This window comes from Pseudomonas sp. (assembly GCF_050739775.1).
GTDB lineage: Bacteria > Pseudomonadota > Gammaproteobacteria > Pseudomonadales > Pseudomonadaceae > Aquipseudomonas.
The window spans coordinates 1-108884 of record NZ_JBOICA010000012.1; the positions used below are offsets into that span (position 1 = coordinate 1).

A 108884-nucleotide genomic window follows, 5' to 3' on the forward strand; every position below is an offset into this window, starting at 1 on the left:
GCCGATTAACGCTGCGTCGTTCATGGTGATGGCCTCCAGAGTAAAAACACCCTGCGAAAGCTTAGGCTCCGCAGGGTGCCGGGGTGACCATCTCATTAAGTAGGCCGCCGTAAAGGCGGAAGGGGCCAGTAGCGGCGCCACAGCGAATGGATAAGCTCGTAGCCTCAACATCCCAACCCAAGGATCATAGTCCCCAGGATTCCGTGAAGAGCCTTTTTTTGCCTTGCAACTCACTCCGGTGGGCGCGGGCTTGTCCCGCGATTGCGGGCTGTCAGCCAAATCGCATCGCGGGGCAAGCCCGCTTCCACAGAAACAACAAAAAGCCCCACCCGAAGGTGAGGCTCTGTTTACCTGAGGTTGTGTTTACAAGAATACAAACTTGGCAATGAAGATCGCCGTCAGCACCCAGAGGCTTGCGGAAATCTCCTTGTAACGACCAGTACCCGCCTTGAGCACCACATAGGTGATAAAGCCCAGGGCAATACCATCGGCGACCGAGAAGGTCAGTGGCATCATGATCGCGGTGACGATCGCCGGGATGCTGTCGGTGGCTTCATCCCAGTCGATATGGGCCATGCTGCCCATCATCAGCATGGCGACGTAGATCAACGCACCCGCCGTGGCGTAGGCGGGAATCATCCCGGCCAGTGGCGCGAAGAACATCGCCGCAACGAAGAACAGGCCGACCACCACGGCCGTCAGCCCCGTGCGACCACCTGCGGCAACCCCCGCAGCGCTTTCCACATAGCTGGTAACCGGCGGTACGCCGACCACTGCACCGAACACGCTCGAGGCACTGTCAGCCTTCAACGCTCGCGAGAGGTTTTCGATGCGTCCGTCGGCATTCACCAGGTTGGCCCGCTGGGCTACGCCCATCAGGGTGCCGGCGGTGTCGAACATATGCACGAAGAGGAAGGCGAATACCACGGCAATCATGCTGACGTTGAACACGCCTGCCACATCCATGGCCATCCAGGTCGGTGCCAGGCTCGGTGGCAGCGAGAACAAACCGCCGTATTCGACCAGGCCCAGACCCCAGCCAGCGAGGGTGACGCTGATGATGCTGATCAGGATCGCGCCGAACACCCGGTGATAGCTGAGCACCGCGATCATCAAAAAGCAGATCGCTGCCAGCAGCGGGCCTGGCTCGTGCAGGGAGCCGAGCTTGATCAGGGTGGCCGGGCTGTCGACGACAATCCCTGCAGTTTTAAGACCGATCAGTCCGAGAAACAATCCGACGCCGGCACCCATTGCATGACGCAGGCTTACGGGAATGCTGTTGAGCAGCCATTCACGCACCCGCGACAGCGTCAGCAGCATGAACAGCACCCCGGAGACGAACACCGCGCCCAGCGCGGCCTCCCAGGTGTAGCCCATGGTCCCGACCACGGTATAGGTAAAGAAGGCGTTGAGCCCCATGCCCGGTGCCAGGCCGACCGGCCAGTTGGCGTACAGGCCCATCAACAGGCAGCCCAGGGCGGCAGCGATACAGGTGGCGACAAACGCCGCGCCGTGATCGATGCCGGCATCGGCCATGATGTTGGGGTTGACGAAGATGATGTACGCCATGGTGATAAAGGTGGTCAACCCGGCGATCATTTCGGTCTTGACGGTGGTGCCATGTAGCTTGAGTTTGAAAATCCGCTCCAGCCAGCTCGTTTCGAGCGGTGGGGCGAGATCCAGCGTAGGGGCTTCGGATTTGCGGCTTTCCACAGCGTGTACTCCTCAAGTCTTTTCTTGTTTTTCAGAGCCAGTCCTGCGCACGCACTGGGGAGCTCTGTGAGGCGGATGGGATGGCAGGCGACCGGACCTTTTGTTGACTTCTGAGTCAGGAAGTTGCACGAGGGGATTATGCGTTTGTATACAAATAATGCAAATAATGTTTTCGTTGCTGTGCGCAAATAATTTCGCCGCGTAGCTATAAAGGCCATCATCCCCTGCAGAAATCCCTGCGGCTGTGTACAATGTGCCCATACCTTAATCGTTTAATTTTCTTATCAAGACTTGCCTTCGCCCTGCTGGCTGGTATTACAGTCAGGATCCGACAGGCCGATCCCCGTGCTCGAGTGCCCATGAACGAACAGCTGCAACCTCTCAAGAAACCAGTGCGTACCGGCAAGGCCGGGCGCAGCGGAACCCAGGACGATATCGTCTATGCGCACATTTTCGAGGCCATTCTCGAGCAGCGTCTGGCGCCGGGTACCAAGTTGAGCGAGGAAGCCCTGGGCGAAATTTTTGGCGTCAGCCGCACGATCATTCGTCGCGCATTGTCGCGCCTGGCCCATGAAAGCGTGGTGCTGCTGCGGCCTAACCGTGGTGCGGTGGTGGCCAGCCCTACGGTCGAGGAAGCGCGTCAGGTGTTTTTCTCGCGGCGCATGGTTGAACGCGCCATTACCGAGCTTGCGGTCGAGCACGCCACGGCTGAGCAGCTTAACGAGCTGCGCCAAATGGTTCGTGAAGAGCGCGACAGCTTTTCCCGGGGTGATCGTGGTGCCGGTATTCGCCTGTCCGGCGAGTTCCACTTGAAGCTGGCCGAAGCTGCGGGCAATGCGCCGTTGATCAGCTTCCAGCGCAGCCTGGTATCGCAGACTTCGCTGATCATCGCCCAGTACGAAAGCGGCAACCGCTCGCACTGCTCTTACGATGAGCACATGCAGCTAATCGACGCCATCGAAGCCCGTGACGTCAATCAGGCGGTCAGCCTGATGATGCATCACATGGACCACATCGACAGCAAACTCAACCTCGACGAAGACAGCGCCTCGGATGATCTGCATGCGGTGTTCTCGCATTTGCTGCAGACCAAAAAACGTGGTGGTGTGGCGCCGCTCAAAGGTTGATACATCTTCCTTCGGGCCGCTTTGCGGCCCTTCGCGGATGAATCCGCTCCCACAGAAATCTTTCGATAATTTCTTGTAATCAGGTGAGGCATTATGCGAACTAGGGTTGGAAAGACATCCAGTCCGGATCGTTTGTATGCCTTCCGGTCATCTGCGCATCGGTCGTTACAGTGAATCCGGCCGAATCTATCTATTGACCTCAAATACGTGGGAGCGAAATCCTGTTTTCAGTGATTTCTTCTTGGGGCGTTTGCTGGTTCAGCAGTTTCGAGTGGCCGAAGAAAATGGCCAGGTGCGATCCCTGGCATGGGTCGTGATGCCTGATCATTTTCATTGGTTAGTGGAATTGCAGGATGTTCAACTAGCTCGCTTAATGGCCAAAGTAAAAGCTGCCAGTGCTATTGCGATTAACCACCGTCGAGGTCAAACGGGTGAGTTTTGGCAATCAGGTTTTCACGACCACGCTCTGCGTCACGAAGATGATCTTCTTCATGCTGCTCGTTACGTAGTGGCCAACCCTTTAAGGGCCGGATTAGTAACACGATTGGTCGACTATCCCTTGTGGGACGCAATCTGGCTGTAGTGGGAGCGGATTCATCCGCGAAGGGCTGCAAAGCAGCCCCGCTAGGTCTGGTGGCGCCGCTGATCGGCGGCGCTTTGTACCGAGGGCTTTTCCGTGAGACCTAACGCTGGTGCACGCAACGTCCGGCGGCGAAGGTCTGCTTGACGGTGCGGTCGTCGCCCAGGGTCATCAGCACGAACAGGGTTTCGTCGATGTTGTTGGACTGCTGAATGCGGTAGTCCATCAGTGGTGTGGCCTTGTAATCGAGCACCAGGAAGTCGGCATCGTTGCCAGGCTTCAGGCTACCGATACGGTCATCCAGGCTCAGCGCCTGAGCGCCGCCGAGGGTGGCCAGGTACAGTGACTTGAACGGGCTCAGGCGCGCGCCCTGCAGCTGCATGACCTTGTAGGCTTCATTGAGGGTGTTGAGCAGCGAGAAGCTGGTACCAGCACCGACGTCGGTACCCAGGCCGACCTTGACCTTGAACTTCTCCGCCTGCGGCAGGTTGAACAGGCCGCTGCCGAGGAACAGGTTGGAGGTCGGGCAGAAGGCCACGGCCGAACCGGTCTCGGCCAGGCGCTGGCATTCCTCGTCGCACAGGTGCACGCCGTGAGCGAACACCGAGCGCTCGCCGAGCAGCTTGAAGTGGTCGTAGACGTCCAGGTAACCCTTGCGCTCGGGGAATAGTTCCTTGACCCAGTCGATCTCCTTGAGGTTTTCGCTCAGGTGGGTGTGCATGTACAAGTCGGGGAACTCGCCCAGCAGTTGCCCGGCCAGGGTCAGTTGCTCCGGGGTGCTGGTCGGGGCGAAGCGCGGGGTCACCGCGTAGTGCAGGCGGCCCTTGCCATGCCAGCGCTCGATCAGTGCCTTGCTCTCAACGTAGCCGGATTCAGCGGTATCGGTCAGGTAGTCCGGGGCGTTGCGGTCCATCATCACCTTGCCGGCGATCATCCGCAGGTCCAGGCGTTCGGCTTCTGCAAAGAAGGCATTGACCGATTCGGGATGTACGCTGCCAAACACCAGGGCAGTTGTGGTGCCGTTGCGCAGCAGTTCTTCAACGAAGATCTTCGCCACCTTGTCGGCGTGGTCCTTGTCGGCAAACTGCTTCTCGCAAGGGAAGGTGTAGGTGTTGAGCCAGTCCAGCAGTTGTTCACCGTAGGAACCGATCATGCCGGTCTGCGGGAAGTGAATGTGGGTGTCGATAAAGCCAGGGGTGATCAGGGCGTCCTGATAGTGCTGCACCTCGATGTCCGCTGGCAGGGTCGGCAGCAGTTCGCTGGCGTGCCCCAAGGCGCTGATCTTGCCGTTGTCGATCAGCAGCAGGCCGTCTTCGAAATACTGGTAGGAGGCTTCGATACCTACTTCGGCAGGGTCGGCGATGCTGTGCAGGATGGCGGCACGGTAGGCTTTGCGGGTTGCGCTCATAGGGCTCTCGTCATATGGCTTGGCTGCGCCGAGAGGGCGGCAGCAATTGGGCAATGGGGCCGGCATTGGCAGCAGTGTCGTGCTGGCCGAAGCTGGCGTTGTAGGTGGCTATGATTTCGGCGGCGATGGACACGGCGATCTCGATCGGCAGCTTGCCCTTGACCTCGGTCAGGCCCATTGGGCAACGCATGCGCTGCAGGCGCTCCTCGGTATAGCCGCGTTCACGCAGGCGGTGCTCGAATTTGACCCGTTTGGTCTTCGAGCCAATCAGGCCGAACCAGGTGAAGTCATTGCGTTTGAGGATTGCTGCGGTCAGTTCCAGGTCCAGCTGGTGGTTGTGGGTCATGACGATGCAATAACTGCCAGCGGGCAGGTCGTCGACTTCATCGACCGGCTCTTCGCTGACGATCTTGCTGACCCCGGCCGGAATGCTCTCGGGAAATTCCTGCTCGCGCGAATCGATCCAGCGCACCCGGCAGGGCAGCGCGGCGAGCAAGGGTACCAGAGCACGGCCAACATGGCCTGCACCGAACACGGCAATTTGCGCCTGCACCTGGCCCATGGGTTCGAACAGCAGTACGGTGGCGCCGCCGCAGCACTGGCCAAGACTGGCGCCGAGGCTGAAGCGTTCCAGATGCGGCGATTCGCGACGTTCAGCGAGCATTTCGCGGGCAATCTTCATCGCCTTGTATTCAAGGTGACCGCCGCCAATGGTGTCGAACAGTTGTTCGGCGCTGACCACCATCTTCGAGCCGGCATTGCGCGGTGTCGAGCCGCGCTCCTCGATGATGGTTACCAGTACGCAGGCTTCGCCGCGGGCTTGCAGGTCGGCGAGGGCGTTGATCCAGGTGTGCATAATCACTTACCTATTGGGGGCCTGTTCTGGCCTCATCGCCGGCAAGGCCAGCTCCTACAGTGGGAGTCGGCCTTGCCGGCGATTGGGGCTTCACGGAGTCACTGTCTCAACCTCGGAAGCCGGCTGTTGCGCCGCCACCGCCTTGCGCATCTGTTCGCAACCCCACAGCACCCGCTCAGGCGTTGCCGGCGCATCGATCTTCGGCTGCACACGGTAGTCCGCCAGGCTGGCCACGGCGTCCTTGATCGCACACCAGGCGGCGATACCGAGCATGAACGGTGGCTCACCTACGGCCTTGGAATGGAACACGGTGTCTTCCGGGTTCTTGCGGTTCTCCACCAGCTTCACGCGAAAATCGATCGGCATATCGGCCACTGCCGGAATCTTGTAGCTGGCCGGGCCGTTGGTCATCAGCTTGCCCTTGGCGTTCCACACCAGCTCTTCGGTGGTCAGCCAGCCCATGCCCTGGACGTAGCCGCCTTCCACCTGGCCAATGTCGATGGCTGGGTTCAGCGAGGCGCCGACGTCATGCAGGATGTCGGTGCGCAACATCTTGTATTCGCCGGTCAGGGTGTCGACGATCACTTCGGCACAGGCCGCGCCGAAAGCGAAGTAGTAGAACGGGCGGCCACGGGCCTGGCTGCGGTCGTAGTAGATTTTCGGGGTCTTGTAGAAGCCGGTGCTCGACAGCGACACCTGGGCAAAGTAAGCCTGCTGGATCAAGGCGTCGAAGCTGACGATTTCGTCGCGGATACGCACATGGTTGTTGCGGAACTCGACGTCTTCTTCGGTTACCTTGTACTGCCGCGCGGCAAATTCCACCAGGCGTTTCTTGATGATCTCCGCCGCGTTCTGCGCCGCCTTGCCGTTCAGGTCGGCGCCGGAGGAGGCCGCCGTCGGCGAGGTGTTGGGCACCTTCTCAGTGTTGGTCGCGGTGATCTGTACGCGCTGGAAGTCGACCTGGAACACCTCGGCCACCACCTGCGCCACCTTGGTATTCAGGCCCTGGCCCATCTCTGTGCCGCCGTGGTTGAGGTGGATGCTGCCGTCGGTGTAGACGTGTACCAGCGCACCGGCCTGGTTGAGGAAGCTTGCGGTAAAGGAGATGCCGAATTTCACCGGAGTCAGCGCCAGGCCTTTCTTGAGGATCGGGCTGTTGGCGTTGAAGCGGCGGATCGACTCGCGCCGTTCATGGTAGTCGGCGCTGGCTTCCAGTTCCGCGGTCATTTCTTCGAGCATGTTGTGCTCGACGGTCTGGTAGTAGTGGGTGACGTTACGCTCGGTCTTGCCGTAGTAGTTGGCCTTGCGTACCGCCAGCGGGTCGAGCGCCAGATGGCGGGCGATGTGGTCCATCACCTCTTCGATGGCGACCATCCCCTGTGGGCCACCGAAGCCCCGATAGGCAGTGTTCGATGCGGTGTTGGTCTTGCAGCGATGGCCGTTGACCGTGGCGTCACCGAGGTAATAGGCGTTGTCGGAGTGGAACATGGCGCGGTCGACGATGGACGCCGAGAGGTCCGGCGAATAGCCGCAGTTGCCGGCCAGCTCCAGGTTGATACCGTGCAGGCGGCCGCTGTCATCGAAGCCGACGTCGTATTCGACATAGAACGGATGACGCTTGCCGGTCATCAGCATGTCCTCGACCCGCGGCAGACGCATCTTGGTCGGCTGGCCGGTCAGGCGGGCGATCACCGCGCACAGGCACGCCGGGCTCGCCGCCTGGGTTTCCTTGCCGCCGAAGCCGCCGCCCATACGGCGCATGTCGACCTGTACCTTGTTCATCGGCACGTCGAGCACTTCGGCGACCAGCTTCTGCACCTCGGTGGGATTCTGGGTCGAGCAGTAGACGATCATCCCGTCGTCTTCGGTAGGCATCACCGAAGAAATCTGGGTTTCCAGGTAGAAGTGTTCCTGGCCGCCGATGTGCAGGGTACCTTGCAGGCGATGCGCGGCGCTCGCCAGGGCAGTGGCCGAGTCGCCGCGTTTGTGGGTGTGGCTTTCCAGCACGAAGTGGCGTTTGCGCAGGGCCTCGACCACGTCGAGCACCGGTTCCAGATCCTCGTATTCGACAATTGCGGCCATCGCCGCGCGGCGTGCGGTGTCCAGATCGCGGGCGGCGACGGCGAGCACCGGTTGGCCGACGTACTCGACCTTGTCGATGGCCAGCAGCGGGTCACCCGGCATGATCGGGCCAATGTCCTTCAGGCCCGGAATGTCTTCGTGGGTGATGGCGATGCGCACACCCTCGAAAGCGTAGCAGGGGCTGGTGTCGATCTTCAGCACCCGGGCATGGGCGCGGTCGGACATGCGCGCATACACGTGCAGCTGGTTGGGGAATTCCAGGCGGTCGTCAATGTACTGCGCTTCACCGCTGACCTGCTTGTCGGCGCTGTCGTGCTTGATGCTGCGGCCGACACCGGTGGTCAGGTCCTGGCTGAACAGTTCGGCCATTTGTGCCTGGCTTTTGGCGACGTGATGATTAGACATAAGCGGTCACCCGAGTCTCGATGTGCGGCGTTTGCAGTTCGATGAAGAATTTGCGCAGCAGGTTCTGCGCGCTGAGCAGGCGGTATTCCTTGCTGGCACGGAAGTCCGACAGCGGGGTGAAGTCTTCACCCAGGGCCTGGCAAGCGCGTTCGATGCTGGCCTGGTTCCAGGCTTTGCCGACCAGGGCGGCTTCACAGGCACGGGCGCGCTTGGGGATCGCGGCCATGCCGCCGAAGGCGATGCGTGCAGCCTCGACCACACCGTTCTCGATGCGTAGGTTGAAGGCGGCGCAGACAGCTGAAATATCGTCGTCCAGACGCTTGGACACCTTGTAGGCGCGGAACGTCCAGGCGTTGCGGGCGCGCGGCACAATGATCTTCTCGATGAACTCGCTTTCCTGACGGGCAGTGATCCGGTAGTCGATGAAATAGTCTTCCAGGGCCAGGGTGCGGGTGCTCTCGCCTTTGCGCAGGACAACCTGCGCATCCAGGGCAATCAGCAGGGGAGGGGAGTCACCGATCGGCGAGGCGTTGCCGATGTTGCCGCCCAGGGTGCCCTGGTTGCGGATCTGCAAGGAGGCAAAGCGGTGCAGCAGTTCGCCGAAGTCCGGGTATTCACGGCTCAAGGCGTCGTAGCAGTCGGTCAGCGGGGTGGCTGCACCGATCTCCAGGTGCTCGTCTAGCGTCTCGATACGCTTGAGTTCGGCGACGTTGCCGACATAGATCATCACCGGCAGGGTTTTGTGGAACTGGGTCACTTCCAGCGCCAGGTCAGTACCGCCGGCGAGCAAGCGTGCTTCGGGGTGCGAGCCGTACAGGTCGGCAAGGTCGGCCACGGTCAGCGGCACCAGGCAGCGTTTGTCGCCGCTGTTGAGCTCACCGGTTTCGCTTGGGGCGATGGCTTTGAGGCGGGCAATGGTCTGTTCTTGATTGCTATCAAACTGGTCAGGTTTGGCCTGGCAGCAGGATTGTTCGGCGGCGGCGAGGATCGGGCGGTAACCGGTGCAGCGGCAGAGGTTGCCGGCCAGCGCTTCCTGGGCCTTGTGCAGGTCCGGTGCAGCGCTGTTCTTCTGCAGGGCAAACAGCGACATGACAAAGCCTGGCGTGCAGAAACCGCACTGCGAGCCGTGGCAATCGGCCATGGCTTGTTGCACGCTGTGCAGTTGACCCTGGTGCTTGAGCCCTTCGACGCTGATCAATTGCTTGCCGTGCAGCGACGAAACGAAGGTCAGGCAGGAGTTCAGGCTGCGGTAGCGGATATGCTCGCGGCCGCTGTCGTCCTCGGCCAATTCGCCGACCACTACGGTACAGGCACCACAATCGCCGCTGGCGCAGCCTTCCTTGGTACCGGACTTGCCCAAGTGCTCGCGCAGGTATTGCAGCACTGTCAGGTTGGGATCCAGGGCATGCTCACTGCGCAGCTCCTGGTTGAGTAGAAACTGGATCACGGAAGGCCTCACACGCGGTTTATTGTTGTTGAGCGGACTGTAAGCAGACTTGATTTTTAGGTCAACATTTTTCTGACTTTGGGGTCAGGAAAATTGTTGCGACACTGCCCACCCACCACAGGTGCTTCTCTATAGAGCATAGTCCGCTGTGCTCATGGCGAATCTTTTGCGCCATTCGTGCCAACTTCTGTATCCAGGCCCCTGCGCGGCGCAGGGGCAAGTGCGCTACAATTGCGCCTTTTGCACAGTTCAATGATTTTGAAGGAAAACCATGACGTTCAAGGCGCCGGACAGCCTCTCCGAGCAAATTGCCCACTACCTGGCCGAGCGGATCATCCGCGGCGAGCTCAAGCCTGCTGAACGTATCCAGGAGCAGAAGGTCACCCAGGCGTTGAATGTCAGTCGCGGCTCGGTGCGTGAAGCTTTGCTGATCCTCGAACGTCGCCATCTGGTGACCATTCTGCCGCGCCGTGGCGCCCACGTGACCGAGCTCGACGAGCATGGGGTACGCAGCCTGTGCACCTTGATGGGCGAGCTTTACATCCTGTTGGGCAATGCGGTTGCGCAGCACTGGCGCAACGAGGGGGACTTGCTGGCGTTCCTGACGATTCAGCAGCGTTTGACCAGTGCCCTCGAACGCCAGGACATCAAAGCCTTCGTCGAAGAGAGCTTTGCGGTGATGCGCGCCGCTTATCCGTTCGCCAACAATCCTTACCTGCAGGAAACCGTTGAGAACCTGCAGCCGGCCATGAGTCGTGCCTATTACCTGGCACTGGATCAACGCAAGGCCGAGATGAGCGACTTCCTGGCACTGTTCGCCAACCTGCTTGAAGCCGTGGTGGCACGCGATCAGACGCGGATCCGCACGGTGCTGGCCGAATACTGCCAGCGCAGCTGCGAGCTGGTGCTGGCGGCACTGGCGACTGCCTGAGCATGCGCCTCAAGTGCATTCGCCTGGCCGGATTCAAGTCGTTCGTCGACCCGACCACGGTCAACTTTCCCAGCAACATGGCGGCGGTGGTCGGGCCCAATGGCTGCGGCAAGTCCAACATCATCGATGCGGTGCGCTGGGTGATGGGCGAAAGCTCGGCCAAGAACTTGCGTGGCGAGTCGATGACCGATGTCATCTTCAATGGTTCGACCAGCCGCAAGCCGGTGAGCCAGGCCAGTATCGAACTGGTGTTCGACAACTCGGACAGCACCCTGGTCGGTGAGTACGCCGCCTACGCGGAAATCTCCATCCGCCGCAAAGTCACCCGCGACGGGCAGAACACCTATTACCTCAACGGCACTAAATGTCGGCGCCGTGACATCACCGACATCTTCCTTGGCACCGGCCTGGGCCCGCGCAGCTACTCGATAATCGAGCAGGGGATGATCTCCAAGCTGATCGAGGCCAAACCGGAAGACCTGCGCAACTTCATCGAAGAAGCGGCCGGGATCTCCAAGTACAAGGAGCGTCGGCGCGAGACCGAGAACCGCATCCGCCGCACCCATGAAAACCTCGAGCGCCTGACCGACTTGCGCGAGGAGCTGGAGCGCCAGCTCGAACGCTTGCATCGCCAGGCCCAAGCCGCCGAGAAGTACAAGGAATACAAAGCCGAGGAGCGCCAACTCAAGGCGCAACTGGCCGCCTTGCGCTGGCAAGCCCTGGGTCAACAGGTCGGTCAGCGCGAAGTGGTGATCGCTGACCAGGAAGTTGCCTTTGAGGCGCTGGTGGCCGAGCAGCGCAATGCCGATGCCAGCATCGAACGCCTGCGTGATGGCCATCATGAGCTGTCTGAGCGCTTCAATCAGGTGCAGGGGCGCTTTTACTCGGTCGGTGGCGATATCGCCCGGGTCGAGCAAAGCATCCAGCATGGCCAGCAGCGTCTACGCCAGCTCCAGGACGACTTCAAGGAAGCCGAGCGCTCCCGCTTGGAGACCGAATCGCACCTGGGCCATGACCGCACCTTGCTGGCCACCTTGGGCGAAGAGCTCGAATTGCTTGAGCCCGAGCAGGAAATGACCCTGGCCGCCGCCGAAGAGTCGGCCGCGACCCTGGAGGAAGCCGAAGGCACCATGCACGGCTGGCAGGAGCAGTGGGACACGTTCAACACCCGTTCAGCCGAACCGCGCCGGCAAGCTGAAGTGCAGCAGGCGCGCATCCAGCAACTCGAACAGGCCCTTGAACGTCTCGCCGAACGCCAGCGCAAACTGGGTGAGGAGCGCGACCAGCTCAGCGCCGACCCTGAAGACGCCGCGATTCTGGCGCTGGGTGAGCAAGTGGCCGCCAGCGAGCTGGTGCTCGAAGACCTGCAGTTGCAAGAACAGCAGGTGGTCGAGCAGTTGGAGGCGCTGCGCGAACAGCTGCAGCAGGCAGTCCAGGCGCAACAACAGGCCCAGGGTGAGTTGCAGCGTCTGGGTGGTCGTCTGGCGTCACTCGAAGCCTTGCAGCAGGCTGCGCTGGAGCCGGGCGCTGGCACCGCGCAATGGTTATGCGAGCAGGGCTTGGAGCAGCGCCCGCGCCTGGCCGAAAGCCTGCGGGTCGAGCCGGGGTGGGAGTTGGCGGTAGAAACCGTGCTGGGCGCAGATTTGCAGGCCGTGGTGGTTGATGATTTCAGCAGCCTTGATCTGGCGGGGTTCAGTCAGGGCGATCTGCGCTTGCTTGATTCAATGGCCGAAAGTGCGCACATGCCGGGCAGCTTGCTTGACAAAGTTGAAGGGCGAGTCGATCTGGCGCCCTGGCTGGGCCAGGTTCTGCCGGTGGAAAACCTTGAGCAGGCGTTGGCCCGGCGTAGCCGCTTGAACGACGGTCAGAGCCTGGTCAGCCGTGATGGTTATTGGCTTGGGCGGCATTTTCTGCGGGTCAATCGCGCCAGCGATGCCCAGGGTGGTGTGCTGGCCCGTGGTCAAGAGCTGGAGCGCTTGGGCCTTGATCGTCAGGCGCTGGAAGCCTCGCTCGAATTGCTCGAAGCCCGGCTTCAGGCGCAGCGCGAACAGCAGCAGGCGCTTGAGGAGCGTCGCGAGCACTTGCGTCGTCGTGCTCAGGACGAGGCCCGTCAGCAGAGCGAGTTCAACGCACGCCTGTCGGCCGGCAAGGCGCGGGCCGAGCAACTGAGCTTGCGGCGTCGGCGTCTGGAAGAAGAACTGGCCGAACTGCTGGAGCAGCGCGCCCTCGAAAGCGAGAATCTCGGCGAATCGCGCCTGCAATTGCAGGACGCCCTCGAACTGATGGCCCAGGACACCGAGCAACGCGAGTTGCTCCTGGCCCAGCGCGACAGCTTGCGTGAGCGCCTCGACCGGGTGCGCCAGGAAGCTCGTCAGCACAAGGATCACGCCCATCAGCTGGCGGTGCGCCTGGGCTCGCTGCGGGCTCAGCACGACTCGACCCGCCAGGCCCTGGAACGCCTGGAGCTGCAATCGCAACGCCTGACAGAAAAGCGCGAGCAGCTCAGCCTTAATTTGGAGGAGGGGGAAGCGCCGCTGGAAGAGTTGCGCCTGAAGCTCGAAGAGTTGCTGGAAAAACGCATGAGCGTCGATGACGAAATGCGCCAGGCGCGCCTGCATATGGACGAGGCTGACCGCGAGCTGCGTGAGGCGGAAAAACGCCGTACCCAGGCCGAGCAGCAAGCGCAACTGCTGCGCGGCCAGCTGGAACAGCACCGTCTGCAATGGCAGGGGCTGAGCGTGCGGCGCAAGACCCTCCAGGAACAGCTGCAGGCCGACGGCTATGACCTGCAAGGGGTGTTGGGCACCTTGGGTGAAGCGGCCAGCGAGCAAGAGGCCGAACAGGAGTTGGAGCGCATTGACGCCCGTATACAGCGCCTGGGTGCGATCAACCTGGCAGCCATCGACGAATATCAGCAGCAGTCAGAGCGCAAGCGCTATCTGGATGCTCAGGATGCCGATCTGGTCGAAGCCCTGGATACCCTGGAAAACGTCATTCGCAAGATCGACAAGGAAACCCGCAACCGCTTCAAGGATACCTTTGATCAGATAAATGCCGGATTACAGGCACTTTTCCCAAAAGTTTTCGGTGGCGGCAGCGCTTACCTGGAACTGACGGGCGAAGATCTACTCGATACAGGGGTAACAATCATGGCGCGGCCACCGGGCAAGAAGAACAGCACCATCCACCTGCTTTCGGGCGGGGAGAAAGCGCTGACCGCCCTGGCCCTGGTGTTTGCCATTTTCAAATTGAACCCGGCACCGTTCTGCATGCTCGATGAAGTCGATGCACCACTGGACGATGCCAACGTCGGACGCTACGCCCGGCTGGTCAAGGAGATGAGTCAGACAGTGCAGTTCATCTATATCACCCATAACAAGATCGCCATGGAGATGGCTGAGCAGTTGATGGGGGTTACCATGCACGAGCCGGGTTGTTCACGTCTTGTTGCAGTTGATGTAGAGGAGGCGATGGCCATGGTCGACGCCTGATTGGAGGCGGTAAGGCGTGAACCTGCGGTAAATGGCCCGGTCAGTTGCGACAGACGGTGTAAAGTTATCTTTGGTCGTGCTAGCTTAATGTCACTTATTTTTTGCGTGGGTAAAACGCCTGTCAGAACATAGAGTTGGCGCCACGTTTTAAAGGGGTTTAAACCCTTTATTTTTCAGCATTTTTTACAGAGGCACAGGATTACATGGAAATCGGTCTGCGCGAGTGGCTGATCGTCATCGGCATTATTGTCATTGCCGGTATTCTTTTTGACGGCTGGCGTCGCATGCGCGGCGGCAAGGGCAAGCTGAAGTTTCGTCTGGATCGCAGCTTCTCCAATGCGTCGGATGAGGAAAACAGCGCTGAGCTGATCGGCACGCCACGGGTATTGGACACCCACAAGGAACCTGAGCTGGACGAACACGACCTGCCGTCCATGAGTGCGCCTGCGCGCGAGCGTGACGGCAACAGCAACAACAGCAAACCGAAAGCTTCCAAGCGCAAGCGTGGCAGTGAGCCGCAACAGGGTGACCTGAACCTGGCTGCCGAGCCGCGTGAGCCAGACCTGTTCGCCAGCATTGACGGCGATTACCCGGATGAAACCCGTGGCAGCGTTGGCAGCAGCGAGGTCCGCGGCCTGCCACCGGTTGAAGAAGTACTGGTGATCAGCGTGATTTCCCGTGACGAAGGTGGCTTCAAGGGCCCGGCCTTGCTGCAGAACATCCTGGAGAGCGGTTTGCGCTTCGGCGAGATGGATATCTTCCACCGTCACGAAAGCATGGCCGGTAATGGCGAAGTGCTGTTCTCGATGGCCAACGCGGTCAAGCCTGGCGTGTTCGACCTGGACGACATCGATCACTTCAGCACCCGTGCTGTGAGCTTTTTCCTCGGCCTGCCGGGGCCGCGTCATCCCAAGCAGGCCTTCGACGTCATGGTCGCTGCTGCGCGCAAGCTGGCCCATGAGCTCAATGGTGAGCTCAAGGATGACCAGCGCAGCGTGATGACCGCCCAGACCATCGAGCATTACCGTCAGCGCATTGTCGAGTTCGAGCGTCGTGCCCTGACCCAGAAGCGCTAAAAGCATCACCGACAGCTAGTAGAGACATGCCCAAAGAGCAGCCCAGGCTGCTCTTTTGCTTTGCAAGAGAATACGAAATGACCGCCGAATCCCGAATCCTCGAACTGCGTGCCGAACTCGACCAGCACAACCATCGCTATTACGTGCTCGACGAGCCCAGCGTTCCGGACGCCGAATACGACCGTCTGTTCAGCGAACTCAAGGCCCTGGAGGCTGAGCACCCAGAGCTGGTGACGGCTGATTCGCCGACCCAGCGCGTTGGTGGCGCTGCGTTGTCAGCCTTCAGCCAGGTGCGTCATGAAGTGCCGATGCTCAGCCTGGGTAACGCCTTCGAGGAAAACGACCTGCGCGAGTTCGACCGGCGCGTGGTCGAAGGGCTCGACCTGCCGGCCGGCGACCTGTTCGGTGGCGGTGCGGCGGTGGATTACAGTTGTGAGCCCAAGCTCGACGGTTTGGCCGTCAGCCTGTTGTATCGAGACGGGCAACTGGTACAGGGCGCCACCCGTGGCGACGGCACCACAGGTGAAGACATCAGCGTCAACGTCCGTACCGTGCGCAACATTCCCCTGAAGCTGCAGGGTGAGGGTTGGCCTGCAGTGCTCGAAGTGCGCGGTGAAGTGTTCATGTCCAAGGCCGGCTTCGAGCGCCTGAATCAGGCGCAGATCGAAGCGGGCGGCAAGACCTTCGCCAACCCGCGCAATGCCGCAGCGGGCAGTCTGCGCCAGCTGGATTCGAAGATCACTGCCAGCCGTCCGCTGGAGTTCTGCTGCTATGGCCTGGGTCAGGTCTTGGCGCCACTGGCCGAGACGCATATCGGTACCCTGGAGCAGCTCAAGGCCTGGGGCATGCCGATCAGTCGCGAACTGCGCCATGCAGCAGGCGTGGCCGAATGCCTGGAGTACTACCGCGATATCGGCGCGCGCCGCAATGACCTGCCTTACGAGATCGACGGTGTGGTGTTCAAGGTCAACAGCCTGGCCTCCCAGCGCGAGCTGGGCTTTCGTGCGCGTGAACCACGCTGGGCCATTGCCCACAAGTTTCCGGCCATGGAAGAGCTGACTGAAGTACTTGACGTGGAGTTCCAGGTGGGGCGTACCGGTGCGGTAACCCCGGTGGCGCGGCTCAAGCCGGTGAAGGTGGCCGGGGTTACGGTGTCCAATGCCACCTTGCACAACATGGACGAGGTGGCGCGTCTGGGGTTGATGATCGGCGACACGGTGATTATTCGCCGCGCTGGCGATGTGATTCCGCAGGTCATGCAGGTCGTGACTGAACGTCGCCCTGATGATGCCCGGCCTGTGCACATTCTCACCCAGTGCCCGGTGTGCGGTTCACAGGTTGAGCGCACGCAGTTGATCAAGCGCAGCAAGGGCAAGGAAACTGTCAGTGAGGGCGCGGTCTACCGTTGCGTCGGCCGTCTGGCCTGTGCCGCGCAGCTCAAGCAGGCGATCATCCATTACGTCTCGCGGCGGGCCATGGACATCGAAGGGCTGGGCGAAAAAAGCGTCGAGCAATTGGTCGATGAAGGCCTGATCCGTTCTCCGGCCGACCTGTATCAGCTGACCTTTGAGCAGATCGTTGACCTGGAAGGCTTTGCCGAGCTGTCGAGCAAGAACCTGCTGGCGGCCATTGCTGCCAGCAAGCAGCCAAGCCTTGCGCGCTTCATCTATGCCCTGGGCATTCCCGATGTGGGCGAAGAGACGGCCAAGGTCCTGGCGCGCTCCCTGGGCTCGTTGCAGCGGGTCATGGCGGCGTTGCCGCAGGTGCTCACCTACCTGCCGGATATCGGTCTGGAAGTGGCCCACGAGATCCACAGCTTCTTTGAAGACGAACATAACCGCAGCGTCATTGCGCAACTGCTTGAGCGTGGGCTGCAGTTGCAGGACGAGGGCGAGCTGGGCGCCGAGTTCGCGGCCAGCACCACCCTGGCCGGGCTGATCGCCAAGCTGGATATTCCCTCGGTAGGGCCAACGGGTGCGGAAAAGCTGGTGGCCAAGCTCGACAGCCTGGAAAAAATCATTGCTGCCGACGGCATCGACCTGCGCCAGGCGTTGGCGGCCAAACAGGCCGATGCGGTACGCAGTTACTTTCAGGATCCAGCCAACGCCGCGCTGGCTCTGGCCATTGAAGCGCAGTTGCGTGAATTCGGCATGCACTGGTCGAGCGAGAAGAAGGTCGCTGCTGGCTTGCCGCTGGCCGGTCAGACCTGGGTGCTGACCGGCTCCCTGGAACGCATGAGTCGCGATGTCGCCAAGGACAAGCTGGAAAGCCTGGGTGCCAAGGTCGCGGGGTCGGTGTCGGCCAAGACCCATTGCGTGGTTGCCGGGCCTGGTGCGGGCTCCAAACTGGCCAAGGCCAACGAGCTGGGGCTCAAGGTGCTGGACGAGGATGCATTGCTGACCTTCCTCGGTGAGCACGGTATCGCCGTGTAAACACGGCAACGCGTAGCGGTGCCCATGGTCTAGTCTTGGCAAGCAGCCAGGAGGGATCGCCATGTACCGTTTTTTCGAGCAGCTGGGCGCCAGGATTGCGGCGTCCTTTGTCAGTCGCGAGCAGCGACCGGATCGGGTCTGGCAATGCCAGTGCGGGCAGTCGGTGTTCTTTCGCAACAGCCTGTGCCTGGCCTGCCAGACTGCGCTGGGTTATTGGCCGCAGGGTAATCTGGTCGCCAGCCTGATGCCCGGGCCTGGTGAAGGTCTCTGGCTGCTTGATGGCGAGCCTGAAGCGGGTTCCCTGCGCCGTTGCGCTAATCTCGATACCCCGGCGGCCTGCAACTGGCTGCTGGCCGCTGACGAGCCTCACAACCGGTGCCTGGCCTGTCGCCTGAATCGGACCATCCCTGACCTGTCGCTCGTGGAAAACCATTCGCGCTGGCGCAAGCTGGAAACGGCCAAGCGTCGCTTGACCGCTCAGTTGCTGCACCTGGGGCTGGCCGTCGAGCCGAAAAGCGAGCAGCACCCTGAAGGCCTGGCCTTTGACTTTATCGGTGTCGACCTTGAAGGCCATGCGCCGACCACCGGTCATGCCAATGGCTTGATCACCCTGGATGTGCGCGAGGCCGACGATGACTGGCGTGAGCGGGTGCGGGTGCAGTTGCACGAGCCCTACCGAACCTTGCTTGGCCACCTGCGCCATGAGGTCGGGCATTACTACTGGGACCGGCTGATCGCCGACTCGGCGTGGCTGGAAGATTTTCGCGCACTGTTCGGCGACGAACGCCAGGGCTACGCCGAGGCGCTTGAGCGCCATTATCAACAGGGCGCGCCAAGCGATTGGGCGCAGGCCCATGTCAGTGCCTACGCGACCATGCACCCCTGGGAAGACTGGGCGGAAACCTGGGCCCATTACCTGCACATGACCGATGCCCTGGACACCGCCTTGGCCCTGGGTATGAACGCGAGCAGCCTGGACCTGGACTATCCACCGTTCCAGCGTGAGGACCTGTACCGCCCAGACGACCCGCAAGGCGATCGCTTCCTGGCATTTCTCAATGCCTGGGTCGAGCTGTCGGCGATGCTCAACGAACTGTCGCGCAGCATGGGGCAGGTGGATTTCTATCCCTTCGTGCTGGGCAAGCCGGTGGTTGCCAAGCTGCACTTAATCCACCTGCGGATCACCCGGCAGGCGCTGTAGAGCAGAGCCAAGTCATTGAGTGGTGATGGTTTTTTTTGAATTAGTGGTTGTATCTTCACTTGATGCCGGTACAATGGCGCGGCTTGTCGCCAGATGAGTAGCGTTATGGTGACCCCATCGGTCCCCCCGCATTGATTACCCGTTAACCTGGTCAGGCCCGGAAGGGAGCAGCCATAGCGGGAACATCGAGTGCCGGGGTGTGGCTGGTGGGGTCGCCTCCATTCTTCAAGTCCTTGAATCATCAAGGTTTTTCGCATCAAAAATCTCGAAGTGTTGCAGCGTTGTGGTGAACCTAAGTGGTGCACAGTGCTTTGTATTCTATCGCCTTAAATCCTCGCCTCCAAGTTCCTACGTGCCCTTCTGCTCCGCTGATTGGGGATTCACTTGTTTCGCTTTTTAATCGATGGCCCACGGATACAGTTAGTCTGGGCGCCATGGACTCAGCATGCCTCGCGATGGCTGTGACGATTAAGTTTATTTCGGTCATCAGCATCCCGCGCTCGGGTCATGTATCCAGGGAGGGCGCTCTGATTGGGCTGTTGGTTCGGGGCGTAACATCGTTGCATCTCACGGTGATGTAGTGAAGCTGGCGATCTGTAAAGGAGGCGGGGGCGCTGCCGATATAGGGCCATTAAGGCATCGGCGTAGGTGATTGATGCCCGTTGGCGGGGAAGCGTTTGAGTGAGTAAGCTGCTTAGAAATTACATCGTTCTATTGTTCTGGCTAGCGTTATCGGGTTGCTCCAGTTTATTTTCCGGCAATCGTGAAGTGCCGATTTCCGAAGAGCAGAAAACCAGGCTTCATAATCTTGGAGGAATGCCTTCTTTCATATTGCCGTGGGTCAATGATGGCGAACCGGGTGTGTACACACTAGTCGTGGCGTTCGATGGCACCAACAATGACCTCTTCAATACCCCAGACTCGGAAAATGCCACGGTAGTTGGCAGGCTGTACCAGGATGTCGTTGACGAAGTTCGCAAGGGTCCCGAAAGCGCGCAGATCCCTGTGCAGGCCCTGTCGCATTTTTACTATCGTGGGCCGGGCTGCCCTTCCTGGGTGGCATGTCCTTTTGATTCTGCGATTGGCTGGAGTACCTGGCTGACGGCTCGTCGCGCCGTGGCCGATGTGGAATCCAAAATTGCCAGTATGGATGCTGGGGTTAGAGAGGTTCGTGTCGTTGTCATCGGCTTCAGTCGGGGGGCTGCGACGTCTCGATATTTCCTTAATCTGTTGGCCAGCAAGCCATTGGTTAATGTGCGGCGCGACAAACTCACGGTGCGTTCCTACGCGCTGTTGTTCGATACGGTAGCGACCGGTTTGGCGAGCTATCTGGATCTGTCGTTACCATCAAATCTGGTGTTCGCATACCACTTTGTGGCACAGAACGAGACTCGCAAATTTTTCGGGCTGTTGGTTGATGCCGATGAAGGCTATGAAAGTAATCCGCTGGCGGAACTTTTTTACTTTCCGCAGCGGATTGTGACGATTGAAGTACCGGGGGCGCACTCAGACTTGGGCGACTCTTATAAAAAAGGTGCTGGAATGGCGGTCACGCAGTTTGCACGAATGACGATGGCAGGGTTGGGGTTGAGGCCAACCTTGAAAGGTTACAATTGTGCCTTACCTGAAAATAATGAGCAGCCAGGCTGTCGCGTGCTTGATGAGGGGCTCCATGATTCGCGGGGTATGATCGATCTCTGGCTGGGGGTGCCATCGCCTTATGGTTGTTCCAATTACCGCGAGAGAACTGTGAGGCCCAGTCAGATGAGTCTTGACGATGCGATGGAACTGACATTTCGGCGGTATAAGGAAATTGGGCATTTTCCACCCGATAATGGCAATCTTTTACGTTTTCGATGGCTGGAAAACTATCGCTTCATCAGTTTGGGTGGCCAGCATCCGGTTCTATATCCACGAATCAGCGACATCGGCTTCAATGCAGTGGTCGTGCCGGTGGGCGACCGATTGAAGGTGGTGCTCAGGGGCGCAAATAACGATCAGGTATTCACGGTGCCCGAACGAGTGTTGCAGCGGGTGCGTGAAACATCGGGACGTTCCGAACTCGAGCTGAATCTGATCAAGGGGCAGCCTCGCTGGATCGTCAATGGTTGCATGCCGGACGAGGACTGAGTTGATTGAAGAACTCGGCGTTGCAAGGGCAGCGTATTGGTTAAGCTGTAGCGCTTGAAAATCTGCTCAGTTTCCCCCGTCTGCTTCATCCGCACGAGCGCCTGCAGCAGGCCTTGTGCGGAGTTTTCTGGGTCGTTGCGCACCATGCAACCCAGCTGCTGTTCCTCAAGCCCGGCAAGAGGCTGAAGGCGTTGCTCTGCAGGGAGCTGGCGATTGAACCAATCCAGACTCAACTGACTGCTAATCGCATAGCGGTAGCGTCCGGCCTGCAGTTTCTGCAGTACCTGCAACTGGTTGCGGGCGTCGTCACGTTTAAGGTGGCCATTGTCGAATTGAGGTTGCAGGGCAGGGTAGTTAAAGCCCAGCACGGTACCGATCACTCCGCTGGGCAAGTCCGCCAGGCTTTTTGGCGCTGCTTCCTGGCTACGGGCTACCAGCCAGTCGCGCTGCTGGAACAGCGGCGGGCTCCAGCTGAAGTTGCCCGGCTGCCCGCCGCTCCAGGACGGCATCACGAAACAGCGCACATCAACGCTGCCGCGCTCCATTGCCGTCTGCAGGCGCAAGCGTGGCATTACGTGAAATTCAGGGCGACGCTGCACGCGGCTGGCCAGGGTGTTCATCAGGTCGAACATGATGCCTTCGACCGGCTGGTTGTTTTCCAAACGTACCAGCGGCATGGTCCAGCTATCGGCGACGGCAAAGCGTAAGGGTGGTAACTCAGTGGCCGGCAGTTGGCCGATGTACAGCATCAACAGGCTCAAAACCCAGCGCATCCACTTCTGCCAGTGTGCTATCGGCATCCTGGCGAACAAAGCTTATACGTCAGGCCGCTTAGCGGATGCAATTTCAGGCCTGCTCCGCTAGGATTAGCGGTCTTTGGTCTATCTATTTGACGGTTTTCGATGAGTTATCAGGTCCTTGCACGTAAATGGCGTCCGCGCTCGTTCCGCGAAATGGTCGGCCAGACCCATGTGCTCAAGGCCTTGATCAATGCGCTGGACAACCAGCGCCTGCACCACGCTTACCTGTTCACCGGTACCCGTGGCGTGGGCAAGACCACCATCGCGCGGATCATCGCCAAGTGCCTGAACTGCGAAACCGGCATCACCTCGACGCCCTGTGGCACCTGTTCAGTGTGCCGGGAGATCGACGAGGGGCGTTTCGTTGACCTGATCGAGATCGACGCCGCCAGCCGCACCAAGGTCGAAGATACCCGCGAACTGCTCGACAACGTGCAGTACGCACCGAGCCGTGGGCGCTTCAAGGTCTACCTGATCGACGAAGTGCACATGCTTTCCAGTCACTCGTTCAACGCCTTGCTGAAGACGCTGGAAGAGCCGCCGCCCTACGTCAAGTTCATCCTCGCCACCACTGATCCGCAAAAACTGCCGGCGACCATCCTGTCGCGTTGCCTGCAGTTTTCCCTGAAGAACATGACCCCCGAGCGGGTGGTCGAGCACTTGAGCCATGTGCTGGGTGCCGAGAATGTTCCGTTTGAAGACGATGCATTGTGGTTGCTTGGCCGTGCGGCCGACGGCTCGATGCGCGATGCCATGAGCCTGACCGACCAGGCCATCGCCTTCGGTGACGGCAAGGTGCTGGCGGCGGATGTGCGGGCCATGCTCGGCACTCTCGATCATGGCCAGGTCTATGGTGTGCTGCAGGCGCTACTCGAAGGTGACGCCCGTGCCTTGCTCGAAGCGGTGCGCCACCTGGCCGAGCAGGGGCCGGACTGGAGTGGCGTACTGGCCGAGATGCTCAATGTGCTGCACCGCGTCGCCATTGCCCAGGCGCTGCCTGAAGCCGTGGACAACGGCCAGGGCGATCGTGACCGGGTATTGGCGCTGGCTCAGGCGCTGCCTGCGGAAGATGTACAGTTCTACTACCAGATGGGCTTGATCGGTCGTCGTGACCTGCCATTGGCGCCTGAGCCGCGCGGTGGCTTCGAAATGGTGTTGTTGCGCATGCTGGCGTTCCGTCCAGCCGATACTGATGACGCGCCGACGCCGGTACTAAAGCCGGTGGGGATCAGCCAGGCCACAGCTGATTCGGCAAGTGCGGTGGCAGCAGCCAGTGCAGCCGCGTCTGCCGTGAATGCTGCGCCGGTTGTCGAGCCTACAGCTGTTGCTCCTGAGCCGGTAGTTGTTGCTGCGCCAGAGCCAGAGCCCATGCCAGTCGAGGTCCAGGTTGAGGCACCGGAGCCAGTTGTCGATTTGCCCTGGAACGATCCTGTCCCGGTCGAGCCTGCTGCCGAGCCTGAAGCTGCACCTGCGCCCGAACCTGTAGTCGAGCCGCAATCAGCCCCTGCGCCGGTTCAGGCTGTTGTTCGCCAGGACGAGCCTGCTCACGACGACAACATTGGCTACAGTCCCGCAGGCATGGATCGCGACGACGAGCCGCCGCTGGACGAAGATTACTATGAGCCGGAAATGGATCCGGCCAGCTACAGTTATCTGGATGAGTTGGCGATCGAGCATGTGCACGAGGAAGCGCCGGCAGTTGCCCTCGAGCCTTTGCCAGCGGCCATGCCGGCCACTGGCCTGGCGTTGCAATGGCTGGAATTATTCCCACAGTTGCCGATCTCCGGGATGACCGGCAGTATCGCCGCCAACTGTACCTTGATGGCCGCCGATGGCGATGATTGGCTGTTGCACCTGGACCCGGCCCATAGCGCGCTGTTCAATGCCACCCAGCAGCGACGCCTGAACGATGCCTTGAACCAGCATTTTGGGCGTACGCTCAAGTTGTCCATTGAGCTGATCCGTCCAGAGCAGGAAACCCCGGCTCAGGCGGCAGCGCGCAAACGCGCCGAGCGCCAGGGTGAGGCGCAGGCTTCGATCGAAGCCGACCCGCTCATCCAGCAGATGATCAAGCAGTTTGGTGCGATGGTCCGACACGATACCATTGAGCCTGTAGACGCCCAGGTAGCCCAGGGCGAATAAGCGAATGACACAAGCGGCCCGGGCCACGCCTGCGCCGCACCCCGTAAGTTTAAATTTGAGGTGATCCCCATGATGAAAGGTGGCATGGCCGGCCTGATGAAGCAGGCTCAGCAGATGCAGGAAAAAATGGCCAAGATGCAGGAAGAGCTGGCCAACGCCGAAGTGACCGGCCAATCGGGCGCAGGCCTGGTGAGTGTGGTGATGACCGGTCGTCACGACGTCAAGCGCATCAGCCTGGACGACAGCCTGATGCAGGAAGACAAGGAAGTGCTGGAAGACCTGATCGCTGCGGCGGTCAACGACGCAGTGCGCAAGGTCGAGCAGAACAGCCAGGAGAAGATGGGTGGCATGACCGCCGGCATGCAACTGCCGCCTGGTTTCAAGATGCCATTCTGAGTCAGCACTTGTAGTACCTTCGGTGGGAGCACGGCTGCAAGGTCGTTGCTCCCATCGTCGTTTTTCTCGCGATTTTTGAATTTTCAGGCTAATGACCATGAGCTTCAGCCCACTGATTCGCCAACTGATCGATGCCTTGCGCACCTTGCCTGGTGTCGGCCAGAAAACCGCCCAGCGCATGGCCCTGCAATTGCTTGAGCGCGACCGCAGCGGCGGCCTGCGCCTGGCCCAGGCGTTGAGCCAGGCCATGGAAGGGGTCGGGCATTGCCGTCAGTGTCGTACCTTGACCGAGCAAGAGCTGTGCCCGCAGTGCGCCGATACGCGCCGGGACGACACGCTGCTGTGCGTGGTCGAGGGGCCGATGGATGTCTATGCGGTGGAGCAGACCGGCTATCGCGGCCGTTACTTTGTGCTCAAGGGGCACCTGTCACCGCTCGATGGCCTGGGGCCTGAAGCCATCGGCATTCCCCAGTTGATGGCGCGCATTGAACAGCAAGGCACCTTCACCGAGGTGATCCTGGCCACCAATCCGACGGTGGAGGGTGAGGCGACGGCCCATTACATCGCCCAGTTGCTGGCGGACAAAGGTCTGGTTGCTTCGCGAATTGCCCATGGTGTGCCGTTGGGCGGAGAGCTGGAGCTGGTGGATGGCGGGACGCTGGCGCATTCGTTTGCGGGGCGCAAGCCGATTTCGTTGTGATTTTTTGACCTCATCGCGCCTTACCCCGCGATGAGGTCTGAAGGTTTAGCGCTCGCTCAACGAGAACTCGGTCAGGCAGAAGGTCGGAACACCCGTCGCCTGCAGCTTATGCGAACCACCCAGTTCCGGCAGGTCAATAATCGCCGCCGCCTCAAACACCTGCGCACCCATGCGACGCACCAGGTTGGTGGCTGCCAGTAAGGTACCGCCGGTGGCGATCAGGTCATCGAAAATCAGCACCGAGTCGCCTTCGCACAGGCTGTCGGCATGCACTTCGAGGAACGCTTCACCGTATTCGGTCTGGTAGCCTTCGGCGAGCACGTCGGCCGGCAGTTTGCCCTGCTTGCGGAACAGAATCAGCGGTTTGTTCAACTGGTGGGCGATGATTGAGCCGATCAGAAAGCCGCGGGCATCCATGGCACCAATATGGCTGAACTCGGCCTCGACATAACGCTCGATGAAGGCGTCAGCTACATGGCGCAAGCCCCGTGGCGACTGGAACAGCGGCGTGATATCACGAAAGATCACGCCAGCTTTCGGGAAATCCGCTACTGGGCGGATCAGGGCTTTGAGGTCGAAGGTATCGCTGTGCATGAGGCGGGTATCCTGAAAAACCAATGCCCGCCAGTATACCCTTATCCCGTGGCCTCAGCTCTCCAGTGCGCCACCGGCCAGGGCACACAGCTGGATCGGGTCGAGGATGTGAATTTCCTTGCCTTCGGCGGCGATCAGGCCGTTTTGCTGGAAGCGGGTGAAAACCCGTGAAACAGTTTCTACGGCCAGGCCCAGATAGTTGCCGATCTCGTTGCGCGACATGCTCAGGCGGAACTGATTGGCCGAATAACCACGGGCACGGAAGCGCGCCGAGAGGTTGACCAGGAAGGTGGCGATGCGTTCGTCGGCGGTTTTCTTCGACAGCAACAGCATCATCTGCTGGTCATCGCGAATCTCGCGGCTCATCACCCGCATCAGCTGCCGACGCAGCTGTGGCAGCTGTACCGAAAGCTCATCGAGGCGTTCGAAGGGGATTTCACAGACCGACGTGGTTTCCTGGGCCTGGGCCGATACCGGGTAGGTTTCGGTGTCCATGCCGGACAGGCCGACCAGTTCGCTGGGCAGGTGAAAGCCGGTAATCTGCTCTTCGCCGCCGTCGCTCAGGCTGAAGGTTTTCAGGGCGCCGGAGCGCACTGCATAGACCGAAGCGAAGTTGTCGCCCTGACGGAACAGAAATTCGCCTTTTTTCAGCGGTCGCCCGCGTTTGACGATTTCATCCAGTGCATCCATGTCTTCCATGTTCAACGACAATGGCAGGCACAGAGGCGCCAGGCTGCAATCCTTGCAATGGGCCTGGTTGTGAGGGCGCAGTTTGACTGGCTCGGACATTTCTTCATTCCTTGGGGGAAAGCACACATAAGCCGTAAGGGTAACTCAGGGCATGGGGTTTCGGCCAGCCCGCACCCGGGTAGGGTGCGCTGGTTGAGGTGCGGCGTATCGTCCGACCTCCCTTAAACATAGTGTGCTTTACAAGTATGACTGTAAACAGCGTCCGTGCCGGAGTTCAGATGACTCGGGAGAATCGTTGCTGGTTGTGCAGCCCGAGGTAGGCGTCGAAGACCATGCATACCGAGCGCACCAGCAGGCGTCCGGCGGGCAGTACCTGGATGCCCTGGTTGCTGAGGCTGATCAGGCCGTCGTTGTGCATGGCTTGCAGGGCGGACCACTGATCCTTGAAGTAACCGCGAAAATCGATGGTGAAGGTCTTTTCGATGGCCTCGAAATCCAGTTCGAAATGGCAGATCAGTTGCTGGATCACCGCGCGCCGCAGACGGTCGTCCGCGCTACATAGCAGACCCCGACTGGTGGCCAGCTGGGCACTGGACAGGGTCTCCTGGTAGCTGTTCAGGTCACTGGTGTTCTGGCAGTACAGGTCACCGATCTGGCTGATGGCCGAGACGCCGAGGCCGATCAGGTCGCAATGGCCGTGGGTGATGTAGCCCTGGAAGTTGCGCTGCAGGGTCGATTCTTCCTGGGCGATGGCCAGCTCGTCATCGGGCAGGGCGAAATGGTCCATGCCGATGTAGCGGTATCCGGCGGCGGTCAGTTGCTCGATGGTTCTGTGCAGCATTTCCAGCTTGGCGGCGGGTGCCGGCAGGTCATTGCTGTCGATGCGCCGCTGGGGCATGAAGCGTTCCGGCAGGTGGGCGTAATTGAACACAGACAGCCGGTCCGGTTGCAGCTTGATGACTTCTTCCACGGTGCGGGCAAAGACTTCCGGGGTCTGCTTGGGCAGGCCGTAGATCAGGTCGAGGTTGATCGAGCGAAACTGCAGGGTGCGTGCCGCTTCGATGATTGCCCGGGTCTGTTCCAGGCTTTGCAGGCGGTTGATCGCCCGTTGCACGGCGGGATCGAGGTCCTGTACGCCAAGGCTGACGCGGTTGAAGCCCAGCTCGCGCAGCAGGCCCATGGTCGGCCAGTCGGCCTCGCGCGGGTCGATCTCGATGCCGTAGTCGCCGGAGTCGTCGTCCAGCAGATTGAAATGCTGGCGCAAATGCGCCATCAGTTGGCGCAGTTCGACGTGACTGAGGAAGGTCGGGGTGCCGCCACCGAAATGCAGTTGCTCGACGGTCTGCTTGGGGTCCAGGTGGCAAGCGATCAACTGGATTTCCTGCTCCAGGCGCTGCAGGTAGGGTTGGGCGCGGGCACGGTCCTTGGTGATGACCTTGTTGCAGGCGCAGTAGTAGCAGATGTTGGCGCAGAACGGCACATGCACGTAGAGCGACAGGGGGCGTACGGCACGCCGGCTGTCACGCAGCGCATGCAGCAGGTCAAAGGAGCCGACTTCGCTGTGCAGTTGCACGGCGGTTGGATAGGAGGTGTAGCGTGGGCCGGACAGGTCGTAGCGACGGATCAGGTCGGAGTCCCAACGGAGTGCGTCGAGCATGTGGGCAATCCCCAGAATGAGCAGCAATGCCTGAAGTCTAGGGGGATGGGGTACAACCCGTGTTGATTTGTATCAACGGCGCTTCAGTGGCCCATCAGCCAGTGCTGGTGCGGCCCGGGCAGGGTCCAGAGGCCGAACAGGATGACCAGCAAACCGCCGGCGATGCGTACGCTGCGCTTGCGCAGCAGGGCACTGGTGCGTTCGGCGGCAAGCCCGGTGGTCAGCAGCACTGGCCAGGTGCCAAGACCGAAGGCCAGCATCAGCAGCGCGCTGTCGACGGCGTTGCCCTGGCTCGCGGCCCAGAGCAGGGTGCTGTAGACCAGGCCGCAGGGTAACCAGCCCCACAGGACACCCAGCAGCAGGGCACGGGGCTGGCTGGAAACCGGCAGCAAGCGGTTGGCCACTGGCTGTATGTGGCGCCACAGCCCGCGTCCCAGGCCTTCGATGCGGGTCAGGCCACTCCACCAGCCGGCCAGGTACAAGCCCATGCTGATCAACAGCAACGCCGCGACTACGCGCATGCCCAGGGCCACCGGGCTGTTGGCCACGGCCCAGCCGGCCAGGCCCAGCAGCAGGCCGGCCAGGGCGTAGCTGAAGATGCGCCCCAGGTTGTAGGCCAGCAGCAGGCGAAAGCGGCGGCTGCGCTGTTCCTTGGGAATGGCCAGGGTCAGGGCGCCCATCAGGCCGCCGCACATGCCCAGGCAATGGCCGCCGCCAAGCAGGCCGAGGATCAGCGCCGAGCTGAGCAGGGGTAGCAGTTCAAGCACGGGGCGGGGTACCGTCGTCGGGTTTCTTGCCGTCGGCTTCGTCCATGGCCGCAGTGTGCTGCGGGTCCTGGTCATCGAACAGGATGCTGTGGGCCGGGCTGTCGAGGTCATCGTACTGGCCGCTGTCCACCGCCCAGAAGAAGATGTAAATGGCAATGGCGACGATCAGCAGCGCGGCCGGAATCATGATGTAAAGCGCAGGCATGGGAGCTCCTGATCAGGCCGTGGCAGGGTGTGAGGCGCGGGTCGCTGCGCCGGTGGCAGCCGGATCGCTGATCCGGGTCAGGCGCAGGGCGTTGAGCACCACGATCAGCGAACTGACTGACATGCCGATCGCCGCCCACACCGGGGTGATCCAGCCCAGGGCGGCAAAGGGCAGCATCAGGCCATTATACAGCGCAGCCCAGAGCAGGTTCTCGATAATGATCCGTCGGGTGCGCCGGGCCAGGCTGAAGGCCTGCACCAGGGCGTCGAGGCGATTGGACAGCAGCACCGCATCGGCGCTGGTTTTGGCAAGGTCGGTGGCCGAGCCCATGGCGATGCTGATATCCGCAGCGGCCAGCACCGGTACATCGTTGACCCCGTCACCGAGCATCAGCACTTTGCGGCCTTGTTGTTGCAGCGCTTTGAGTTTTTCCAACTTGTCATCGGGGCGCAACCCGCCGATGGCCTGGTCAATCTGCAGCTCGGCGGCCACGCTTTGGACCATCGGCGAGCTGTCGCCGGACAGCAGCAGGGTCTGCCAGCCACGGGTGCGACAGGCGGCGAGCAGGTCGGCGGCGTCACTGCGCAGGCGATCATCGAGCACCAGCCAGGCCAGGGCGCCCTGGGCGTTGCCCAGTAGCAGCCATTGACCGGGTTCAGCGGGCATCGATGGGATCGCAGTGCCACTCAGGGCGCAGACAAAGCCGGGTTCGCCGATGCGCAGGCGTTGCCCTTGTACCACGCCTTCAAGCCCCAGGCCTGGCTCGGCCTGAACCTCGTCGGCGGGTACGCTGGCGCGCCCGAAGGCGCGGGCGATCGGGTGTTCGGAGCGATTCTCCAGGGCTGCGGCGAGCATCAGGCACTGATCGGCGTCGGCGTCAGCCAGCGGGCGAATGGCGCGCAAGGTCAGGCGGCCTTCGGTGAGGGTGCCGGTCTTGTCGAAGATCACCGTGTCGATCTGGTTCAGGCCTTCGAGCACGTGCCCGCGGGTCAGTAGCAGGCCGAGTTTGTGCAGGGTGCCGGTGGCGGCGGTCAGCGCGGTCGGTGTGGCCAGTGACAGCGCACAGGGGCAGGTGGCGACCAGCATGGCCAGAACGATCCAGAACGCCCGGGACGGGTCCAGTTGCCACCAGAGCAGGCCGATGGCGGCGGCCGCGACCAGGGAGAACAGCAGGAACCATTGCGAGGCACGGTCGGCGATTTCGGCCAGGCGCGGCTTTTCCGACTGGGCGCGCTCCAGCAGGCGGACAATGGCCGACAGGCGCGTGTCCTGGCCCAAGGCCTGGACTTCGACGGTCAGCGCACTTTCCACGTTCAGGGTCCCAGCGGTAACCGCATCGCCCGCGCGGCGGGGCTGTGGCAGGTACTCGCCGGTCAGCAGCGACTCATCGACACTCGACTGGCCGCTGACGATGCGCCCGTCGGCCGGCACGACATGGCCGGGTTGAATCAGTACGCAATCGCCCAGTTGCAGCTCACGGAGCAGGATCCGCTCGCTCTGGCCAGCCGCACCCAGGCGCAGGCAGGAGGCCGGCAGCAGGTTGACCAGTTGTGCGGTGGCGGCGGCGGTGCGCTCACGGGCGCGACGTTCCAGGTAACGCCCCGCCAGCAGGAACAGGGCGAACATGCCCACGGCATCGAAATACAGCTCGCCGCTGCCGGTGATCGCCGTCCAGATGCCGGCGCCATAGGCCAGGCCGATGGCCAGGGACACCGAGACGTCCATGGTCAGGTGGCGAGTGCGCAGATCGCGGGCGGCACCACGGAAGAACGGCGCACAGCTGTAGAAGACGATGGGGGTGGTCAGGAACAGCGCGACCCAGCGCAGGATGGTGTGCAGTTCGGGACTCAGGTCGATGTTGAATTCCGGCCAGGTGGCCATGGTCGCCATCATCGCCTGGAACCATAGCAGGCCGGCGACGCCCAGCTGGCGCAGGGCTATGCGGTTTTCATTGGCCAGTTGTTCAGCGGCGCGGTCGGCCTGATAGGGGTGCGCTGCGTAACCGATGTGGCGCAGCTCGGCCAATAGCTTGGACAGCGGTAACTGACTGTCGGCCCAGTTGACCTGCAGGCGGTGGTTGGACAGGTTCAGCCGCGCCTCGGCCACTGCAGGCAGGTTGCGCAGGTGCTTTTCGATCAGCCAGCCGCACGCGGCGCAGCTGATGCCTTCAATCAGCAGGGTGGTTTCGGCCAGCTCGCCGCTGTGGCGGACGAAAGGTTTTTGCACATCGGCACGGTCATACAGGGCCAGCTCGTCGACCAGTTGCTGGGGCAGGGCGTCGGGGTTGGCGCTGGCTTCGCTGCGATGCTGGTAATAGCTTTCCAGGTTACCGGCGACGATGGCTTCGGCCACGGCCTGGCAACCCGGGCAGCAGAACAGCCGGGCCTGGCCGAGTACCACGGCGGTGAAATGGCTGCCGGCGGGAACGGGCAGGGCGCAGTGGTAACAAGGCGTGGGGCTGGTCATGGCAATCTTCGCAGTAATTCAGGACGCCATCGCCGGCATTGCTGGCGAAGACGGGCGACTCATTTTTCCAGGTGTTCAGCCCCTTGCAGCGCTTCGTCACCCAACTGCAGGGTTTGGTCATGGCCGACCTGTTCTTCTTCGAACAGGCGCCAGACGTGCTCGTCCTGGCTGCCCAGCAATTCGACGAAGCGACGTCCTTCGATCTTGTCGCTGAGCTGGCCGATGTAGCGTCCGGCTTCGCTTGCGCTCTGGGTCAGGACGATCTTGCGGTCCTTCTCCGGCTGGGTAGGTGAGATCAGGTTCAGTTCCAGGGTTTTTGGCTGGCTGTTGCCGGTCAGGCGCAGCTCGACCTCACCGGTCAGCTCGTCCAGGTGCACGCTGGCCTTGAGGTTGAGGGTCTGGGCCAGCAGTTCACGGTCCAGTGAGCGGTTGATGCCTTTGCCGGCCTCGTAGTAGTTGTCGTTGACCAGGTTGTCCGGGTTGTTCACCGCAATGGTGACCATGGTCAGGCTCAGGGTCACCGAGGTGGCCAGCACGCCGATGATGATCCACGGCCAGAGGTGCTTGTACCAGGGGCTGGCGGCTGTAGCAGAAGGCATAGATTCAGTCTCTTATCGAATTTGTGGGCCAATGAACCGGCTCTTGGCTTCAACCTGGGTGGCGCTGTCGTCAGCGTCCTTGAGGGTGAAGGTGACTTCGTTGGTGCTCGACGGCAGTTGTTCCGGGGCCATCGACAGTTGTACCGGCAGACTGACGATGTCACCGGCCGCGACGCGGATTTCCTTCGCGCCTTCAAGCTTGAGGTCGGGCAGGCCAGCGGCTTCGAGCACATAGACGTGGTCGCGCTGGTCCTTGTTCATGACCTTCAGGCTGTAGACGTTTTCGATCCGGCCCTGGGCGTTTTCGCGGTACAGGACGCGGTCCTTGCTGACATCGAAGCCCACCAGCGAGCGCATCACGAAGGCGCTGGCGAGCAGGGCGATCATGGTCAGCAAGACCACGGCGTAGCCGATCAGGCGCGGGCGCAGCATGTGGGTTTTCTGCCCGGACAGGTTGTGCTCGGTGGTGTAACTGATCAGGCCCTTGGGGTAGTTCATCTTGTCCATGATGGTGTCACAGGCGTCGATGCAGGCGGCGCAGCCGATGCACTCGATCTGCAGGCCATCCCGAATGTCGATACCGGTCGGGCAGACCTGGACGCACATGGTGCAGTCGATGCAGTCACCCAGGCCGTTGGCCTTGTAGTCGAGGTCTTTCTTGCGTGGGCCACGGGTTTCACCGCGACGTGGATCGTAAGAGACGATCAGCGTGTCCTTGTCGAACATCACGCTCTGGAAGCGGGCATAGGGGCACATGTACACGCACACCTGCTCGCGCAGCCAGCCGGCGTTGCCATAGGTGGCCAGGGTGAAGAAACCGACCCAGAAATAGGCCCAGCCGTCGGCCTGGCCGGTAAAGAACTCCAGGGCCAGTTCGCGAATCGGCGAGAAGTAGCCGACGAAGGTCATGCCGGTGACAAAGCCGATCAGCAGCCACAGGCTGTGCTTGGCCAGTTTGCGCAGGAGCTTGTTGCTGCTCATGGGCGCCTTGTCCAGCTTCATGCGCTGGTTGCGGTCACCTTCAGTGACCTTCTCGCACCACATGAAAATCCACGTCCAGACGCTCTGCGGGCAGGTGTAACCGCACCAGACCCGGCCGGCGAATACGGTGATGAAGAACAGGCCGAAGGCGGCAACGATCAGCAGGCCGGAAAGCAGAATGAAGTCCTGGGGCCAGATCGTGGCGCCGAAGATGTAGAACTTGCGCTCTGGCAGGTTCCACCAGACGGCCTGGTGATTACCCCAGTTCAGCCAGACCGTGCCGAAATACAAGAGAAACAGTGCGGCGCCGCCGGCCATGCGCAAATTGCGAAACAGGCCGGTGAAAGCGCGGGTGTAGATCTTTTCCCGTGAGGCGTAGAGATCGACGCTGTCTTTGTCTTTGTCTTTGTCTTTACTGGCAGGCGGGGTGACATCATGTACTGGAATCTGCTTGCTCATCATTGAGTCCCACGGCAGTGGAATAATGCCGCGATCAGTACGTGCCGACCGCAGTCAGAAGTTTATGCTGCTCTGCGACGAATGATACGCCTGAAGTGGCGGTATGGGGCATGGCTGCGGCGTTTAGTCGCGTTGGGTTTGCCTGGTGATTAGTGTAGTGGGCGTGTCAATTGATCTGGGTCATGCGGGGCTGTAATGAAGGCTCTGCAGGCCCTATGGCCGGCTCGATGCGCTCGTAAAAAAGCCCCGCCAGTCTTCACTGACGGGGCCTTTGTTCAGCGTGCGAATTACTTCGCCTCGGCAGCCTTTTCACCTTGATGCGACAGGCTGTAGACATAGGCCGCCAACAGGTGGACCTTGTCGTTACCCTGGATCGCTTCCTGGGCAGGCATCTGGCCCTGGCGGCCGTAACGGATGGTCTGCTGCAGTTGAGCGAAGCTCGAACCGTAGATGAACGCCTGTGGGTGCGTCAGGTCCGGAGCGCCCATGGCTGGGGTGCCCTTGCCTTGAGGGCCGTGGCAGGCCACGCAGTTGGCGGCGAAGAGCTTCTGGCCATTGGCTGCGTCGGCTTTCGCACCTTCTGGCAGCTTGCGGCCATCAAGGTTGGTCAGCACGTAAGCGGCTACGTCAGCAACGCCTTGCTCGCCGATGACTTGCGACCAGGCCGGCATCACGCCGTGGCGACCGCCCATGATGGAGGCCTTGATGGTTGCCGGCTCACCGCCCCAGCGCCAGTCGTTGTCGGTCAGGTTGGGGAAGCCGTAGGAACCCTTGGCGTCGGAACCGTGGCACACCGAGCAGTTGGAGGCGAACAGGCGGCCACCCATCTTCAGGGCTTGCGGGTCCTTGGCTACTTCTTCAATAGGCATCGACGCGAATTTGGCGAAGATCGGCCCAAACTTGGCATCCGACCGCGCCATTTCCTTTTCCCACTCGTGCACGCCGGTCCAGCCGGCCTGACCGTTGGCGAACGCGGTCTTTTTCTCGTTATCCAGGTACTGATAGCCCGGCAGGAGGCCTTTCCAGTTGCCCAGGCCCGGGTACAGCACCAGGTAACCCAGGGCGAAAATGATGGTGCCGACGAACAGCATGAACCACCATTTTGGCAGCGGGTTGTCATACTCCTCGATGCCGTCGTAGGCATGGCCCACGGTTTCTTCAGTGGTTTCGCTGCGCTGGCCCTTGCGGGTGGACAGCAGCAGCCAGGTCAGGGCGAAGATGGTGCCCAGACTCAAAACGGTGACGTACAGACTCCAGAAGGTAGTCATTCGTTGTTACTCCTAGACGCTTTCGCTTGCGCTTGCTCGACGTGCTTGCTGGCTTCGGGATCATCCGCGAAGGGCAGCATGGTCGCTTCGTCGAACTCTGACTTGCGCCGAGAACTGAACACCCACAACGCCAGGCCGATAAAGGCCACCATCACAATGACAGTGCCCAGGCCACGAATCATCCCGATATCCATCAATGTCACCGTTTGCTTTTGATGATGGTGCCCAGGCCTTGCAGGTAGGCAACCAGGGCGTCCATTTCAGTCTTGCCCTTGACCGCGTCGCGGGCACCGGCGATGTCTTCATCGGTGTACGGTGTGCCGAGGGTGCGCAGGACTTCCATCTTCTTGACCGTGTCCTTGCCGTCGAGCTTGTTCTCCACTAGCCACGGGTAGGATGGCATCTTCGACTCGGGCACGACGTTGCGCGGGTTGTACAGGTGGGCGCGGTGCCAGTCATCGGAGTAACGACCGCCGACACGGGCCAGGTCCGGACCGGTACGCTTGGAGCCCCACAGGAACGGGTGATCCCAGACGCTTTCACCGGCCACCGAGTAGTGGCCGTAACGCTCGGTTTCGGCGCGGAACGGACGGATCATCTGCGAGTGGCACTGCACGCAGCCTTCGCGGATGTAAATGTCACGGCCTTCCAGCTCCAGCGCCGTGCGTGGCTTCATGCCCTCGACTGGCTTGTTGGTGACGTCCTGGAAGAACAGCGGGACGATCTGGGTCAGGCCGCCGATACTCACGGCGATGACCATGAAGAAGGCCAGCAGGCCGATATTCTTCTCGACTACTTCATGCTTCATCAGTGAGCTCCAACTACAGAGATCTGAGCAGCGGCTTCAGCTTCGGCCGGCTTCGAGGCGCGTACGGTACGGTAGACGTTGTACGCCATCAGCAACATGCCGGAGGCGAAGAACGCACCGCCCAGGGCGCGGACGATAAAGCCCGGATGGCTGGCCTGCAGGGCTTCGACGAAGGAGTAGGTGAGGGTGCCGTCGTCGTTGATCGCACGCCACATCAGGCCCTGGGTGATGCCGTTGACCCACATCGAGGAGATGTACAGCACGGTACCGATGGTCGCCAGCCAGAAGTGCGCGTTGATCAGGCCGATGCTGTGCATCTGCTCGCGACCGTAGACTTTGGGGATCATGTGGTACAGGGCGCCGATCGAGATCATCGCTACCCAGCCCAAGGCGCCGGCGTGTACGTGACCCACGGTCCAGTCGGTGTAGTGCGACAGCGAGTTGACGGTCTTGATCGCCATCATCGGACCTTCGAAGGTCGACATGCCGTAGAACGCCAGGGAAACCACCAAAAAGCGCAGGATCGGGTCGGTGCGCAGCTTATGCCAGGCGCCCGAGAGGGTCATCATGCCGTTGATCATGCCACCCCAGCTTGGCGCCAGGAGAATGATCGACATGGCCATGCCCAGCGACTGCGCCCAGTCCGGCAGGGCGGTGTAGTGCAGGTGGTGGGGGCCGGCCCAGATGTACAGGGTGATCAGTGCCCAGAAGTGCACGATCGACAGGCGATAGGAGTAGATCGGACGCTCGGCCTGCTTGGGCACGAAGTAGTACATCATGCCCAGAAAGCCCGTGGTCAGGAAGAAGCCCACGGCGTTGTGGCCGTACCACCACTGGATCATCGCATCGGTGGCACCTGAGTAAGCCGAGTAGGACTTGAACAGGCTGACCGGCAGGGAAGCGTGGTTGACGATGTGCAGCATCGCGGTGACCACGATGAAGGCACCGTAGAACCAGTTACCTACATAGATGTGCTTGGTCTTGCGCTTGACGATGGTACCGAAGAACACCACACCGTAGGTGACCCAGACAATGGCCAGCAAAATGGCGATCGGCCATTCAAGCTCTGCGTATTCCTTGGTCGTGGTGTAGCCCAGTGGCAGGGTGATGAGCGCACCGACGATCACCGCTTGCCAACCCCAGAAGGTGAAGGCCGCGAGGCTGTCGGAGATCAGTCGCGTCTGGCAGGTACGCTGCACGACATAATAGGAAGTGGCAAACAGTGCACAACCACCGAAGGCGAAAATCACCAGGTTGGTGTGCAGTGGGCGCAGGCGGCCGAAGCTCGTCCATGGCAGGTCCAGGTTGAGCTGGGGCCATACCAGTTGCGAGGCGATGAAGACGCCAAGCCCCATGCCAAGGATCCCCCAGACCACCGTCATGATGGCGAACTGGCGGACGACCTTATAGTTATAAGCAGTCGGACTGATTGCTGTGCTCATTCTAAGGTTCCACGGTTTGGGTGTTTTTGTAGGTTAAAAAATCGGCGCAAGTATGTATAAACCGTGTGGTTATTGCAACGCGATGGCTCCCGCGCCGACCTTTGCCAAAGCCCGATCTACCGCTGTTTCGAGCGTTGCTGGCGGACAAAGTGTACACAATTATATGTTTGATATGTGTACCGTTATTCATCTTTTCTTGTCCAATCGGTCAGGCTTGCTGTGACCAGTTCCTGTTGTCCAGAAACGGCTACAAAGAGGTCGAGCCGATCCCATCTGCCTTTGCACGCATTCTTCAACAGCCACGACCGGCCATGGGGATTATCAGGCCCCGGGTTGCGGTCGCTTTGGCAACAAGCTTAGTTGCGATCAAGGCGGGTGCAAGGCGCGGTGGCGGGGGAGGTGCGACACTTGGTCGCAAGGGGGAAATGGAACCGCCGCATCCAATGGGATGCGGCGGTTTGAGTCAAGGCTCAGTTACGCAATGATTTTACTTGGCAGTCAGGCTTTCGCCCTGAGCCGGTTGATCCTGGGACAGGCTGTACACATAGGCAGCCAGCAGGTGGACTTTGTCGTTACCCTGGATGGCTTCCTGGGCAGGCATCTGACCCTGGCGACCATAGCGAATGGTCTGTTGCAGCTGGGCGAAGCTCGAACCGTAGATGAAGGCTTGTGGATGAGTCAGGTCCGGTGCGCCCATAGCCGGCGTGCCCTTGCCTTGAGGACCGTGGCAGGCCACACAGTTGCTCGCGAAGAGCTTCTCGCCGTTGCCGACATCAGCCTTGGTGCCCTCTGGCAGCTTGCGTCCATCGAGGTTGGTCAGGACGAAAGCGGCCACGTCGGCCACCCCTTGCTCACCAATCACCTCGGCCCAGGCCGGCATGACGCCGTGGCGGCCACTCATGATCGACTGCTTGATGGTGTCCGGATCGCCGCCCCAGCGCCAGTCCTTGTCGGTGAGGTTAGGGAAGCCGTAGGCGCCCTTGGCGTCGGAGCCGTGGCAGACCGAGCAGTTGGAGGCGAACAGACGGCCACCCATTTTCAGGGCCTGCGGATCCTTGGCCACTTCCTCAACCGGCATAGCGGCAAATTTGGCGAAGATCGGACCGAACTTGGCATCCGCCTTGTCCATTTCCTTCTGCCATTCATTGACCTGGGTCCAGCCGTCCTGATAGCCCGGCAGGATGCCTTTCCAGTTGCCCAGGCCCGGGTAGAGGATCAGGTAGCCCACCGAGAACACCAGAGTGCCGACGAACAGCCAGAACCACCACTTGGGCAGCGGGTTGTCGTACTCCTCGATGCCGTCGAAGCTGTGGCCCATGGTCTGGTCGCCGCCGTTGGGCTTTTCGCCCTTGCGCGTGGCCAGCAGCAGCCAGGTCAAGCCGATCAGGCTGCCGATGGTCAGTACGCAGATGTACGTACTCCAGAAGGTGGTCATTGCCCGTTACTCCTCGATGCGGGTTCGTTGGCGGTAGGTGCAAGGCGGTCATCGGCGAACGGCAACAGGCTTGCCTCGGCAAACTCGCGGTCACGCCGACCGTTGAACACCCACAGCGACAGGCCGATGAAGGCGATGGCCACCAGCAGGGTGCCCAGGCCGCGCAACTGGCCGATATCCAGAGTGAAGTCCATGGCCTTTACCTCTTGTTCTTGATCGCGGTGCCAAGCACCTGCAGGTAGGCGACCAGCGCATCCATTTCGGTCTTGCCCTTGATCGATTCCAGCGCACCGCTGATATCGGCATCGGTGTAGGGCACGCCCAGGGTGCGCATGGTGCGCAGCTTGGTCTCGGTGTGACTGCTGTCCACTGGGTTTGCCACCAACCACGGGTAGGCCGGCATCTTCGACTCCGGCACGACGTTGCGCGGGTTGTACAGGTGCGCACGGTGCCAGTCATCGGAGTAACGACCGCCAACACGGGCCAGGTCCGGACCGGTGCGCTTGGAGCCCCACAGGAACGGGTGGTCCCAGACGCTTTCACCGGCCACCGAGTAGTGGCCGTAGCGCTCGGTTTCAGCACGGAATGGACGGATCATCTGCGAGTGGCACTGTACACAGCCTTCACGGATGTAAATGTCACGGCCTTCCAGTTGCAGCGCGGTGTAGGGTTTCATGCCTTCAACCGGCTTGTTGGTGACGTCCTGGAAGAACAGCGGGACGATTTGGGTCAGGCCACCGATGCTGACGGCAAAGACCATCAACAGCACCAGCAGGAAGACGTTTTTCTCGATTACTTCGTGTTTCATCTGGGTCTCCTCAGGCCAGCTGCACGGCGGCAGGGGCGGTCGCGGTCACCGGGGCACGCACGGTGCGCCAGGTGTTCCAGGCCATCAGGAACATGCCGGTGAGGAAGATCGCCCCGCCGACGAAGCGCACGATGAAGCCAGGGTGGCTGGCCACCAGGGTTTCGACGAAGGAGTAGGTCAGCGTGCCGTCGGCGTTGACCGCACGCCACATCAGGCCCTGGGCGATGCCGTTGACCCACATCGAGGCGATGTAGAGCACGGTGCCGATGGTGGCCAGCCAGAAGTGGGCGTTGATCAGGCCCAGGCTATACATCTGCTCGCGACCGAAGACTTTCGGGATCATGTGGTACAGCGCGCCGATCGAGATCATTGCCACCCAGCCCAGAGCGCCGGCGTGTACGTGGCCGATGGTCCAGTCGGTGTAGTGGGACAAGGCGTTGACGGTCTTGATCGCCATCATCGGACCTTCGAAGGTCGACATGCCGTAGAACGCCAGGGAAACCACCAAAAAGCGCAGGATCGGGTCGCTGCGCAGCTTATGCCAGGCCCCCGACAGGGTCATCATGCCGTTGATCATGCCGCCCCAGCTCGGTGCCAGGAGGATCAGCGACATGATCATGCCCAGCGACTGTGCCCAGTCGGGCAGTGCGGTGTAGTGCAGGTGGTGGGGACCTGCCCAGATGTACAAGGTGATCAGCGCCCAGAAGTGCACGATCGACAGGCGATAGGAGTACACCGGACGTTCAGCCTGCTTGGGCACGAAGTAATACATCATGCCGAGGAAGCCTGCAGTCAGGAAAAAGCCCACGGCGTTGTGCCCGTACCACCACTGCACCATGGCGTCAGTGGCGCCACCGTACAGCGAGTAGGACTTGGTCAGGCTGACCGGCACTTCCAGGTTGTTGACGATATGCAGGATCGCCACGGTGATGATGAACGCCCCGAAGAACCAGTTGCCCACGTAGATGTGCTTGGTGGTGCGCTTCATCAGGGTACCGAAGAACACCACGGCGTAGGCGACCCAGACAATGGTGATCAGGATATCGATCGGCCATTCCAGTTCGGCGTACTCCTTGGAGCTGGTATAACCCAGCGGCAGGCTGACCGCGGCAAGCACGATCACCAACTGCCAGGCCCAGAAGGTGAATGCGGCCAGGCGTGGTGAAAACAGGGTGGTCTGGCAGGTGCGCTGGACTGAATAGTAGGAAGCGGCGAACAGCGCGCAACCACCGAAGGCGAAGATCACCGCGTTGGTGTGCAGCGGGCGCAGGCGCCCGAAGCTGGTCCAGGGGAGGTCGAAGTTGAGCGAAGGCCAGACGAGTTGCGCGGCAAGAAAAACGCCGAGCCCCATCCCGACGATTCCCCACACCACCGTCATAATGGCGAATTGGCGGACCACCTTGTAGTTGTAGGCGGTACTGCTGGTTGTGTTCATGTATGGGTTCCCATCCACGGTTATAGGCAGGCTAAATAGCGAGGTAAGCATGAGTAATGGGCAAGTGGCCGGTATTGACGGGGATCAATGGGCGCGGCTGCTCGAAAGCCGTGGCTGGCGCTGGAATGCCCCGCAAAATCAGGGGGATGGCGAGCAATCAGGGTGTCTGATTCTGGCCCATGGTGCCGGTGCGCCGATGGACAGCGGGTTCATGGAAGACATGGCGCAAAGGCTGGCGGCACAAGGCCTGGGGGTGCTGCGTTTCGAGTTTCCCTACATGGCGCAGCGGCGTGTCGATGGCGGCAAAAGGCCTCCAAATCCTCAGGCCAAGCTGCTGGAATGCTGGCGCGAGGTGTATCAGCAGGTGCGACCATTGGTCACTGGGGCGCTTGCCATCGGCGGCAAGTCCATGGGCGGGCGTATGGCGAGCCTGCTGGCCGATGAACTGGGGGCCGATGCGCTGGTGTGTCTGGGTTATCCCTTTTATGCCGCAGGCAAGCCGGAAAAGCCGCGAGTGGCGCATCTGGCCGAATTGCAGACACCGACGCTGATCATCCAGGGCGAGCGGGATGCTTTGGGTAATCGGCAGACGGTGGAGGGGTATGAGTTGTCGTCAGCAATCGAGCTGTGCTGGCTGCAAGCGGGGGATCATGACCTGAAGCCGTTGAAGGCGTCGGGGTTCAGCCATGGCGATCATCTGGCGACGGCTGCGCAGAGGATTGCGGCGTTTTTGCGTTGATGGGCGGAAAGTAGGAGCGGATTCATCCGCGAAGGGCCGCAACGCGGCCCCAAGGGCTGGGCCTGCTGCGCAGTCCTTCGCGGATGAGTCCGCACTCGCTCAGTGCAGCAACCAGGCTCAGTCGCGGTATTCGCACAGGTAGGCGGTATCCACGGCCACCTTCAGCTGGAACTTGCTGTTGGCCGGCACATTGAACTGGCTGCCTGCCGAGAAAGTCTCCCAGTTTTCGCTGTCGGGCAGTTTGACGGTCAAGGCGCCAGACACCACATGCATGATTTCACGCTGGGCAGTGCCAAATTCGTACTCGCCGGGGGCCATAACGCCGACAGTGGCCGGACCTTCGGCGCTGCCGAAAGCGATCGACTTGACCGTGCCATCAAAGTACTCGTTGACCTTAAACATGGGCGACTCCTGAAAAGGGGCTGAAAAGGCTGGCCAGTATGCCCAAGGCGCCTGGCGCCGTCATCCGCTTTCAGTTGCCGTTGGCCGACAGGGTCAGGGGCAGCAACCGTGCGGTGTTGCGGGCATCTTCCAGGGCCCGGTGCTGCTGGCCGCTGAACTGCAGGCCGGCCAGTTGCAAGGCACCGTTCAGGCCGAGTGGGCGCTGCAGGTGGCGTGCCTTGGCAAAACGTTGCTTGAGGTTGATGTGGGGCAGGGTGGCCAGCAGGCTGTACAACTGATGCTGTTGCCATTCCTGCAGCAGTTGTTGGCGATCATAGTCGCCCCAGCTGACCCAGGCTTGAAGATGCCCCTGATGATGTCCGATCCAGCGTTCGAACTGCCCCCACACTTCACCGAAGGGGGCGGCCGTGTCGACATTCGCTTGGCTGATATGCGTTAACTCACGGCAGAAAGGGGTGAGTTGCGGGCGTCGTCGCGGTTTGACGAAACGCTGGAAATGATCGACCTCACGGCCCTGTCGATTGACCAGCGTCGCACCAATTTCGATGACCTCCATATCCGTGACCGGCCAACCCCCATCCTCTGTGGTGGCTTCCAGGTCGATCACCAGCCAATGCCCCATAGTAGGCTCCCTTGCAAGACTCGCTAGAGAGTAGCCAAACTTGAACGCTTGGGGTATCCCCTGGCGTTTTGCCTGTCACTGGTATTTGGCACAATCGATGGTTGTGCAGCGCCCGGAAAACGCCTAGCTTAGCTTGAATCCGGTTAAAACCCGCAAAGAGTGTGTTGCTTTGACTCCAACGCCCATGCCGCAGGCTGTGTCTTTCCTGTTCATGCTCGCCACCTTGTGGCTGGCGTCGCCGGCCCAAGCGCTCGAGGCGGTCGAGGTCAAGGTCGGTGCCGCACATTTCCCTCCTTATACAGTGCGTCCGGAGAAGGGCGCCGAGACGGGGCTGTTGCCACAGTTGGTCGAGGCGCTGAATAACGCCCAGCAGCGCTACCATTTCGTCCTGGTGCCTACCTCGATCCCGCGCCGCTTCGGTGATTTCCAGCAGGGGCGTACCGACATGGCGATCTTCGAGAATCCCCTGTGGGGCTGGCAGGACATTCCCCATGTGAAGGTCGACATGGGCCTGGAAGATGCCGAGGTGTTTGTTGCCCATCGCCAGCCCGATCGTGACGAAAGCTATTTTGCCGACCTCAGCGGCAAGCGCCTGGCGTTGTACAGCGGCTATCACTACGCCTTTGCCAACTTCAATGCCGATCCCAAGTACCTGGCCGAGCACTACAACGCGACCTTGACCTACTCCCACGATAGCAACCTGCTGATGGTCCAGCGTGGTCGGGCAGATGTCGCCCTGGTGACCCGCTCCTACCTCAGCGATTTTCTCGTGCGCAATCCGAGTAGCGTCGGGCAGATACTGACGTCCGAGCGGGTCGATCAGGTTTATCACCATTACGCCTTGCTGCGTCCTGGCGCACCGATCAGTGGCTCGGCCTTCGCCAGCCTGCTGCATCAGTTGCGTGACCAAGGCGAACTGTTACGGATTTTCCAGCCTTACCAGATCAGCGTAAGCCCACCCAAGGCGGACTAAATTCAACGCTGGCGACAACGTTTAGAAAGGTGAGCACTTTTCCTTCGTGAGCCAAGACCATGCCGTTCGACACTGCTTCGCAAACGTTGTCCTTGCCCCGCTGGCGTAGCCTGCAAGCCGATGAAACTGACTGTCACCTGAGCCTGGTGCTTGAGGACAGCCCGCTGATTCGTGTACGCCTTGTGCGCGGCGAAACCTTGCAGGTTCACCTTGAAGACTACACCCGGGAGCGCCCACACCAGGCATTGTGGGCGGCATGCTATTGGCTCTTCGCCCGCGATCCCGGATGCCAGCGCCTGACCTGGCACCTGAACCGCTCGCCTGATGAAGCCTTGCGCAGCGGCTTGTTGATTGCGGGGGGCGAGGCCGGGCAGTACAGCTGTGAAAGAACCCTGTTCTGGCAGTTGCCACAACCCTGGCTGGGGCAAGTTGTGGACGATGTCTACCCGCAGCACATGCAGATCACGCAAGGCAAGCGCCATCCGCGCCGAGCGCCAAAGCCCCGTGGTGAAGTGTATCGTCGTTTCGACGCGCGCCTGGGTGCCTGGGTGTCCTTGCGGACCCTGGAAATCGACCACGACCTGGAGCGTTTCAACCGCTGGCAGAACAACCCGCGGGTCCTGAACTTCTGGCAGGAAGGCGGCAGCCTCGAACAGCACCGTGACTACCTGGGCAAGCTGCAGGCCGACCCTCACAGCCTGACCTTGATCGGTTGTTTCGATGATCAACCGTTTGCCTATTTCGAGGCCTATTGGGCCAAGGAAGACCGCATCGCCCCGTTCTATGCTGCCGATGATTACGATCGTGGTATTCACATGCTGGTGGGTGAGGAGCATCACCGTGGTCCGCACAAGGTTGCCAGCTGGCTGTCGGCCCTGGTCCACTACCTGTTTCTCGACGACCCGCGAACCCAGCGGGTGGTGGCAGAACCGCGTGCCGACAACAGCAAGATGATCGGCCACATGCACGACCAGTGCTTTCATTGCGAGAAGGAGTTCGACTTCCCGCACAAGCGGGCGGCCTTGATGATTCTGGGAAGGGAGCGGTTCTTCGAGCGGTGTAGGCTCGCTTGAGGTTCAAGTTGCAAGCTACAAGCTTCAAGTTGATCGTGCGCAACTTGCCGCTTGTAGCTTGCAGCTCTCAAGTCCTCTGACTTGAGACCCTCCGACAATGGACCAGGGCGTCGCGGATCATGAAGTTGACCAGGGTCGGCGAGACGCCCAGTTCCTTGGCGATGTCTTTTTGTGCGACACCGTGCAGGCGATACATCTCGAATGCATAGCGAGTGCGCTGCGGCAGTTCGTTCAAGGCGTCGGCGATGTGTTCCAGGGTGGCGAAGTTGATGTGCGTGGCTTCGGGCGAGGCGCCCTGGATGACTACGTTCAGGCCTTCCTCTTCGCTGCCGGAGTACTTGAGCTCCATGGACTGCTTGCGATAGTGGTCAATGGCCAGGTTGCGCACGATCTGGAAAAGGTAACTCAGCTGGGCCTTGAACGAGGAGGTGATCTGCGGCGCAGAGCTGAGTCGAAAGAAGGCGTCCTGCACCACGTCTTCAGCGCGGGAGCGACAGCCGGTGATACGTGCGGCGATCTTGACCAGAATGCTGCGGTTGTCAACAAACGCCTGGAGTAACGGTGAATCGCACTTACTTGTGGATAGTTGTTCCGCCATGGAAATCACCTTATCTCTAAGAGGGAAGTGGAGCGCTCCACGCTAGGAGGCTTCCTACGACGTGCGACAAGCTATTCTTAATGATAATTATTGTCAAATGAGAAAAGTAATGCGTATCGGGTAATTTTGGTTATAAGTCCAAGCGTGTGATCCGCTTCAAATAGTCCCCGCCTGAAACCCTGCCGAAGCAGCATGCGGCGCTTAATTATTTGCCCTGTCCATCCGTTCCTCTGTGTACATCCCCCGGCGCTCGACAGGCGCAACATGCAACCGCAAAGCCGGTCCGCGCCACTGTCGAGCCCTGATTTCACGTACAGACTCTGGCAGGAACCCTCCCATGACGGACGCCTTCGAACTCCCGGTTACGCTGGTCCAGGCACTGGCACAACGTGCTGCGCAAACCCCGGAGCGGGTTGCCTTGCGCTTTCTGGCCGACGACCCGCAAGAGGAGGCTGTGCTGACCTACCGGGACCTGGACCTGCGTGCGCGTACCATCGCCGCAGCCCTGCAAGAGCGCAGCGCCTTCGGCGATCGGGCCATCCTGCTGTTTCCCAGCGGTGCGGATTATGTGGCTGCCTTCTTCGGCTGCCTGTACGCCGGGGTCATTGCCGTGCCGGCTTATCCGCCGGAGTCCTCCCGGCGTCATCACCAGGAGCGCCTGTTGTCGATCATCGGCGATGCCCAGCCGCGCCTGTTGCTGACCACCGGCGCTCTGCACGACAGCCTGCAGGCGCTTGAGGTGCTGACCGAGGAAGCCGCGCCGCAGTTGCTGACGGTCGATCACCTGCCCGCAAAGCTGGCAGATGCCTGGCAAGCACCCGTGCTGCAGGCGGATGACATCGCCTTCTTGCAGTACACCTCCGGGTCCACGGCGTTACCCAAGGGGGTGCAGGTCAGCCACGGCAACCTGGTGGCCAACGAGGTGCTGATCCGCCATGGTTTCGGCATCGACCTCAATCCGGACGATGTGATCGTCAGTTGGTTACCGCTGTACCACGACATGGGCCTGATCGGTGGCTTGCTGCAACCGATCTTCAGCGGCGTGCCTTGTGTGCTGATGGCGCCGGCCTACTTCCTCGCCCGACCACAACGCTGGTTGCAGGCGATCAGCGATCATGGCGGCACCATCAGTGGCGGTCCCGACTTTGCCTATCGCCTGTGCAGCGAGCGGGTCAGCAGCGCAGCCCTGGCTGACCTCGACCTGAGCCGCTGGCGTGTGGCCTATTCTGGTTCCGAGCCGATCCGCCAGGACAGCCTGCAGGTCTTTGCCGAGAGGTTCGCCGCCTGTGGCTTCAGCGCCCAGAGCTTTTTTGCCAGCTATGGCCTGGCCGAGGCGACCCTGTTTGTCAGCGGCAGTACCCGTGGCCAAGGCATTGGCGCCTTGACCCTGGATGCCGGCGCTCTGGCGCGCAACAGCGCCGAACCTGGCAATGATTCGGTGCAGATGAGTTGCGGGCGCAGCCAGCCCGAGCACAGCGTGCAGATTGTCGACCCGCAGCACCTGAAAGTGCTGGCCGACAACCGGGTCGGCGAGATCTGGGCCTGTGGCCCAAGCATTGCCAAAGGCTACTGGCGCAACCCTGAAGCCACCGCGCAGACCTTTGTCGAGCAAGGCGGGCAGACCTGGTTGCGCACCGGCGACCTGGGCTTTATGCGCGAGGGGGAGCTGTTTGTCACCGGCCGTCTCAAGGACTTGCTGATTGTTCGTGGTCACAACCTCTACCCGCAGGACCTGGAAAAGACCCTGGAGCGTGAGATCGAGGTATTGCGCAAGGGGCGGGTGGCGGTGTTCGCCGTCGACGACCAGGGTGAGGAGGGCATCGGTGTTGCCGTAGAAATCAGCCGCAATGTGCAGAAGATCATCACCCCGGCAAGCCTGATCAAGACCGTGCGTCAGGTTATTGCCGATGCCTGCCAGCAAGCCCCGGCGGTGGTCCTGCTGCTCAATCCGGGGGCGCTGCCCAAGACCTCCAGCGGCAAGCTGCAGCGTTCGGCCTGCCGTCTGCGGATCAATGATGGCAGTCTGGATTGTTATGCACGTTTCCCGGGTGCCCAGCAGTCTGTGGCGGTCGCTGACGGCGTGCAGGACAATCCATTGCACAGCCTGATCGCACGCCTGTGGTGCGAGCAACTGAGCGTGGAGCAGGTCGCCGACGATGATCATTTCTTCCTGCTCGGCGGCAACTCCATTGCCGCCACCCAGCTCACCGCCCGCCTGGGCGATGAGCTGGAGCTGCAGTTGAGCTTGCGGGTACTGTTCGACGCGCCCCTGCTCAGCGACTTCTGCGCCGCTGTCGCCGCAGTACAGCAACAGGGTGGTGCGGCCAACGGCGCGATCAAACGCCTCGCTCGCGCCCAGGCATTGCCGCAGTCACTGGCGCAGAACCGTCTGTGGTTGCTCTGGCAACTGGAGCCGCAGAGCGCCGCCTATAACATTCCGGGGGCGTTGCGCTTGCGCGGCGAGCTGGACCAGGCGGCTTTGCAGTCCAGCCTCCAGGCCCTGGTCGAACGTCATGAGTCCCTGCGCACGGTGTTTGCCGAGGTTGATGGCCAGGCGCTGCAACGCATCCTGCCGGCGCTGGCGTTGAGTTTGCAGGATCTGGACCTGAGCGACGTCGACAGCGATGAAGTACAGGCTCGGCGGGAGGCCGAAGCGCAGCAACCGTTCGATCTGCAAGCCGGCCCATTGCTACGGGTGACCCTGGTACGCCTGGGCAGCGAGGAGTATCAGCTATGGGTAACCTTGCACCACATTATCGCCGATGGCTGGTCGATGAATATCCTCATCGATGAGTTCTCGCGTCTGTACGCCGCCCACTGCCAGGGACAGCAGGCCGAACTGCCGGAGCTGGCCCTGGACTACGCCGACTATGGCAGTTGGCAGCGGCAATGGCTGGCCGAGGGCGAAGCAGCACGGCAACTGCACTACTGGCAGGCGCAACTGGGCGATGAACACCCGGTGCTCGACCTGGCCACCGATCACCCGCGTTCAAGCCAGCACAACAAATCGGCCGCGCGCCTTAGCCTGCGTGTACCGGCGCCCCTGGCCGAGGCATTGCGCAGCACCGCCCGCCAGCACCACAGTACGCTGTTCATGCTCTTGCTGGCCGGTTTCCAGAGTGTGCTGCACCGCTACAGCGGGCAGTCCGATATCCGTGTGGGGGTGCCTAATGCCAACCGTCCACGCCTGGAAACCCAAGGCTTGGTTGGTTTTTTCATCAATACCCAGGTCCTGCGTGCGCAGCTGAATTCGCGTCTGTCGTTCGCCGATCTGCTGGCCCAGGTCCGTCAGGCCACCTTGCAGGCCCAGACCCATCAGGACCTGCCGTTCGAACAATTGCTCGCAGCCTTCCCACAAGCCCGTGAGCAGGGGCTGTTCCAGGTCATGTTCAATCACCAGCAACGTGATCTGGCTGCGTTGCGGCGCTTGCCCGGGCTGCTCGCCGAAGAGCTGCCATGGCACAGCCGCGAGGCCAAGTTCGACCTGCAATTGCATAGCGAAGAAGATCACCAGGGGCGTCTGTCGCTGTCCTTCGATTACGCCAGCGAGTTGTTCGACGCCGCTAGCGTGCAGCGGCTGGCTGCTCATCTGCTCAGCGTTCTGGAGCAGGTCTGCGCAACCCCGACGGTGGCCATTGGCGACCTGCAGCTGCTTGATGCTCAAGGACGTGAACAACTGCTTGAATGGGGGCAGGCGCCTGCGCCTCAGGCCCAGCAGTGGGTGGTCGAACAGCTCAATGAGCAGGCCCGGCTGACCCCGCAGCACACCGCGCTGGTATGGGCAGGCGGCGTCCTCGACTATGCCAGCCTGCACCAGCAGGCCAACCGGCTGGCCCATTACCTGCGCGACAAGGGCGTCGGCCCGGATGTCTGCGTGGCTATTGCTGCTGAGCGTTCGCCGCAGTTGCTGATTGGCGTGCTGGCAATTCTCAAAGCTGGCGGCGCCTATGTACCGCTGGATGTCGATTATCCGCCTGAGCGCCTGGCCTACATGCTGGCCGACTGCGGTGCGGGTCTGCTGCTCAGTCATAGCGATGTACTCGAACGCTTGCCGCAGGTGGAAGGGGTCAGCGCCATTGCCATGGACCGGCTCAAGCTCGACAGCTGGCCGTGCCAGCCGCCGGGCCTGCACCTGCACGGCGATAACCTCGCCTACGTGATCTACACCTCCGGCTCCACCGGGCAACCCAAGGGCGTGGGCAACACCCATGCGGCCCTGGCCGAGCGCCTGCAGTGGATGCAGGAGCACTACGCGCTGGATGAGCACGATGTACTGATGCAGAAGGCGCCCATCAGCTTCGACGTGTCGGTCTGGGAGTGCTTCTGGCCGCTGGTCAGCGGTTGTCGACTGGTGCTGGCAGGTCCTGGCGAGCACCGTGATCCGCAGCGCATCGCGGCGCTGGTGCGTGAGCATGGCGTGACCACCTTGCACTTCGTTCCGGCCCTGCTGCAGGTCTTTGTTCAAGAGCCGCTGACGGCGGGCTGCACTAGCTTGCGTCGTCTGTTTTCCGGCGGTGAGGCGTTGTCTGCAGCACTGCGTGACCGAGTACTGCAGGTGCTGCCGCAGGTGGTGCTGCACAACCGCTATGGTCCGACCGAAACCGCGATCAACGTCACTCACTGGCAGTGCAGTGAGGCCGATGGTTCGCATTCGCCGATCGGTCGACCGCTGGCCAACGTCTTGTGCCGGGTCTTCGATGATGAACTGCAGCCCAGTGCCCCCGGTGTTCCCGGCGAGCTGTACCTGGGTGGAGCAGGGCTGGCTCGCGGTTATCTCGGGCGTCCAGGGCTGACCGCTGAACGTTTTGTGCCCCAGCCGGAGGGTGATGGCCAGCGCCTTTACCGCAGTGGTGACCGGGCGCGCTGGGTGGCGTCGCTGGAAGCCCTGGAGTACCTGGGCCGTGTTGACCAGCAAGTGAAGCTGCGCGGCTTTCGCGTCGAGCCTGAAGAAGTTGAAGCCTGCCTGCTGCGCCAGCCGGGCGTGGAGCAGGCGCTGGTACTGATCCGCCAGACCGTCGCCGGTGCGCAATTGGTCGGTTATTACAGCGGCATTGAAAACAACGCGGAACTGATTTCGGCATTGGGCGAACAACTTCCGTCTTATATGGTGCCAGCGTTGTTGATGCACCTCGCGCAGATGCCTCTGGGGCCGAGCGGCAAGGTCGAACGCAAAGCGCTGCCGGAGCCGGTCTGGAGCACCCGCGAACACATCGAGCCGAGCACCGCCCTGCAACAGCAGATCGCCGCCATCTGGCGCGAAGTGCTGGGGCTGCAACAGGTTGGTTTGCAGGACGACTTCTTTGCCTTGGGTGGCCACTCGTTGCTGGCTACCCAGATCATTTCCCGCACCCGCCAGGCCTGCAATGTCGAGTTGCCGTTGCGGGTGTTGTTCGAAGCCAGCGAGCTGGAGGCATTTGCCCGCGAGATCGAGCGTATCCAGCACAGTGGGGCGTACAACCTGCAGGGTGAGATCGCGCGTATCGATCGTCGCCAGGCCGTGCCGTTGTCTTACTCCCAGCAGCGCATGTGGTTCCTTTGGCAGATGGAACCGGACAGCCCGGCCTATAACGTCGGCGGCATGGCACGGCTGCGCGGGGTGCTGGATGTCAGCCGCTTCGAGCAGGCCTTGCAAGCCTTGATCGTTCGTCATGAGACCCTGCGTACTACCTTCCCGAGCATCGACGGTGTGCCGTACCAGTGCGTGCACAGCGACAGCAATGTGCAGATGCACTGGCAGGATTTTTCCGCGCACAGCCCGGCGCAGCGCGAGTCGCGTCTACAGGCCTTTGCCGATGAACAGGCACACCAGCCGTTCGATCTGGAACGCGGTCCGCTACTGCGTGCCTGTCTGGTCAAGGCTGCCGAGCACGAGCACTACTTTGTCCTGACGCTGCACCATATCGTCACTGAAGGCTGGGCCATGGACATCTTCGCCCGCGAGCTGGGCGAGCTTTACGAAGCCTTTGTCGATGAACGTGAGTCGCCGCTGCCAGCCTTGCCTGTGCAGTACCTGGACTACAGCGTCTGGCAGCGCCAGTGGCTGGAGGGCGGTGAAGGCCAGCGACAGCTTGACTACTGGAAAGCCAAGCTCGGTGATGCGCATCCGCTCCTGGAACTGCCCGCCGACCGTCCACGGCCAGCGCTGCAAAGTCACCGTGGCGAGCTCTATCGCTTCGACCTCAGCCCACAACTGGCGGCGCGGGTTCGCGCCTTCAATGCCGAGCGCGGTCTGACCCTGTTCATGACCATGACCGCGACCCTGGCGGTGCTGCTCTATCGCTACAGCGCCCAGCAGGACTTGTGCATCGGTGCGCCGGTGGCCAACCGCATCCGGCCGGAAAGCGAGGGGCTGATTGGCGCCTTCCTCAACACCCAGGTGCTGCGCTGTCAACTCGATGGACACATGCGTGTCGGCGAGCTGATCGATCAGGTCCGTCAGGCCGTGATCGAAGGCCAGTCTCATCAGGACCTGCCGTTCGAGCAACTGGTCGAAGCCCTGCAACCTGCGCGCAGCACGGCTTACAACCCACTGTTCCAGGTGATGTGCAATGTCCAGCGTTGGGAGTTCCAGCAAAGTCGGCAATTGTCTGGCATGCAGGTGGACTACCTGGTCAACGATGCCCGGGCGACCAAGTTCGACCTCAACCTTGAGGTCACCGACCTGGACCGTCGTCTGGGTTGCTGCCTGACCTACAGTTGCGACCTGTTCGACGAGCCGCGCATCGCCCAGATGGCTGTGCACTGGCAGAACCTGCTGGCGGCAATGCTCGACAATCCCGAGCAGCGCCTGTGCGAGTTGCCCATGCTGGCGAGGGGCGAACAACAGCAACTGCGTGACAGCCTCGAAGGCGACCTTGAGGCAGACCTGGGCCAGACCATCGAAGGGTTGTTCAGCGCCCAGGCGGCGTGCCAGCCGCAAGCCCTGGCCCTGACCTTTGCCGGTCAGCACCTGAGCTATGCAGAGCTGGACGCCCGCGCCAACCAATTGGCCCGTGTGCTGTGTGAGCGCGGCGTTGGCCCGCAGGTACGGGTGGGCCTGGCGCTAGAGCGCTCGCTGGAGATGGTGGTGGGGCTACTGGCGATTCTCAAAGCCGGTGGCGCCTATGTACCGCTGGATCCGGAGTACCCGCTGGAACGCTTGCACTACATGATCGAAGACAGCGGCATCAGCGTATTGCTCGGTCAGCGCAGCCTGTTCGAGGCGCTGGGCGAATTGCCGGGTCAGGTCGCCCTGTGGAGCCTGGAAAACGACGGCCCGGCTCTTGCCAAGGTCAGCCGCGAGCCGCTGGCTACGCGGAGTCTGCCGGGTCATCAGGCCTATCTGATCTACACCTCCGGCTCCACCGGCAAACCCAAGGGCGTGGTGGTCAGCCGTGGCGAGATCGCCATGCACTGCCAGGCGGTCATCGAACGTTTCGGCATGCGCAGCGACGACTGCGAGCTGCACTTCTATTCGATCAATTTTGACGCTGCTACCGAGCGCCTGTTGGTGCCGTTGTTGTCTGGCGCGCGGGTCGTGTTACGTGCCCAAGGGCAGTGGGGCGCCGAAGAGATCTGCTCGCTGATTCGCGAGCAGCAAGTGTCGATCCTCGGCTTTACCCCAAGCTATGGCAGCCAATTGGCCCAGTGGCTGTCCAGCCGCAACGAAACCTTGCCGGTGCGCCTGTGCATCACCGGTGGCGAAGCCCTGACCGGTGAGCACCTGCAGCGGATCCGCCAGGCGTTCGTGCCACAGCAGTTCTTCAATGCCTATGGGCCGACAGAAACTGTGGTCATGCCGCTGGCGTGCCTGGCACCGGAGCAGTTGCCAGCCGGTGCCGGCAGTGTGCCGATCGGCAGCGTGGTCGGTGCCCGGGTGGCTTACATTCTCGATGCCGATCTGGCGCTGCTGCCCCAGGGTGGAATTGGTGAGCTGTATGTCGGCGGAGCAGGTCTGGCCCAGGGTTACCATGAGCGGCCTGGGCTCACTGCCGAACGCTTTGTCGCCGACCCGTACAGCACTGACGGCGGGCGCTTGTACCGCACCGGCGACCTAGTGCGTCAGGGTGCCGATGGGTTGGTCGAGTACGTTGGCCGTATCGACCATCAAGTGAAAATTCGCGGTTTCCGTATCGAGCTGGGGGAAATCGAGACGCGCCTGCTGGAGCATCCGGCGGTTCGCGAGGCAGTAGTGCTGGCCCTGGACATGCCGGGCGGCAAACAGCTGGTTGGTTACCTGGTCTGCGATCAGGCCCAGGCCGAAAGCGCTGTGCAGGCTGCGCTGCGCGATGCGCTCAAGGCCCAGCTACGGCTGCACCTGCCGGATTACATGGTGCCAACCCATCTGGTGCTGCTGGAGCAAATGCCACTGATGGGCAACGGCAAGCTTGACCGCCGTGCCCTGCCAGCGCCTGATCTGGAACACGGACGTGAACACTACGAAGCGCCGCGCAACGCGCTGGAGCAGCAGTTGGCCAACCTTTGGCGCGATGTGTTGAATGTGCCGCGGGTCGGCTTGCAGGACAACTTCTTCGAGCTGGGCGGTGACTCGATCCTGTCGATCCAGGTGGTCAGTCGTGCGCGTCAGGCGGGCCTGCATTTCACCTCGCGCGACCTGTTCCAGCACCAGACCATCCAGACACTGGCCAGTGTGATTCGCTGCAGCGACGACAGCCAGGTCGATCAAGGGCCATTGAGCGGTCGCGCTGCGCTGACGCCGATCCAGCAGTGGTTCTTCGACAGCGATGTGCCGCAGCCGCAGCACTGGAACCAGGCTGTATTACTGGCGCCGGTCGAGCGCCTGACGCCCAGGGCGCTGGCGCAGGCCTTGCAGCGACTGGTCGAACATCACGACGTGCTGCGCTTGCGCTTTAGCGCGCAGGACGGCCAGTGGCAGGGCGACTATGTCCAGGGGGGAAACCGCGAATTGCTCTGGCAGGTGTCGGTCACCCGCTTTGCCGATTGTCAGCCGCTGTACAGCGACGTGCAGCGCAGCCTTGACCTGCTCAACGGGCCGCTGCTGCGGGCATCGCTGGTTGAAGACAGTTACGGCCAGCAGCGTTTGCTGCTGGCGATCCATCACCTGGTGGTGGACGGTGTGTCGTGGCGCGTGTTGCTCGAAGACTTGCAGGCGCTTTACCGTGGCCAGGCACTGGCGGCCAAAACCCGTGCCATGAGCGATTGGGCCGCGCGCCTGGTGGCCTATGCCGGCAGTGATTCACTGCGCGACGAGCAGCACTGGTGGCAGACCCAGTTGTGTGCGGCTCACCGTGAGCTGCCATGTGATCATCCGCAGGGGGCGAACCTGCATGAACAGGCGCATACCCTCAGCTTGCGCCTGGATGCCAAGCAGACCCGGCAACTGCTCAAGGAGGCGCCAGCGGCCTATCACACCCAGGTCAATGACCTGCTGCTGACGGCCCTGGCCCGGGTCCTGTGTCGCTGGAGCGGCGACAGTTCGGTGCTGGTGCAACTGGAAGGCCATGGCCGGGAAAACCTGTTCGAGGACATGGACCTGACCCGCAGTGTCGGCTGGTTCACCAGTGCCTATCCGCTGAGTCTGAGCCCTGCGGTTGGCGAAGGTGCGCCAGGGCAGGCGGCTTCGATCAAGGCGATCAAGGAACAACTGCGCCAGGTGCCGCACAAGGGCTTGGGTTACGGCGTGCTGCGCTACCTGGCCGATACAGCGGTACGTGAAAGCATGGCGGCCTTGCCGCAGGCGCGGATCACCTTCAACTACCTAGGCCAGTTCGACCAGCAATTCCAGGCCGATGCCCTGTTCCAGCCGGTGGATGAGCCGGCCGGGGAGGCCCATGACCTGGAGGCACCGCTGCCCAACTGGTTGAGTGTCGATGGTCAGGTCTTCGCGGGTGAGTTGCAGCTGCGTTGGACCTTTAGCCGTGAACGCTACGATGAAGGCACCATTGAGCACCTGGTCCAGGCCTACAAAACGGAACTGCTTGGCCTGATTGAGCACTGCTTGAGCCCCGGCAACGGCAGCTTCACCCCGTCGGACTTCCCCCTGGCGCAACTGACTCAGGAGCAGATCGACAACTTGCCGGTGCCAGCGGCACAGATCGAAGACGTCTATCCACTGACGCCAATGCAGGAAGGGCTGTTGCTGCATACCCTGCTCGAACCCGGCACCGGCATCTACTACATGCAGGACCGCTACCGGATCAACAGCGCCCTGGACCCGCAGCGTTTTGCCCAGGCTTGGCAGGCAGTGGTCGCCCGTCACGAGGCCCTGCGCGCATCGTTCAGCTGGAACGCCGGCGAAGCCATGCTGCAGATCATCCACAAACCGGGCAACACCGCGCTCGACTACCTGGACTGGGCCGACAGCGCCGAGGACGAGCAGGAAGCGCGCCTGCAGGCCCTGCACAAGCAGGAGCGCGAAGCCGGCTTTGATCTGCTGCAACAGGCGCCGTTTCACCTGCGCCTGATCCGCGTCGGTGCGGACCGCTACTGGTTCATGATGAGCAACCACCACATCCTCATCGATGCCTGGTGCCGTTCGTTGCTGATGAACGACTTCTTCGAGCTGTACATGGCCCTGGGCAAAGGCCGCGAGGTCCAATTGCCGGTACCGCCGCGCTACCGCGATTACATCAGCTGGCTGCAGCACCAGGACCTGGACGAAGCGCGTCAGTGGTGGCGCGACAACCTGCAGGGCTTCGAACGCTGCACGGCGGTGCCGAGCGACCGGCCGTTGCTGCGCGATCACGGCGGCGAAAACGCCGGGATGATCGTCGGCGACTGTTACACCCGTCTTGATGTGAGCGAGGGCGCCCGCCTGCGTGAGTTGGCCCAGGCCCATCAGCTGACCGTCAACACCTTCGCCCAGGCGGCCTGGGCCCTGGTGTTGAGCCGCTACAGCGGCGAACGCGATGTCGTGTTCGGGGTTACCGTGGCCGGTCGGCCGGTGAGCATGCCGCAGATGCAGCGCACGGTCGGGCTGTTCATCAACAGTATCGCCTTGCGGGTGAAGTTGCCGGCTGCCGGTGAGCGTTGCAGCGTCCGGCAATGGCTCACAGGTTTGTTCGAACGCAATATGGAGTTGCGCGAGTACGAGTACCTGCCGCTGGTGAGCATTCAGGAATGCAGCGAGTTGCCCAAGGGCCAGCCGTTGTTCGACAGCCTGTTCGTGTTCGAGAACGCCCCCGTGGAAGTGGCGGTACTGGAGAGCGCGCAGCACCTTAACGCCAGTTCCGACTCCGGTCGTACCCATACCAACTTCCCCTTGACCGCGGTTTGCTATCCGGGCGATGACCTGGGGCTGCACCTGTCGTTCGACCAGCGCTATTTCGACACCTCGACCGTCGAGTGCCTGTTGGCCGAGTTCAAGCGCCTGTTGCTGGCTTTGGCCGATGGCTTGCTCGGTGACATGAGCGAGCTGGCGCTGCTGGGTGAGCAGGAGCGCTGCTTCCTGCTCGATGATTGCAACCGTAGCGAACGGGCCTACCCCCTGGAGCAGAGTTATGTGCAACTGTTCGAAGCACGAGTCGCAGCCCATCCGCAACGTACTGTAGCGCGGTGCCTCGAACAGTCGATCAGCTATGCACAACTCAATCATCAAGCCAACCGTCTGGGGCACGCCCTGCTCGCTGCCGGGGTAAGTATCGACCAGCCGGTGGCATTGCTGGCCGAGCGCGATTTGCCGTTGCTGGGCATGATCGTCGGCAGCTTCAAGGCCGGTGCCGGTTACTTGCCGCTCGATCCGGGTCTGCCGACGGCGCGTCTGCAACGCATCGTCGAGCTCAGTCGCACGCCGGTGTTGGTCTGCAGCCAGGCCTGCGCCGAGCAGGGACGCGCGCTGCTGGATGAACTGGCCTGTGCGGGGCGTGCGCAGTTGTTGATCTGGGAGCAGATACAGAACGCCGAGCTGGCAGACTTCAATCCGGGCATCTACAGCGCGCCGGACAACCTTGCCTACGTGATCTACACCTCCGGCTCCACTGGCTTGCCAAAGGGCGTGATGGTTGAGCAGCGCGGCATGCTCAACAATCAATTGAGCAAGGTGCCGTACCTGCAACTGGACGAACAGGATGTGATTGCCCAGACCGCCTCGCAGAGTTTCGATATCTCGGTCTGGCAGTTCCTCGCCGCGCCGTTGTTCGGTGCCCAGGTGGCGATTGTACCCAATACCATTGCCCACGATCCCCAGGGCCTGCTTGAGCACGTCCAGGCTTGCGGTATCACGGTGTTGGAGAGCGTGCCGTCGCTGATCCAGGGCATGCTCGCCAACGAACATCAGCAACTGGACGGCCTGCGCTGGATGTTGCCGACCGGAGAGGCGATGCCACCTGAGCTGGCCTCGCAATGGTTGCAGCGTTATCCGCAGATCGGCCTGGTCAATGCCTACGGCCCGGCGGAATGTTCTGATGACGTGGCCTTCTTCCGCGTCGATGCGGCCTCGGCGCGCGGCAGTTACCTGCCGATCGGCACGCCGACCGACAACAACCGTCTGTATCTGCTGGGCGACGATCAAGCGCTGGTACCGCTGGGGGCTGTAGGTGAACTCTGTGTGGCTGGCACCGGCGTAGGTCGTGGTTATGTCAGCGATCCGGTTCGCACCGCCCAGGCATTCATTCCGCATCCGTTCGGGGCAGCGGGCGAGCGTCTGTACCGTACGGGCGACCTGGCGCGGCGGCGCGCGGATGGTGTGCTCGAATATGTCGGTCGTATTGACCATCAGGTGAAGATTCGCGGCTACCGCATCGAGTTGGGTGAGATCGAAGCGCGTCTGCATGAGCAGGCCGAGGTTCGCGACGCGGCGGTGGGGGTTCAGGAAGGTGTCAACGGCAAGCACCTGGTGGGCTACCTGGTGGCCAGCGATGCGGCAGCGGACACCAGCGTGCTGCTCGACCTGATCAAGCAGCGTTTGCGTGCCGAGCTGCCCGAGTACATGGTCCCGTTGCATTGGGCCTGGCTAAAGCAACTGCCGCTCAATGCCAATGGCAAACTCGACCGCAAGGCCCTGCCGACCATCGATTTCGCTGCTCAGCAGAGTCAGGGTTACCTGGCACCGCGCAGCGAGCTGGAGCAGACCCTGGCCGCTATCTGGGCCGAGGTGCTCAACGTTGAGCAGGTCGGGGTGCGCGACAACTTCTTCGAGCTGGGTGGGCACTCCCTGCTGGCTACCCAGATCGCCTCAAGGGTACAGAAGGCACTGCAACTGAACGTGCCGTTGCGGGCGATGTTCGAGTGCAGTACCGTCGAGGAACTGGCGAGATACGTGGAAGGCCTCAAGGCCAGTGAGCTGAGTGACGACAAGGTCGACCGGCTCAGTGACCTGATGGCCGAGCTTGAAGCGCTGTAGGGCTTAGGGGGTGGTGGGGTCGGTACGTTGCAGGTCGTGCTTGAGCAGCACGACCGAGGCGGCCAGCAGCACGGCGTCCTTGATCAGAAAGGACGTCGCGCCACCCATGGCCGGAAAGCCGCCGGCACTGTTCTCCCAGCCCCCGGGCGTGGTCAGGATCAGGGTCAGGGTGGTCAGATAGGTGATCGCCGAGCCGAGCGCCCCGGCCACCGCCCAGCGCGGGTGCCAGAAGCCGGTCAGCAACGCGGTACCAATCGCCCACTCCGCCACCCCCAGGGCATAGCTGGCGCCCTGGATGCCGAAGGCTGGATGCATCCAGGACAGCAACGGACTGCTGTCGATCAGTGGAATGAGTGCCTGGGCTTCATAGGCGAACCACTTGGTGTAGCCGAAACCGATGAAAATCACGATCAGGCTCAGGCGCAGCAACGTGATGTCGAGGGAGGAGCGCACAAAGGCATCGAGGTAGGCGGGGCGGGTCATGGAGAGTTCCTTCACAGTTAGAGGTACTCTCCAGACGCTTTGCTCGTGCAGGTGTTACAACCTGTTGTCAGTGGATCAACGCTTGCCGAGAATTTTTCCGAGCATCTCCGGTCGTGGCGCGCCTTGCTGCGTTTGCAGTTGCTGTTGCTCATCCAGATAGAAGATGGCCGGAGTAGCTGACAAACCCAGTTCCTCCATCAACGCCTGGTTGCCATCGAGCTTGCTTTGCACGGCAGCGGGGATTTTTTCCAGTGCCTTGAGGTTGCTGGCCTTGCCGGCACTCTCGTGTTTGTGCAGGGCCTGGACCGGATCTTTGCTGGCCAACAGCGCCGCCGATTTGCCTGGGCTGTCTTCACGGATAATGCCGACCATGATGTGGCGCAACTGTACCTTGCCCGACTCGACCCATGGCCGCGCCTGTTGCCAGAACATGTTGCAGTAAGGGCAGTTTGGGTCGCTGAACAGGTACACAACACGCGGTGCGTCCGCTTTGCCGTCGGCGATCCAGGCGCTCTTGTCCATCTTCGCCCAGACTTCCTTGGCCATCGGTGCATAGACCAGTTTCTGCAGCGGTGCTTCGCTCAAATCCTGGCCTTGTTCATCGAACAGGCTGCCGACTAGCACGTGCTTGCCATCGGGTGTCAGGTACAACGCCATACCGCGGTTCTGGTATTCGGCGGCGTAACCGCGCAGGCCGTTGGGGGCGTCGAAGCTGCCTTTGATCTTTACGCCCTTGGCTTCGATCTGCTGCACGGCCTTGGGCAGGGTTTCGGCCATGGCGGCCTGGCTGGCCAGCAGGCCGAAGGTGAGGGTCAGGGGCAATTTCAGCAAAGGGTGCATGTGTCGTTCCTTGAAACGTTGGTGACAGCGGGCGCGGGTGTGCGCTCGAAGGATTCCAGGGCGTGGCTGAGGCTGGCCCGCGACAGCTCGCCCAGGTGGCTGCCGACCAGGCGGCCGTCGGCGTTGTAGAACAGGGTGGTAGGCAGGGCCATGGAGCCGACTTTCTGCGCCAGCTGTCCACCGCCGTCAAACAGCACGTGGGACAGGTTGAGCCCGGTAGTGGCGAGAAAGGTGCTGACCGTCTGCGGGGTTTCTCCCTGATTGACGAACAGGAAGGTGATGTCCGGGTGCTCGTGCTGAGCTTGTTGCAGTACCGGCATTTCCCGGCGGCATGGCGGGCACCAGGTGGCCCAGAGGTTGATGACCAGCGGCCGGCCACGGTATGAGGTGAGTTGCACGGCCCGACCGTCGGCCTTGTGCAGGCTCACCTCGGGCAGTTGCGTGCCCTGCTCATAGAGGTGGCTGGCCAGGCTGCCAAGCAGCCAGAGCAGCGCACCGCTGAACAGGCCCCAGCCCAGGGGCCGGCGCAGCGCAGGGCGGCGCCAGCCGCGCCACACTGCACCGATGGCCACCACCAGCAGCCCCGGCCAGAGCAGGAAGCCGCCATCGCGCAGGTCGACGATCTGCAGAGGATCATCGCGGTATATCGGCCAGTAGCTGAGCACAAATCCCAGGCGCGCGCCCAACAAACCCAACAGGAACAGGCTGAACAGCACCGATTCGGGGTTGTCGCCATCGCGCTTGGCCACCCGCCAGCCGACCAGCGTAGCCAGGGTCAGTGCGCACAGTAGCAACAGATGATCGACGGCCATGGTCAGCGGCCCGAGGTTTATGGTCAGCATCAGCCTTGACTCCGGGTCTGGGCCCATTGTTCGAGGAAGTTCTTCGCATCGATTTCACCAGTAATGCGTCGGCTGCGGCGTTCGTTACCTTCCGGGCCGATCCAGATCAGGCTGGGCGGCCCCGGCACTTGGTAGCGTTGCAGCAGTTCACGGCTGGAGGGCGCATCGGCGGTCACATCCAGACGCAGCAAGCGTACGTCGTTCAGCGCGGCCAGCACATCGGCGCGGGCGAACACCTGTTTTTCCATGACCTTGCACGACACACACCAGTCGGCATAGTAGTCCAGCATCACCCACTGCCCCTGGGCCTTGGCGGTTTCCAGCTCGCGTTGCAGGTCAGTTGGCTGGCTGACGGTGATGAAGGCGTCGCTATGGACGGCGGCGCTGGCAACCGTGCCACTACCGGCGCGGAAGGGCTGCAGGGGTTGCCAGGGGTCGTTGCCGCCAGCGGCTGCGCCGATCACCAGCAGGCTGCCCCAGAACCCCAGCATCAGCGGCAATGCGCGGATCGGACGCAGCCCGTGCAGCGCGGGCCATGCCGCCCAGGCCAGGGCGATCAGCCAGGCGCCGGCCAGGCCCAGCCACAGCGACGGTTCCAGCACAGTGCGCAGGGTATACAGGGCCATGGCCAGGAACACGAAACCGAACAGGCCCTTGACCAGGTTCATCCAGGGGCCTGGACGTGGCAGGTAGCGATTGCCCAGGGTAACCAGCAGCAACAGCGGCAAGCCCATGCCTATGCCCAGGGTGAACAGCACCAATGCACCGTGGAGGGCGTTGCCACTCTGGGCGATGTACAGCAGGGCGCCGGCCAGGGGCGCGGTCATGCACGGTCCCATCAGGAGCCCCGAAAGAGCACCCAGCAGGGCTGCGCCATACAGGTTGCCGCCACGGGTGCCGTGTCCTGCACGTTCCAGGCGATCGCGTAGCCAGACGGGTAACTGCAACTCGAACGCCCCGAACATCGGCAAAGCCAGCAACACAAACAAGCCGGCCAGGGTGCCGAGCAACCAGGGCTGTTGCAACCAGGCCTGAAGGCTTCCACCCAGCAACGCGGCGATCACGCCGAGGGCGGCGTACACCAGGGCCATGCTCAGTACATAGACGCTGGCTAATGCCCAGCCGCGGCGGGCACTCACGCCGTTGCCGAGGACCAGTCCGGCGAGAATCGGCAGCATCGGCAGCGAACACGGGGTAAAGGCCAGCAGCAGGCCCAGGCCGAGGAAAGCCAGCAGGCTCCAGGCCAGGCTCGACTGCTGCAGGCCGCCGGCCAGGGCCTGATCGCTGGCTTGTTCATCGACAGCCGTGTCGCTCAGGCTGACCAGGTTGGTTTGTGGTGGATAGCACAAGCCGGCATCGGCGCAGCCTTGCCAGCCCATGCGTAACTGGCCACTGGCGGTGGCGGGCAGGATCAGCTCAAGCTCGCCGCGATACACCTTGGTATCGCCGAAGAAATCATCCTGATGGGGCAAGGCTTCTGGCAAGGCAGGCTGCTGCTCGACGGGCAGGCCGTCGAACTTCAGGCGTTTTTGGTACAAGTAGTAGCCATCGGTGATTTTCCAGTGCAGGCGCATCTGCCCGGAGCCCAGCCGCTCGCTGCTGAACACGAAGGCCTTGTTAACCGGCAGGAAGTCGCTCTGGGCAAAGGGGTTGGCCTGGGTCAGGCCGCTGAAAAGGAGCATCAGGGCAATTAGCAAAGTGCGCATCTCGAAGCCTTGGCAGTGCGATTAAGTGCTCGATCCTGGCCGAACGCGATTAACCGAGTGTTAACCGGTAGGCGTCGATTGTCGCCTGAACCGCGACGATCCGGCGCTGGCACGGCATAATCCTGGCTTAATCCGATTGCGCTTCACTGCCACTTTCAGCATCGAGACCGACCATGCACGTACTGCTCTGCGAGGATGACGACCTGATTGCCAGCGGCATCGCCGCAGGGCTGAGCGCCCAGGGCATGACCGTGGACAGGGTCGCCACGGCTTCCGCGGCCCAGGCCATGCTCCAGGCCGCCGCCTTCGATGTCATGGTGCTGGACCTGGGCTTGCCCGATGAAGATGGGCTCAAGCTGCTGCAGCGTCTGCGCCAGCAGGGCGAGAGCCTGCCGGTGCTGGTGCTTACCGCCCGCGATGCGGTCACTGATCGGGTCGACGGCCTGCAGGCCGGTGCCGACGACTACTTGCTCAAACCTTTCGACCTGCGCGAGCTGGCGGCGCGGCTGCACACCCTGTTGCGCCGCTCGGCCGGGCGCGCGGTCAATATCATCGAGCACGGCCCGCTCAGCTACGACCCCAGCAGCCGCGAAACTTGCCTGGGCGGTGTACCGGTCGACCTGTCGCGGCGCGAGCAGGCACTGCTGCAGGCGCTGTTGCACAACCGTGGCAGGGTGCTGTCCAGCGAGCAGCTCAAGGACAGCGTCTACGGTTTCGGTGACGAGGTCGAGAGCAATGCCTTGAACGTGCACATCCATCACCTGCGCCGCAAATTGGGCAATGGTATTGTTGAAACCGTACGCGGCCTGGGCTATCGCCTGGGGCCTGCACAGTTGCCCGAGGTATCGCAGCCATGAGCCTGCGCGTGCGCCTGACCCTGATCCTGGGCACCGCCTTTGTGCTGATCTGGGCCCTGGCGGCGGCCTGGATGCTGCGCGACCTGCGTTATCAGATGATGTTTTCCCTGGACCAGCGCCTAGTGGCCTCGGCACGCATGGTTGCCGGCCTGATCGATCAGTTGCCGCAACCGCTGACGGCCAAGGGCGAAGGCACGCAGCTGAGTGCCGATCAGCTCAGCGTGCCGGATGGCATGGCCTGTCAGGTCAGCTCGTTACGCGGCGAGATTATTGCCCGCAACCATAATCAGGAGCACACCCTCGACGACGACCGCAGCGGTTTTCGCGACCAGACCATTGACGGTGCGCGCTGGCGTACCTTTACCTATTACCGCGGCGATGTACGCATTACCACGGCCGACCGTCATCAGGAACGCGAAGCACTGAACCGCTCGATCCTGCTGGCGGCGTCGGCGTCGGCGCCGGTGCTGGTGGCCCTGCTCGGTAGCCTGGGGCTGCTATGGATCGGCATTGGCAAGGGCTTGGCACCGCTCAACCGCATGCGCGATGCCCTGCGCCGGCGTAGCCCCGACGCTCTCGAGCCCTTGCAGGTGCGCGCCTTGCCCAGCGAGCTGCAGCCGCTGTTGGACACCCAGAACCAGCTGTTCTTGCGCATCGCCCAGACTATCGAGCGCGAACGGCGCCTGACCGATGACGCCGCCCATGAGCTGCGCACGCCGCTAACCGCGATCAAGACTCACCTGCAGGTGGCCCGTATGACCGATGGCGCGGCCCATGAGCAAGCTCTGGAGCACGCCGAGCAGGGCGCTGACCGTTTGCACCGGACCCTTGAGCAGTTGCTGCTGTTGGCGCGGGTAGAAGGCAGCCTGTCGTTTGAGGACGGTGTGCAGTGCAGCGCCGAACAAGTGGCGCGCCAGGCCATCCAGGACACGGGGCTGGGTGATTCGCAGCGCATTGACCTGCAATTGGCAGCGGACGCTGCCCAGGCTTACCTTGGTATGCCTTCGCCACTGGCGGTGACCGCCTTGCGCAACCTGCTGGACAACGCGTTGCGCCATACCCGTGGTACGGCGCCGGTGGAGCTGGCGGTGCAGATGGACAAGGGCCGGGTGGCCTTTCTGGTGCGTGACCACGGCCCGGGGATTGCCGAGCAGGACCTCGACCGCCTCACCGAGCGCTTCTGGCGCAACGGCCAAAGCGGCGGCTGCGGGCTGGGCCTGGCCATTGTCCAGGCCATTGTCCAACGCTGTGCCGGTTCCCTGCGGTTCGACAGCCGCAGCGATGGTCTGCGGGTGCTCCTGCACATCCCGTTACGCGCAAAGTAGTTGATCGCGGGCTTGCCCCGCGATGAGAAAATCCTCAGTCAGTGACTGATCCGGCTAAATCCGCAAGGCGCTAAAGCGTTTTTCAAGCGATAACACCCCGACACCCCTCTGCTAACAGGCGCGTGACGGGCACATCCGCTTGCTTGCGAGGGTTTCCCAGATGTCAGTCGCTATCAGCCTTGCCCAGCCGCTGCCAGTGTCTTCGGACGTGGCCGCTGCCGAAACGCTTTATCACTTTCAAGAGTCGCCCTTGCTGGCCCGCCAAAGCCAGCAGGAGTCCAATGCCCGCAGTTACCCGCGGCGTATTCCCCTGGCGTTGAAAAAGGCCCGCGGCCTCTATGTCGAAGATATCGAAGGGCGTCAGTTTATCGATTGCCTGGCCGGAGCCGGGACCCTGGCACTGGGCCACAACCATCCGGTAGTGATCGAGGCGATCCAGCAGGTGCTGGCCGACGAACTTCCCCTGCACACCCTCGACCTCACCACACCGGTCAAGGACCAGTTTGTCCAGGACTTGTTCGGTCTGTTGCCACAGGCCTTGCGTGACGAGGCGAAGATCCAGTTCTGCGGGCCGACCGGTACCGATGCGGTGGAGGCGGCCCTGAAACTGGTACGCACTGCCACCGGGCGCACCACCGTGCTGTCGTTCCAGGGCGGTTATCACGGCATGTCCCAGGGGGCGTTGAGCCTGATGGGCAGCCTGGCGCCGAAAAAGCCCTTGGCGGCACTGCTGAGCAATGGCGTGCAGTTTCTGCCGTATCCCTACGACTACCGTTGCCCGTTCGGCCTGGGTGGCGAGGCCGGGGTCAAGGTTAACCTGCATTATCTGGAGAACCTGCTGAGTGATCCGGAAGGTGGCGTGCAACTGCCGGCGGCGGTGATCGTCGAGGCCGTGCAAGGCGAAGGCGGGGTGATTCCGGCTGACCTGGAATGGTTGCGTGGCGTGCGGCGGATTACCGAGAAGGCTGGTGTGGCCTTGATCGTCGATGAAATCCAGAGTGGGTTTGCCCGCACCGGAAAGATGTTTGCCTTCGAGCACGCCGGCATCATTCCTGACGTGGTGGTGATGTCCAAGGCCATCGGTGGCAGCCTGCCCCTGGCGGTGGTGGTCTATCGCCAGTGGCTTGATACCTGGCAACCGGGTGCCCATGCCGGGACGTTCCGCGGCAACCAGATGGCCATGGCCGCAGGTTCGGCTGTGATGAAGTACATCAAGGATCACGACCTGTGCGCCCATGCCCAGGCCATGGGGGAGCGCCTTACTGGGCATTTGCGCCACCTGCAGGAGGACTTTCCACAGCTGGGTGATATTCGTGGCCGTGGCCTGATGTTAGGGATCGAACTGGTCGATCCGCAAAGTACCAAGGATGCTCAGGGTCATCCTGTGGCTTGCCCAAAGCTGGCGCCGCTGGTTCAGCGCGAGTGCCTTAAGCGGGGGCTGATTCTTGAACTGGGTGGTCGTCAGGGTGCAGTTGTGCGCTTCCTGCCGCCTCTGGTGATCACCGCCGAGCAGGTTGATGAAGTGGCTGTGCGCTTCGCTCGGGCGCTGGCAGCGGTTGTGGCGAGTCTCTGACGGATGATCGCGGGGCAAGCCGAATTGTCCCGCGATCAACAGTTCACTCGAACGAGCGTCCAGCGCGCCAGTAGCCCATCAAGGTCAACGTCTTGCGGTCCAGTCCACGATCCTGGACGAGGAAACGACGGATGTTCATCACCGCAGCGGACTCACCGGCAATCCAGGCGTGGAACTCACCATTGTTGGGCAGGGCACGTTCCCAGAGGATCTGTCGCTCGATGTCGACATCCTCAAGCGCACGGATGTTGCGCTCATCGAATTGTCTGCGAGGCAGCCGTGCCAATTCACGTACGGCATGAATCATCGCTTCACCATGGTCGCTGTTGAGCACGTCCCGCGGTAGCCAATTCAGCTCAGTCACCGCGCTGCAGATCAGATCAACACAGTCCTGCTCGCCTGGTACTTCAATGAATGCCTGTACAGGCACATCAGGGTAATCCCCAGCCATCTGTTCGAGAATGCCGGCGATGGCGGGCAGGGCGGTTTCGTCACCGACCAGCAGCAGCGTACGCAGGTCACTGGGCGGTCGCCATTCGTAGCCACCGGGGTCGCCACTGAAGGCGAGATTGGGCGCGACCATCTGCAAACGATCACCGATGCAGGCCTGGGTCGCCCAGGCCGAGGCGGGGCCATTGACGCCATGCAGGACAAAGTCGACATCCACCTCCAACGCTTCACGGCGCAGGGCACGGATAGTGTAGGTGCGCATCGGTGGGCTGTGCTGGGCATCCAGACTACGCCGGGCTTCCTGCCAAGAGCCCTGCTTGGGCAACTGTGGTGGTTGGCCGTTGGCACCGGGGAAGAAAATCTTGATGCGTTGGTCGGCGGCCAGGGTGTGCATCTGCGCGACTTCGTCGCCGGTGAAGACAAAGCGGCTGAGCGACGGACTCAGGGCAACGATCGCCTTGAGCTGGACATCGAACACCCGGTAAGCGCTGGTCTTGGCCGGCTTGCCAGCCAGCGTGCGCAGACCGTTGCCCAAGGCGTTGGCCAAGGAGGTGGAGGAAGACATGGACGATAGCCTTTTGTAGAGAATTCACCTGAGAAACGAATCCCCGCGTGTCTGAATTAGCAGCAGGACCAGCCTTTAAATTTTCCGCTCCAGGATACGTCCTAGCTTGGATAAAGCCTGCTTCATGGCGGACACGGGTAGGGCAATGACGATATCGCGGCGAGGATTCATAGCGGGTCTGGCAGTAGCGGGTGCAGCGGTGCCTGCGGCCTATTATGCGCACAAGGAACTGACCCATGATCCCGAGGACGACATCGTCACGCCGGGTGAGGCCAGCGTCGAACTGGCCGACGTCGCCGGTCAGCAATTGGCGGATCAGTTGCGTGGAGTCTGGGACTTGCGCTTTCATGGCCGCCAGGCCGGGCTTGCCGGATTGCCCGAGCAGGGACTGCAGCTTTACCTGGACGTTGCAACCAAGGGCCGCGGGCTGCGCGGCTTCGTCGATGAAAAAAGCCGCCTCGAGGGGCCAGGGCCAGTGGCTTACCGGGTAGTGGGTGACCTGGTTGGTGCTTCCAGCGCTCAGGTGCGTTGGCGCCTGCTGAGTAATCAAGGCGGTGTGGATTATGAGTGCATTGCCAGCCTGGATGAAGTCTGGGGCAGTTTTGCCAATGCCGGCAGCGGCACGTTGAGCGGTCGCCTGCAGCCGCTGAATCGGTCCATGGCTTTGCCGCTGCTGGACAGTCACTTTGTTGCGGTCAAGCACTTGTTCCCCGAGGCTCGCGAGCGCTTGCCCTATACCCCGCAGCTACAGGCCTGGTTGATCAGTGCCGAGCACCGCCTGTTTCACCAGCTCTGGCATGCCACCCGCGACAAGTGGCACCGCCTGCCGGAAGAGAAGCAGGGAGCCTTGCGCGGGTTGGGCTGGCAACCCGGGCCTAGGGACCATGAGCGCGATGCCCGTGGTCCGCGCAAACATCGCAATGGTTCGGGCATTGACTTCCTGTTCATGCACCGGCACATGCTCGGCACTGCCCGCTCCATGCAGGACCTGCCATCCTGGACCCATTTCCCCTTGCCAAAGCCGAACGTCGAGCAGGACCGTCAAGGCTTTGCCCGCTACTTTGACAACCATGGCGGATACTGTGTGCCGCCAACCTGGCAGGCGCCGGGCGATAATGCCTACGGCCAGTGGGTGTCGGCAATCAAAGCTGGCGAAACGTTCTGCAGTAACTTTCAGGTCTGGGAATCCCAGTACCAGGATCCGCTCTACCTGTCGAAACTGACCCTGGGTGCGTTCGGTTCGGAGCTGGAGATGAACCTGCATGACTGGTTGCACATGTGCTGGGCCTCGGTGCCACGGGATCCGGTAAACGGTGCACCGGTGCCCTTTGCCCGCGATCCTGCCGACTTCGCATCACGCTGGTTCGGCGCGCAAAACGATTTTCTTGGTGATCCGTTTTCGTCCCATGTGAGCCCTGTGTTCTGGGGTTTTCATGGTTGGATCGACGATCGCATCGAAGACTGGTACCGCGCCCACGAACGGCACAATCCCGGCCAGGTGCGCAGGCTTGAAGTCAATGGCGTGAAGTGGTTTGCCCCGGGACGTTGGGTCGAGGTCGAGGATCCCTGGCTGGGCCCGGTGACCCATGGTTGCAGCACTGTCCCCGGGACTTTCCCTGGCAAGTCGGTGGAGATGGATGTGGAAACCATGAAGCTGGCGCTGCGTATCACCTTCGGTGAAGACGACAAAATTGGTGACTTGGTCCGTCGTGTGCCGCAACGGCCGTGGTATGCGCGGCATCTGTCGTTGCGTGGGATCATTTCCTGAGCTGGCGAAGGCTGCGGAATGAGGCCCGTCAGCGAGGCACCTGCCACCCCCCACCCAAAGCCTTATACAACGCCACACTGCCTTGCAGGCGTGCCAGGCGCAGTTGCACCTGCTGGTCCTGCGCCTGGTACAGCGTGCGCTGCGTCTCCAGCACCGTCAGCAAGGTTTCGGCTCCGGCCCGGTAGCGGCTTTCCGACAGCGTAAACGCCGTACGCGCCTGCTCGACTTCCTGATCTTGCCACTGACGCTGATCGTCCACCCCGCTAATGCTGTTGAGGGCTTTCTCGACGTCGGCAAAGCCGGCCATGATGCTGCTGCGATAGTTCTGCAACAGCTCTTCCTGCTGGGCCTTGGCCTTGTCCCGTTCGGCTCGCAGGCGGCCGTTGTTGAAAATCGGTGCGGCCAGGCCGGCGCTCAGGGTGTAGTAGGGGCTGCGCAGGATCTGGGCGAAGGTGCCGGCCCCTGATCCCAAGTCAGCACCCAGGGTAAGGCTCGGTAGCATCGCCGCGCGTGCAACCTGGACATTGGCCTGGGCGGCGGCCAGGCGTGCCTCGGCTGCGGCAATGTCTGGCCGACGGCTGAGCAGTTCGCTCGGTACGCCACTGCCAATGTCCGGCCAGCGCAGTGCATCGAGGGATTCCTGGATCGGCAGCAGTCCCTGCAGCGGTTCGCCAAGCAGGGTCGCCAGGGTTATGCGGGCTTCTTGCAATTGTTGCTCGAACAACGGCACCTGGCGCGCCTGGCCGGCGACCAGGCTGCGCTGCTGGGCCAATTCCAGGGCCGTGGCCGAACCCGAGTCGTAGCGGGTCTGCACCAGGTGCAGCACGTCTTGGGCGTTGGCCAGGTTGAGCTGGGCAATGCGCACCTGCTCGGCCAACGCCAGACTTTGCAGGTAGCTGTTGGCGACGCCGCTGAGCAGGGTCAGTTCTACCGTCTGACGGTCGTAACGGCTGGCATCCAGGTCAAACAGGGCGCTGTCACGGGCGGCGGCCTTGGCACCCCAGAAGTCGATCTCGTAGCGGGCACTCAGGCGGGTGTTGAAGGAGGTGCTGGTGCGTTCGCGGTCACTGGCATCGAGCTGCTCGAAGCCATTGCCGTGCAGCAGGTGCTGGCGGCTGCCGTTCAGGCCGAACTTGACTTCTGGCAGCAGCGGGGCACCGGCGATCACCGCCGAGGCCTGGGCCTGGCGGACCCTGGTTGCGGCGGCGGCGAGGTCGAAGTTGTTACGCCGCGCTTGCTCGATCAACTGATTGAGCGGTGCGCTGGAAAACTGCTGCCACCAGTCCTGCTGCGGCAGTGGCTGATCACGCTTGGCGGTGTGGCCTTGCCATGCCTGGGGGGCTTGCAGACCACTTTGCGCTGGCGTGGGGCTGTTGCTGCAGGCGGCGATGAACAGGCTGATGGACAACACACTGAGACGGCTGGGCAGGTTCATTGATTATTCGCTGGTAAGGGCTTTGACCGGGTCGAGACGGGCGGCTTTGCGCGCCGGCATGAAGCCGAACACCACCCCGGTGACCACTGCGCAGGCAAAGGCGCCGAGCACGGCCGCCAAGGAAAAGGCCACGGCGATGTTGCCAAGCAGCAACCCGCCGCCAATCAGCAAGGCCAGGGCAATACCGGTAAGGCCGCCGACCATCGACAGCAGCACAGCCTCGCTGAGGAACTGGCGCAGGATGTCGCGCTGGCGGGCACCGGTGGCCATGCGGATACCGATCTCGCGGGTGCGCTCTCGCACGGTCATCAGCATGATGTTCATCACCCCGATGCCACCGACCAGCAGCGAAATCGCCGCGATCGAGCCGAGCATCAGTGACAGGGTATTCTGAGTGCGCGCCTCGGCCTGGATCAGCGCTGCGTCGTTGCTCAGTTCGTAATCGTGCTTGCCGTGGTGCAGCTTGCGCATCAGTTTGTCGATCGCAGCCTCCGCTTCGGCCACCCGCCGCGAGTCGGCAGCGGCGATGGTCACGTACTCCGGGTCGCGGCTGCCGAACAGGCGGATTGCCGCAGCGGAGTAGGGCACCACGATACGCTCGTCACTGTCCTGATCACCGGAGCTGGCACCTTTGCCTTCAAGGACGCCGACCACCTGGAACGGCACATTCTCTACCAGGATGTACTGACCGATCGGGTCGACCTGGGCACCGAGCAGCTTTTCCTTGACCTTCTGGCCGATCACGGCGACTGCGGCTGCGGCCTGCTCGTCGGCTTCGGTAAAGAAACTGCCCTCAACCACTGACCAGTTGAAAATCTCGCAGAAGTAGGTGTTGTTGCCACCGACATAGAACTGCTGGTTGTTGTTGCCGTAGCGCACCATCAAATTATTGCCGATCACCGGCATGATCATTTTCACCTGGGGCAAGCTGCCCACTGCGGCAACATCATCCAGGGTAATGACCCCGGCCGGTTCGCGCAGGGTCGGCGCACTCCCACTGAGGTAGAGAATGTTGGAGCCGAATGCGGCCATCTGCGCCATGACCTGGCGCTTGCTGCCTTCGCCGACGGCGAGCATGACCACTACCGAAGCCACGCCGATGACGACTCCGAGCAGCGTCAGCGCGGTACGGAAGCGGTTGATCCACATGATCCGCCAGGCCGCTTGCAGGGATTCAATCAGCTCGCCTTTCCAGGCACCGCTGTAGGTGGCGCCCTGGTCCAGGCGCTGGCGCAGGTCTTCGGCCTGTAAGCCTGCGGAGGGGGCGTGCGCCGTGCTGTGTTCGTTGGCCGAGTCGCTGACGATCAAGCCGTCACGGATCTCGATGACCCGCTTGGCCCGGGCAGCCACTTCGCGATCGTGGGTGATCAGGATCACCACATGGCCCTGGCTGGCCAACTCATCGAGCAAGGCCATGACTTCGGCGCCGCTTTGGCTGTCCAGGGCGCCGGTGGGTTCGTCGGCGAGGATGATGTGGCCGCCGTTCATCAAGGCCCGGGCAATCGACACCCGCTGTTGTTGGCCACCGGAGAGCTGGTGCGGGCGATTGCCGGTGCGGCTGGCCAGGCCCAGGCGCTCGAGCAGGGCGCTGGCGCGGGCATGGCGCTCGGCAGCGGGCGTGCCGGCGTAGATGGCCGGCATCTCGACGTTTTCCTGGGCCGAGCCCGAGGCGATCAAATGATAACCCTGGAACACGAAACCGAAGGCTTCGCGGCGTAGCCAGGCCAGTTCGTCGCTGTCCAGTTCAGCGACGTCCTTGCCGGCGAACAGGTAGTCGCCGCAGGTGGGACGATCCAGGCAGCCGAGTATGTTCATCAAGGTTGACTTGCCGGAGCCGGAGGCGCCGACGATGGCGACGAATTCTCCCGGGTGGATCACCAGGCTGATGCCTCGCACTACTTCGACTTTTGGGGTGTCGACCCCGCCGTAGGATTTGCGGATGTCACGCAGTTCAATCAGCGGCGTACTCATTCAACCTCCGCTGGCAGCAGGTGCGCCGATCAACAACTGTTCACCTTCGTTCAAGCCTTCAAGCACTTGCACTCGCAGGCGGTCGCTCAGCCCGGTGCGCACCTGACGTTGCGAGACCTTGCCGTTGGCGTCGAGTACCTGGGCAATGCGCAGGTTTTCGCCGCTGAGATCTTCGTCCAGCGCGGCCACCGGTACTGTCAGCACCTTGCTGGCGCGACCGGCGACGAAGAATACCTGGGTGGTCATTTCTGCCATCAAGGCGTTGTCGGGGTTGTCGACGTCCAGCAGTACGGTGTACAGCACCACTTTGCTGGCGGCGCCACCGCCGCTGGCGCTGGCCGGGCTGCCCCCGCCCTGATTGGACTGGTCCAGGGGTTTGGGCGGTACGGGCAGGATCTGGCGTACGGTGCTGGTCCAGCGCCGCTTGTTGCCGGCCAGGGTGGTGAAGTAAGCCGACATGCCGGGTTTGACATGACCAATATCGGCTTCGGATACCTGGGCCCAGACCGTCATCGGCGACAACTTGGCGATGCGCAGGATCAGCGGTGTCTGCTGCTGGGCATTGAGGGTCTGGCCTTCGCGGGCATCCACAGCAACAACGGTCCCGGACATCGGCGCATAGATGCGGGTGTAGCCCAGTTCGGCCTCATCGCTGCGCAGGCTGGCCTGGGCCTGGCGGATCTGGGCACGGTACATTTCGATGCGGGCCTGGGTGACCTTGAGCTGGGCCTGGGCGCTTTGCACATCTTCCTCGCGGGTGGCGCCTGCGGCGGCCAGGTTGCGTTGGCGCTTGTACTGGTGTCCGGCGAGCTGGTACTGGGCTTGCTGCTCTGCAAGCTGGGCCTTGAGGTTGTCGATCGAGAAGCGCCCGGCATCGAGCCTGGCCTGTTGGGTCGAGGGATCGATCTCGACCAGCAGTTGACCGGCCTTGACCGGGTCGCCCACCTCCACATGCAGCTTGCGGATCTGCCCGGAAGCCTGGGCGCCGACATCCACATAGCGCCGGGGTTGCAAGGTGCCGAGTGCGGTCACGCTGCTTTCGATATCGTTGCGCGTGACGCTGACGGTGCTGAGCGGGTCGCCACCGGCGGGCAGGGTTTTCCAGGCGAGCAGGGCACTCAGGCTGAGCAGGCCGAGGCCACAGAGCAGCAGGCGGCGTTTGTTCGAAGGACGTCTCATGCAGGGTTCCAGCCAAAGGGGTTGGGCCGTGGAGTTGCGCTGCCGGGCAAGCACGACAGACACGGGCGGCTCCCAGGTAAACGAGAGACTCAAGGCGGAATTTACCGCGGTGGGGAAGGTTCAGCAGATGGTCCGATAGCGACCGATGAAAGGCCCGGTAGCCTGATCTTGCTGAGAATAGTTATAATTTGTATTATTGCAATCTGCCATCATTCAGATCCGCTCACCCAGAGTCAGGAAAACCCCGCGATGCTGCGGCCAGGTACTGTGTTGGAAAACTACTATCGTGAATTGGTGAGTTTCCTCTGCGCCCGCCTGGGTAACCGCCAGGCGGCTGAAGATGTCGCCCATGATGCCTACACCCGGGTGCTGGAGCGCACGGCTGATGTCGACATCGAGCATCCTCGCGCCTTCCTCTATCGTACCGCCCTGAACCTGGTGATCGACGGCCACCGCCGGGGTCTGCTGCGCCAAGCCGAGCCATTGGACGTGCTCGACAGTGACGAACGATTCTTTTCCCCGGCCCCGTCCCAGGATATGGAACTGCGTCAGCGCCTGGAGCTGATGCAGCGTGCGCTCGGTGAATTGAGTCAGCCCTGTCGCGACAGTTTCCTGCTACGCAAGCTCGAAGGGATGTCACACCAGGAAATTGCCGAACACCTGGGCATCTCCCGCAGTCTGGTGGAAAAATACATCGTCAATGCGATGAAGCATTGTCGTATGCGCATGCGCCAGTGGGAGTCCTAAGACGAACAGCGGGGGAATGTGGAAATTTCGTCGTGGCCGTGCTTGATTTCTGTGGATTTCCCAACAACTATCAATACAGACCCTTTATCTGGTGAAGTACCCGCCATCAGCCTGTGTTTGAGTTATTGGCGCAGTATGGTCAAGGAACGTCTTTAACGCTCTTGAGCCTTGGTCATGGACTATGCCGAACAAATCACTGCGGATCCTGATTGCCGACGAGCATCCGATGCAATTGCTGCAGTTGGAGAAAATGCTTAATGGCATGGGTTACTACCGCATCGCTCCCGTCGAATCTTTTGAAGACCTGCAGCGCCTGGTGCAAGGCGCGCTGCAGCCATTCAACCTGTTGGTGGGCAATATCGACCTGGCCAGCCATGCCGGGGTCGACCTGGAGCGCTTTTGCCGGGTCAATGCACAGATCCAGCACGCCCTGCTTTATCAGTCCCAGCACCTGAAGGTGCCGGCAATACCCAGTGGCCAGCGCGAGGCCGTGAATGTCAGTCTGCCCAAGGTGCCCGACAACGAGACCATGCAGACCTTCATGGCGATCATCGACACGCCGAAAGTCATAGGGCAGCTGCCAGGTGTATTCGAGCGTGCGTCCCCTGCGGGGTATCCGCCGCGGCGGATGAATTTCGCCCAGACCCTGTTTTCCCGTTAATCCTGAGCCGTGGCATCAGCCGGCGCACCTCTGGGGGTGTGTTTTGCTATCCTGTTGCGTTCGCCCAGGCGCGCCGGCGAGCGCGCTGATGCCCATCGATTGACGGATGCCCTTATGACAGCCACCACGCCTGCGCCAGCGTTACGCCTGACGCGCAGTGATCACAAGACCCTGAGCCTGGCGGCATTGGGCGGCGCGCTGGAAATCTACGATTTCATCATCTTCGTGTTCTTCGCCCTGACCCTCAGCCAGTTGTTCTTCCCGCCGCAGATGCCCGAGTGGTTGCGCTTGCTGCAGAGTTTCGGGATCTTCGTCACTGGCTACCTGGCCAGGCCACTGGGCGGGATCCTGATGGCGCACTTTGCCGACCATCTGGGGCGCAAGAAGATCTTCAGCCTGAGTATTCTGATGATGGCCTTGCCGTGCCTGTTGATCGGGGTGATGCCGACCTATGCTGAAATCGGTTATTTCGCCCCGCTGATTCTGCTGGCACTGCGCATTTTTCAAGGCGCTGCGGTAGGCGGCGAAGTGCCTAGCGCCTGGGTATTCGTTGCCGAACACGCACCGGCCGGACGGCGAGGTTATGCCCTGGGCTTCCTCCAGGCCGGTCTGACTTTCGGTTACCTGCTCGGCGCCTTGACGGCCACGGCGCTGGCGCAGTTGTTCAGCGCGCAAGAGATCCTCGATTACGCCTGGCGCTATCCGTTCCTGCTGGGTGGGGTGTTCGGTGTGGTCGGTGTGTGGCTGCGCCGCTGGTTGAGCGAGACCCCGGTGTTCCTGGCCTTGCGCGAGCGACGCGAGCAGCCGGTGGCCTTTCCGCTACGCACGGTGCTGAGTGAGCATCGGTGGGCGCTGATGCCGGCCGTACTGCTGACCTGTGTGCTGACATCGGCTGTGGTGGTATTGGTGGTGATCACCCCGACCGTGATGCAACAGCGCTTTGGTATGAGCGCCGGTCACACCTTTGCCTTGAGCAGCATGGGCATTGTCTTTCTCAACATTGGTTGTGTACTGGCAGGCCTGCTGGTCGACCGGATCGGCGCTTGGCGGGCGTTGATGTTCTACAGTCTGCTGCTACCGCTGGGTATTGGTGTCTTGTACGCAAGCCTGGTGACCGGCTGGCAATGGCCTGGTGTAGCCTATGCCCTGGCAGGCCTGGCTTGTGGCGTCGTCGGGGTTGTGCCGTCGGTGATGGTCGGCCTGTTTCCGGCGCCGATCCGCGTGTCGGGAATTTCCTTTACCTACAACATCGCCTATGCGCTGTGGGCCAGTACTACGCCGCTGATGCTGATCGCGTTGATACCGTGGAGCCCGTGGGTGTGTGTCGGATTCAGTCTGGTCATGGGCGCGGTTGGGCTGTTGACGGCGCTGTATTATGGGGCGCGGGAAACAGTAGCTTTTGAGGATGAAGCAGTACGTTGCTAATTCCCTGCTTCGGCGGCGCTGAATGTGTAGCCGCAACCTGGCGGCAGCGTCAACGAGCAATAAAAAGCCCCCTGGCCGCAAGGCGAGGGGGCTTTTTCTTGGGCGCTTGACTTACATGTTCGGGTAAGTCGGACCACCGGCGCCTTCCGGCGTCACCCAGGTGATGTTCTGCGAAGGGTCCTTGATGTCACAGGTCTTGCAGTGCACGCAGTTCTGGGCGTTGATCTGGAAGCGCTTGCTGCCGTCTTCCTGGGTAACCACCTCGTACACGCCGGCCGGGCAGTAGCGCTGGGCCGGTTCGTCGTACAGCGGCAGGTTGGTGCCGATCGGGATGCTGGCATCGGCCAGCTTCAGGTGGCACGGTTGCTCTTCTTCATGGTTGGTGCTGGAGAGGAACACCGAGCTGAGCTTGTCGAAGCTCAGTTTGCCATCCGGTTTCGGATAATCGATCCTTGACGAGTCGGCAGCCAGCTTCAGACAGGCATAGTCCGGCTTGGTGTCGTGCAGGGTGAACGGCAGCTTGCCGCCGAACCAGTTCTGGTCGACGTAGTTGAACGCCGCGCCGAAGATCGGACCGAACTTGTGCATGGCCGGGCCGAAGTTGCGGCTGGCGAACAACTCTTCATGCAGCCAGCTGGCCTTGAAGGTTTCGACGTAGCTGTTGAGCTGGTCGCCGCCTTCGCTGCCGGCCAGCAGGGCATCGGCCACCGCTTCGGCGGCGAGCATGCCGGATTTCATCGCGGTGTGGCTGCCCTTGATCTTGGCGAAGTTCAGGGTGCCGAGGTCGCAACCGATCAGTGCGCCACCGTTGAAGACCATCTTCGGCAGCGAGTTCAGGCCGCCTTTGCTGATGGCGCGGGCACCGTAACTGATGCGCTTGCCCCCTTCGAGGTACTTGCTGATCACTGGGTGGTGCTTGAGGCGCTGGAACTCATCGAACGGCGACAGGTAGGCGTTGCTGTAGGACAGGTCGACGATCAGCCCGACCACTACCTGGTTGTTTTCCAGGTGGTAGAGGAACGAGCCGCCAGTGTTCTCGGCGCTCATCACGTCCAGCGGCCAGCCGGCGGTGTGCACCACCAAGCCCTGTTCGTGCTTGGCCGGGTCGACTTCCCAGATTTCCTTGAGACCGATGCCGTAGTGCTGAGCGTCGGACTCGCTGTCGAGGTTGAAGCGTTTGATCAGCTGCTTGCCGATGTGACCACGGCAGCCTTCGGCAAACAGGGTGTACTTGCCGCGCAGCTCCATGCCCGGGGTGTACAGGCCTTCTTTCGGGTTGCCTTCACGGTCGACACCCAGGTCGCCGGTGATGATCCCGCGGACTACGCCGTTCTCGTCGAACAACGCCTCTTGGGCGGCGAAGCCCGGGTAGATCTCCACGCCCAGGTTCTCGGCCTGTTGGGCCAACCAGCGGCACAGGTTGCCCAGGGAGATGATGTAGTTGCCTTCGTTGTGCATGGTCTTGGGCACGAACAGGTCAGGGACCTTGATCGAGCTGCCAGCATCCTTGAGCACGTAGATGTCGTCGCGTTTGACTTCGGTGTTGAGCGGGGCGCCGAGTTCTTTCCAGTCCGGGAACAGTTCGTTCAGGGCGCGCGGTTCGAAGACCGCGCCGGAGAGGATGTGGGCGCCGACTTCCGAGCCTTTCTCGACCACGCAGACGCTGATTTCGTTACCGGCTTCGGCGGCCTTCTGCTTCAGTCGGCAGGCGGCGGACAGGCCAGCCGGGCCAGCGCCGACAATGACCACGTCGAATTCCATGTATTCGCGTTCCACAGGTTCTCTCCTACTCAAGGCTCATCGGTTTTTCTTTGTTGGCGGGTGTCAGGCGGTCATTTTTCGATACGCGTAAGCTGTAGCTCGAGTGATGACGGACTACACCGCTTTCTCTTGGCCGCGCATTATATCTACACCACTCACGGGGTCCAATACAAACGTTTGTTTGAATTTGCCGCAGGCCAGTAAAATCAAAGACGCGCGGCGTGAATCTGACCGGTTTGCCGTATTGACCGGATTGGGCGTTACGGTCAAGATACGAGCGGTTTTGCGCTCGCCGTAGGCTGACCGCCGGATGCAGGTGCACCCCTAAAAACCAGGTGAAAAGCAGGGCAGGTGGGCCGCGGCCCGCTTTGTAGTGGAGTTTACACGCCACGACAGAAAATGACCCACGGGTTTTGCTGCTGCAAGGTCGAATTGAGACTGCTGGGTCAGAGTTGAATTCTATCGGCTGCAATCGTTTTTAGAGGTGCCCTTGTACCCACGCGCAATCGCCGGGTTTGCCCCAGGCGACATTCTTTTCACCGGAGAGTAACGAGGAATCCATGAAGGTTCTTGTAGCTGTCAAACGAGTGGTCGACTATAACGTCAAGGTTCGCGTCAAGGCGGACAACTCCGGCGTCGACCTAGCTAACGTCAAGATGTCCATGAACCCCTTCTGCGAAATCGCCGTAGAAGAAGCCGTCCGTCTGAAAGAAAAGGGCGTGGCGAGCGAGATCGTCGTCGTTACCGTCGGCCCGGCCACTGCCCAGGAGCAACTGCGTACCGCCCTGGCACTGGGTGCCGACCGTGCGGTACTGGTCGAATCCGCTGAAGAGCTGACCTCGCTGGCCGTGGCCAAACTGCTCAAGGCTGTGGTCGACAAAGAGCAGCCTCAGTTGGTGATCCTTGGCAAGCAAGCCATCGACAGCGACAACAACCAGACCGGCCAGATGCTGGCTGCGCTGAGCGGCTACGCTCAGGGTACTTTCGCCTCCAAGGTCGAAGTTGCTGGCGACAAGGTCAACGTCACCCGTGAAATCGACGGCGGCCTGCAGACTGTAGCACTGAACCTGCCTGCGATCGTCACCACCGACCTGCGCCTGAACGAGCCGCGCTATGCGTCGCTGCCGAACATCATGAAGGCCAAGAAAAAGCCGCTGGATACCGTTACTCCAGACGCGCTGGGCGTTTCCACCGCCTCCACCAACAAGACCCTGAAAGTCGAAGCGCCGGCTGCCCGCAGCGCCGGTATCAAGGTCAAGTCGGTTGCTGAACTGGTCGAGAAACTGAAGAACGAGGCGAAGGTAATCTAAATGACTATCCTGGTTATCGCTGAACACGAAAACGGTGCCGTTGCCCCGGCCACCCTGAACACTGTTGCTGCTGCCGCCAAGATCGGTGGCGACATCCATGTGCTGGTCGCTGGCCAGAATGTCGGTGGCGTAGCTGAGGCTGCAGCCAAGATCGCCGGTGTCGCCAAGGTGCTGGTTGCCGACAACGCCGCTTACGCTCACCAACTGCCGGAGAACGTTGCGCCGCTGGCAGCCGAGCTGGGCAAGGGTTACAGCCACGTGCTGGCCCCTGCCACCTCCAACGGCAAGAACATCCTGCCACGCGTTGCCGCGCTGCTGGACGTTGACCAGATCTCCGAAATCATTTCGGTTGAATCGGCTGACACCTTCAAGCGCCCGATCTACGCCGGTAACGCCATTGCCACTGTGCAATCGAACGCTGCCGTCAAGGTCATCACCGTCCGTGCCACCGGCTTCGACGCCGTTGCCGCCGAAGGTGGTTCGGCTGCCATTGAAGCTGTCGCCGCTGCTCATGACGCTGGCAAGTCGGCCTTTGTTAGCGAAGAGCTGGCCAAGTCCGACCGTCCTGAGCTGACCGCTGCCAAGATCGTCGTTTCTGGCGGTCGCGGCATGCAGAACGGTGACAACTTCAAGCACCTGTATGCCCTGGCCGACAAGCTCGGCGCTGCTGTCGGCGCTTCGCGCGCTGCGGTTGACGCAGGTTTCGTACCGAACGACATGCAGGTCGGTCAGACCGGCAAGATCGTTGCACCACAGCTGTACATCGCCGTCGGTATCTCCGGCGCTATCCAGCACCTGGCCGGCATGAAAGATTCCAAAGTGATCGTTGCGATCAACAAGGATGAAGAGGCGCCGATCTTCCAGGTGGCCGACTACGGCCTGGTGGCTGACCTGTTCGAAGCCATACCTGAGCTGGAGAAGCTGGTTTAATCCCGCTGCTTCACTTATAAAGGGCCCGGTCCGGGCGGGTTGTGCAAGTCAGCCTTGTGCAACCTCCGGATCGGGCCTTTTTGTTTTCAGAACACGGGTAAGGAGTCGGTTGCATGGGATGGCTTGGCCGGATGAACGCGACGCTGTTGTTTGCGGCGCTGCTGCTGCCATCAGCGGTGATGGCGGTGGGCAAGTGCGAGCGCCTGGTGGCCACCGGTAGTCCCGACGCGCCGCCTTATCTGTGGCGCGACCCGCAAGATCCCAGGCGCCTGATCGGCGCCAATGCCGACCTGCTCAATCAGGTCGCCGCCGCGCTTGGGGTGAAAATCGAGATTCTCTACAGCGGCAAGCGCAGTGATGCGCTCGAGGAAGTACGCAGCGGACGTGTGGACATGCTGATCGATGCGCCGCTGGCGGTGAATGAGCTGACCGCCATGGACTATGTTCATCCACCGCTGATGCACAACGAGTACCTGGTCTGGACGCGCCATGATTCGCTGCTGGTCTATGAAGGCCTGGCCGATTTGCACGAGCGCCAGGGCAGTCTGTCGCAAAAAGCCCGTCTGAGCCCCGATTTTGCAGCCTTTGCCAACGCCCAGCTCAAGCTCTCGTCGGCACAGAACCTGACCCAGGCCTTTCAGCAGTTGCTGCTGGGCCAGGTCGACTATGTGCTGGCCGGGCGCTACTCGGGCATGGCCATGGCCCAGTCTCTGGGCATGGGCAATGAGCTGCTGGCCCGAGGTTTGCCTCTGGATCGTCCCGGGCTGTACCTGGCGTTGTCGCACAATTCAGCCTGCAATGACGCCTGGATACGCGGACACCTGGCAAAAAAGCTGACAGAGCTGTCGGCCTCCGGCGTGTCTCAGGCGGTGCTGCAAAGCAATATCGAACGCTGGAAAGCGCAGAGGTAGGTGCCGTTGGATACTGCAAAAATGCGGCAACCTGCACTCAACTGCGCACCTCCTTTAGCCCCGCGGGTCTCCTGGCAAATAGTGCCCTGTCACCTTGAGATACGCCGCTGACGTCCTGTCCCCAGGCACACCATCCACCTTGACGAAGATCCCCGGAAATGTATTGAGCCAGCGCTGCAGGTCTTGCACCTTGGCCACTGCCTCCGAACTGCCCGGTTTGCTGGCTGAGTACTTGACGATGATCGGGGCGTCACCCATCGCAGGGGACGGTTGATCGGCGAAATCGATGTGGCCGTTCTCGGCCATACGGCGCAACAACACCGCCGCACCGCACTGCGCCGATTTTGCCGACTCCGACCAGGTGCCATCGCCCACGTATTTGCCGTTTTGATAGTGGTTGCTGAAGCTCCACAGGTAAGGCGTCAGCACATGGGGGTGATACAAGCGATAGCCGATGCCGTTGTATAGCTCAAGCTGATACAGAGTGCCTGATAGCGTCCAGTCGGTCTTTGCGCTCAGCTTGCGTAAGCCCAAGGCATCGGCGGCACTGGTTTGCCAACTGAAGGGCCCGCTGCCTGGGGGCCTGCCTTTGGGCACATGCACGGTAGGTGCCCGCAACGGGTCTCCGTTGTGCAGGTGCCTCTTGAAGTCCTGGCTGGACTCCATGTTGTGTACGACGGCGATAAAGGACCACGGGATCCCCATTTTGTCGCCTACATCCTGATACAGGCTGCGGTTATCATAGAGGGATTTTACCAATGTCTTGACGTCATTAAAGCGGTTAGGATTTATCAGGCAGTTATTGAATAACTGTTCATACTCTTTTTTTAATGCAGGGGTAAGGCTGAGTTTGGCCATGGCGCGTACCTGCTTAACTTTAGCGGGTTGCAATGTGAATTAAGTACGGACAGCAGACTCAGTACGCCGGGGCTGGTTGACGGGCATTCAGGTAGAAGTCGTTAAAGTCCAACCCTTTGCCTAGCATAGCGTGCAGGCCATCAAGTGCCAGTCAAAACAGCTTTTTCATTCGTTTTCGATGGCCTGTGTGTCACCACGTTGACAGCCGTAGTTGATGCGCTGTTTGGCACGCAACCGTTTGCTCTAAGGCATGCATCTAAAAAGTATAAAACTGTAGTCGCACTCACCTATTGTGGAGTAAAGAATTCTGCTCGTGCCGCACACTAAGGAGATGTTAATGATCATTACTTTTGTTGTTTCCGGGCATGAGCAAGATGCTTCCAAGCGCGGTGCGCCATTGCAGTTGCCCGCCGGATTGACCGAGGGCATGGTGAAGTGCTCGGTTCAAGTGGCGGCGCGTCGTGGTACCGGTGCTGATGTGTCGCTCAACACCGATCCGGACAGTGATGTGATGGTCGTTCATATCGCCAACGGTCCCGTGCTGGTACTGAACCCACAGACGGCGCGCGAGCTGTTTTTAGCCCAGCAGAGCCCGGTAGCCCGAGGCGCTCAGGGTGCTGATAGCGTGCGAATCCCGGCCCAACTGGAATGGGATGGTCAGAGCGAAATCCAGGCGTTGACCCGTGGCCCGTCACGCGGGCCGTTGGGCAAGGTGCTGGTGAAGTTGATCCAGGTGGTCACCGGTGTCGGTAAGGACAACGTCGCCGATGCCGCTGCCAGGCGGGCATCGAGCCAGGTCGATAGCCAGGTCAAGCCAGGCCTATACCGCTTGCAGCCCAAGGTACTGAGCTCACTGAAATACAGCGACCCGGTGACCGATATCGTCATTGACACTCGGCCGATACTGGTGCTGTTGCATGGCACCTTTTCTAGCACCCAAGGCACCTTCGGCAAGCTTTGGGCTGAGCACCCGGCCAAGGTAAAGCGCCTGTTTGAAGCCTACAGCGGTGTCTATGCGCTGGACCATCCAACCTTGAGCGCCAGCCCGATTCAGAACGCCATGGAGTTGGCCAACGCATTACCCAAGGGTACGGTGATGCATTTGCTATCGCACTCGCGTGGTGGACTGGTAGGTGAGGTGATGGCCAAAGTCTGCAGTGGCGGCGAAGACCTGTTGCAAAGCTTCGGCAACCTGGCCAAGGGCGATGATTACAAGGTGCAGCGCGAGGACTTGCGGCAACTGATCACGCAGGTCACCGACAAACAGCTCAAGGTCACGCGCTTCGTGCGCGTTGCCTGCCCCGCACGCGGTACGTTGCTGGCCTCGAACAGGCTGGATGCCTACCTTTCCGTGCTCAAATGGAGTATGGAACTGTCCGGCCTGCCGGTCGTGCCCGAGGTCATAGACTTCATGGCTGAAGTTGCCCGCCGCCGTAGCGACCCGTTACTGATCCCTGGCCTGGCCGCGCAGATGCCCGATAGTCCCCTGGTTCAGTGGTTGCACCTGATTCGCAAGCCGGTCGACGGAGAGCTGCGGGTCATTGCCGGTGACATGGAAGGGGATTCAGTACTCAGTTGGCTCAAAACGCTGCTCTCCGACACCTACTTCTGGACCGACAATGACCTGGTGGTGCAAACCAGTTCCATGTACGGCGGTGCGCCCAGAGCCAGGTCGGCGAGCTTTCTGCTCAACCGAGGCGGCAGCGTTTCGCACTTCTCCTATTTCAGCAACGAGCGCACCGCCGCGGCTATCGTCGAGGGCCTGACGCTGGAGAGCCCAAAAGACTTCAGGCCCATCGGACCGCTATCCTGGCAAGGTCTCGAGTCCGCTGGCCAGCGTGGTGTGGCCAGCGACAAACCTGCTGCGCAGAAGCCTGCGGTGTTTGTTCTGCCAGGCATTCTGGGTAGCAACCTCAAGGCGGGTGGCCGGCGCATCTGGTTGGGGCCCTGGTTGATCAATGGTCTCGACGACTTGGCCTATCACAAAGGTGTGCCTGACAACGTGGAGCCTGATGGCGCGGTCGGCCTGGTGTACGACGACCTGATCGACTTCCTCGGGAGCAGCCACGAGGTAATCGAATTTGCCTACGACTGGCGCCTGCCCCTGGAAGATGAGGCCGAGCGCTTGGGGGCTGCCGTGGAAGTTGCTCTCAACGCCAGGGCCGAGACTCGGCAGCCGGTGAGGATGTTGGCGCACTCCATGGGCGGTTTGCTGGCGCGAACGATGTTACTCAAATGCCCGCAGGTGTGGGCGCGGATGATGGCTGATCCGCAGGCGCGGCTGTTGATGCTTGGTACCCCCAACGGTGGCTCCTGGGCACCGATGCAGGTGTTGTCGGGGGACGATTCGTTCGGCAATGGCCTGGCGTTCGCCGGAGCACCGTTTTCACCACAGAAATCCCGGGCACTGATGGCAACCTTGCCGGGATTCATCCAGTTGCAGGCCAATCTGCTCGATCCGGTGCTCAACCTGGCCGAATCAGCAGAATGGGCGGGCCTGGCCAGAAGGGATCGTCAGTGGCTGGAGGAGCACAGCATTTGGCATAAACTGGCGATCCAGAAGGACTACTACGATTGGGGCGTGCCTAGCAAGGAAGTGCTGGAGATCGCGACAAACTGGCGCAAGGCGCTGGATGCTCAGGACCTGACCCCCTGGCGCAGCAAGCTGTCGATGGTTGTCGGCGAGGCGGAATTTACCCCGGATGGATATGTGGTCACGCCCGAGAAAGGCTTCAACTACCTGGATGCGATGGGTGGCGGTGACGGCCGGGTGACCTTGCGCAATGCATTGCTGCCTGGTGTGCTGACCTATCGATTGCCTTGCGCACACGCTGACTTGCCCAAGCAGCGTGCGGCGTTTCCAGCTTGCAGAGCGGACGTACCGACGACCTGGCGGAGCAGGGCGAGGTTATCAGCCGCGGTGCCGCTATGCCGCGGCCGCAGTCCTATGTAGCGAGCAGGCCCGTGCGCAGCAATCGGATCACGCCGCCAATCTATGCCAACGATGTGTTCGCCTTGTACAGCCAGACATCAACGCCGTCCGCGCGCGAAGAGCTGCCGCCGCTGGCGGTGACGGTGAGCAACTGCAACCTGAAGTTCACTCGTGACCCGTTGATCGTTGGCCACTATGCTAGCGCCGGTCTTACTGGCAGCGAACGGGTGGTTGATGAAATGGTCGGCGGGCTGCTGGGTGAAGCCTTGAAGATTGGGCTTTATCCTTCAGCGCCACGCAGCAACCAGGTGTTCATGAATATCGCCTCCAACGGCGAGAACCCACTGCAATTGCCACGCCCCGAAGCGGCCATTGTGGTTGGCCTGGGGCAAGAAGGTAAGTTGAGCTCCAGGGAACTGCTGGAAACCGTGCGCCAGGGCGTCTTGGCCTGGGCTCAACGCCTGTCCGAACAGCACCGTGGTGCGCCGGTGCTGTTCGAGATCGCTGCCGCGTTAATCGGCAGCGGCGGGGCCGGGATGTCGCCGGGGCAGTCGGCCGCATTGATTGCTCAAGGCGTGCGTGAAGCCAACAACCGACTCCAGCAGAAAAACTGGCCTACTGTCAGCCACTTGAATTTGACCGAGCTCTATCTGGATCGCGCCACCGAGGCCTGGCGCGCGATGCGGATGCTGGCGGTGTCGCGCCCCAACGATTTTCTTGTCACGGCAACCATTAAAGCCGGCACCGGTTGGTTGCGTCGGCCGTTGGAAGGCGGCTATCGAAGCACTCGCTACGACTTCATTTCCGCTATCACTCAGTACGATGAAAATCAGCTGCCGATGATTGCCTACACCTTGGACACTAAGCGTGCCCGCGCTGAGGTTCGGGCGCAGTCGACGCAAGTGGCATTGTTGCACGAGTTGATCAGCGCCTCATCGAACCAGCCCTCGGCCGCGAGCAGCCTCGGACAGACGTTGTTCAAATTGCTGGTGCCGCTGGAAATGGACACGTACCTGAGCGGTACCACGGAAATGCAGATCGAACTGGATAGCTCCACTGCAAGTGTTCCTTGGGAGCTGCTCAATACCGACCGTAATCCGAGCGAACGCCAGGATGAAGATCAGGAACCCTGGGCAATTCGCAGCAAACTGCTGCGCAGGTTGCGGACCGAGTACTATCGCGAACAGGTGCTCGACGCCACTGCCGATGATTATGTGTTGATCATTGGCGAGCCGCTTGCCGATGCCCAGCGTTACCCGCGACTGCCAGGTGCGCGCAACGAAGCTCGGGCCATCTCCCGCCTGTTCGAAAGCGCGCTGTCGGCCGACAAGGTCAAGTCGTTGATAGCCGAAGACACCGCCCCCTCTCTCAAGGTTAATGCCCTGGCGGTAACCAGCACCTTGCTGGCCCACGACTGGCGGATCGTGCATATCGCCGGTCACGGTGAGCCGCCGTTGTTCGAGATGCCTGTGCTGCAGGACATGGACTCACCGAACAAGAATGCTGAAACACAGGCCAGAATGATCAGCCCACGGGGGGTCGTACTATCCAATAACATCTTCCTCGGCCCGCAAGAGATAAAAAGCATGCGTGAGGTGCCCGAACTGGTGTTCATCAATTGCTGTTACCTGGGGGCTCTCGACTCGACCAAGTTGTTGAAGGTCGCGCACCTTAAGTACGATCGCACACGTTTTGCAGCGACGGTGGCCGAGGAGCTGATTGCTATCGGGGTACGTTGTGTCGTTGTCGCCGGCTGGGCGGTGGACGACGCTCCGGCCGCCCTGTTTGCTACCCACTTTTACAGCCAGTTGTTGAATGGCAATCGGTTCATTGATGCGGTGGCATCGGCACGTCGGGTGGCCTGGAAGGCCGCCCCTGGAAGCAACACCTGGGCAGCCTTTCAGTGCTATGGCGACCCGGACTGGGTGTTCATCCGCACACCGAGAGATGCCAACCAGCCTGTGTCGGTTGCGGACCAAGGCTTCGACACCATTGCCTCGTACCAGAGCTTGGTGCTGGCATTGGAAATCCCCATCGATGACAGTCGCTACAAGAAGGTTCCAAGGCTGCAAGTCATCAACATGATCCAGGCCCTGGAAAGCCGCTTTGGCCACCTGTGGATCGACATTGGCCAAGTGTGCGAGGCTTTCGCCCAGGCTTGGGCGGAAGCAGGGGAGTCCGACCGCGCGATCGGCTGGTTCGAGTGCGCCATCAGTGCCAATGACGCAAGCGCCAGCCTCAAGGCCAGCGAGCAGTTGGGGGAGCTGCGGGCGCGCCGCGCCTGGTTGCAAGTCAATCTGGCCGGGAACTTACCGCAACAAGAGATGAGTGCGGTGCTGAGTTCGGCGCGCAAGCAAGCCGGTGATGCGATCGAGCTGCTGGCCCGTGTCTGCGACTTGCAGCCGACTCCGGGGCGTAACAGCCTCTGCGCTACCGCGTACAAATTCCTGGCCTGGATCGAAGTGCTGGCCAAGGATAGCGAAGCCGAGCAGAAAGCCTTGCGACAGATGGAGCGGTATTTTGCCACTGTTGAGCAATGGACCCTCGCCAACGACCCCAGCCATCTCTACGAGCCGGCCCTGGGGCGTCTGGCTGCGAAGCTGTTTGACGCGGAGCCTACAGCAGCGGTCCAGACCGACCTCATGCAGTTGCAGGCACAGATCAAGCCCTGGGTGGAAAGTTACCCGGATTTCCACAACGTTGCCGCGATGATCCTCACCGCTCTGTACGTGGCGTTGCACAGCGGCAAGTTGAAGCCCGCTGCGGCTCGGTTGCTGAGTGAGTTCGCCGAGCTGAAACGGCGGGTACCGGCCGTGCTGAACTGGCGTGAGGTGCAGATGCAGGCTGATTTTGTGTTGGACCGCTACATGACTACGGCCAGCAAAGGCGAGAAAGCAGCAGCGAAGGCGTTCAAAGAGAGGATGACAGACTGGGCAACAGCGCAGGATTGAGGCGCGCCACTACCCTCTGTTGGTGAGACAGCGTGTCCTTCGGGTATAGCAGCCTGCTGCCTGGGGGAAGATGAAACCATCTCAATGTCGATTCATTTTCAGCGCGTTTTTTGCTGCTGCGTGGTTTTTTCCGGTTGGGGGCATTCAAGGGATGCTGCGCATGAGTTGTGCCAGGTAACATAAATCGCCGCCAGTACGAGCACGATAGAGATTGAGTGAAACAACCGGACTAGAAGGGGAGGCGTCGCCCGGACAACCAGTTTCTCGCCGACCGGGCCGGTGTTCTTTGTGGCCAACTCCACTGCGTCGCCGAATTGTTCGAGCTCCTTTTGGGAAAAATTAATCACCCATTGATTGGCGACGGCAAAAATCAAGTAGCTCAGGAATATCAACACATAGGTTGAAGTGAGCCAGTGTGTTTTGTCGCCGCCAACGGTGTAGCCAAGCACCGCAAGGGACACCACCTGAAAATAGGTCCAGAGCTTATGCAGGCTATCGCTCTGCTTCTGGTAGATGTCAAAGGCTTCCTTGAGCGATATGTCGGTAATCGCTTGCTGGGGTTCGGTCGTTATCGGTTCCATTGTCCTTTCAGGGCCACTCGATTTTCAGTGCGCGGGCGGTCGAAGGGCCGACGATGCCGTCGGCGACCAGGCGGTGAGTGGCCTGGAAGGCAATCACCGCTGCCGTGGTATGCGGACCGTACTCGCCATCGATCCTTCCGGGGTCGATGCCCAGCGCCTTCAGGCGGTTTTGGACTTCTTTGACTTTGGCACTTTTGATGTTCGGCTCTTGCAGGCGAAGGAATTGCGGTTGTGGCTTGAAGCGCGGTACACGAAGGTCGCTGCTATAGGCGACGTTCGGCACTCGGCAGATATGGTCCCAGATCCGGCCGCTGACATTGCCAGCGCGAACGCCCAAGTTGGTGCCCGCTGCTTCCATGGTCTTGCCGTTGCCATCGGTAATGGCGACATGGCCCATCCGGCCGGGTAGCGGAGGTTTACGGATGAGAATGACCCCGGCCGTGAGCATAGCGTCGGACTCATCGGTGGTGATCAGGGTGCCATTCTTTGCGTCTCGGACCCAGGCGCCGGAGTAGGCTTCAGTGGTGGCTGGATTACCGGTGTTCTCGATGCATCCATACAGCTGCTTGAGTTTCTGGTACAGCACCCAGGAGACGAACTCCGCACAGTCCCACGGGCCGCTCCAATGCGGATTGTCCTTGGGGACCAGCACATTGACGTACTTCTGGCCTTTCTTTGTGGCGGCCAATGCGAAGAGCTCTTGTCCGGTGACCATGGCGTGACCCTCTGGTGGCAGTGCAGGTGGCTCAGTCGAGTAGCACCGCCTGCCGCATCTTCTCCAATCGGGACTACAAAGCGTGGGGCCGTGGCGGCGACGTCCTTTGCGGGCCTCCCGGCAGGCAGTGGGTGGACACTGACTTGACGCATTTCAATTGACGGTAGCTTCGGCCTGGGAGATTGTCCAATCGTGCGGGATGGCCTTGCCTATGATCATGAATGGTCGTATGCATGTGCTGCGTTAGAGGGAAGGAGCTACTGCTCGTGCGCTACCGTATTGAACATGGTCGGACAAAAACAGATGAAAAGAAGGTTACTATTGCCGCCCGCGCGCAGCGCGATGTGAAGCTCCAAGATCGCTTGGCTGGTCCCTGTCAACGAAATGTTGATATCTGAAACTCGAGTCCTGAGGGCTAAACAGAACGATCCCGACGTGGCCGAGCTGGTTTCGGAAAAATCTGAAAGATAGTTACTAGTAGTAAGGGGCTGAATTAGCTTGAAAATATCGAACTTAACAGTTACCAAGGTTCCATATTCTGTGAGAATCCAACCATTATTCGCAGCCCTAGCGCTGCTGGCGCTGGCCGGGTGTGCCAATGATCCGGCGCCCAATGAGCAGCTGCGCCTGTCCGAGCAGGCACTTGAGCAAGCCAAGGCCGTCGGTGCGACCGATGCGGTGGCGGAGCTGAAGATGGCCGAAGACAAAATGGCCCGGGCCCGGGTCAACATGAGCAGCGAAGCCTACCGCGATGCGCGCATGCGCGCTGAACAGGCTGAGCTCGATGCGCGCCTGGCCGAGGCGCGGGTGTTGACCAGCAAGAGCAAAGAGCAGCTGGACCTGCTGCAATCGCGGGTCAATCGCCTGCGCAAACAGTTGGGGGAACAGCCGTGAGTTCGATCAAACCTATGGCGGCCTTGCTGCTGCTCGGACTCGTCGGTCTGCAGGGCTGTGCCAGTCAACGCAGCGAGTCGGCGCTGGATGAAGCGACGGCCAAGTTCCAGACCGTCAAGGACGATTCCAATGTGCTGCGCAGCGCGCCGCGTGATGTCATTCGCGCGGGTGAATCGTTGGCCCGGGCCGAGCGTCTGTCCAGCTACCTGGGGACCGGTGCCGATGTGCGCCACTATGCCTATCTGAGTCAGCGTTACAGCGACATTGCCCGCGAACACAGCAATCTGGTGCTCAGCCAGGAGCGCCTGGCCAAGCTCGAACTCGAACGTCAGCGCCTGCAACTGGCATTGCGTGAGGCCAAGCTCACCAGTGTGCAGCAACAGGGCAAGTGGCTGGAGGCGCAGATTGTCAGCCTGGCAACGACCCAGAGTGATCGTGGTCTGGTCATGACGCTGGGCGATGTGCTGTTCGATACCGGTCGTGCAGAGTTGAAGAATTCGGCCAGTCGTACGGTGCTCAAACTTGTGCAGTTCCTGCAACTCAACCCCAAGCGTGTCGTGCGTATCGAGGGTTACACCGACAGCACTGGCGCTTCGCAAGACAACCTCAAGTTGTCCCGTGACCGAGCTCAGGCAGTGGCGGATATGCTGGTCGACCTGGGGGTCGACGAGAAGCGCATCCAGGTCGAGGGTTATGGCGACCAGTACCCGGTCGAAGCCAACGCTTCGGAGCGGGGCAGGGCGCAGAACCGTCGGGTCGAGATCGTCTTTTCCGACGAGAAGGGCAAACTTGGCGCAGCGCGCTGACAGCAACCGTTGAAAAACCCGGTGAGTGCCCCTCATCGGGTTTTTTTATGAGCGAGAGAAAGGCGGGGGTAGGGGCTGTCACACAACTGTATTGTCGACTATTCTGCAATCTGTCCCAGTACACTTTGCAACTGTTCCGGTATTCTGGCTCGAACTTCGAGTCATACAAAAATAACTACATTGCCTGCGTGTCGAGAACCGAACATGACCAACCTGTTGCTCTACCAGCGCATCGCCCAGCAACTGGCCGAAGACATTCGTCGTGGTGTCTATCAGCCGGGCGAGCGGGTGCCGTCGGTGCGCAAGATGAGCTCGCAGCTCAATGTCAGCCATGCCACGGTACTGCAGGCCTATGCCAATCTGGAAGACCAGGGGCTGATCCGTGCTCGTCCGCAGTCCGGCTACTATGTGCACCAGACCCCGGCACTGACCGCGCAGACTCCGGATATCGCTCGGGTCGAACGTCCAGGCCTGGTCACCCGCAGCAGCATCATCCAGCAAGTGCTGACCGAGGCGCGACGCGACGGTGTGTTCCCGTTCGGCGCGGCAGTCCCCCATGTTGACTACCTGCCGGTGCGGGCGCTGCATCAACAACTGGCCAAGGTCACCCGCTTTCATAGTCCGCGGGCCTTCAGCTATATGTTCAGTCCGGGCTTTGAGCCCTTGCGTCGGCAGATCGCCATCCGCATGCGTGACGCCGGAGTGGTGGTCGATCCCAGTGAGGTGGTGGTCACCCATGGGTGCGTCGATGCGTTGCAGATGTCGCTGCGGGTGTTGACCAAGCCGGGTGATCTGATCGCCGCCGAATCGCCGACTTACTATGGCCTGCTGCAACTGGCCGATCTGTTGGGGTTGAAGGTCATCGAGATTCCCAGCGATCCGTCTACGGGTATCAGCCTGGAGGCCTTGCAGCTTGCGGCCAATCAGTGGTCGATCAAAGCGCTGGTATTGACGGCACGTCTGAGCAACCCGCTCGGCGGCACTATTCCGGAAGATCGGCAGAAGCAGCTGCTGCGCCTGGCTTCGGACTTCGACATCCAGATTGTCGAAGACGATATCTATGGCGAACTGATGTTCGAACAGGGCAAGACCAAGGCGCTCAAGGCCTTTGATCGTCTGGGGCGGGTGATTTATTGCTCAAGCTTTTCCAAGACCCTGTCGCCAGGGGTGCGTATCGGCTGGATGATTGCCGGCAAGTACCAGGCGGAAATCCAGCGCCTGCAAACCTTCAGCACGCACTCGGCCTGTAGTGTGACCCAGATGGGGGTTGCCTCTTATCTTGAGAATGGCGGCTATGATCGACACTTGCGCTATATCCGCCAGGAGTACCGAAAAAACCTCAGCGCCTATCAGTTGGCGGTGCAGCAGCATTTTCCCGAAGGCACGCAGATGACCAGGCCGACCGGCGGTTTCATTCTCTGGGTGAGTCTGCCCGGGCGGGTTAACACCCAGGAGCTGCATGTGCGAGCGCTGCAGCAGGGGATCAGTATCGCGCCGGGGCTGATCTTCAGTAATACCGAGCAGTTCAACCACTGTATTCGCCTGAACTGCGGTATCCCCTGGAATCGCGAGGCGGAGCGCGCCTTGATGACCCTGGGCATGTTGGCCAGCCAGCTGTGTCAGGAGTCGGGGACGGCAAACTTTTTCTAGGCTTGCCAGCAGTCTCGGGAACGGGGAGCATATAGCTCTTTGCGGATGATTTTCGGTGTATATGAAAGCCTTGTCTCGGGTTGGCCTGTTCCTGTGTTTGCTGGGGCTTCTGGCTGGCACCGGGAGTGCGATGGCTCAGACGCCACCTGGCGCTGCGCCGACAAAGCAGGCCAATGCCGCGACGAAAGCCAAGCCAGTCGTCAAGCAAAAGCAGGTCAAGGCGGCACCGGTGAAGAAAAAACCAGCTGCCAAGCCAGTCCGGCATAAAGCGAGACAGAAGGGCAAGGCTGCCCCGGCACCTTTACCGGCAACCAAGGTCGACCTGCGTCTGCCGGCGGATATGGTCAAAGACCTCAAGCCGGCGAGCCAGGATCCGGTGTCTACGCCCAAGCCCCTGCTGCCTTATCTGTTTGGCGAGAAGCCTCCCTCGGATAGCCCGTTTCAGCTCAACGGTCGGTTGCTGAGCAACGAAATGCAGCTGCAGCTGCGTAATGATGCTCGCCAGCAGGACATCGAAGGCGCCGCGATCGAATTCGAGTTCAAGCAATAGTTGTCGCAGTGAACGATTGGTCATGGCAGGTCGTTTGAGTTTTCATGTTGCCGGTAATTTCAAACGACCGTTTAAGCGGTTACTATTCCGCTTCATTGATCATTTGCTGTTCCGAGGATTCTGTTGTCATGAACTGCCGTGAAGGATGTGGCGCTTGCTGCATCGCACCCTCCATCAGCTCACCGATTCCTGGTATGCCCAAGGGCAAGCCGGCGGGCGAGCGGTGTTTGCATCTGTCGCTTGCCAATCTCTGTGGACTGTTCGGCAAGCCTGAGCGACCTGCGGTGTGTGGCGGCTTCAAGGCCGATGTCGAGGTGTGCGGCAGTGATCGCGATGAGGCGGTCAGGATTCTGGGATGGCTGGAGCAAATGACGGCGGCTTGAAACGTGGATCTTCGACAACAAGGAATAAGAGTATGGGATCGTTTAAGCAAATTGCAGTGGTTTTCGGGTTGAGCGCCATGCTGGTACCGATGGTGCATGCCGAAGATTGGAAAGTGGCCAAGGACGAAGACGGGATCAAGGTTTCTCTGGGTGAAGTTGCCGGGTCCGAGTACAAGGCCTATCGCGGAGTAACGCTGATCAAGGCGCCGCTGGCAAAAATCAAGGCTCTGCAAGAAGACGTTGCGGGTGCATGTACCTGGATCCATGAGTGCAAGTCGCAAAAGCTGCTCAAGGCCGAGGGCGATCAGAGCTGGACCTACACTCAGTTCAATACGCCATGGCCGGTCACTCCGCGCGATTCCATTCTGCACGTCACTACCACTCAGGCCGCCGATGGCAGCTTGACTCGCAAGCTTGAAGGTTTGCCGAAGTATTTGCCTGAAGAGAAGGGCTTTGTGCGCGTGGCCAAGGTTGAGGGCTTCTGGAAGCTGCAGCCCAGGGACGGTGGTACCGAGGTGACTTATCAGGTGCATACTGAGCCAGGTGGCAGCGTGCCGTCGATGGTGGCGAACAAATTCGTCGTGGATGCGCCTTTCAATACCTTGAAGGCTTTGAAGGCGAAGGCAGAGAAGCCTTGAATCGAGCAGTACAGTACAGCGTTATATAAAGAAGCTGATAACTGTAGGATTGTGGGCGCGGATAAATCCGCTCCTACAGCAAATAAAAAAGGCTGCCCGAGGGCAGCCTTTTTTCGTGTTCAGCGCAGGGCTTACTTGCGGTCTTCCAGCTTGACGATGTCGCGTGCTTCGTAGCCGGTGTACAGCTGGCGTGGACGGCCAATCTTGTACGGGCTGGAGAGCATTTCTTTCCAGTGCGAGATCCAGCCGACGGTCCGCGCCAGTGCGAAGATCACGGTGAACATGCTGGTCGGAATGCCGATCGCCTTGAGGATGATCCCCGAGTAGAAGTCGACGTTCGGGTACAGCGAGCGCTCGATGAAGTACGGATCGGTCAGGGCGATCTCTTCCAGGCGCATGGCCAGTTCCAGCTGCGGATCGTTCTTGATGCCCAGCTCGCGCAGGACGTCGTCGCAGGTCTGTTTCATCACGGTGGCGCGTGGGTCACGGTTCTTGTAGACGCGGTGACCGAAGCCCATCAGTTTGAACGGATCGTTCTTGTCCTTGGCCTTGGCGATAAATTTGTCGATGTTCGAGACATCGCCGATTTCATCGAGCATGGTCAGCACAGCTTCGTTGGCGCCGCCGTGAGCCGGGCCCCAGAGTGCAGCGATGCCGGCAGCGATACAGGCGAACGGGTTAGCGCCCGACGAGCCGGCCAGGCGCACGGTGGACGTCGAAGCGTTCTGTTCGTGGTCGGCGTGGAGGATGAAAATCCGGTCCATTGCCTTGGCCAGTACCGGGCTGATCGGTTTGATCTCGCACGGGGTGTTGAACATCATGTGCAGGAAGTTTTCCGCGTACGACAGGTCGTTGCGCGGGTACATCATGGGTTGACCCATGGAGTACTTGTACACCATCGCCGCCAGGGTCGGCATCTTGGCAACCAGGCGGACCGCGGAGATTTCGCGGTGCTGCGGGTTATTGATGTCCAGCGAGTCGTGGTAGAACGCCGACAGGGCGCCAACCACGCCGCACATGACGGCCATCGGGTGGGCGTCGCGGCGGAAGCCGTTGAAGAAGGACTTCAACTGCTCGTGCACCATGGTGTGATTCTTCACGGTGCTGACGAACTGGGCCTTCTGCTCGGCATTCGGCAGTTCGCCGTTGAGCAGCAGGTAGCAGGTCTCGAGGTAATCGGATTTTTCGGCGAGCTGTTCGATCGGATAGCCGCGGTGCAGCAGGATACCCTTGTCGCCGTCGATATAAGTGATCTTCGACTCGCAGGATGCGGTCGCCATGAAACCAGGGTCGAAAGTGAAGTGACCCGTGGCCCCCAACCCTCTAACGTCGATAACATCGGGACCAACGGTGCCGGTTAAAATGGGCAGCTCGACGGGGGCTGCGCCCTCGATGACCAACTGCGCTTTTTTGTCAGCCATGTGGCCTCCTATTAATGCTTGAAATCATCAGACAGACCCCCCACGCAGGGCCCGCACCACTATAGTGAGATAAATTCGAATGTCAATTTGCCTAAAGCACGGTTGTAAAGGGCTTTGGGCACGGTTTTTCCTCGAAATTGCCGCCCGTTTACGCCTTTTATCCGCTAAAGGCAATGCGCTATTTGGGCTAGGGGCTTGCGTTGTCATTAGTAGCCTAACTGTCTATAATCGGCCCCCGACCGCCAGGGGCTTACAAGCCCGTGTTGCTGGGGTCGTCACTCCCTGGGTGGTGGGTACCTGACCAGTACACTTACCAACAACTTTGCCCTGCTTGCTAGGGGCTCTTCAGTGTGAAAAAAGCCGTGAAAAGCCAACGACCTGTAAACCTAGACCTAAGGACCATCAAACTCCCCATTACCGGCGTTACGTCATTTCTTCACCGTGTTTCCGGCATCATCCTCTTCCTGGGCCTTGGCATCATGCTTTATGCATTGGGCAAATCCCTGGGTTCGGAGGAAGGTTTCGCCGAGGTGAAGGCATGCTTGACCAGTCCGCTGGCCAAATTCGTGGCATGGGGCCTCCTGTCCGCCTTGCTGTATCACTTGGTAGCCGGTGTGCGCCACTTGATCATGGACATGGGCATCGGTGAGACGCTGGAAGGCGGAAGACTGGGCTCGAAAATTATCATTGCCGTCTCTGTGGTGGTGATCGTGCTGGCAGGAGTTTGGATATGGTAACCAACGTCACGAACCTCTCGCGTTCGGGCCTCTATGACTGGATGGCGCAGCGCGTTTCTGCGGTCGTTCTCGCGGCTTATTTCATTTTCCTGATCGGATACCTGGTCGCGCACCCGGGCATCGAGTTTGCCCAGTGGCACGCTCTGTTCTCCCACAACGCGATGCGTATTTTCAGTCTGCTGGCACTGGTTGCCCTGGGCGCTCACGCCTGGGTCGGCATGTGGACCATCGCTACCGACTACCTGACGCCGATGGCGCTGGGCAAGTCGGCGACTGCCGTACGTTTCCTGTTCCAGGCGGTATGTGGTGTCGCGATGTTCGCGTACTTCGTCTGGGGTGTGCAGATTCTCTGGGGTATCTGATTCATGGCTAACATTCCTACGATTTCATTCGATGCCATCATCGTTGGTGGTGGTGGTGCCGGCATGCGCGCTGCGCTGCAGCTGGCCCAGGGCGGTCACAAGACTGCCGTGATCACCAAGGTCTTCCCGACCCGTTCGCACACCGTATCGGCCCAGGGTGGCATCACCTGCGCCATCGCTTCGGCCGACCCGAACGATGACTGGCGCTGGCATATGTACGATACCGTCAAGGGCTCCGACTACATCGGTGACCAGGATGCTATCGAATATATGTGTCAGGAAGGTCCTGCTGCGGTCTTCGAACTGGACCACATGGGTCTGCCGTTCTCGCGTACCGAAACCGGCCGTATCTACCAGCGCCCGTTCGGTGGCCAGTCCAAGGACTTCGGTAAAGGTGGCCAGGCCGCCCGCACCTGTGCCGCTTCCGACCGTACCGGTCACGCGCTGCTGCACACCCTGTACCAGGGCAACCTGAAAGCAGGCACCACGTTCCTGAACGAGTACTACGCTGTTGACCTGGTGAAGAACCAGGAAGGCGCGTTCGTCGGTGTGATTGCAATCTGCATCGAAACCGGCGAAACCCTGTACATCAAAGCCAAGGCCACCGTATTGGCCACTGGCGGTGCAGGCCGTATCTACTCCTCCACTACCAACGCCCTGATCAATACCGGTGACGGTATCGGCATGGCCCTGCGTGCAGGCGTTCCGGTCCAGGACATCGAAATGTGGCAGTTCCACCCGACCGGCATCGCCGGCGCAGGTGTACTGGTCACTGAAGGTTGCCGCGGTGAAGGCGGTTACCTGATCAACAAGCACGGCGAGCGTTTCATGGAACGTTACGCGCCTAACGCCAAAGACCTCGCTGGTCGTGACGTTGTGGCCCGCTCCATGGTTAAAGAGATCATCGCCGGTAACGGCTGTGGCCCTAACGGCGACCACGTGATGCTCAAGCTCGACCACCTGGGTGAAGAAGTACTGCACAGCCGCCTGCCAGGTATCTGCGAGCTGTCCAAGACCTTCGCTCACGTCGACCCTGTCGTTGCGCCGGTTCCTGTCGTTCCAACCTGCCACTACATGATGGGCGGCGTTGCCACCAACATTCATGGTCAGGCGATGACCCAGGACGCCGACGGCGTAGACCAGATCATCCCGGGTCTGTTCGCAGTCGGTGAAGTGGCGTGCGTATCGGTTCACGGTGCCAACCGCCTGGGCGGCAACTCGCTGCTCGACCTGGTGGTCTTCGGTCGTGCTGCTGGCCTGCACCTGGAAAAAGCGCTGACCGACGGTATCGAATACCTCGACGCCAGCGACACCGACATCGACGTTGCCCTGAGCCGCCTGAACAAGCTCAACGAGCGCAACAGCGGTGAAGACGTGGCTACCCTGCGTCGCGAGCTGCAAAGCTGCATGCAGAACTACTTCGGTGTATTCCGTACTGGCGAATACATGCAGAAGGGTATCGAGCAGCTGGCGCAACTGCGCGAGCGTATCGCCAACGTCAAGATCAACGACAAATCCCAGGCCTTCAACACCGCGCGTATCGAAGCGCTGGAGCTGCAGAACCTGCTGGAAGTCGCTGAAGCCACTGCAATCGCTGCAGAAGTGCGTAAAGAGTCCCGCGGTGCTCATGCCCGTGAAGACTTCGAAGACCGTGACGACGAAAACTGGCTGTGCCACACCCTGTACTTCCCGGGCGAAAAACGGGTTGCCAAGCGCGCCGTCAACTTTGCGCCGAAAACCGTACCGGCGTTCGAGCCAAAAGTCCGGACTTACTAAGGGGTGGTCGCTATGTTGCAAGTCGAAGTCTATCGTTACAACCCCGATACCGACTCTGCGCCGAAGATGCAGGCGTTCCAGATCGATACCGGTGGCAAGGACCTGATGGTCCTGGATGTGTTGGCACTGATCAAAGAACAGGATGAAGGTTTCTCGTATCGTCGTTCTTGCCGCGAAGGGGTTTGCGGTTCCGACGGTATGAACATCAACGGCAAGAACGGCCTGGCCTGCATCACGCCGCTGTCGGCAGTGGTCAAGCGTAACAAGCTGATCGTCCGTCCGTTGCCTGGGCTGCCGGTTATTCGTGACCTGGTCGTCGATATGAGCATCTTCTACAAGCAGTACGAGAAGGTGAAGCCATTCCTGCAGAACGACACGCCGGCTCCGGCCATCGAGCGTCTGCAGTCGCCGGAAGAGCGTGAGAAGCTGGACGGTCTGTACGAGTGCATCCTGTGCGCTTGCTGCTCGACCTCCTGCCCATCGTTCTGGTGGAACCCTGACAAGTTCCTCGGTCCAGCTGCACTGCTGCAGGCCTATCGCTTCCTGGCCGACAGCCGTGACACCAAGACCGAGGAACGTCTGGCTGCGCTGGATGACCCGTTCAGTGTGTTCCGCTGCCGCGGGATCATGAACTGCGTAAACGTTTGTCCTAAAGGTCTGAACCCGACCAAGGCAATCGGTCACGTACGTAACATGTTGCTGCAAAGCGGTGTCTGATTTTTAAAATGTTGTACCCGTAGCACGCCGAGGTGCGGGCCTTTGCCCGCACCAAGGTGAAACTCGAGCGAGGGCCCAAAAAGCCCGAGCTTTTACCTATGAAGATATGAGACCAGCAGGGGCTTCCGGGCTGGTACCCGGAAAATCTGTGGGATCCTTGGTGGCTTGGTTCGGTCGCTGCATCAGGACTTTTCCAGGCTTGCTATGGCTCTCGCCGATCCGTCCCCTAACCGAGGGTGACCAAGCATGCAAGAAAGCGTGATGCAGCGCATGTGGGAAAGCGCCCACCTTTCAGGTGGTAACGCTGCATATGTGGAAGAGCTCTACGAGCTCTACCTGCACGACCCTAACGCTGTGCCAGAAGAGTGGCGCACTTACTTCCAGAAGTTGCCCGCCGAAGGCAGCACCGCTACCGATGTATCGCACTCTACAATCCGCGACCATTTCGTACTGCTGGCAAAGAACCAGCGCCGCGCCCAACCGGTTTCCGCCGGGAGCGTGAGCAGTGAACACGAGAAGAAGCAGGTTGAAGTACTGCGACTGATCCAGGCCTACCGTATGCGCGGCCACCAAGCCGCCAAGCTCGACCCCCTGGGGTTGTGGCAGCGCCCTGCGCCAGTAGACCTGTCGATCAATCACTACGGCTTGACCAATGCCGATCTTGATACGACCTTCCGTGCCGGCGACCTGTTCATCGGCAAAGAGGAAGCGAGCCTACGCGAAATCTTCGACGCGTTGCAGCAGACATATTGCCGCACCATTGGCGCCGAATTTACCCACATCGTCGACTCCGAGCAGCGCAGCTGGTTCCAGCAGCGTCTGGAGAGCGTTCGTGGGCGCCCGGCTTTCTCGGCGGATGTCCAGAGCCACCTGCTCGAGCGTGTGACCGCAGCAGAAGGTCTGGAGAAGTACCTGGGTACCAAATACCCGGGCACCAAGCGTTTTGGCCTGGAAGGCGGCGAGAGCCTGATTCCGATGCTGGACGAGCTGATTCAGCGTTCCGGTTCCTACGGCACCAAAGAAGTTGTCATCGGCATGGCCCACCGTGGCCGTCTGAACGTGCTGGTCAACACCTTTGGCAAGAACCCGCGTGAACTGTTCGACGAGTTCGAAGGCAAGAAAAAGGTCGAGCTGGGCTCCGGTGACGTTAAATACCACCAGGGTTTCTCGTCCAACGTGATGACCGCCGGTGGGGAAGTCCACCTGGCCATGGCGTTCAACCCTTCGCACCTGGAAATCGTCTCGCCAGTAGTTGAAGGCTCGGTACGTGCCCGTCAGGATCGTCGCAACGACAGCGTTGGCGACAAGGTGCTGCCGATTTCCATCCACGGTGACGCGGCATTTGCCGGTCAAGGCGTGGTCATGGAAACCTTCCAGATGTCGCAGACCCGCGGTTTCAAGACCGGCGGTACCGTGCACATCGTGATCAACAACCAGGTTGGTTTCACCATCAGCAACCCGCTGGACTCGCGTTCCACCGAGTACTGCACCGACGTCGCCAAAATGATTCAGGCGCCGATCCTGCACGTCAACGGTGATGATCCGGAAGCAGTGCTGTTCGTGACCCAGCTGGCAGTCGATTACCGCATGCAGTTCAAGCGTGACGTGGTCATCGATCTGGTCTGCTACCGTCGTCGCGGCCACAACGAGGCCGACGAGCCGAACGGCACCCAGCCGCTGATGTACCAGCAGATCTCCAAGCAGCGCACCACCCGCGAGCTGTACGCCGACGCCCTGACCCAATCGGGTCGTCTTGACGCCGAACGCGTCCAGGCCAAGGTCGACGAGTACCGTAACGCGCTGGACAACGGCCTGCACGTAGTGAAAAGCCTGGTCAAAGAGCCGAACAAAGAGCTGTTCGTCGACTGGCGTCCGTATCTGGGCCACGCCTGGACCGCGCGTCACGACACTCGCTTCGATCTGAAGACCCTGCAGGAACTGTCGGCCAAGCTGCTGGAACTGCCGGAAGGCTTCGTGGTTCAGCGTCAGGTTTCGAAGATTTACGAAGACCGCCAGAAGATGCAGGCCGGTGGCTTGCCGATCAACTGGGGCTACGCCGAAACCATGGCTTACGCGACCCTGGCATTCGAAGGTCATCCGATTCGCATGACTGGCCAGGATATCGGTCGCGGCACCTTCTCTCACCGTCATGCGGTGTTGCACAACCAGAGGGACGCCAGCACCTACATCCCGTTGCAGAACCTCTACAAAGGCCAGCCACGTTTCGACCTGTACGATTCGTTCCTGTCCGAAGAGGCGGTCCTGGCATTCGAATACGGTTACTCGACCACCCAGCCAAACGCGCTGGTGATCTGGGAAGCCCAGTTCGGCGACTTCGCCAACGGTGCCCAGGTGGTTGTCGACCAGTTCATCACCAGCGGCGAGCACAAGTGGGGCCGTCTGTGCGGTCTGACCATGTTGCTGCCACACGGTTATGAAGGGCAGGGGCCTGAGCACTCCTCGGCACGTCTGGAGCGTTACCTGCAGCTGTGCGCCGAGCACAACGTCCAGGTTTGCGTACCGACCACGCCGGCTCAGATCTACCACCTGCTGCGTCGTCAAGTCATCCGTCCGCTGCGCAAGCCGCTGATCGTACTGACGCCAAAGTCGCTGTTGCGCCACAAGCTGGCCATCTCGACCCTGGAAGAACTGGCCGAAGGCTCGTTCCAGACCGTGATCCCGGAAGTCGATGCCCTCGATCCGAAAAAGGTTTCTCGCCTGGTCCTGTGCAGCGGCAAGGTCTACTACGACCTGCTGGAAAAACGCCGTGCCGAAGGCCGCGAAGACATCGCTATCGTGCGTATCGAGCAATTGTATCCGTTCCCTGAGGACGATCTGGTCGAAATCCTCGCGCCTTACACCAACCTGAAAAACGTTGTGTGGTGCCAGGAAGAGCCGATGAACCAGGGCGCCTGGTACAGCAGCCAGCACCACATGCGTCGTATCCTGACCCGCCACAAAAAAGAGCTGGTCCTGGAATACGCCGGTCGTGAAGCTTCGGCAGCACCTGCCTGTGGTTACGCTTCGATGCACGCCGAGCAGCAGGAAAAACTGCTGCAAGACGCCTTCACCGTTTAATGCCATCGCGCACTAGAAACCGAATTTAAGGAACCACTGATAATGGCTATCGAGATCAAAGCCCCTACTTTCCCGGAATCGGTTGCCGATGGCACCGTTGCCACCTGGCACAAGCAACCGGGCGAAGCCGTCAAGCGTGACGAACTGATCGTCGACATCGAGACCGACAAGGTTGTCCTGGAAGTGCTGGCTACCGCCGACGGCGTACTGGGCGCTATCGTCAAGGGCGAGGGCGAAACCGTCCTGTCCGACGAAGTCCTGGGTTCGATCCAGGCAGGTGGCGTTGCTGCTGCTCCTGCCGCTGCCGCTGCCGCTGCCGCCGCCGCGCCTGCTGCCGCTGCTGCTGGCGACGAAGACGCCATCGGCGCTCCGGCTGCTCGCAAGCTGGCCGAAGAGAACGGCATCGCCCTGAACAGCATCAAGGGCACCGGCAAAGACGGTCGCATCACCAAGGAAGACGTTGTAGCTGCCATCGAAGCGAAGAAATCCGCTCCGGCTGCCGCTCCAGCTGCCAAGCCTGCTGCCGCCGCTGCGCCGATCGTTGCGACTGGCGATCGTACCGAGAAGCGCGTGCCGATGACCCGCGTGCGTGCAACCGTGGCCAAGCGCCTGGTCGAAGCGCAGTCGAACATGGCCATGCTGACCACCTTCAACGAAGTCGACATGACTGAAGTCATGGCCCTGCGTTCGAAGTACAAGGACCTGTTCGAGAAGACCCACAACGGCGTTCGCCTGGGCTTCATGTCGTTCTTCGTCAAGGCTGCCACCGAAGCGCTGAAACGCTTCCCGGCTGTCAACGCCTCGATCGACGGTTCCGACATCGTCTACCACGGCTACGCGGACGTCGGCGTTGCCGTTTCCAGCGACCGTGGCCTGGTGGTACCGGTTCTGCGTAACGCCGAGCTGATGAGCCTGGCTGAAATCGAGAACGGCATCGCCACCTTCGGCAAGAAGGCACGCGATGGCAAACTGTCGATCGACGAAATGACCGGCGGTACTTTCACCATCACCAACGGTGGCACCTTCGGTTCGATGATGTCGACCCCGATCGTCAACCCGCCACAGGCTGCTATCCTGGGCATGCACAACATCATCCAGCGTCCTATGGCCATCAATGGCCAGGTCGTGATCCGTCCGATGATGTACCTGGCGCTGTCCTACGATCACCGCCTGATCGATGGTAAAGAAGCCGTGACCTTCCTGGTGACCATCAAGAACCTGCTGGAAGACCCGGCTCGTCTGCTGCTGGACATCTGATAAACAGCTGCAAGCTGCAAGCGATGAGCCTCACCTAGAAGTGGTTCGTCTTGCAGCTTGCAGCTTGTCGCTTGAAGCTAAAAGGAATCTTTTATGACCCAGAAATTCGACGTGGTAGTGATTGGCGCAGGTCCTGGCGGCTACGTAGCTGCTATCAAGGCCGCGCAACTCGGTCTGAGCACTGCCTGTATCGAGAAGTACACCGACGGCGAGGGCAAGCTGGCTCTCGGCGGTACCTGCCTGAATGTGGGTTGCATTCCGTCCAAGGCGCTGCTGGACAGCTCCTGGAAATACAAGGAAGCCAAAGAAAGCTTCAACGTCCACGGTATCTCCACCGGCGAAGTCAAAATGGACGTCGCTGCGATGGTTGGCCGTAAAGCCGGCATCGTCAAGAACCTGACCGGCGGTGTTGCCACCCTGTTCAAGGCCAACGGCGTTACTTCGATCCAGGGCCACGGCAAGCTGCTGGCTGGCAAGAAAGTCGAAGTCATCAAAGCTGACGGCAGCACCGAAATCATCGAAGCCGAAAACGTGATCCTGGCTTCCGGTTCGCGTCCGATCGATATTCCACCGGCTCCGGTCGACCAGAACGTCATCGTCGACTCCACCGGCGCCCTGGAGTTCCAGGCCGTACCGAAGCGCCTGGGCGTTATCGGTGCTGGCGTTATCGGCCTGGAACTGGGTTCGGTCTGGGCTCGCCTGGGCGCAGAAGTGACCGTCCTGGAAGCCCTGGACACCTTCCTGATGGCCGCCGATGCCGCCGTCTCCAAGGAAGCCCTGAAGACCCTGACCAAGCAAGGTCTGGACATCAAGCTGGGCGCCCGCGTGACCGGCTCCAAGGTCAACGGCGCTGAAGTCGAAGTGACCTACACCGATGCCAACGGCGAGCAGAAGATCACCTTCGACAAGCTGATCGTTGCGGTCGGCCGTCGTCCAGTGACCACTGATCTGCTGGCTGCCGACAGCGGCGTGACCATCGACGAGCGTGGTTTCGTGTTCGTCGACGACTACTGCGCTACCAGCGTTCCGGGCGTCTACGCCATCGGCGACGTGGTACGTGGCATGATGCTGGCGCACAAGGCCTCGGAAGAGGGCATTATGGTTGTCGAGCGCATCAAGGGCCACAAAGCCCAGATGAACTACGACCTGATCCCGTCGGTTATCTATACTCACCCGGAAATCGCATGGGTCGGTAAAACCGAACAGACCTTGAAGGCTGAAGGCGTTGAGGTTAACGTGGGCACCTTCCCGTTCGCGGCCAGCGGTCGTGCGATGGCTGCCAACGACACCGGTGGTTTCGTCAAGGTCATCGCCGATGCCAAGACCGACCGCGTTCTGGGTGTACACGTGATTGGCCCATCGGCTGCCGAACTGGTGCAGCAGGGTGCAATCGCAATGGAATTCGGCACCAGCGCCGAAGACCTGGGCATGATGGTTTTCTCTCATCCGACCCTGTCCGAAGCGCTGCATGAAGCCGCGCTGGCTGTGAATGGCGGTGCCATTCACGTCGCCAACCGTAAGAAGCGTTAAATAATAAGAAACCACGGCGGGTGGCCCGTCGTGAGTCTTGCGTGCATGACTCACCGCGGAAAGTCCGCCGGACTCGAACTCCCGGAGCATACCGGGGGCAAGTGGTCACAGGTGGCGCGGCACTCCCAAAGAGCGCAGCGCCGAAGCGCAGTACCTAACGAAGACGGTAAAAAGCATGAATCTTCACGAGTATCAGGGTAAGCAGCTGTTCGCTGAATACGGCCTGCCAGTTTCCAAGGGTTTCGCAGTCGACACCCCTGAAGCTGCCGCAGAAGCCTGCGAAAAGATCGGTGGCACCGAGTGGGTTGTCAAAGCCCAGGTTCACGCCGGTGGTCGCGGTAAAGCGGGCGGCGTCAAGCTGGTTCGCAGCAAAGAAGACGCCAAGGCGTTCGCTGCGCAATGGTTGGGCAAGCGTCTGGTAACCTACCAGACTGACGCCAACGGTCAGCCAGTGACCAAGATCCTGGTCGAATCCTGCACTGACATCGCCAAAGAGTTGTACCTGGGCGCTGTAGTCGACCGTTCGAGCCGTCGTATCGTGTTCATGGCCTCCACCGAAGGTGGCGTGGACATCGAGAAAGTCGCTCACGACACTCCTGAGAAGATTATCAAGGCTACTATCGATCCACTGGTCGGCGCTCAGCCATTCCAGGGTCGTGAACTGGCGTTCCAGCTGGGTCTGGAAGGCAAGCAAGTTGCACAGTTCGCCAAGATTTTCGTCGGCCTGGCCAAGCTGTTCAAAGAACACGACCTGGCCCTGCTGGAAGTAAACCCGCTGGTCATCAAGGCCGACGGCGACCTGCACTGCCTCGATGCGAAAATCAACATCGACGCTAACGCCATGTACCGTCAGCCTAAGCTGAAAACCTTCCACGACCCGTCGCAAGACGACCCTCGTGAAGCCCACGCTGCCAGCTTCGAGCTGAACTACGTGGCCCTGGAAGGCAACATCGGCTGCATGGTCAACGGTGCCGGCCTGGCCATGGGTACCATGGACATCGTCAACCTGCACGGCGGTAAGCCAGCCAACTTCCTCGACGTAGGTGGTGGTGCTACCAAAGAGCGCGTTACCGAAGCTTTCAAGATCATCCTGTCCGACAGCAATGTCGCGGCCGTTCTGGTCAACATCTTCGGCGGCATCGTTCGCTGCGACATGATTGCCGAAGGCATCATCGGCGCGGTGAAAGAAGTCGGCGTGAAAGTACCGGTTGTTGTCCGCCTGGAAGGTAACAACGCTGAACTGGGTGCTAAAGTACTGGCAGAAAGCGGTTTGAACATCATTGCGGCAACCAGCCTGACCGACGCTGCTCAACAAGTTGTCAAAGCTGCGGAGGGCAAGTAATGAGCGTCCTGATCAATAAAGACACCAAAGTCATCTGCCAGGGCTTCACCGGCTCGCAAGGTACTTTCCACTCCGAACAAGCCATCGCCTACGGCACCAAGATGGTTGGCGGCGTGACTCCGGGCAAGGGCGGCACCACGCACCTGGGTCTGCCAGTGTTCAACACCGTTAAAGAAGCCGTTGCGGCTACCGGTGCTGATGCTTCGGTTATCTACGTTCCGGCTCCTTTCTGCAAAGACTCGATCCTGGAAGCGGCTTTCGGCGGTATCAAGCTGATCGTCTGCATCACCGAAGGCATTCCTACCCTGGACATGCTCGACGCCAAGGTCAAGTGCGACGAACTGGGTGTTACCCTGATCGGCCCTAACTGCCCAGGCGTCATCACTCCGGGCGAGTGCAAGATCGGCATCATGCCAGGTCACATCCACTTGCCAGGCAAGGTCGGTATCGTTTCCCGTTCCGGCACCCTGACCTATGAGGCGGTCAAGCAGACCACTGACGCCGGTTTTGGTCAGTCCACCTGCGTTGGTATCGGTGGTGATCCGATCCCAGGCTCGAACTTCATCGACATCCTGAAGCTGTTCCAGGAAGACCCGAAGACCGAAGCGATCGTCATGATCGGTGAGATCGGCGGCTCGGCTGAAGAAGAAGCGGCTGCCTACATCAAGGCTAACGTGACCAAGCCTGTGGTTTCCTACATCGCTGGTGTTACCGCTCCTGCGGGCAAGCGTATGGGTCACGCTGGCGCGATCATCTCCGGCGGCAAAGGCACTGCAGACGAGAAATTCGCTGCACTGCAAGACGCTGGTGTGAAGACCGTGCGTTCGCTGGCAGACATCGGCAAGGCCCTGGCCGAGCTGACTGGCTGGGAAGTGAAGAAGTAATAGCTGCCCAGTAAACAAAGAGGCCACCTTCGGGTGGCCTCTTTGTTTCTGTCGGATTTGGTATTACCAAGTGATACCTGGATTGCTGTCATCAAGGCGACAAACATATGCGCTCATCGGACACCTCGTCTGGCAGCGGTGCGCGGCTGGTGCAACTTGGTTACACTGTGCGCACTTTCGTGTCGGTGCCCCAAAAGGGTACGGGCATGCTTTAAAGGGCTTGTCTCACCCGGACGGGCTACATATTTCCCTCACCCAAGGGGAAATCCCTCTCTAAATCCCGATTTCAGAAGTGTGGTATTTCCTTAATGAAAGTGTTGAAAGGCCAGGACATCCTGGCGCTTGGTTTTATGACGTTCGCGTTGTTCGTCGGTGCGGGCAATATCATCTTCCCGCCTATCGTTGGCCTGCAGTCCGGTCCTCATGTGTGGATGGCGGCGCTGGGCTTTCTGATCACTGCGGTAGGCCTGCCGGTTATCACGGTTGTCGCCCTGGCCAAGGTTGGCGGCGGCATGGACGCACTGAGCAGCCCTATCGGTAAGGTTGCCGGTGGCTTGCTTGCGGCTGTCTGCTATCTGTCGGTCGGCCCGCTGTTCGCGACCCCGCGTACGGCTACGGTATCGTTTGAGGTGGGCTTGGCGCCGCTGACCGGCGAAAGCCCGACGGCGCTGTTCATCTACAGCCTGGTGTACTTCCTGGTGGTGCTGGCTGTGTCCATGTACCCCGGCAAGTTGCTCGATACTGTAGGTCGCTTCCTGGCACCGCTGAAGATCATCGCCCTGGCGGCCTTGGGCATTGCCGCATTCATGCTGCCGGCTGGCACCAGCGGTGACGCACTGCCGGCCTACGAGGCTTCAGCGTTCTCCCAAGGCTTTATCAATGGCTACCTGACCATGGATACCCTGGGTGCGCTGGTGTTCGGCATCGTTATCGTCAATGCCATCCGTTCCCGGGGTGTCGAGTCGCCGCAGCTGATTACCCGTTACGCCATCATTGCCGGCCTGATCGCCGGTGTCGGCTTGGCACTGGTGTATATCAGCCTGTTCCGCCTGGGCGCGAGCAGCCATGAAATCGCCGCCGGCGCTACCAACGGTGCAGCGGTCCTGCATGCTTATGTGCAGCACACCTTTGGTTCGCTGGGCAGCGGCTTCCTCGCCGTATTGATCGCTCTGGCTTGCCTGGTTACCGCAGTGGGCCTGACCTGTGCCTGTGCCGAGTACTTCAGCCAGGTGCTGCCGTTGTCCTATCGCACCCTGGTAGTGATCTTGTGCGGCTTCTCGCTGCTGATCTCCAACCTCGGCCTGACCAAGCTGATCATGTTCTCGATCCCGGTACTGACCGCCATCTACCCGCCGTGCATCGTGGTTGTGGGCCTGAGCTTCTGCAAAGAGCTGTGGAACTCTCAGGTGCGCATCCTGGCGCCAGTGATGCTGGTGTCGCTGCTGTTCGGCATGGTTGACGCCATCAAGGGCACCAGTCTGGCTCATATGCTGCCCGACACTCTGGCGCACCTGCCATTGAGTGATCAGGGCCTGGCCTGGCTGGTTCCTTCGGTCGTGACCCTGGCGCTGGCCGTGGCCTGTGACCGCATGCTGGGCAAGCCGCGCGAAGCGCTGGCCTGAGAGGATAGGCCTCAAGCCTGACGTCGGCCACAAGCCATAGCGCGTCGGGCAGGGCAGATTCCAAGCCCCGTATCCGCAAGGATGCGGGGCTTTTTCGTTGTGCGCCCAGCATGGGCGCAATCTTGCGGGTGAAAGTCCCGCCGTGAGCTGACCACAGCGAACGAAGTGAAGCGCAACTGCATGAGGGCGACCAAGTGTGGGGAGGAAGCGTGAATCGAAACCG

General features: G+C 61.0%; 81 protein-coding genes, 1 other RNA gene and 1 pseudogene. 45 read left to right on the top strand and 38 right to left on the bottom strand.

The window, feature by feature from the left end; genetic code table 11:
* Positions 1-363: 363 nt before the first annotated feature.
* A complete protein-coding gene (locus ACRESH_RS08315) occupies positions 364-1713 on the bottom strand; it encodes an NCS2 family permease (RefSeq protein ID WP_431741535.1) in 1350 nt (449 codons plus the stop codon).
* A 359-nt stretch (positions 1714-2072) separates the two neighbouring features.
* Here ACRESH_RS08315 and ACRESH_RS08320 point away from each other — a divergent pair, with 359 nt between their 5' ends.
* Together ACRESH_RS08320 and ACRESH_RS08325 are read left to right on the top strand one after the other, a co-directional pair.
* The gene (locus ACRESH_RS08320) at positions 2073-2840 is read left to right on the top strand and encodes a GntR family transcriptional regulator (protein WP_036994364.1); all 768 of its coding nucleotides are present in this window, start codon (positions 2073-2075) and stop codon (positions 2838-2840) included.
* Positions 2841-2976: 136 nt separating this feature from the next.
* Complete coding sequence (locus ACRESH_RS08325) at positions 2977-3423, top strand: REP-associated tyrosine transposase (protein WP_431741536.1); 447 nt, start codon at positions 2977-2979, stop codon at positions 3421-3423.
* 100 nt (positions 3424-3523) lie between these two features.
* Here ACRESH_RS08325 and guaD read toward each other — a convergent pair whose 3' ends face one another.
* The 4 genes from guaD to xdhA form a co-directional block, all read right to left on the bottom strand.
* On the bottom strand, positions 3524-4828 hold the full coding sequence (gene guaD, locus ACRESH_RS08330; RefSeq protein WP_431741537.1) for a guanine deaminase: 1305 nt from the start codon (positions 4826-4828) through the stop codon (positions 3524-3526).
* 10 nt (positions 4829-4838) lie between these two features.
* Positions 4839-5684 (bottom strand): xanthine dehydrogenase accessory protein XdhC, encoded by an 846-nt coding sequence (xdhC, locus tag ACRESH_RS08335; RefSeq protein WP_431741538.1) that lies wholly within the window; start codon positions 5682-5684, stop codon positions 4839-4841.
* A gap of 90 nt (positions 5685-5774) precedes the next feature.
* Positions 5775-8171 (bottom strand): xanthine dehydrogenase molybdopterin binding subunit, encoded by a 2397-nt coding sequence (gene xdhB / locus ACRESH_RS08340; RefSeq protein ID WP_431741539.1) that lies wholly within the window; start codon positions 8169-8171, stop codon positions 5775-5777.
* The gene (gene xdhA / locus ACRESH_RS08345; RefSeq protein ID WP_431741540.1) at positions 8164-9618 is read right to left on the bottom strand and encodes a xanthine dehydrogenase small subunit; all 1455 of its coding nucleotides are present in this window, start codon (positions 9616-9618) and stop codon (positions 8164-8166) included. Before xdhA ends, xdhB begins: the two co-directional genes overlap by 8 nt.
* Before the next feature lie 271 nt (positions 9619-9889).
* Between xdhA and ACRESH_RS08350 the strand changes: the two genes are divergently transcribed.
* The 7 genes and pseudogenes from ACRESH_RS08350 to ACRESH_RS08380 all read left to right on the top strand — a co-directional run.
* Positions 9890-10549, top strand: a complete 660-nt coding sequence (locus ACRESH_RS08350; protein WP_431741541.1) for a GntR family transcriptional regulator — start codon at positions 9890-9892, stop codon at positions 10547-10549.
* A gap of 2 nt (positions 10550-10551) precedes the next feature.
* Positions 10552-14040, top strand: coding sequence for a chromosome segregation protein SMC (gene smc / locus ACRESH_RS08355; RefSeq protein ID WP_431741542.1), 3489 nt, complete (start codon positions 10552-10554; stop codon positions 14038-14040).
* Positions 14041-14243: 203 nt separating this feature from the next.
* The gene (zipA, locus tag ACRESH_RS08360; RefSeq protein ID WP_431741543.1) at positions 14244-15116 is read left to right on the top strand and encodes a cell division protein ZipA; all 873 of its coding nucleotides are present in this window, start codon (positions 14244-14246) and stop codon (positions 15114-15116) included.
* A 77-nt stretch (positions 15117-15193) separates the two neighbouring features.
* On the top strand, positions 15194-17548 hold the full coding sequence (gene ligA / locus ACRESH_RS08365) for an NAD-dependent DNA ligase LigA (protein WP_431741544.1): 2355 nt from the start codon (positions 15194-15196) through the stop codon (positions 17546-17548).
* A gap of 61 nt (positions 17549-17609) precedes the next feature.
* A complete protein-coding gene (locus ACRESH_RS08370; RefSeq protein ID WP_431741545.1) occupies positions 17610-18749 on the top strand; it encodes a zinc-binding metallopeptidase family protein in 1140 nt (379 codons plus the stop codon).
* Positions 18750-18864: 115 nt separating this feature from the next.
* An RNA gene (gene ffs, locus ACRESH_RS08375) (signal recognition particle sRNA small type) lies at positions 18865-18961 on the top strand.
* Between the two features lie 604 nt (positions 18962-19565).
* A pseudogene (locus tag ACRESH_RS08380) lies at positions 19566-20006 on the top strand (phospholipase effector Tle1 domain-containing protein); the annotation flags it as partial.
* Between the two features lie 740 nt (positions 20007-20746).
* On the opposite strand, the gene ACRESH_RS08385 reads toward ACRESH_RS08380, so the two are convergent.
* Positions 20747-21628 (bottom strand): substrate-binding periplasmic protein, encoded by an 882-nt coding sequence (locus ACRESH_RS08385; RefSeq protein WP_431741546.1) that lies wholly within the window; start codon positions 21626-21628, stop codon positions 20747-20749.
* A 153-nt stretch (positions 21629-21781) separates the two neighbouring features.
* Here ACRESH_RS08385 and dnaX point away from each other — a divergent pair, with 153 nt between their 5' ends.
* The 3 genes from dnaX (at position 21782) to recR (ending at position 24917) form a co-directional block, all read left to right on the top strand.
* A complete protein-coding gene (gene dnaX, locus ACRESH_RS08390; protein WP_431741547.1) occupies positions 21782-23821 on the top strand; it encodes a DNA polymerase III subunit gamma/tau in 2040 nt (679 codons plus the stop codon).
* A gap of 69 nt (positions 23822-23890) precedes the next feature.
* Positions 23891-24217: a YbaB/EbfC family nucleoid-associated protein gene (locus ACRESH_RS08395; RefSeq protein ID WP_028945400.1), complete on the top strand. Its 327-nt coding sequence runs from the start codon at positions 23891-23893 to the stop codon at positions 24215-24217.
* A gap of 97 nt (positions 24218-24314) precedes the next feature.
* Entirely contained in the window at positions 24315-24917 is a 603-nt protein-coding gene (gene recR, locus ACRESH_RS08400; protein WP_431741548.1) for a recombination mediator RecR, read from the top strand.
* A gap of 45 nt (positions 24918-24962) precedes the next feature.
* On the opposite strand, the gene ACRESH_RS08405 is transcribed toward recR, so the two are convergent.
* From ACRESH_RS08405 to ccoN (ACRESH_RS08480), 16 genes are all read right to left on the bottom strand, one after another.
* Positions 24963-25511, bottom strand: a complete 549-nt coding sequence (locus ACRESH_RS08405; RefSeq protein WP_431741549.1) for an adenine phosphoribosyltransferase — start codon at positions 25509-25511, stop codon at positions 24963-24965.
* Positions 25512-25565: 54 nt separating this feature from the next.
* Positions 25566-26300, bottom strand: a complete 735-nt coding sequence (gene fnrA, locus ACRESH_RS08410) for a Crp/Fnr family transcriptional regulator FnrA (RefSeq protein WP_038613200.1) — start codon at positions 26298-26300, stop codon at positions 25566-25568.
* 175 nt (positions 26301-26475) lie between these two features.
* The gene (gene hemN / locus ACRESH_RS08415; protein WP_431741550.1) at positions 26476-27858 is read right to left on the bottom strand and encodes an oxygen-independent coproporphyrinogen III oxidase; all 1383 of its coding nucleotides are present in this window, start codon (positions 27856-27858) and stop codon (positions 26476-26478) included.
* A gap of 83 nt (positions 27859-27941) precedes the next feature.
* The gene (locus tag ACRESH_RS08420) at positions 27942-28625 is read right to left on the bottom strand and encodes a sulfite exporter TauE/SafE family protein (protein WP_431741551.1); all 684 of its coding nucleotides are present in this window, start codon (positions 28623-28625) and stop codon (positions 27942-27944) included.
* Entirely contained in the window at positions 28618-28830 is a 213-nt protein-coding gene (gene ccoS, locus ACRESH_RS08425; RefSeq protein ID WP_107025508.1) for a cbb3-type cytochrome oxidase assembly protein CcoS, read from the bottom strand. The genes ACRESH_RS08420 and ccoS overlap by 8 nt, the downstream gene beginning before the upstream one ends.
* A 12-nt stretch (positions 28831-28842) precedes the next feature.
* Positions 28843-31296 carry a heavy metal translocating P-type ATPase gene (locus tag ACRESH_RS08430; RefSeq protein ID WP_431741552.1) on the bottom strand — a complete coding sequence of 818 codons (2454 nt, stop codon included), beginning with the start codon at positions 31294-31296 and terminating at the stop codon, positions 28843-28845.
* Between the two features lie 59 nt (positions 31297-31355).
* Positions 31356-31895 carry a FixH family protein gene (locus tag ACRESH_RS08435; RefSeq protein ID WP_431741553.1) on the bottom strand — a complete coding sequence of 180 codons (540 nt, stop codon included), beginning with the start codon at positions 31893-31895 and terminating at the stop codon, positions 31356-31358.
* A gap of 12 nt (positions 31896-31907) precedes the next feature.
* Entirely contained in the window at positions 31908-33335 is a 1428-nt protein-coding gene (ccoG, locus tag ACRESH_RS08440) for a cytochrome c oxidase accessory protein CcoG (protein ID WP_431741554.1), read from the bottom strand.
* 287 nt (positions 33336-33622) lie between these two features.
* On the bottom strand, positions 33623-34603 hold the full coding sequence (ccoP, locus tag ACRESH_RS08445) for a cytochrome-c oxidase, cbb3-type subunit III (protein WP_431741555.1): 981 nt from the start codon (positions 34601-34603) through the stop codon (positions 33623-33625).
* Positions 34600-34797, bottom strand: coding sequence for a cbb3-type cytochrome oxidase subunit 3 (locus tag ACRESH_RS08450; RefSeq protein ID WP_431741556.1), 198 nt, complete (start codon positions 34795-34797; stop codon positions 34600-34602). Before ACRESH_RS08450 ends, ccoP (ACRESH_RS08445) begins: the two co-directional genes overlap by 4 nt.
* A 5-nt stretch (positions 34798-34802) precedes the next feature.
* Positions 34803-35411, bottom strand: a complete 609-nt coding sequence (ccoO, locus tag ACRESH_RS08455; protein ID WP_431741557.1) for a cytochrome-c oxidase, cbb3-type subunit II — start codon at positions 35409-35411, stop codon at positions 34803-34805.
* Entirely contained in the window at positions 35411-36853 is a 1443-nt protein-coding gene (gene ccoN, locus ACRESH_RS08460) for a cytochrome-c oxidase, cbb3-type subunit I (protein WP_431741558.1), read from the bottom strand. Before ccoN (ACRESH_RS08460) ends, ccoO (ACRESH_RS08455) begins: the two co-directional genes overlap by 1 nt.
* 487 nt (positions 36854-37340) lie before the next feature.
* Positions 37341-38288: a cytochrome-c oxidase, cbb3-type subunit III gene (ccoP, locus tag ACRESH_RS08465; RefSeq protein WP_431741559.1), complete on the bottom strand. Its 948-nt coding sequence runs from the start codon at positions 38286-38288 to the stop codon at positions 37341-37343.
* The gene (locus ACRESH_RS08470) at positions 38285-38482 is read right to left on the bottom strand and encodes a cbb3-type cytochrome oxidase subunit 3 (protein ID WP_431741560.1); all 198 of its coding nucleotides are present in this window, start codon (positions 38480-38482) and stop codon (positions 38285-38287) included. Before ACRESH_RS08470 ends, ccoP (ACRESH_RS08465) begins: the two co-directional genes overlap by 4 nt.
* A gap of 5 nt (positions 38483-38487) precedes the next feature.
* Entirely contained in the window at positions 38488-39096 is a 609-nt protein-coding gene (gene ccoO, locus ACRESH_RS08475; protein ID WP_431741561.1) for a cytochrome-c oxidase, cbb3-type subunit II, read from the bottom strand.
* Between the two features lie 10 nt (positions 39097-39106).
* Entirely contained in the window at positions 39107-40531 is a 1425-nt protein-coding gene (ccoN, locus tag ACRESH_RS08480) for a cytochrome-c oxidase, cbb3-type subunit I (protein ID WP_431741562.1), read from the bottom strand.
* Between the two features lie 49 nt (positions 40532-40580).
* On the opposite strand from ccoN (ACRESH_RS08480), the gene ACRESH_RS08485 reads away from it, so the two are divergent.
* Complete coding sequence (locus ACRESH_RS08485; protein WP_431741563.1) at positions 40581-41270, top strand: alpha/beta family hydrolase; 690 nt, start codon at positions 40581-40583, stop codon at positions 41268-41270.
* Positions 41271-41387: 117 nt separating this feature from the next.
* Here ACRESH_RS08485 and ACRESH_RS08490 read toward each other — a convergent pair whose 3' ends face one another.
* On the bottom strand, positions 41388-41672 hold the full coding sequence (locus tag ACRESH_RS08490; protein WP_431741564.1) for a pyrimidine/purine nucleoside phosphorylase: 285 nt from the start codon (positions 41670-41672) through the stop codon (positions 41388-41390).
* A gap of 70 nt (positions 41673-41742) precedes the next feature.
* Positions 41743-42294: an exonuclease domain-containing protein gene (locus ACRESH_RS08495; protein ID WP_431741565.1), complete on the bottom strand. Its 552-nt coding sequence runs from the start codon at positions 42292-42294 to the stop codon at positions 41743-41745.
* Positions 42295-42463: 169 nt separating this feature from the next.
* On the opposite strand from ACRESH_RS08495, the gene ACRESH_RS08500 reads away from it, so the two are divergent.
* Together ACRESH_RS08500 and ACRESH_RS08505 are read left to right on the top strand one after the other, a co-directional pair.
* Positions 42464-43267 carry a substrate-binding periplasmic protein gene (locus ACRESH_RS08500; protein WP_431741566.1) on the top strand — a complete coding sequence of 268 codons (804 nt, stop codon included), beginning with the start codon at positions 42464-42466 and terminating at the stop codon, positions 43265-43267.
* Between the two features lie 59 nt (positions 43268-43326).
* The gene (locus ACRESH_RS08505) at positions 43327-44340 is read left to right on the top strand and encodes a GNAT family N-acetyltransferase (protein WP_431741567.1); all 1014 of its coding nucleotides are present in this window, start codon (positions 43327-43329) and stop codon (positions 44338-44340) included.
* A gap of 67 nt (positions 44341-44407) precedes the next feature.
* Here ACRESH_RS08505 and ACRESH_RS08510 read toward each other — a convergent pair whose 3' ends face one another.
* Entirely contained in the window at positions 44408-44938 is a 531-nt protein-coding gene (locus ACRESH_RS08510; RefSeq protein WP_431741568.1) for an RNA polymerase factor sigma-70, read from the bottom strand.
* A gap of 337 nt (positions 44939-45275) precedes the next feature.
* Between ACRESH_RS08510 and ACRESH_RS08515 the strand changes: the two genes are divergently transcribed.
* Complete coding sequence (locus ACRESH_RS08515; RefSeq protein WP_431741569.1) at positions 45276-58238, top strand: non-ribosomal peptide synthetase; 12963 nt, start codon at positions 45276-45278, stop codon at positions 58236-58238.
* A gap of 3 nt (positions 58239-58241) precedes the next feature.
* On the opposite strand, the gene ACRESH_RS08520 is transcribed toward ACRESH_RS08515, so the two are convergent.
* The 4 genes from ACRESH_RS08520 to dsbD all read right to left on the bottom strand — a co-directional run bounded on the left by ACRESH_RS08520 (position 58242) and on the right by dsbD (position 62109).
* On the bottom strand, positions 58242-58721 hold the full coding sequence (locus tag ACRESH_RS08520) for a YkgB family protein (protein WP_431741570.1): 480 nt from the start codon (positions 58719-58721) through the stop codon (positions 58242-58244).
* 75 nt (positions 58722-58796) lie between these two features.
* Positions 58797-59561, bottom strand: coding sequence for a thiol:disulfide interchange protein DsbG (gene dsbG, locus ACRESH_RS08525; protein WP_431741571.1), 765 nt, complete (start codon positions 59559-59561; stop codon positions 58797-58799).
* Entirely contained in the window at positions 59546-60403 is an 858-nt protein-coding gene (locus ACRESH_RS08530) for a prolipoprotein diacylglyceryl transferase family protein (RefSeq protein ID WP_431741572.1), read from the bottom strand. Before ACRESH_RS08530 ends, dsbG begins: the two co-directional genes overlap by 16 nt.
* Positions 60403-62109 (bottom strand): protein-disulfide reductase DsbD, encoded by a 1707-nt coding sequence (gene dsbD / locus ACRESH_RS08535; protein ID WP_431741573.1) that lies wholly within the window; start codon positions 62107-62109, stop codon positions 60403-60405. Before dsbD ends, ACRESH_RS08530 begins: the two co-directional genes overlap by 1 nt.
* A gap of 173 nt (positions 62110-62282) precedes the next feature.
* Here dsbD and ACRESH_RS08540 point away from each other — a divergent pair, with 173 nt between their 5' ends.
* From ACRESH_RS08540 to ACRESH_RS08550, 3 genes are all read left to right on the top strand, one after another.
* Positions 62283-62966 carry a response regulator gene (locus ACRESH_RS08540; RefSeq protein WP_431741574.1) on the top strand — a complete coding sequence of 228 codons (684 nt, stop codon included), beginning with the start codon at positions 62283-62285 and terminating at the stop codon, positions 62964-62966.
* The gene (locus ACRESH_RS08545; RefSeq protein WP_431741575.1) at positions 62963-64291 is read left to right on the top strand and encodes an ATP-binding protein; all 1329 of its coding nucleotides are present in this window, start codon (positions 62963-62965) and stop codon (positions 64289-64291) included. Before ACRESH_RS08540 ends, ACRESH_RS08545 begins: the two co-directional genes overlap by 4 nt.
* Before the next feature lie 160 nt (positions 64292-64451).
* The gene (locus ACRESH_RS08550) at positions 64452-65864 is read left to right on the top strand and encodes an aspartate aminotransferase family protein (protein ID WP_431741576.1); all 1413 of its coding nucleotides are present in this window, start codon (positions 64452-64454) and stop codon (positions 65862-65864) included.
* Between the two features lie 43 nt (positions 65865-65907).
* On the opposite strand, the gene ACRESH_RS08555 is transcribed toward ACRESH_RS08550, so the two are convergent.
* Positions 65908-66879, bottom strand: a complete 972-nt coding sequence (locus ACRESH_RS08555) for a siderophore-interacting protein (RefSeq protein ID WP_431741577.1) — start codon at positions 66877-66879, stop codon at positions 65908-65910.
* Positions 66880-67024: 145 nt separating this feature from the next.
* Between ACRESH_RS08555 and ACRESH_RS08560 the strand changes: the two genes are divergently transcribed.
* On the top strand, positions 67025-68647 hold the full coding sequence (locus ACRESH_RS08560; RefSeq protein ID WP_431741578.1) for a twin-arginine translocation signal domain-containing protein: 1623 nt from the start codon (positions 67025-67027) through the stop codon (positions 68645-68647).
* A gap of 28 nt (positions 68648-68675) precedes the next feature.
* On the opposite strand, the gene ACRESH_RS08565 is transcribed toward ACRESH_RS08560, so the two are convergent.
* Genes ACRESH_RS08565 through ACRESH_RS08575 form a run of 3 tightly spaced genes read right to left on the bottom strand, consistent with a single transcriptional unit; the run spans position 68676 to position 73232 of the window.
* Entirely contained in the window at positions 68676-70082 is a 1407-nt protein-coding gene (locus ACRESH_RS08565) for an efflux transporter outer membrane subunit (RefSeq protein WP_431741579.1), read from the bottom strand.
* A 3-nt stretch (positions 70083-70085) separates the two neighbouring features.
* Positions 70086-72053 carry a MacB family efflux pump subunit gene (locus ACRESH_RS08570; RefSeq protein WP_431741580.1) on the bottom strand — a complete coding sequence of 656 codons (1968 nt, stop codon included), beginning with the start codon at positions 72051-72053 and terminating at the stop codon, positions 70086-70088.
* Positions 72054-73232, bottom strand: a complete 1179-nt coding sequence (locus ACRESH_RS08575) for an efflux RND transporter periplasmic adaptor subunit (RefSeq protein WP_431741581.1) — start codon at positions 73230-73232, stop codon at positions 72054-72056.
* Positions 73233-73502: 270 nt separating this feature from the next.
* On the opposite strand from ACRESH_RS08575, the gene ACRESH_RS08580 reads away from it, so the two are divergent.
* From ACRESH_RS08580 to ACRESH_RS08590, 3 genes are all read left to right on the top strand, one after another.
* A complete protein-coding gene (locus ACRESH_RS08580; RefSeq protein WP_431741604.1) occupies positions 73503-73979 on the top strand; it encodes a sigma-70 family RNA polymerase sigma factor in 477 nt (158 codons plus the stop codon).
* A 181-nt stretch (positions 73980-74160) separates the two neighbouring features.
* Positions 74161-74640, top strand: coding sequence for a histidine kinase (locus ACRESH_RS08585; protein WP_431741582.1), 480 nt, complete (start codon positions 74161-74163; stop codon positions 74638-74640).
* Positions 74641-74754: 114 nt separating this feature from the next.
* Positions 74755-76065, top strand: a complete 1311-nt coding sequence (locus tag ACRESH_RS08590; protein ID WP_431741583.1) for an MFS transporter — start codon at positions 74755-74757, stop codon at positions 76063-76065.
* Between the two features lie 111 nt (positions 76066-76176).
* Here the strand turns inward: ACRESH_RS08590 and ACRESH_RS08595 are convergent, their stop codons facing one another.
* The gene (locus tag ACRESH_RS08595) at positions 76177-77841 is read right to left on the bottom strand and encodes an electron transfer flavoprotein-ubiquinone oxidoreductase (RefSeq protein ID WP_431741584.1); all 1665 of its coding nucleotides are present in this window, start codon (positions 77839-77841) and stop codon (positions 76177-76179) included.
* A 545-nt stretch (positions 77842-78386) separates the two neighbouring features.
* On the opposite strand from ACRESH_RS08595, the gene ACRESH_RS08600 reads away from it, so the two are divergent.
* The 3 genes from ACRESH_RS08600 (at position 78387) to ACRESH_RS08610 (ending at position 80977) form a co-directional block, all read left to right on the top strand.
* Entirely contained in the window at positions 78387-79136 is a 750-nt protein-coding gene (locus ACRESH_RS08600) for an electron transfer flavoprotein subunit beta/FixA family protein (RefSeq protein WP_431741585.1), read from the top strand.
* Entirely contained in the window at positions 79137-80066 is a 930-nt protein-coding gene (locus ACRESH_RS08605) for an electron transfer flavoprotein subunit alpha/FixB family protein (protein WP_431741586.1), read from the top strand.
* A gap of 131 nt (positions 80067-80197) precedes the next feature.
* Positions 80198-80977, top strand: a complete 780-nt coding sequence (locus ACRESH_RS08610) for a substrate-binding periplasmic protein (protein WP_431741605.1) — start codon at positions 80198-80200, stop codon at positions 80975-80977.
* A 54-nt stretch (positions 80978-81031) separates the two neighbouring features.
* Here ACRESH_RS08610 and ACRESH_RS08615 read toward each other — a convergent pair whose 3' ends face one another.
* Positions 81032-81835, bottom strand: coding sequence for a hypothetical protein (locus ACRESH_RS08615; RefSeq protein WP_431741587.1), 804 nt, complete (start codon positions 81833-81835; stop codon positions 81032-81034).
* Positions 81836-82172: 337 nt separating this feature from the next.
* On the opposite strand from ACRESH_RS08615, the gene ACRESH_RS08620 reads away from it, so the two are divergent.
* Positions 82173-84788 carry a DUF7379 domain-containing protein gene (locus ACRESH_RS08620; protein ID WP_431741588.1) on the top strand — a complete coding sequence of 872 codons (2616 nt, stop codon included), beginning with the start codon at positions 82173-82175 and terminating at the stop codon, positions 84786-84788.
* 11 nt (positions 84789-84799) lie between these two features.
* Positions 84800-87718 (top strand): CHAT domain-containing protein, encoded by a 2919-nt coding sequence (locus tag ACRESH_RS08625; protein WP_431741589.1) that lies wholly within the window; start codon positions 84800-84802, stop codon positions 87716-87718.
* 98 nt (positions 87719-87816) lie between these two features.
* Here ACRESH_RS08625 and ACRESH_RS08630 read toward each other — a convergent pair whose 3' ends face one another.
* Together ACRESH_RS08630 and ACRESH_RS08635 are read right to left on the bottom strand one after the other, a co-directional pair.
* Positions 87817-88299 carry a hypothetical protein gene (locus tag ACRESH_RS08630; protein ID WP_431741590.1) on the bottom strand — a complete coding sequence of 161 codons (483 nt, stop codon included), beginning with the start codon at positions 88297-88299 and terminating at the stop codon, positions 87817-87819.
* A gap of 7 nt (positions 88300-88306) precedes the next feature.
* A complete protein-coding gene (locus ACRESH_RS08635; protein WP_431741591.1) occupies positions 88307-89014 on the bottom strand; it encodes a peptidoglycan-binding protein in 708 nt (235 codons plus the stop codon).
* Between the two features lie 266 nt (positions 89015-89280).
* Here ACRESH_RS08635 and ACRESH_RS08640 point away from each other — a divergent pair, with 266 nt between their 5' ends.
* The 7 genes from ACRESH_RS08640 to ACRESH_RS08670 all read left to right on the top strand — a co-directional run bounded on the left by ACRESH_RS08640 (position 89281) and on the right by ACRESH_RS08670 (position 93935).
* On the top strand, positions 89281-89412 hold the full coding sequence (locus ACRESH_RS08640; RefSeq protein ID WP_431741592.1) for a hypothetical protein: 132 nt from the start codon (positions 89281-89283) through the stop codon (positions 89410-89412).
* A gap of 142 nt (positions 89413-89554) precedes the next feature.
* The gene (locus ACRESH_RS08645; protein WP_431741593.1) at positions 89555-89908 is read left to right on the top strand and encodes a DUF4398 domain-containing protein; all 354 of its coding nucleotides are present in this window, start codon (positions 89555-89557) and stop codon (positions 89906-89908) included.
* A gap of 14 nt (positions 89909-89922) precedes the next feature.
* Entirely contained in the window at positions 89923-90714 is a 792-nt protein-coding gene (locus ACRESH_RS08650; protein WP_431741606.1) for an OmpA family protein, read from the top strand.
* Positions 90715-90918: 204 nt separating this feature from the next.
* The gene (locus ACRESH_RS08655) at positions 90919-92364 is read left to right on the top strand and encodes a PLP-dependent aminotransferase family protein (RefSeq protein WP_431741594.1); all 1446 of its coding nucleotides are present in this window, start codon (positions 90919-90921) and stop codon (positions 92362-92364) included.
* Between the two features lie 130 nt (positions 92365-92494).
* Complete coding sequence (locus ACRESH_RS08660) at positions 92495-92914, top strand: translation initiation factor 2 (protein WP_431741595.1); 420 nt, start codon at positions 92495-92497, stop codon at positions 92912-92914.
* A 128-nt stretch (positions 92915-93042) separates the two neighbouring features.
* A complete protein-coding gene (locus tag ACRESH_RS08665; RefSeq protein ID WP_431741607.1) occupies positions 93043-93297 on the top strand; it encodes a YkgJ family cysteine cluster protein in 255 nt (84 codons plus the stop codon).
* Between the two features lie 32 nt (positions 93298-93329).
* Positions 93330-93935 (top strand): START domain-containing protein, encoded by a 606-nt coding sequence (locus tag ACRESH_RS08670; RefSeq protein ID WP_431741608.1) that lies wholly within the window; start codon positions 93330-93332, stop codon positions 93933-93935.
* Positions 93936-94066: 131 nt separating this feature from the next.
* Here the strand turns inward: ACRESH_RS08670 and gltA are convergent, their stop codons facing one another.
* Positions 94067-95356, bottom strand: a complete 1290-nt coding sequence (gltA, locus tag ACRESH_RS08675; protein ID WP_431741596.1) for a citrate synthase — start codon at positions 95354-95356, stop codon at positions 94067-94069.
* A gap of 350 nt (positions 95357-95706) precedes the next feature.
* On the opposite strand from gltA, the gene sdhC reads away from it, so the two are divergent.
* From sdhC to brnQ, 10 genes are all read left to right on the top strand, one after another.
* Positions 95707-96093, top strand: a complete 387-nt coding sequence (gene sdhC, locus ACRESH_RS08680) for a succinate dehydrogenase, cytochrome b556 subunit (protein ID WP_174446946.1) — start codon at positions 95707-95709, stop codon at positions 96091-96093.
* Positions 96087-96455 (top strand): succinate dehydrogenase, hydrophobic membrane anchor protein, encoded by a 369-nt coding sequence (gene sdhD / locus ACRESH_RS08685; RefSeq protein ID WP_431741597.1) that lies wholly within the window; start codon positions 96087-96089, stop codon positions 96453-96455. Before sdhC ends, sdhD begins: the two co-directional genes overlap by 7 nt.
* A 3-nt stretch (positions 96456-96458) precedes the next feature.
* Positions 96459-98231 (top strand): succinate dehydrogenase flavoprotein subunit, encoded by a 1773-nt coding sequence (gene sdhA / locus ACRESH_RS08690; protein WP_431741598.1) that lies wholly within the window; start codon positions 96459-96461, stop codon positions 98229-98231.
* Between the two features lie 12 nt (positions 98232-98243).
* Positions 98244-98948: a succinate dehydrogenase iron-sulfur subunit gene (locus tag ACRESH_RS08695; RefSeq protein WP_431741599.1), complete on the top strand. Its 705-nt coding sequence runs from the start codon at positions 98244-98246 to the stop codon at positions 98946-98948.
* 246 nt (positions 98949-99194) lie between these two features.
* A complete protein-coding gene (locus ACRESH_RS08700) occupies positions 99195-102026 on the top strand; it encodes a 2-oxoglutarate dehydrogenase E1 component (RefSeq protein WP_431741600.1) in 2832 nt (943 codons plus the stop codon).
* 42 nt (positions 102027-102068) lie between these two features.
* Positions 102069-103283, top strand: a complete 1215-nt coding sequence (gene odhB, locus ACRESH_RS08705; RefSeq protein WP_431741601.1) for a 2-oxoglutarate dehydrogenase complex dihydrolipoyllysine-residue succinyltransferase — start codon at positions 102069-102071, stop codon at positions 103281-103283.
* 93 nt (positions 103284-103376) lie between these two features.
* Positions 103377-104813: a dihydrolipoyl dehydrogenase gene (gene lpdA / locus ACRESH_RS08710; protein WP_431741602.1), complete on the top strand. Its 1437-nt coding sequence runs from the start codon at positions 103377-103379 to the stop codon at positions 104811-104813.
* A 175-nt stretch (positions 104814-104988) separates the two neighbouring features.
* Positions 104989-106155, top strand: coding sequence for an ADP-forming succinate--CoA ligase subunit beta (gene sucC, locus ACRESH_RS08715; protein ID WP_038613110.1), 1167 nt, complete (start codon positions 104989-104991; stop codon positions 106153-106155).
* Positions 106155-107039, top strand: coding sequence for a succinate--CoA ligase subunit alpha (gene sucD / locus ACRESH_RS08720; protein WP_038613108.1), 885 nt, complete (start codon positions 106155-106157; stop codon positions 107037-107039). The genes sucC and sucD overlap by 1 nt, the downstream gene beginning before the upstream one ends.
* A gap of 308 nt (positions 107040-107347) precedes the next feature.
* On the top strand, positions 107348-108661 hold the full coding sequence (gene brnQ / locus ACRESH_RS08725) for a branched-chain amino acid transport system II carrier protein (RefSeq protein ID WP_431741603.1): 1314 nt from the start codon (positions 107348-107350) through the stop codon (positions 108659-108661).
* Positions 108662-108884: the final 223 nt, after the last annotated feature.

Coding starts and splice junctions, on each gene's coding strand:
- ACRESH_RS08495 (WP_431741565.1), bottom strand. CDS start 42,294: ATGGGGCATTGGCTGGTGATCGACCTGGAAGCCACCACAGAGGATGGG.
- ACRESH_RS08585 (WP_431741582.1), top strand. CDS start 74,161: ATGCCGAACAAATCACTGCGGATCCTGATTGCCGACGAGCATCCGATG.
- ACRESH_RS08470 (WP_431741560.1), bottom strand. CDS start 38,482: ATGGACTTCACTCTGGATATCGGCCAGTTGCGCGGCCTGGGCACCCTG.
- ccoN (WP_431741562.1), bottom strand. CDS start 40,531: ATGAACACAACCAGCAGTACCGCCTACAACTACAAGGTGGTCCGCCAA.
- fnrA (WP_038613200.1), bottom strand. CDS start 26,300: ATGTCCGAGCCAGTCAAACTGCGCCCTCACAACCAGGCCCATTGCAAG.
- gltA (WP_431741596.1), bottom strand. CDS start 95,356: ATGGCTGACAAAAAAGCGCAGTTGGTCATCGAGGGCGCAGCCCCCGTC.
- zipA (WP_431741543.1), top strand. CDS start 14,244: ATGGAAATCGGTCTGCGCGAGTGGCTGATCGTCATCGGCATTATTGTC.
- ACRESH_RS08605 (WP_431741586.1), top strand. CDS start 79,137: ATGACTATCCTGGTTATCGCTGAACACGAAAACGGTGCCGTTGCCCCG.
- ACRESH_RS08395 (WP_028945400.1), top strand. CDS start 23,891: ATGATGAAAGGTGGCATGGCCGGCCTGATGAAGCAGGCTCAGCAGATG.
- hemN (WP_431741550.1), bottom strand. CDS start 27,858: ATGCTCGACGCACTCCGTTGGGACTCCGACCTGATCCGTCGCTACGAC.
- ccoG (WP_431741554.1), bottom strand. CDS start 33,335: ATGAGCAAGCAGATTCCAGTACATGATGTCACCCCGCCTGCCAGTAAA.
- ACRESH_RS08600 (WP_431741585.1), top strand. CDS start 78,387: ATGAAGGTTCTTGTAGCTGTCAAACGAGTGGTCGACTATAACGTCAAG.
- ACRESH_RS08615 (WP_431741587.1), bottom strand. CDS start 81,835: ATGGCCAAACTCAGCCTTACCCCTGCATTAAAAAAAGAGTATGAACAG.
- ACRESH_RS08385 (WP_431741546.1), bottom strand. CDS start 21,628: ATGCTGTACATCGGCCAACTGCCGGCCACTGAGTTACCACCCTTACGC.
- smc (WP_431741542.1), top strand. CDS start 10,552: ATGCGCCTCAAGTGCATTCGCCTGGCCGGATTCAAGTCGTTCGTCGAC.
- ACRESH_RS08450 (WP_431741556.1), bottom strand. CDS start 34,797: ATGGATATCGGGATGATTCGTGGCCTGGGCACTGTCATTGTGATGGTG.
- dsbD (WP_431741573.1), bottom strand. CDS start 62,109: ATGCGCACTTTGCTAATTGCCCTGATGCTCCTTTTCAGCGGCCTGACC.
- ACRESH_RS08485 (WP_431741563.1), top strand. CDS start 40,581: ATGAGTAATGGGCAAGTGGCCGGTATTGACGGGGATCAATGGGCGCGG.
- ACRESH_RS08610 (WP_431741605.1), top strand. CDS start 80,198: ATGAACGCGACGCTGTTGTTTGCGGCGCTGCTGCTGCCATCAGCGGTG.
- ACRESH_RS08635 (WP_431741591.1), bottom strand. CDS start 89,014: ATGGTCACCGGACAAGAGCTCTTCGCATTGGCCGCCACAAAGAAAGGC.
- ACRESH_RS08490 (WP_431741564.1), bottom strand. CDS start 41,672: ATGTTTAAGGTCAACGAGTACTTTGATGGCACGGTCAAGTCGATCGCT.
- sucC (WP_038613110.1), top strand. CDS start 104,989: ATGAATCTTCACGAGTATCAGGGTAAGCAGCTGTTCGCTGAATACGGC.
- sdhD (WP_431741597.1), top strand. CDS start 96,087: ATGGTAACCAACGTCACGAACCTCTCGCGTTCGGGCCTCTATGACTGG.
- ccoN (WP_431741558.1), bottom strand. CDS start 36,853: ATGAGCACAGCAATCAGTCCGACTGCTTATAACTATAAGGTCGTCCGC.
- xdhC (WP_431741538.1), bottom strand. CDS start 5,684: ATGCACACCTGGATCAACGCCCTCGCCGACCTGCAAGCCCGCGGCGAA.
- guaD (WP_431741537.1), bottom strand. CDS start 4,828: ATGAGCGCAACCCGCAAAGCCTACCGTGCCGCCATCCTGCACAGCATC.
- ACRESH_RS08325 (WP_431741536.1), top strand. CDS start 2,977: ATGCCTTCCGGTCATCTGCGCATCGGTCGTTACAGTGAATCCGGCCGA.
- ACRESH_RS08555 (WP_431741577.1), bottom strand. CDS start 66,879: ATGTCTTCCTCCACCTCCTTGGCCAACGCCTTGGGCAACGGTCTGCGC.
- ACRESH_RS08515 (WP_431741569.1), top strand. CDS start 45,276: ATGACGGACGCCTTCGAACTCCCGGTTACGCTGGTCCAGGCACTGGCA.
- ACRESH_RS08650 (WP_431741606.1), top strand. CDS start 89,923: ATGGCGGCCTTGCTGCTGCTCGGACTCGTCGGTCTGCAGGGCTGTGCC.
- dnaX (WP_431741547.1), top strand. CDS start 21,782: ATGAGTTATCAGGTCCTTGCACGTAAATGGCGTCCGCGCTCGTTCCGC.
- xdhB (WP_431741539.1), bottom strand. CDS start 8,171: ATGTCTAATCATCACGTCGCCAAAAGCCAGGCACAAATGGCCGAACTG.
- ACRESH_RS08510 (WP_431741568.1), bottom strand. CDS start 44,938: ATGGCGGAACAACTATCCACAAGTAAGTGCGATTCACCGTTACTCCAG.
- ccoP (WP_431741555.1), bottom strand. CDS start 34,603: ATGACTACCTTCTGGAGTCTGTACGTCACCGTTTTGAGTCTGGGCACC.
- odhB (WP_431741601.1), top strand. CDS start 102,069: ATGGCTATCGAGATCAAAGCCCCTACTTTCCCGGAATCGGTTGCCGAT.
- sdhA (WP_431741598.1), top strand. CDS start 96,459: ATGGCTAACATTCCTACGATTTCATTCGATGCCATCATCGTTGGTGGT.
- ACRESH_RS08670 (WP_431741608.1), top strand. CDS start 93,330: ATGGGATCGTTTAAGCAAATTGCAGTGGTTTTCGGGTTGAGCGCCATG.
- ccoP (WP_431741559.1), bottom strand. CDS start 38,288: ATGACCACCTTCTGGAGTACGTACATCTGCGTACTGACCATCGGCAGC.
- ACRESH_RS08435 (WP_431741553.1), bottom strand. CDS start 31,895: ATGCCTTCTGCTACAGCCGCCAGCCCCTGGTACAAGCACCTCTGGCCG.
- ccoS (WP_107025508.1), bottom strand. CDS start 28,830: ATGCCTGCGCTTTACATCATGATTCCGGCCGCGCTGCTGATCGTCGCC.
- ACRESH_RS08665 (WP_431741607.1), top strand. CDS start 93,043: ATGAACTGCCGTGAAGGATGTGGCGCTTGCTGCATCGCACCCTCCATC.
- ACRESH_RS08660 (WP_431741595.1), top strand. CDS start 92,495: ATGGCTCAGACGCCACCTGGCGCTGCGCCGACAAAGCAGGCCAATGCC.
- dsbG (WP_431741571.1), bottom strand. CDS start 59,561: ATGCACCCTTTGCTGAAATTGCCCCTGACCCTCACCTTCGGCCTGCTG.
- ACRESH_RS08405 (WP_431741549.1), bottom strand. CDS start 25,511: ATGCACAGCGATACCTTCGACCTCAAAGCCCTGATCCGCCCAGTAGCG.
- ACRESH_RS08530 (WP_431741572.1), bottom strand. CDS start 60,403: ATGCTGACCATAAACCTCGGGCCGCTGACCATGGCCGTCGATCATCTG.
- ACRESH_RS08545 (WP_431741575.1), top strand. CDS start 62,963: ATGAGCCTGCGCGTGCGCCTGACCCTGATCCTGGGCACCGCCTTTGTG.
- brnQ (WP_431741603.1), top strand. CDS start 107,348: ATGAAAGTGTTGAAAGGCCAGGACATCCTGGCGCTTGGTTTTATGACG.
- ACRESH_RS08570 (WP_431741580.1), bottom strand. CDS start 72,053: ATGAGTACGCCGCTGATTGAACTGCGTGACATCCGCAAATCCTACGGC.
- ACRESH_RS08430 (WP_431741552.1), bottom strand. CDS start 31,296: ATGACCAGCCCCACGCCTTGTTACCACTGCGCCCTGCCCGTTCCCGCC.
- ACRESH_RS08630 (WP_431741590.1), bottom strand. CDS start 88,299: ATGGAACCGATAACGACCGAACCCCAGCAAGCGATTACCGACATATCG.
- ACRESH_RS08700 (WP_431741600.1), top strand. CDS start 99,195: ATGCAAGAAAGCGTGATGCAGCGCATGTGGGAAAGCGCCCACCTTTCA.
- ligA (WP_431741544.1), top strand. CDS start 15,194: ATGACCGCCGAATCCCGAATCCTCGAACTGCGTGCCGAACTCGACCAG.
- lpdA (WP_431741602.1), top strand. CDS start 103,377: ATGACCCAGAAATTCGACGTGGTAGTGATTGGCGCAGGTCCTGGCGGC.
- ACRESH_RS08550 (WP_431741576.1), top strand. CDS start 64,452: ATGTCAGTCGCTATCAGCCTTGCCCAGCCGCTGCCAGTGTCTTCGGAC.
- ACRESH_RS08655 (WP_431741594.1), top strand. CDS start 90,919: ATGACCAACCTGTTGCTCTACCAGCGCATCGCCCAGCAACTGGCCGAA.
- ACRESH_RS08320 (WP_036994364.1), top strand. CDS start 2,073: ATGAACGAACAGCTGCAACCTCTCAAGAAACCAGTGCGTACCGGCAAG.
- ACRESH_RS08575 (WP_431741581.1), bottom strand. CDS start 73,232: ATGAGACGTCCTTCGAACAAACGCCGCCTGCTGCTCTGTGGCCTCGGC.
- recR (WP_431741548.1), top strand. CDS start 24,315: ATGAGCTTCAGCCCACTGATTCGCCAACTGATCGATGCCTTGCGCACC.
- ACRESH_RS08350 (WP_431741541.1), top strand. CDS start 9,890: ATGACGTTCAAGGCGCCGGACAGCCTCTCCGAGCAAATTGCCCACTAC.
- ACRESH_RS08695 (WP_431741599.1), top strand. CDS start 98,244: ATGTTGCAAGTCGAAGTCTATCGTTACAACCCCGATACCGACTCTGCG.
- ACRESH_RS08540 (WP_431741574.1), top strand. CDS start 62,283: ATGCACGTACTGCTCTGCGAGGATGACGACCTGATTGCCAGCGGCATC.
- ccoO (WP_431741561.1), bottom strand. CDS start 39,096: ATGAAACACGAAGTAATCGAGAAAAACGTCTTCCTGCTGGTGCTGTTG.
- ACRESH_RS08520 (WP_431741570.1), bottom strand. CDS start 58,721: ATGACCCGCCCCGCCTACCTCGATGCCTTTGTGCGCTCCTCCCTCGAC.
- ACRESH_RS08590 (WP_431741583.1), top strand. CDS start 74,755: ATGACAGCCACCACGCCTGCGCCAGCGTTACGCCTGACGCGCAGTGAT.
- ACRESH_RS08505 (WP_431741567.1), top strand. CDS start 43,327: ATGCCGTTCGACACTGCTTCGCAAACGTTGTCCTTGCCCCGCTGGCGT.
- ccoO (WP_431741557.1), bottom strand. CDS start 35,411: ATGAAGCATGAAGTAGTCGAGAAGAATATCGGCCTGCTGGCCTTCTTC.
- ACRESH_RS08620 (WP_431741588.1), top strand. CDS start 82,173: ATGATCATTACTTTTGTTGTTTCCGGGCATGAGCAAGATGCTTCCAAG.
- ACRESH_RS08565 (WP_431741579.1), bottom strand. CDS start 70,082: ATGAACCTGCCCAGCCGTCTCAGTGTGTTGTCCATCAGCCTGTTCATC.
- ACRESH_RS08560 (WP_431741578.1), top strand. CDS start 67,025: ATGACGATATCGCGGCGAGGATTCATAGCGGGTCTGGCAGTAGCGGGT.
- ACRESH_RS08370 (WP_431741545.1), top strand. CDS start 17,610: ATGTACCGTTTTTTCGAGCAGCTGGGCGCCAGGATTGCGGCGTCCTTT.
- sucD (WP_038613108.1), top strand. CDS start 106,155: ATGAGCGTCCTGATCAATAAAGACACCAAAGTCATCTGCCAGGGCTTC.